97 protein-coding genes, 1 pseudogene and 1 riboswitch (1 of these 99 cut by a window edge) are annotated in these 89,048 nt (G+C 71.1%); of the genes and pseudogenes, 60 read left to right on the plus strand and 38 right to left on the minus strand.

Annotated elements, in window-relative coordinates; all coding sequences use genetic code 11:
• Nucleotides 1-387 carry the 3' portion of an AraC family transcriptional regulator ligand-binding domain-containing protein gene (locus ACIA5D_RS14670; protein ID WP_396030408.1) on the plus strand. The gene continues 624 nt to the left of window position 1, outside the view, so 387 of the gene's 1,011 nt are visible here — the last part of the coding sequence; its start codon lies beyond the left edge, outside the window; the stop codon is at nt 385-387.
• 118 nt (nt 388-505) lie between these two features.
• Here ACIA5D_RS14670 and ACIA5D_RS14675 read toward each other — a convergent pair whose 3' ends face one another.
• Genes ACIA5D_RS14675 through ACIA5D_RS14685 form a run of 3 tightly spaced genes read right to left on the minus strand, consistent with a single transcriptional unit; the run spans nt 506 to nt 2,400 of the window.
• Nucleotides 506-1,687 carry an MFS transporter gene (locus ACIA5D_RS14675; RefSeq protein WP_396030409.1) on the minus strand — a complete coding sequence of 394 codons (1,182 nt, stop codon included), beginning with the start codon at nt 1,685-1,687 and terminating at the stop codon, nt 506-508.
• Nucleotides 1,688-1,746: 59 nt separating this feature from the next.
• Nucleotides 1,747-2,007, minus strand: a complete 261-nt coding sequence (locus tag ACIA5D_RS14680) for a hypothetical protein (RefSeq protein ID WP_396030410.1) — start codon at nt 2,005-2,007, stop codon at nt 1,747-1,749.
• A 9-nt stretch (nt 2,008-2,016) separates the two neighbouring features.
• Nucleotides 2,017-2,400, minus strand: a complete 384-nt coding sequence (locus tag ACIA5D_RS14685) for a hypothetical protein (protein ID WP_396030411.1) — start codon at nt 2,398-2,400, stop codon at nt 2,017-2,019.
• A 134-nt stretch (nt 2,401-2,534) separates the two neighbouring features.
• On the opposite strand from ACIA5D_RS14685, the gene ACIA5D_RS14690 reads away from it, so the two are divergent.
• On the plus strand, nt 2,535-5,048 hold the full coding sequence (locus ACIA5D_RS14690) for an ATP-dependent Clp protease ATP-binding subunit (protein ID WP_396030412.1): 2,514 nt from the start codon (nt 2,535-2,537) through the stop codon (nt 5,046-5,048).
• A 49-nt stretch (nt 5,049-5,097) separates the two neighbouring features.
• Here the strand turns inward: ACIA5D_RS14690 and ACIA5D_RS14695 are convergent, their stop codons facing one another.
• Complete coding sequence (locus tag ACIA5D_RS14695; RefSeq protein WP_396030413.1) at nt 5,098-6,090, minus strand: LysR family transcriptional regulator; 993 nt, start codon at nt 6,088-6,090, stop codon at nt 5,098-5,100.
• Between the two features lie 100 nt (nt 6,091-6,190).
• The gene (locus ACIA5D_RS14700; RefSeq protein WP_396030414.1) at nt 6,191-6,748 is read right to left on the minus strand and encodes a hemerythrin domain-containing protein; all 558 of its coding nucleotides are present in this window, start codon (nt 6,746-6,748) and stop codon (nt 6,191-6,193) included.
• 63 nt (nt 6,749-6,811) lie between these two features.
• On the opposite strand from ACIA5D_RS14700, the gene ACIA5D_RS14705 reads away from it, so the two are divergent.
• Nucleotides 6,812-8,119 (plus strand): M20/M25/M40 family metallo-hydrolase, encoded by a 1,308-nt coding sequence (locus tag ACIA5D_RS14705; RefSeq protein WP_396030415.1) that lies wholly within the window; start codon nt 6,812-6,814, stop codon nt 8,117-8,119.
• Between the two features lie 20 nt (nt 8,120-8,139).
• A complete protein-coding gene (locus ACIA5D_RS14710; RefSeq protein WP_396030416.1) occupies nt 8,140-8,811 on the plus strand; it encodes a hypothetical protein in 672 nt (223 codons plus the stop codon).
• 24 nt (nt 8,812-8,835) lie between these two features.
• Here ACIA5D_RS14710 and ACIA5D_RS14715 read toward each other — a convergent pair whose 3' ends face one another.
• From ACIA5D_RS14715 to ACIA5D_RS14730, 4 genes are all read right to left on the minus strand, one after another.
• Nucleotides 8,836-9,027 (minus strand): DUF5703 family protein, encoded by a 192-nt coding sequence (locus tag ACIA5D_RS14715; protein WP_396030417.1) that lies wholly within the window; start codon nt 9,025-9,027, stop codon nt 8,836-8,838.
• 136 nt (nt 9,028-9,163) lie between these two features.
• A complete protein-coding gene (locus ACIA5D_RS14720; RefSeq protein ID WP_396030418.1) occupies nt 9,164-10,048 on the minus strand; it encodes a penicillin acylase family protein in 885 nt (294 codons plus the stop codon).
• Nucleotides 10,049-10,124: 76 nt separating this feature from the next.
• Nucleotides 10,125-10,427: a penicillin acylase family protein gene (locus tag ACIA5D_RS14725; RefSeq protein WP_396030419.1), complete on the minus strand. Its 303-nt coding sequence runs from the start codon at nt 10,425-10,427 to the stop codon at nt 10,125-10,127.
• Nucleotides 10,428-10,463: 36 nt separating this feature from the next.
• On the minus strand, nt 10,464-11,471 hold the full coding sequence (locus ACIA5D_RS14730; protein ID WP_396030420.1) for an aldo/keto reductase: 1,008 nt from the start codon (nt 11,469-11,471) through the stop codon (nt 10,464-10,466).
• Nucleotides 11,472-11,583: 112 nt separating this feature from the next.
• Between ACIA5D_RS14730 and ACIA5D_RS14735 the strand changes: the two genes are divergently transcribed.
• The 4 genes from ACIA5D_RS14735 to ACIA5D_RS14750 all read left to right on the plus strand — a co-directional run bounded on the left by ACIA5D_RS14735 (nt 11,584) and on the right by ACIA5D_RS14750 (nt 14,811).
• A complete protein-coding gene (locus ACIA5D_RS14735; protein ID WP_396030421.1) occupies nt 11,584-12,636 on the plus strand; it encodes an LLM class F420-dependent oxidoreductase in 1,053 nt (350 codons plus the stop codon).
• Nucleotides 12,636-13,304: a histidine phosphatase family protein gene (locus tag ACIA5D_RS14740; RefSeq protein WP_396030422.1), complete on the plus strand. Its 669-nt coding sequence runs from the start codon at nt 12,636-12,638 to the stop codon at nt 13,302-13,304. The genes ACIA5D_RS14735 and ACIA5D_RS14740 overlap by 1 nt, the downstream gene beginning before the upstream one ends.
• Before the next feature lie 95 nt (nt 13,305-13,399).
• Entirely contained in the window at nt 13,400-13,999 is a 600-nt protein-coding gene (locus ACIA5D_RS14745; protein WP_396030423.1) for a DUF3090 domain-containing protein, read from the plus strand.
• Entirely contained in the window at nt 13,996-14,811 is an 816-nt protein-coding gene (locus ACIA5D_RS14750) for an SCO1664 family protein (protein WP_396030424.1), read from the plus strand. Before ACIA5D_RS14745 ends, ACIA5D_RS14750 begins: the two co-directional genes overlap by 4 nt.
• Nucleotides 14,812-15,020: 209 nt before the next feature.
• On the opposite strand, the gene mshC is transcribed toward ACIA5D_RS14750, so the two are convergent.
• Nucleotides 15,021-16,259 carry a cysteine--1-D-myo-inosityl 2-amino-2-deoxy-alpha-D-glucopyranoside ligase gene (mshC, locus tag ACIA5D_RS14755; protein ID WP_396030425.1) on the minus strand — a complete coding sequence of 413 codons (1,239 nt, stop codon included), beginning with the start codon at nt 16,257-16,259 and terminating at the stop codon, nt 15,021-15,023.
• Between the two features lie 218 nt (nt 16,260-16,477).
• Between mshC and ACIA5D_RS14760 the strand changes: the two genes are divergently transcribed.
• Nucleotides 16,478-16,756: a hypothetical protein gene (locus ACIA5D_RS14760; RefSeq protein WP_396030426.1), complete on the plus strand. Its 279-nt coding sequence runs from the start codon at nt 16,478-16,480 to the stop codon at nt 16,754-16,756.
• A 74-nt stretch (nt 16,757-16,830) separates the two neighbouring features.
• On the opposite strand, the gene ACIA5D_RS14765 is transcribed toward ACIA5D_RS14760, so the two are convergent.
• The 3 genes from ACIA5D_RS14765 to ACIA5D_RS14775 form a co-directional block, all read right to left on the minus strand.
• Complete coding sequence (locus ACIA5D_RS14765; RefSeq protein WP_396030427.1) at nt 16,831-17,622, minus strand: GntR family transcriptional regulator; 792 nt, start codon at nt 17,620-17,622, stop codon at nt 16,831-16,833.
• A gap of 91 nt (nt 17,623-17,713) precedes the next feature.
• The gene (locus tag ACIA5D_RS14770) at nt 17,714-18,583 is read right to left on the minus strand and encodes a PAC2 family protein (protein ID WP_396030428.1); all 870 of its coding nucleotides are present in this window, start codon (nt 18,581-18,583) and stop codon (nt 17,714-17,716) included.
• Nucleotides 18,584-18,643: 60 nt separating this feature from the next.
• Complete coding sequence (locus ACIA5D_RS14775; protein WP_396030429.1) at nt 18,644-19,540, minus strand: CDP-alcohol phosphatidyltransferase family protein; 897 nt, start codon at nt 19,538-19,540, stop codon at nt 18,644-18,646.
• A gap of 186 nt (nt 19,541-19,726) precedes the next feature.
• Here ACIA5D_RS14775 and ACIA5D_RS14780 point away from each other — a divergent pair, with 186 nt between their 5' ends.
• Entirely contained in the window at nt 19,727-20,344 is a 618-nt protein-coding gene (locus tag ACIA5D_RS14780; protein ID WP_396030430.1) for a phosphoribosyltransferase, read from the plus strand.
• Between the two features lie 69 nt (nt 20,345-20,413).
• On the opposite strand, the gene ACIA5D_RS14785 is transcribed toward ACIA5D_RS14780, so the two are convergent.
• Nucleotides 20,414-20,881: a GNAT family N-acetyltransferase gene (locus ACIA5D_RS14785; RefSeq protein WP_396030431.1), complete on the minus strand. Its 468-nt coding sequence runs from the start codon at nt 20,879-20,881 to the stop codon at nt 20,414-20,416.
• 56 nt (nt 20,882-20,937) lie between these two features.
• Here ACIA5D_RS14785 and ACIA5D_RS14790 point away from each other — a divergent pair, with 56 nt between their 5' ends.
• Together ACIA5D_RS14790 and ACIA5D_RS14795 are read left to right on the plus strand one after the other, a co-directional pair.
• A complete protein-coding gene (locus ACIA5D_RS14790; RefSeq protein WP_396030432.1) occupies nt 20,938-21,489 on the plus strand; it encodes a hypothetical protein in 552 nt (183 codons plus the stop codon).
• A gap of 88 nt (nt 21,490-21,577) precedes the next feature.
• Nucleotides 21,578-22,279 (plus strand): SDR family NAD(P)-dependent oxidoreductase, encoded by a 702-nt coding sequence (locus ACIA5D_RS14795; RefSeq protein ID WP_396030433.1) that lies wholly within the window; start codon nt 21,578-21,580, stop codon nt 22,277-22,279.
• Nucleotides 22,280-22,296: 17 nt separating this feature from the next.
• On the opposite strand, the gene ACIA5D_RS14800 is transcribed toward ACIA5D_RS14795, so the two are convergent.
• Genes ACIA5D_RS14800 through ACIA5D_RS14810 form a run of 3 tightly spaced genes read right to left on the minus strand, consistent with a single transcriptional unit; the run spans nt 22,297 to nt 24,874 of the window.
• Nucleotides 22,297-23,037 carry a YqjF family protein gene (locus ACIA5D_RS14800; protein WP_396030434.1) on the minus strand — a complete coding sequence of 247 codons (741 nt, stop codon included), beginning with the start codon at nt 23,035-23,037 and terminating at the stop codon, nt 22,297-22,299.
• Nucleotides 23,038-23,042: 5 nt separating this feature from the next.
• Nucleotides 23,043-24,017 carry an aldo/keto reductase gene (locus ACIA5D_RS14805; RefSeq protein WP_396030435.1) on the minus strand — a complete coding sequence of 325 codons (975 nt, stop codon included), beginning with the start codon at nt 24,015-24,017 and terminating at the stop codon, nt 23,043-23,045.
• Nucleotides 24,018-24,073: 56 nt separating this feature from the next.
• Nucleotides 24,074-24,874: a phosphotransferase gene (locus tag ACIA5D_RS14810; protein WP_396030436.1), complete on the minus strand. Its 801-nt coding sequence runs from the start codon at nt 24,872-24,874 to the stop codon at nt 24,074-24,076.
• Between the two features lie 76 nt (nt 24,875-24,950).
• On the opposite strand from ACIA5D_RS14810, the gene ACIA5D_RS14815 reads away from it, so the two are divergent.
• Nucleotides 24,951-25,613: an HAD family hydrolase gene (locus ACIA5D_RS14815; protein ID WP_396030997.1), complete on the plus strand. Its 663-nt coding sequence runs from the start codon at nt 24,951-24,953 to the stop codon at nt 25,611-25,613.
• Here ACIA5D_RS14815 and ACIA5D_RS14820 read toward each other — a convergent pair.
• Together ACIA5D_RS14820 and ACIA5D_RS14825 are read right to left on the minus strand one after the other, a co-directional pair.
• Nucleotides 25,582-28,110: an ABC transporter permease gene (locus ACIA5D_RS14820; protein WP_396030437.1), complete on the minus strand. Its 2,529-nt coding sequence runs from the start codon at nt 28,108-28,110 to the stop codon at nt 25,582-25,584. The genes ACIA5D_RS14815 and ACIA5D_RS14820 overlap by 32 nt on opposite strands.
• Complete coding sequence (locus tag ACIA5D_RS14825) at nt 28,110-28,847, minus strand: ABC transporter ATP-binding protein (protein WP_396030438.1); 738 nt, start codon at nt 28,845-28,847, stop codon at nt 28,110-28,112. The genes ACIA5D_RS14820 and ACIA5D_RS14825 overlap by 1 nt, the downstream gene beginning before the upstream one ends.
• A gap of 203 nt (nt 28,848-29,050) precedes the next feature.
• On the opposite strand from ACIA5D_RS14825, the gene ACIA5D_RS14830 reads away from it, so the two are divergent.
• The gene (locus tag ACIA5D_RS14830; RefSeq protein WP_396030439.1) at nt 29,051-29,551 is read left to right on the plus strand and encodes a hypothetical protein; all 501 of its coding nucleotides are present in this window, start codon (nt 29,051-29,053) and stop codon (nt 29,549-29,551) included.
• A gap of 11 nt (nt 29,552-29,562) precedes the next feature.
• Nucleotides 29,563-30,378, plus strand: a complete 816-nt coding sequence (locus tag ACIA5D_RS14835) for a DUF4097 family beta strand repeat-containing protein (protein ID WP_396030440.1) — start codon at nt 29,563-29,565, stop codon at nt 30,376-30,378.
• Nucleotides 30,379-30,902: 524 nt separating this feature from the next.
• Here the strand turns inward: ACIA5D_RS14835 and ACIA5D_RS14840 are convergent.
• Nucleotides 30,903-31,559, minus strand: coding sequence for a LuxR C-terminal-related transcriptional regulator (locus ACIA5D_RS14840; protein ID WP_396030998.1), 657 nt, complete (start codon nt 31,557-31,559; stop codon nt 30,903-30,905).
• Nucleotides 31,560-31,665: 106 nt separating this feature from the next.
• Nucleotides 31,666-32,670 (minus strand): RecB family exonuclease, encoded by a 1,005-nt coding sequence (locus ACIA5D_RS14845; RefSeq protein WP_396030441.1) that lies wholly within the window; start codon nt 32,668-32,670, stop codon nt 31,666-31,668.
• Nucleotides 32,671-32,838: 168 nt separating this feature from the next.
• Here ACIA5D_RS14845 and ACIA5D_RS14850 point away from each other — a divergent pair, with 168 nt between their 5' ends.
• The 3 genes from ACIA5D_RS14850 (at nt 32,839) to ACIA5D_RS14860 (ending at nt 35,676) form a co-directional block, all read left to right on the plus strand.
• Nucleotides 32,839-33,897, plus strand: a complete 1,059-nt coding sequence (locus tag ACIA5D_RS14850; protein WP_396030999.1) for a site-2 protease family protein — start codon at nt 32,839-32,841, stop codon at nt 33,895-33,897.
• A 23-nt stretch (nt 33,898-33,920) separates the two neighbouring features.
• The gene (locus ACIA5D_RS14855) at nt 33,921-34,883 is read left to right on the plus strand and encodes a tRNA (adenine-N1)-methyltransferase (RefSeq protein ID WP_396030442.1); all 963 of its coding nucleotides are present in this window, start codon (nt 33,921-33,923) and stop codon (nt 34,881-34,883) included.
• 202 nt (nt 34,884-35,085) lie between these two features.
• The gene (locus tag ACIA5D_RS14860) at nt 35,086-35,676 is read left to right on the plus strand and encodes a hypothetical protein (RefSeq protein WP_396030443.1); all 591 of its coding nucleotides are present in this window, start codon (nt 35,086-35,088) and stop codon (nt 35,674-35,676) included.
• A gap of 91 nt (nt 35,677-35,767) precedes the next feature.
• On the opposite strand, the gene ACIA5D_RS14865 is transcribed toward ACIA5D_RS14860, so the two are convergent.
• Nucleotides 35,768-36,061 carry a ferredoxin gene (locus ACIA5D_RS14865; RefSeq protein ID WP_396030444.1) on the minus strand — a complete coding sequence of 98 codons (294 nt, stop codon included), beginning with the start codon at nt 36,059-36,061 and terminating at the stop codon, nt 35,768-35,770.
• A gap of 174 nt (nt 36,062-36,235) precedes the next feature.
• Between ACIA5D_RS14865 and arc the strand changes: the two genes are divergently transcribed.
• The 6 genes from arc (at nt 36,236) to prcA (ending at nt 43,394) form a co-directional block, all read left to right on the plus strand.
• Nucleotides 36,236-38,017, plus strand: a complete 1,782-nt coding sequence (arc, locus tag ACIA5D_RS14870; protein WP_396030445.1) for a proteasome ATPase — start codon at nt 36,236-36,238, stop codon at nt 38,015-38,017.
• A gap of 61 nt (nt 38,018-38,078) precedes the next feature.
• Nucleotides 38,079-39,371, plus strand: a complete 1,293-nt coding sequence (locus ACIA5D_RS14875; RefSeq protein WP_396030446.1) for an acyltransferase family protein — start codon at nt 38,079-38,081, stop codon at nt 39,369-39,371.
• A gap of 44 nt (nt 39,372-39,415) precedes the next feature.
• Complete coding sequence (dop, locus tag ACIA5D_RS14880; RefSeq protein WP_396030447.1) at nt 39,416-40,933, plus strand: depupylase/deamidase Dop; 1,518 nt, start codon at nt 39,416-39,418, stop codon at nt 40,931-40,933.
• Nucleotides 40,934-41,059: 126 nt separating this feature from the next.
• Nucleotides 41,060-41,275: a ubiquitin-like protein Pup gene (locus ACIA5D_RS14885; RefSeq protein WP_396030448.1), complete on the plus strand. Its 216-nt coding sequence runs from the start codon at nt 41,060-41,062 to the stop codon at nt 41,273-41,275.
• 303 nt (nt 41,276-41,578) lie between these two features.
• Nucleotides 41,579-42,418, plus strand: coding sequence for a proteasome subunit beta (gene prcB / locus ACIA5D_RS14890; RefSeq protein WP_396030449.1), 840 nt, complete (start codon nt 41,579-41,581; stop codon nt 42,416-42,418).
• 91 nt (nt 42,419-42,509) lie between these two features.
• Nucleotides 42,510-43,394, plus strand: coding sequence for a proteasome subunit alpha (gene prcA / locus ACIA5D_RS14895; RefSeq protein ID WP_396030450.1), 885 nt, complete (start codon nt 42,510-42,512; stop codon nt 43,392-43,394).
• A 106-nt stretch (nt 43,395-43,500) separates the two neighbouring features.
• On the opposite strand, the gene ACIA5D_RS14900 is transcribed toward prcA, so the two are convergent.
• Nucleotides 43,501-44,511 carry an alcohol dehydrogenase catalytic domain-containing protein gene (locus tag ACIA5D_RS14900; protein WP_396030451.1) on the minus strand — a complete coding sequence of 337 codons (1,011 nt, stop codon included), beginning with the start codon at nt 44,509-44,511 and terminating at the stop codon, nt 43,501-43,503.
• A gap of 7 nt (nt 44,512-44,518) precedes the next feature.
• On the minus strand, nt 44,519-45,496 hold the full coding sequence (locus ACIA5D_RS14905; RefSeq protein WP_396030452.1) for a zinc-dependent alcohol dehydrogenase family protein: 978 nt from the start codon (nt 45,494-45,496) through the stop codon (nt 44,519-44,521).
• A 105-nt stretch (nt 45,497-45,601) separates the two neighbouring features.
• Here ACIA5D_RS14905 and ACIA5D_RS14910 point away from each other — a divergent pair, with 105 nt between their 5' ends.
• Nucleotides 45,602-46,081: a CGNR zinc finger domain-containing protein gene (locus tag ACIA5D_RS14910; protein WP_396030453.1), complete on the plus strand. Its 480-nt coding sequence runs from the start codon at nt 45,602-45,604 to the stop codon at nt 46,079-46,081.
• Nucleotides 46,081-46,413: an MOSC N-terminal beta barrel domain-containing protein gene (locus ACIA5D_RS14915; protein WP_396030454.1), complete on the plus strand. Its 333-nt coding sequence runs from the start codon at nt 46,081-46,083 to the stop codon at nt 46,411-46,413. Before ACIA5D_RS14910 ends, ACIA5D_RS14915 begins: the two co-directional genes overlap by 1 nt.
• 72 nt (nt 46,414-46,485) lie before the next feature.
• On the opposite strand, the gene ACIA5D_RS14920 is transcribed toward ACIA5D_RS14915, so the two are convergent.
• The gene (locus ACIA5D_RS14920) at nt 46,486-46,638 is read right to left on the minus strand and encodes a hypothetical protein (protein WP_396030455.1); all 153 of its coding nucleotides are present in this window, start codon (nt 46,636-46,638) and stop codon (nt 46,486-46,488) included.
• Nucleotides 46,639-46,872: 234 nt separating this feature from the next.
• A complete protein-coding gene (locus ACIA5D_RS14925) occupies nt 46,873-47,811 on the minus strand; it encodes a dTDP-glucose 4,6-dehydratase (RefSeq protein ID WP_396030456.1) in 939 nt (312 codons plus the stop codon).
• Nucleotides 47,812-47,938: 127 nt separating this feature from the next.
• Here ACIA5D_RS14925 and pafA point away from each other — a divergent pair, with 127 nt between their 5' ends.
• The 4 genes and pseudogenes from pafA to ACIA5D_RS14945 form a co-directional block, all read left to right on the plus strand.
• Nucleotides 47,939-49,297: a Pup--protein ligase gene (pafA, locus tag ACIA5D_RS14930; RefSeq protein WP_396030457.1), complete on the plus strand. Its 1,359-nt coding sequence runs from the start codon at nt 47,939-47,941 to the stop codon at nt 49,295-49,297.
• A 20-nt stretch (nt 49,298-49,317) separates the two neighbouring features.
• A complete protein-coding gene (locus tag ACIA5D_RS14935) occupies nt 49,318-49,506 on the plus strand; it encodes a hypothetical protein (protein ID WP_396030458.1) in 189 nt (62 codons plus the stop codon).
• 52 nt (nt 49,507-49,558) lie between these two features.
• Nucleotides 49,559-51,031, plus strand: a complete 1,473-nt coding sequence (locus tag ACIA5D_RS14940; RefSeq protein ID WP_396030459.1) for a GGDEF domain-containing protein — start codon at nt 49,559-49,561, stop codon at nt 51,029-51,031.
• A 157-nt stretch (nt 51,032-51,188) separates the two neighbouring features.
• Nucleotides 51,189-51,377 (plus strand): annotated as a pseudogene (locus ACIA5D_RS14945) (FAD-dependent oxidoreductase); the annotation flags it as partial.
• Nucleotides 51,378-51,384: 7 nt separating this feature from the next.
• Here the strand turns inward: ACIA5D_RS14945 and ACIA5D_RS14950 are convergent.
• Together ACIA5D_RS14950 and ACIA5D_RS14955 are read right to left on the minus strand one after the other, a co-directional pair.
• Nucleotides 51,385-52,467, minus strand: a complete 1,083-nt coding sequence (locus ACIA5D_RS14950; RefSeq protein WP_396030460.1) for a DUF3866 family protein — start codon at nt 52,465-52,467, stop codon at nt 51,385-51,387.
• 11 nt (nt 52,468-52,478) lie between these two features.
• Nucleotides 52,479-53,468 (minus strand): cation diffusion facilitator family transporter, encoded by a 990-nt coding sequence (locus tag ACIA5D_RS14955; RefSeq protein ID WP_396031000.1) that lies wholly within the window; start codon nt 53,466-53,468, stop codon nt 52,479-52,481.
• Nucleotides 53,469-53,558: 90 nt separating this feature from the next.
• Between ACIA5D_RS14955 and ACIA5D_RS14960 the strand changes: the two genes are divergently transcribed.
• From ACIA5D_RS14960 to ACIA5D_RS14990, 7 genes are all read left to right on the plus strand, one after another.
• On the plus strand, nt 53,559-54,545 hold the full coding sequence (locus tag ACIA5D_RS14960; protein WP_396030461.1) for a helix-turn-helix transcriptional regulator: 987 nt from the start codon (nt 53,559-53,561) through the stop codon (nt 54,543-54,545).
• Complete coding sequence (locus ACIA5D_RS14965; RefSeq protein WP_396030462.1) at nt 54,542-55,516, plus strand: helix-turn-helix transcriptional regulator; 975 nt, start codon at nt 54,542-54,544, stop codon at nt 55,514-55,516. The genes ACIA5D_RS14960 and ACIA5D_RS14965 overlap by 4 nt, the downstream gene beginning before the upstream one ends.
• Nucleotides 55,517-55,526: 10 nt before the next feature.
• Nucleotides 55,527-55,739: a hypothetical protein gene (locus ACIA5D_RS14970; RefSeq protein ID WP_396030463.1), complete on the plus strand. Its 213-nt coding sequence runs from the start codon at nt 55,527-55,529 to the stop codon at nt 55,737-55,739.
• A gap of 156 nt (nt 55,740-55,895) precedes the next feature.
• Nucleotides 55,896-56,201, plus strand: coding sequence for a Sec-independent protein translocase subunit TatA (tatA, locus tag ACIA5D_RS14975; RefSeq protein WP_396030464.1), 306 nt, complete (start codon nt 55,896-55,898; stop codon nt 56,199-56,201).
• A 10-nt stretch (nt 56,202-56,211) separates the two neighbouring features.
• Nucleotides 56,212-57,177, plus strand: coding sequence for a twin-arginine translocase subunit TatC (gene tatC, locus ACIA5D_RS14980; RefSeq protein WP_396030465.1), 966 nt, complete (start codon nt 56,212-56,214; stop codon nt 57,175-57,177).
• A gap of 14 nt (nt 57,178-57,191) precedes the next feature.
• Nucleotides 57,192-58,091, plus strand: coding sequence for a diacylglycerol kinase family protein (locus ACIA5D_RS14985; protein WP_396030466.1), 900 nt, complete (start codon nt 57,192-57,194; stop codon nt 58,089-58,091).
• 61 nt (nt 58,092-58,152) lie between these two features.
• Nucleotides 58,153-58,446: a hypothetical protein gene (locus tag ACIA5D_RS14990; protein ID WP_396030467.1), complete on the plus strand. Its 294-nt coding sequence runs from the start codon at nt 58,153-58,155 to the stop codon at nt 58,444-58,446.
• 85 nt (nt 58,447-58,531) lie between these two features.
• On the opposite strand, the gene ACIA5D_RS14995 is transcribed toward ACIA5D_RS14990, so the two are convergent.
• Nucleotides 58,532-59,275 (minus strand): HAD family hydrolase, encoded by a 744-nt coding sequence (locus ACIA5D_RS14995; RefSeq protein WP_396030468.1) that lies wholly within the window; start codon nt 59,273-59,275, stop codon nt 58,532-58,534.
• A gap of 87 nt (nt 59,276-59,362) precedes the next feature.
• Between ACIA5D_RS14995 and ACIA5D_RS15000 the strand changes: the two genes are divergently transcribed.
• The 6 genes from ACIA5D_RS15000 (at nt 59,363) to ACIA5D_RS15025 (ending at nt 65,311) form a co-directional block, all read left to right on the plus strand.
• Complete coding sequence (locus ACIA5D_RS15000) at nt 59,363-62,122, plus strand: DEAD/DEAH box helicase (RefSeq protein ID WP_396030469.1); 2,760 nt, start codon at nt 59,363-59,365, stop codon at nt 62,120-62,122.
• Nucleotides 62,112-62,795 (plus strand): nucleotidyltransferase domain-containing protein, encoded by a 684-nt coding sequence (locus tag ACIA5D_RS15005; RefSeq protein WP_396030470.1) that lies wholly within the window; start codon nt 62,112-62,114, stop codon nt 62,793-62,795. Before ACIA5D_RS15000 ends, ACIA5D_RS15005 begins: the two co-directional genes overlap by 11 nt.
• Nucleotides 62,796-62,826: 31 nt before the next feature.
• Nucleotides 62,827-63,054, plus strand: coding sequence for an SAM-dependent methyltransferase (locus ACIA5D_RS15010; protein WP_396030471.1), 228 nt, complete (start codon nt 62,827-62,829; stop codon nt 63,052-63,054).
• Nucleotides 63,055-63,124: 70 nt separating this feature from the next.
• Nucleotides 63,125-63,598 carry a DinB family protein gene (locus tag ACIA5D_RS15015; protein ID WP_396030472.1) on the plus strand — a complete coding sequence of 158 codons (474 nt, stop codon included), beginning with the start codon at nt 63,125-63,127 and terminating at the stop codon, nt 63,596-63,598.
• 2 nt (nt 63,599-63,600) lie between these two features.
• Nucleotides 63,601-64,320: a Pr6Pr family membrane protein gene (locus ACIA5D_RS15020; RefSeq protein WP_396030473.1), complete on the plus strand. Its 720-nt coding sequence runs from the start codon at nt 63,601-63,603 to the stop codon at nt 64,318-64,320.
• Between the two features lie 4 nt (nt 64,321-64,324).
• Nucleotides 64,325-65,311 carry a hypothetical protein gene (locus tag ACIA5D_RS15025; protein ID WP_396030474.1) on the plus strand — a complete coding sequence of 329 codons (987 nt, stop codon included), beginning with the start codon at nt 64,325-64,327 and terminating at the stop codon, nt 65,309-65,311.
• Between the two features lie 95 nt (nt 65,312-65,406).
• Here the strand turns inward: ACIA5D_RS15025 and ACIA5D_RS15030 are convergent, their stop codons facing one another.
• Complete coding sequence (locus ACIA5D_RS15030) at nt 65,407-65,919, minus strand: C40 family peptidase (protein ID WP_396030475.1); 513 nt, start codon at nt 65,917-65,919, stop codon at nt 65,407-65,409.
• Between the two features lie 6 nt (nt 65,920-65,925).
• Nucleotides 65,926-66,082: riboswitch (cyclic di-AMP (ydaO/yuaA leader) on the minus strand.
• A gap of 124 nt (nt 66,083-66,206) precedes the next feature.
• Nucleotides 66,207-67,277, minus strand: coding sequence for an XdhC family protein (locus ACIA5D_RS15035; RefSeq protein ID WP_396030476.1), 1,071 nt, complete (start codon nt 67,275-67,277; stop codon nt 66,207-66,209).
• Between the two features lie 119 nt (nt 67,278-67,396).
• On the opposite strand from ACIA5D_RS15035, the gene ACIA5D_RS15040 reads away from it, so the two are divergent.
• From ACIA5D_RS15040 to ACIA5D_RS15075, 8 genes are all read left to right on the plus strand, one after another.
• Entirely contained in the window at nt 67,397-68,269 is an 873-nt protein-coding gene (locus ACIA5D_RS15040) for an FAD binding domain-containing protein (protein ID WP_396030477.1), read from the plus strand.
• Between the two features lie 4 nt (nt 68,270-68,273).
• Complete coding sequence (locus ACIA5D_RS15045; protein WP_396030478.1) at nt 68,274-68,753, plus strand: (2Fe-2S)-binding protein; 480 nt, start codon at nt 68,274-68,276, stop codon at nt 68,751-68,753.
• A complete protein-coding gene (locus ACIA5D_RS15050; RefSeq protein ID WP_396030479.1) occupies nt 68,750-71,143 on the plus strand; it encodes an aerobic carbon-monoxide dehydrogenase large subunit in 2,394 nt (797 codons plus the stop codon). Before ACIA5D_RS15045 ends, ACIA5D_RS15050 begins: the two co-directional genes overlap by 4 nt.
• Nucleotides 71,144-71,153: 10 nt before the next feature.
• A complete protein-coding gene (locus tag ACIA5D_RS15055; protein ID WP_396030480.1) occupies nt 71,154-72,077 on the plus strand; it encodes an XdhC family protein in 924 nt (307 codons plus the stop codon).
• Complete coding sequence (locus ACIA5D_RS15060; RefSeq protein WP_396030481.1) at nt 72,074-72,646, plus strand: NTP transferase domain-containing protein; 573 nt, start codon at nt 72,074-72,076, stop codon at nt 72,644-72,646. Before ACIA5D_RS15055 ends, ACIA5D_RS15060 begins: the two co-directional genes overlap by 4 nt.
• Nucleotides 72,643-73,521 carry an AAA family ATPase gene (locus tag ACIA5D_RS15065; RefSeq protein ID WP_396030482.1) on the plus strand — a complete coding sequence of 293 codons (879 nt, stop codon included), beginning with the start codon at nt 72,643-72,645 and terminating at the stop codon, nt 73,519-73,521. Before ACIA5D_RS15060 ends, ACIA5D_RS15065 begins: the two co-directional genes overlap by 4 nt.
• A complete protein-coding gene (locus ACIA5D_RS15070) occupies nt 73,518-74,477 on the plus strand; it encodes an SRPBCC family protein (RefSeq protein WP_396030483.1) in 960 nt (319 codons plus the stop codon). Before ACIA5D_RS15065 ends, ACIA5D_RS15070 begins: the two co-directional genes overlap by 4 nt.
• Before the next feature lie 106 nt (nt 74,478-74,583).
• Nucleotides 74,584-75,774, plus strand: coding sequence for a VWA domain-containing protein (locus ACIA5D_RS15075; RefSeq protein WP_396030484.1), 1,191 nt, complete (start codon nt 74,584-74,586; stop codon nt 75,772-75,774).
• Here ACIA5D_RS15075 and ACIA5D_RS15080 read toward each other — a convergent pair.
• Nucleotides 75,746-76,159 (minus strand): DUF2000 family protein, encoded by a 414-nt coding sequence (locus ACIA5D_RS15080; RefSeq protein WP_396030485.1) that lies wholly within the window; start codon nt 76,157-76,159, stop codon nt 75,746-75,748. The genes ACIA5D_RS15075 and ACIA5D_RS15080 overlap by 29 nt on opposite strands.
• A gap of 50 nt (nt 76,160-76,209) precedes the next feature.
• Between ACIA5D_RS15080 and ACIA5D_RS15085 the strand changes: the two genes are divergently transcribed.
• The gene (locus ACIA5D_RS15085) at nt 76,210-76,986 is read left to right on the plus strand and encodes an AraC family transcriptional regulator (RefSeq protein WP_396030486.1); all 777 of its coding nucleotides are present in this window, start codon (nt 76,210-76,212) and stop codon (nt 76,984-76,986) included.
• Nucleotides 76,987-77,109: 123 nt separating this feature from the next.
• On the opposite strand, the gene ACIA5D_RS15090 is transcribed toward ACIA5D_RS15085, so the two are convergent.
• Entirely contained in the window at nt 77,110-78,063 is a 954-nt protein-coding gene (locus tag ACIA5D_RS15090) for a LysR family transcriptional regulator (protein ID WP_396030487.1), read from the minus strand.
• Between the two features lie 177 nt (nt 78,064-78,240).
• On the opposite strand from ACIA5D_RS15090, the gene ACIA5D_RS15095 reads away from it, so the two are divergent.
• From ACIA5D_RS15095 to ACIA5D_RS15110, 4 genes are all read left to right on the plus strand, one after another.
• Complete coding sequence (locus tag ACIA5D_RS15095) at nt 78,241-79,152, plus strand: alpha/beta hydrolase family esterase (protein ID WP_396030488.1); 912 nt, start codon at nt 78,241-78,243, stop codon at nt 79,150-79,152.
• A gap of 63 nt (nt 79,153-79,215) precedes the next feature.
• The gene (locus ACIA5D_RS15100; protein WP_396030489.1) at nt 79,216-79,647 is read left to right on the plus strand and encodes an SRPBCC domain-containing protein; all 432 of its coding nucleotides are present in this window, start codon (nt 79,216-79,218) and stop codon (nt 79,645-79,647) included.
• Nucleotides 79,637-79,966: an ArsR/SmtB family transcription factor gene (locus tag ACIA5D_RS15105; RefSeq protein WP_396030490.1), complete on the plus strand. Its 330-nt coding sequence runs from the start codon at nt 79,637-79,639 to the stop codon at nt 79,964-79,966. Before ACIA5D_RS15100 ends, ACIA5D_RS15105 begins: the two co-directional genes overlap by 11 nt.
• Before the next feature lie 93 nt (nt 79,967-80,059).
• Nucleotides 80,060-80,887 carry an intradiol ring-cleavage dioxygenase gene (locus tag ACIA5D_RS15110; protein WP_396030491.1) on the plus strand — a complete coding sequence of 276 codons (828 nt, stop codon included), beginning with the start codon at nt 80,060-80,062 and terminating at the stop codon, nt 80,885-80,887.
• Between the two features lie 587 nt (nt 80,888-81,474).
• Here ACIA5D_RS15110 and ACIA5D_RS15115 read toward each other — a convergent pair.
• The 3 genes from ACIA5D_RS15115 to ACIA5D_RS15125 all read right to left on the minus strand — a co-directional run bounded on the left by ACIA5D_RS15115 (nt 81,475) and on the right by ACIA5D_RS15125 (nt 83,145).
• Nucleotides 81,475-82,077, minus strand: coding sequence for an FAD-dependent oxidoreductase (locus ACIA5D_RS15115; protein WP_396030492.1), 603 nt, complete (start codon nt 82,075-82,077; stop codon nt 81,475-81,477).
• A 118-nt stretch (nt 82,078-82,195) separates the two neighbouring features.
• The gene (locus ACIA5D_RS15120) at nt 82,196-82,552 is read right to left on the minus strand and encodes a rhodanese-like domain-containing protein (protein ID WP_396031001.1); all 357 of its coding nucleotides are present in this window, start codon (nt 82,550-82,552) and stop codon (nt 82,196-82,198) included.
• 116 nt (nt 82,553-82,668) lie between these two features.
• Nucleotides 82,669-83,145: a MarR family winged helix-turn-helix transcriptional regulator gene (locus tag ACIA5D_RS15125; RefSeq protein WP_396030493.1), complete on the minus strand. Its 477-nt coding sequence runs from the start codon at nt 83,143-83,145 to the stop codon at nt 82,669-82,671.
• Nucleotides 83,146-83,167: 22 nt separating this feature from the next.
• Between ACIA5D_RS15125 and ACIA5D_RS15130 the strand changes: the two genes are divergently transcribed.
• The 3 genes from ACIA5D_RS15130 to ACIA5D_RS15140 all read left to right on the plus strand — a co-directional run bounded on the left by ACIA5D_RS15130 (nt 83,168) and on the right by ACIA5D_RS15140 (nt 85,942).
• Nucleotides 83,168-83,938 carry a siderophore-interacting protein gene (locus ACIA5D_RS15130; RefSeq protein ID WP_396030494.1) on the plus strand — a complete coding sequence of 257 codons (771 nt, stop codon included), beginning with the start codon at nt 83,168-83,170 and terminating at the stop codon, nt 83,936-83,938.
• Entirely contained in the window at nt 83,890-85,188 is a 1,299-nt protein-coding gene (locus tag ACIA5D_RS15135; RefSeq protein ID WP_396030495.1) for an MFS transporter, read from the plus strand. The genes ACIA5D_RS15130 and ACIA5D_RS15135 overlap by 49 nt, the downstream gene beginning before the upstream one ends.
• 181 nt (nt 85,189-85,369) lie before the next feature.
• Nucleotides 85,370-85,942: a DUF4190 domain-containing protein gene (locus ACIA5D_RS15140; protein WP_396030496.1), complete on the plus strand. Its 573-nt coding sequence runs from the start codon at nt 85,370-85,372 to the stop codon at nt 85,940-85,942.
• A gap of 912 nt (nt 85,943-86,854) precedes the next feature.
• Here ACIA5D_RS15140 and ACIA5D_RS15145 read toward each other — a convergent pair.
• Nucleotides 86,855-87,355, minus strand: a complete 501-nt coding sequence (locus ACIA5D_RS15145) for a MarR family winged helix-turn-helix transcriptional regulator (RefSeq protein ID WP_396030497.1) — start codon at nt 87,353-87,355, stop codon at nt 86,855-86,857.
• 12 nt (nt 87,356-87,367) lie between these two features.
• Between ACIA5D_RS15145 and ACIA5D_RS15150 the strand changes: the two genes are divergently transcribed.
• Nucleotides 87,368-87,538, plus strand: a complete 171-nt coding sequence (locus ACIA5D_RS15150; protein ID WP_396030498.1) for a hypothetical protein — start codon at nt 87,368-87,370, stop codon at nt 87,536-87,538.
• On the opposite strand, the gene ACIA5D_RS15155 is transcribed toward ACIA5D_RS15150, so the two are convergent.
• Nucleotides 87,514-88,560 (minus strand): hypothetical protein, encoded by a 1,047-nt coding sequence (locus ACIA5D_RS15155; protein WP_396030499.1) that lies wholly within the window; start codon nt 88,558-88,560, stop codon nt 87,514-87,516. The genes ACIA5D_RS15150 and ACIA5D_RS15155 overlap by 25 nt on opposite strands.
• Between the last annotated feature and the right edge of the window lie 488 nt (nt 88,561-89,048).

The raw sequence follows: 89,048 nt of genomic DNA on the forward strand, positions 1-89,048 counted from the left end.
GACGAGATGTGGCGGGTCTTCGAGCCTGAGCTCCGCCGCCGCCTCGCCGACCTCGACCGCGTCGAGTCCGCCGCGGACCGCGTGCACGCCGCCCTGCTCGAGCTGTTGCCCGCCGGCCAGCCCAGCGCCACCGCGGTGGCCCGCCGCCTGGCCCTCAGCTCCCGGACCCTGCAACGCCGCCTGGCCGACGAGGGCACCACGTTCCAGGCCGTCCTCGACCACACCCGGCTGGCGCTGGCCCGGCATTACCTCGCACGGCCGGATGTGACGGTCACCGAGGTCGCCTTCCTGCTCGGCTACGACGAGCCCAGCTCCTTCTACCGCGCCTTCCACCGCTGGTCGGGCACCACGCCCCAGCAGGCACGCCAGGACGGCGCGGCGGTCTGAGCAGACCGGCCAGGCCACCCGGCGACCGTGGACCCGGTTCCGGCCGCATGCGACGCCGATGGGGCGCACCCTTTGCGGGCACGGCGTCCCCGCGCAGGGCTCTGGCCGTCCGGCGGGCTCAACTCGTGGCGCGGTCCGGCGGGATGGTGGCGCGGGTGTGACCAGCGGCCACGACCGTCATCGCGGCGACGGCGAGCAGTCCGGCGATCGGGGCGAAGGCGAAGCCGGCGCGGACGCTGGTGTCGGTGAGCGGGCCGGTGATGGCCGCGCCGGTGGCGCTGCCGACGGTGAAGGCCGTGAAGATCCAGGCGAAGGCCTCCACCGCCGTGCCGGGTGGGGCGAGGCGATCGGCGGCCAGGAAGCCGGCCGTCAGCAGGGGCGGGAGGCCCAGACCGCTGACGGCTTGGAGCAGGGCCATCGGCAACGGCGCCGGGACCAGCAGCAGCGGGACGTAGAGGGCGGCGAACAGCAGGGCCAGCAGGGGGAGCCGGGACAGCCCGCCGGGCTTGGCGCGGGTGTAGAGCAGGCCGCCGATCAGGGCGCCGGTCGCCTGGCAGGCCAGCATCCAGCCGGTGAGGCTCCGATCGCCTGCGGCCTCCGCATAGCCGGTGAGGACGACGGGGATGCTGCCTACCGCGGCGCCGGTGCAGACCACGCCCAGCACCAGCGCCACCATGCGGGGGACGCGCAGGGGGCCCAGCCAGTGGTGGTGGGCCGGCCGGCCGCGCCACACCCGGACGACGGGAGCGCGGACGAAGGCGGCCACCCCGCCCAGTTGGAGGACGGCGGCGGTGATCAGGCCCGCGGCGGGGCCGGCGGCGGCGACGGCGGCCAGGGTGACCAGGGGGCCGACCACGAAGATGACTTCCTGCAGGGCGATGTCCAGCGCGTACGCGGCGGTGACGTCCGTGGGCGGGACGAGGTCGGGCCACAGCGCGCGCAGGCAGGCCTCGAGCGGCGGGGTGCCCAGGCCGGCCAGCAGGGCGCCGGTCAGCAACAGGGCGGGGTGGCCGTTGCTGAGGGCGGCGATCAGGTAGCCGATGCCGGACAACGACGCGGCGCCGTAGAGGACGGGTGGCTGGCGCCAGCGGTCCACCGAGCGGGCCAGCAGCGGGGCGCTGACGGCCATCCCGGCGGTGAAGACGGCCACCACGATGCCGGAGACGGCCAGGCTGACCGACTCGCGGGCGTAGAGGAGCAGGGCGAGCGGGGCGGCCGCGGTGGGGAGGCGGCCCACCTGGCTGGCGATGAGGACGAGCGGCACCTGAGGGGCGCGCAGGACTGCGGAGGCTGCGGGCATGACGAAGGACTCCCGGCTAGGAGAAGGACGGAAACGAGGACCGGAGGGGCCGGGAGCGGTCAGGGGGCGAAGTCGCTGCGATCGTGGTCGTTGCCGTAGAGCGGCAGGTGGGGCGTGACCCATCGCGCGAGCGCCAGCAGCGCCGCCGCCGAGGCCCACCGGGCCCAGGGCGGCTGATGACAGGTGATGCCCCGGGGAGGCCGTGAGCCCGTGATTCCGGACACAGAGCGCACCGGGGACGCCGCGGCCGGGAGAGGCTGGGCTGGAGTGATGCCGGGCACGGCCGGCCGCCACACATCGGGGGCGGCCGGGGCAATCATCGGGACAGCCTATCGGTGACGGACGCTCGATGGGCCGCGCACCTCGGCGCCCAGGGCCAGGACGCGGTCGCGCAGCCCGCGGTCGGCCGTGACGACAATCGTTCTCCGGGTGGGTGCGATGTCCCGTACGAGATCGGCGATCCTGTCATCCCCGGAGCCGGGCGCGCGCTCCACCCGTACCCCGTTGTCTGCCTGCGGAATGTCGCGGGCCTTGCCCTCGACGACCAGGGTGATCTCCACGGGGCCCGGAACGTCCGGCAGGCCGGTCGACAAGACCGCCACCAGGCGGTCGCGGAGGCGGATCGCCGCGCCCGCGCGATCGTGCCACCACCCATCGGGTACGGATCCGACGACGTTGGCCCCGTCGACGATCACGAGCGGTACGGTCGTCATGAGAGTTGAGTCTCCCCTTGTCAAGTTTCCGTGAGATCTGGGAATCAATGTATGACGAAGGGCGCTGATAGGGGTCGTGCGGCGCGGGGTAAGCCCACCGCACACGAGCTAGGTATCAGGAGAGAAGAATACTTATGAGCATCGGACCGATCGGACCTGGTGGACCTGGAAATTGGGACGACCTGTTCGCGCGTTTCTTCGGTGCGGCCGAGCCGCGCCGGCAGCAGCGCATCGACATCACGAAGTACATGAGCGGGGACGCTCGTGAGGTGCTCTCTGCCGCCGCCCGTCGCGCCGCCGAGCTCGCCGACCCCGACCGCCTCGTGGCCGACCTCGACACCGACCACCTTCTCTGGGGCGCGCTCCAGCAGGAGCCGATGAAGCAGACCGTACGCCGCGCCGGCGCCGACCCCGACCAGTTGCTGGCCGCCCTGGGTCGCCCCGCGGGCGTGCGGGAGAACCCGCCGGAGCAGGTCGCGCTTACCCCGCAGGCCAAGCGGGCGCTGCTCGACAGCCTGCAGATCTCGCGGGCGCTCGGCTCCTCGTACGTCGGTCCCGAGCACATCCTGATGGCGCTGGGCCTGAACCCGGACTCGGCGGCCGGCCGGTTGCTGGCCGGCAAGCTGGACCCGCAGGCGCTGCAGCATCAGGCCGGCGAGCCCCAGCCCGGCGGCCCGGGCCGCACCGGCTCCACCGGAGGCAGCGGCAAGACCCCGACGCTGGAGCAGTACGGCGTCGACCTCACCGAGCTCGCCCGCCGCGGCGAGATCGACCCGGTGATCGGCCGCGCCAGCGAGATCGAGCAGGCCGTGGAGATCCTGTCCCGGCGCACCAAGAACAACCCGGTGCTGATCGGCGAGGCCGGCGTCGGCAAGACCGCCGTCGTCGAGGGCCTGGCCCAGCGGATCGTGGACGGCGAGGTGCCGCAGACCCTCGAGGGCAAGCGGGTCATCCAGCTCGACCTGGCCGGCCTGGTGGCGGGCACCCGCTACCGCGGCGACTTCGAGGAGCGGCTGCGCAAGGTCATCGACGAGATCCAGAACGAGGGCGACGGCCTGATCGTCTTCCTCGACGAGATCCACACCCTGGTCGGCGCGGGCGGTGGCGGCGACGGCGGCGGCATGGACGCCTCCAACATGCTCAAGCCCGCCCTGGCCCGTGGCCAGCTGCGGGTGGTCGGCGCGACCACGCTCGACGAGTACCGCAAGCACATCGAGAAGGACGCGGCGCTGGCCCGGCGTTTCCAGCCGGTGCTGGTGGGCGAGCCGAGCGTCGAGGACACCGTGGCGATCCTGCGCGGGCTGCGCGACAACTACGAGGCGCACCACCAGGTGCGGATCACCGACGAGGCGCTGGACGCCGCGGCGGAGCTGTCCGACCGCTACATCACCGACCGCTACCTGCCGGACAAGGCGATCGACCTGATCGACCAGGCCGGGGCGCGGGTGCGGCTGCGGGTCAAGACGCCGTCGGCCGACACCCGTGAGGACGAGCGGTTGCTCGAGCAGCTCTCCCGCGACCGTGACCAGGCCGTGGCGGCCGAGAACTACGAGAAGGCGTCGCAGCTGCGCGACGAGATGAACGAGATCCGCGCCCGGCTCGAGGAGGCGACCGTCAGCAAGGACGGCGTGCCCCAGGTGACCGACGCGGACATCGCCGAGGTCGTCTCGCGGGCCACCGGCATCCCGGTCAACCAGCTCACCGAGGAGGAGCGGGAGCGCCTGCTGCGCCTCGAGGGGCACCTGCACGACCGGGTCATCGGCCAGGACGACGCCGTCGAGGCGGTGTCCGAGGCGGTCCGCCGGTCGCGTGCCGGACTGGGCGACCCGGACCGGCCCGTGGGCAGCTTCCTGTTCCTCGGCCCGACCGGCGTCGGCAAGACCGAGCTGGCGCGTTCGCTCGCCGAGGCGCTGTTCGGCGACTCGGACCGGATGATCCGGCTCGACATGAGCGAGTTCCAGGAGCGGCACACCGTGTCGCGGCTGGTCGGGGCGCCTCCCGGTTACGTCGGCTACGACGAGGCCGGGCAGCTCACCGAGGCGGTCCGCCGCCGGCCCTACAGCGTGGTCCTGCTCGACGAGATCGAGAAGGCCCACCCGGATGTCTTCAACGTCCTGCTGCAGGTGCTCGACGACGGCCGGCTGACCGACAGCCAGGGCCGGACGGTGTCCTTCAAGAACACCGTGCTGATCATGACGAGCAACATCGGCTCGGACATCATCAGCGGCACCCGGCGCAGCGTGGGCTTCGGCGCGGCGGACGCCAAGTCGTCGGCCGACGAGGAGCTCCGGGAGCGCCTCGACCGGCGGCTGCGCGAGCAGCTGCGGCCCGAGTTCATCAACCGGATCGACGAGATCATCGTCTTCCGGCAGCTGGAGACCGACCAGCTGCGGCAGATCACCGAGCTCATGCTGCAGGAGACCCGCCGCCGGCTGCAGAACCAGAACATCGGCCTCGAGATCAGCGCCGAGGCCGTGGACTGGCTGGCGGACAAGGGCTTCCAGCCCGAGTTCGGCGCCCGGCCGCTGCGCCGGACGATCCAGCGCGAGCTGGACAACCGGCTGTCGAAGCTGCTGCTCTCGTCCGACCTGAAGGCGGGTCAGACGGTGAAGGTCGACGTGGCGGACGGCAAGCTCGTCTTCAACTGAGGTGGGCGCTTGCCCACTTCACGTGGGCAGACGCCCACTACGGCCCCGCTCAGCGCCCGCTGAGCGGGGCCAACGCCTCTGCGGACCCGCCCAGGTGCGGGTAGTCGACCATCCACTCCACATACAGCGGGTTGCGGGCCACGACCTCCTGGTACGCCTCCTGCGCCATCTCCATCAGCTTGGGGGCGCTGCGCGCGGCGGGGGAGTCGGGGTGCCAGCCCAGCACCAGTCGCCAGCGCAGCGGCGCGCCGCGCATCGGCCGGTGGGTGAGGCTGGCCGGCGGCCGGAAGGTCGGCTGGCACAACCCCAGCGCCAGCCCCGACTCGACCATGTCGACGCAGCCGCGTACGTCGGTCTCGAGAACCCGGCGCGGCGTGAAGCCGGCCCGGGCGCAGGCGGCCGCGAAGCAGTCGGCGAAGCAGCCGTCGCCGGTGCTGCCCACCCACTGCTCGTTGGCCAGCTCGGCCAGGTCGACGTCGACCTCCTTGGCGGCCGGGTGGTCCTCGGGCATGAGCACGCAGACCGCGTCGACCGCGATCGTCTGCCAGACCAGCCCGTAGTCGGCCGACGGGATCGCGTCGCCGCAGACACCGACCTGCGCGTAGTCGAGCTTGCCGGCGAGGACCATGTTGGCCAGCTCGTCGACGTAGTAGGAGGCGTGGGTGGTGATCTGGGCGTCGGGCTGGGACATCGACAACCGGTGCACCATGCCGCCGAGGATCGGGCCGCCGATCGCGCCGATGCGGTAGCGGCTCAGTGCCTCGGAGCCGGAGGCGCCGGCCAGCCGCGCCGCCTCGTCTTGCAGGCCCTTCATGGCGGGCAGCAGCACCCGGGCGCGGGAGAGGACGAGCTCGCCGAGGGCGGTGGGACGGGCGCCACGACGGTCGCGCTCGAACAGCGGGCCGCCGAGCGTACGCTCTATCCGCTGCAGCTGCGCGGTCAGAGCAGGTTGGGCGAGCCCGAGCTGCGACGCCGCCTTGGTCACGCTGCCGGTCTCCGCGATGGCGACGACCACCTTGAGATGGCGCAGCTCCAGGTTCATAGCGTGACGTTAGGACCTTTACGACATCGAAGGCTAGCCCTGCTGCCTGGTGAAAGATCGTCCACTTGTGACAAATCGGTTAACGAACCCGGCGGTAACGTCACAAATCGCTGATGTACGTCGTACGGCGGGTGACCGCATCGCGAATTTTGTCGACCACCGCGACCGCCGGATCCACGATCTTGTTCCACGGCGGGGAGGACGGGGTGCCCGGGTGGGGGCGGGTCGGCGCCGCTTCCTCGGCCGTCTCGATGCGGTTGCCGACCCGGATCAGATCGTCGACCGGGACCATCTCGGCCAGGACCGGGAACAGCTCCTCGGCGTCCGCGGCGACATGCCGCCATACTTTCTCGGAAATGTCGGAAATATTGCCCCGCTGCATTTCGATCAGGAGCGCATGATCCTCGGCCAGCTCGCGCGCCACCAGGTCCTCGCCGCCGGGCACCGCGGCCTTGATCGCGGGGTAGAGGTACTGCTCCTCGGCCGACAGATGCCGCGAGAGCTCGGCGATCAGCACCTCCGCGGCCCGCTTGTCGGCGGGATCGGCGGCCAGTCGAGCGCACAGCCCGACCAGATCGTCGTGCTGCTCGGTGAGGACGTCGATCGCGTTGCGGCCGGTGGCCTCGCCGCCGATCGGGGGAAGCGGGGGAAGATTCACTGACGACACGGGCCCGCCGGTACCCGCCCGGTCGATGTATCAAACACCTGGTAAGAAGGGCGGATGGAGACCACCGCCGCCGAGGAGGTCACCGGCATCTGCCGTGACCTGCTGCGCATCGACACCACCAACACCGGCGACCAGTCGACCACGGTCGGGGAACGGGTCGCCGCCGAGTACGTGGCGGCGAAGCTCGACGAGGCCGGCATCGGGTACGAGCTGCACGAGTCGGCCCCGCGCCGCGCCAACCTCGTCGCCCGCATCCCCGGCGCCGACCGGTCCCGCGGCGCCTTGCTCGTGCATGGCCACCTCGATGTGGTCCCCGCCGACCCCCGCGAGTGGTCGGTCGACCCGTTCTCCGGCGAGGAGAAGGACGGTTACCTGTGGGGCCGCGGCGCGATCGACATGAAGGACTTCGACGCCATGATCCTGGCCGTCGTCCGCGATTGGCGCCGCACCGGCTACGTCCCCCCGCGCGACGTCGTGCTGGCGTTCACGGCCGACGAGGAAGCCGGGATGACCTACGGCTCCGAGTTCCTCGTCGCCAAGCACCGCGACCTGCTCGACGGGTGCACCGAGGCGATCGGCGAGGTCGGCGGCTACTCGTACACGGTGAATGATGATCTTCGTCTCTATCTGGTGCAGACGGCGGAGAAGGGCCTCGACTGGCTGCGCCTGCACGCGACCGGCCGGCCGGGGCACGGCTCGTTCATCCACGACGACAACGCGGTCACGACGCTCGCCGAGGCCGTGGCGCGGGTGGGCCGGCACCGCTTCCCGATGGTGGTCACCCCGACCGTCCGCGAGTTCCTGCTGCGGGTCGGCGACGCCCTGGGCATCGACATCGACCCGGAGGACCCCGAGGTAGCGATCGCCAAGCTCGGCCCGATCGCCAACCTGATCGGCGCCACCATCCGCAACACGGCCAACCCCACCCGCCTCGAGGCCGGCTACAAGGACAACGTGATCCCCGGCCGCGCGTCGGCCACCATCGACTGCCGCACGCTGCCCGGGCAGGCCGAGTCGTTCCTGGCCGAGCTGCGCGAGGTGATCGGCCCCGACGTCGAGATCGAGCACAACCACCGGCAGCCGGCCGTCGAGACCGAGTTCGGCGGGCCGCTGGTCGAGGCGATGGGCGCGGCCCTGCGCGCCGAGGACCCGGGCGCGCGCACGGTGCCCTACCTGATGTCCGGCGGCACCGATGCGAAGGCGTTCGCGACCCTCGGCATCCGCTGCTTCGGCTTCGCGCCCCTGCGCCTGCCCCCCGATCTGAACTTCGCCGCGCTGTTCCACGGCATCGACGAGCGGGTTCCGGTGGAGGGACTAAAGTTCGGCGTGCGTGTGCTCGACCGACTCCTGCGAAACAGCTGAATCCCGGAAGGACCCCATAGATGAGCGACCAGAACGCGGACCTCGACGCCGCCCTCGACGAGGTCGTGGCGGCCGCGCGGGCGCATCTCGCAGCGGTCAAGGCGGCCGCCGGCCGCATCGACGACGACGACGTCTGGCAGGCGTACGTCGCCCTGAACAACGCCTCCTTCGCGTACGACGAGAAGCTGCTCGACGCGTTCGGCGAGGTGACGCCGTGGGACGTGGAGTCGATCGACCCCGACGAGGCCGACCAGCGCTTCGGCCTGGGCGCCGACGGCTTCGACCCGGCCGAGTCCACCGACCCGTACCCGCAGGTGATCTCCGTCCGGCAGCGGCGCGACTACCGCGTCCCCAGCGTCGCGGCGCTGCTGCGGGTGGCCGACGTGGCCCGGCGCAACTCGGTGCCCGACGACGAGGACGCCGGCGCGGTGGAGAACGTGGGTGAGGCCGTGCTCGAGCTGCTGCAGGCCGGCGACGGCTCGCTCTCGTCGCTGGACGTGCCCGAGCTCGAGCCGCTCGACGGGCTGCTGACCGTGACCGAGGTCGCCGAGCCGCTCGACCTGGAGGAGTTCGAGGACTCCGACGGGAACGGCCCGTTCGCCCCGAGGGAGGGCGACCTGCTGGTCGGCAGGCTCGACGAGCACCCCTTCCTCCCGGACGAGGAAGAGGACCACGCCGGCCACAACCACTGACCGGCGAGACGAATCAACCGGGGCTCAGTAACTGAGCCCCGGCTGAGGGTTTGGCTGGATCCTGCGGCGAAGCATCACCTTGCGGGTGCCGTCCCGGAAGAGCTGGACCCGGGCGAGCTCCCAACCGGAGAACTCCGCCTGTATGGCGAGCTGCGCCGCCGCGGTCAACTTGTCGACATTCGAAGGCAACCGAAGCGGCGCGTATTCGTAGTCCATGTCGTCTAATATGCAACGCTGATCGCTCAGGCACCACCCCCGCTCACCGGGTACGTGTCGTTCGTGAGCCAGAGCCTCAGCAGGTTCTGCTCGAACCGGTCACCCAGGTCTTCGCTGGCCCCGCCGGCCAGCGAACTCACCGTGTGCCAGCCCCCGGAGCGCCCTCGGCCACGAACCGCCGGATCGGGATGAGCGAGACGGTGAACTTGCCGGGCGCGTCGGCCCGCAGCGGATGCCCGGACACGTCGGGCACGTTCGCGCCGCCGTCCATCGGGATGCCGGGCAGCCCCGGCAGCGGCGAGCCGAACCGGTTGCCCGGCGACGGGATCGTGTACGGCGCGCCGAGCGGCGAGGTCAGCGTGATCCGGTGCAGCTTGCCCCACCGGTAGTGGCCCTGGTCGGTGGAGCCGCCGAAGGCCGGCGCGAAGGCGTCGCTCGCGGCCAGGTCGAGCGCGTCGGCGAGGCTGCGCAGCACCAGGTAGTCACGCCGGTCGGCGGCCGAGGCGATGCCGGGCACCGCGAAGAAGTCGATGCCCGAGCGGCCCACGCCGTCGGTGGCCAGCACCCGCCGCAGCGCCTGCATCCCGTGGAAGTCCGTCGTCGACGGCGCGCCCGCCGGGACGTGCCGGTCGAAGACGTTCACCACGAACCGGCCCCGCCACAGCGCGTAGATCGTGGCGGCCACGCTGTTGTCGATCTCCGCCGGGGAGGGAGCGCCGAGCCGCCCGTCCCGGTCGGCGGCGTCGTACCCCTGCGGGATGCCCGTCGGGTAGGTGTGATTCCAGCGGGCGAGCCGGCCGGCCGCCTCCACGATCCGGGGCTCGCGCGCCAGGGCCGAGACCCGCGGATCGCCGCTGCGCAGCGCCCGCACGATGATCGGCGTGAAGAACTGCGCGTCGATCGCGGTCGTGTCGGCCTGCATGGCCACCACGTCCGCCTGGTCCACCGGGCCGCGGGCGACGCCGTCGCGGACCATGTCGGTGATCCGGGCCGCCCGGAAGCCGTTGTGGAAGAAGCTCACGTACGCGATGCCGCCGCCCGGCCACTGGCGATCCTGGCGTTCACGCCCTCGGCGTACGCGTCAAGGTCTTTGATCGTCAGGACGACAGCAGGGGAGGTGTCCGCTCGGCGGCGCGCCGGAGCCCGAGTGTCCGCATCTGCATGTCGCCGGGCAGGGCGGACGGGCCGAGAAGCCCGGCGAGGGTGCCGGACGCGCGGCGCCGGGTGACGTCCATCTGGAAGAGACGGTCCTCGGCGTGCGCCCAGCCCTGGCGGTAGAACAGGTCATGGGCGTTGGAGGCCCGGATGTGCTGGACGCCGTGACCGTCACGAGTGATGCCGGTGCTGGACGGCGCCGCGAGCGTCCCGGCCATGAGCACGAGAGCTGCAAATTTGTACATGCCCACGGTTCGCGCGCGGCGGCGGGCAGGACGATGTCACAAAACCGACCCATCCGGATCGCTGGGATAGCCGACGCCCTCCCGCTCGGGGTAGCCGACGTCGATCGCCGACACATCGTCGAGCGCCTGGGCGATCTCGGCCGGCAGCGTCAGCTCCTCGCTCAGCAGGGCGCCCTGCAACTGCCCGGCGGTGCGCGCCCCCAGGATCGGCGCGGCCACTCCCGGCCGGTCGCGCACCCACGCGACCGCGACCTCCAGCGGCGAGACGCCGAGCCCGGCCGCCGCGGTCACCACCGCCTGCACGATGCTGGAGCTGCGGGGTTCCAGGTACGTCTGCACGAACGGCGCCAGATGCTCGGTCGCCGCGCGCGAGTCGAGCGGGCGGCCGTTGCGGTACTTGCCGGTCAGCACGCCCCGGCCCAGCGGCGACCAGGCGAGGACGCCGAAGCCCAGGGCGGCCGAGGCGGGCAGCAGCTCGCGCTCGATGCCGCGTTCGAGCAGCGAGTACTCCATCTGGGCGGCGACGATCGGCGCCCGGCCCGGGTAGGCGGCCTGCCAGGTGGCGGCCCGGGCGGTCTGCCAGGCGGCGAAGTTGGACACGCCGACGTAGCGGACCCGGCCGCTGGAGACGGCGTGGTCGAGGGCGGCCAGGGTCTCCTCGAGCGGCGTCGCGGCGTCGTACCCGTGCACCTGCCACAGGTCGACGTAGTCGGTGCCGAGGCGGAGCAGCGACGCGTCGAGCGAGCGCAGCAGGTTGCCCCGGGAGCCGTCGCGGCGGCGGTAGCCGTGCGGGGTCAGGCCGGCCTTGGTGGCGATCACCACTTCGTCGCGCGGGACGAGGTGGTCGAGCAGCGAGCCGATCACGAGCTCGGCGTCGCCGTCGCCGTACACGTCGGCGGTGTCGATCGTCGTGCCACCGGCCTCCAGATAGAACTTGAGCTGGGCGGCCGCGTCGTCGGGGTCGGTGTCGCGCCCCCAGGTCATGGTGCCGATGGCCAGCCGGGAGACCGCCAGCCCGCTTCGGCCGAGCGGTCGCTGTTGCATGAGTGAACCTTATTCAGACTGTGTCGGTAGCGAAATGCTCCGAGCAGGTCGGTTACCGGACGGCACGGGTGGATAGGCTGCCCTTCAGCGACCTTTGGCTCTGGGAGGACACGTGCGGCTCGGAATCGGCCTCGGCTATCAGGCGGCATGGACCACGCCCGCCGATCACCTGGCGATGGCGCAGGAGGCGGATCGGCTCGGCTTCGCGGTGGCCTGGTCGGCCGAGGCGTACGGGTCGGACACCGTGAGCATGCTGGCCTGGATAGCCGGTCAGACGCAGCAGATCGACCTGGGCGCCGCGGTCATGCAGATCCCGGCACGCACCCCGGCGATGACCGCGATGACCGCCGCCACCATCGACGCGCTCTCCGGCGGCCGGTTCCGCCTCGGCCTGGGCGTGTCCGGCCCGCAGGTCTCCGAGGGGTGGCACGGCGTGCGGTTCGCCAAGCCGCTGCAGCGCACCCGCGAGTACGTGGACATCGTGAAGATGGCCATTGCCCGCGAGCCGGTGTCGTACCAGGGCGATTTCTACGAGCTGCCGCTGCCGGACGGGCCCGGTAAGGCGCTCAAGCTGGGCTTCCACCCGCCGCGGCCGAAGATCCCGATCTACCTGGCCGCCGTCGGGCCCAAGAACCTCGAGCTGGCCGGTGAGATCGCCGACGGCTGGCTGGCCATCTTCTTCGCGCCCGACGCGGCGGGGGAGTACCTGCAGCACATCGAGCGCGGCCGGGCCAAGAGCGGGCTGGGGCTGACCGGCTTCGACGTGGCGCCGACCGTGCCGGTGGTGATCGGCGACAACCTGGCCTGGTGCGCCGACGTGATCCGGCCGTACGCGTCGCTCTACGTGGGCGGGATGGGCAGCCGCGAGCAGAACTTCTACAACCAGCTCGCGGTGCGCATGGGCTACGCCGACGAGGCCGCGAAGGTGCAGGACCTCTACCTGAGCGGCAAGAAGGCCGAGGCGGCCGAGGCGGTGCCGCAGGAGTTCATCGAGCGCACCTCGATCATCGGCAACAAGATCCAGGTCAAGGAGCGGATCAAGCAGTACGCGGCGGCGGGCGTGGGCACGCTGTCGATCAGCCCCTACGTCGGCGACCTCAAGAGCGGGATCGACACGCTCCGGATCGTGGCCGAGGCGTACGAAGAATCCGGCGTGGCCGAGTAGTGACCACGGTCCTTCTGCTCCGGCACGGGCGGACGACGGCGAACGCGACCGGCACGCTGGCCGGGCGCCAGCCGGTCGCGCTCGACGATGCCGGGACGAAACAGGCGGCCGCGGCCGGGGAGCGGCTGAGGAGTCTTCCGCTGCGGGCGGTCGTCTCCAGCCCGCTGCCACGATGCCGGCAGACGGTGCAGATCGCCCTCCCGGACGCCGAGATCATCGCGGATGAGGGCCTGACCGAGTGCGGCTACGGCGACTGGGAGGGCAAGCAGCTCAAGGACCTGGCCAAGGATCCCCTCTGGCCGGTGGTCCAGGTGCACCCGAGCGCGGCGGTCTTCCCCAACGGCGAGGCCATGGCCGACATGTCGGCCCGGGCGATCGCCACCATCCGCCGCTGGGACGTCAAGATCGGCGCTGAGCACGGGCCGGACGCGCTCTGGCTCGCGTGCACCCACGGCGATGTGATCAAGGCCATCGTCGCCGACGCGCTCGGCCTGCACCTCGACCAGTTCCAGCGGATCGTGGCCGACCCCGCGTCGATCAGCGTCATCCGGTACACGCCGACCCGGCCGTTCGTCGTGCGGGTCAACGAGGGCGGGGACCTGTCGTCGCTCGTGCCCCCGACGGCCTCGACCTCGGATGCCGCGGTGGGCGGGGGCGCCGGGGAGTGACCGCTTTGTCACGGCAGGTGGTATCGGTTGCGCCCTAGGCGAACCGGGGCACACGGGGTGAGCGATACCGGCACCGGCTCGATAGGGTTGACACCATGACCCACCAGGTGCACGCGTTCGAACCGCCCGAGCGGTTCGTGGCAGGGACGGTGGGCGAGCCTGGCGACCGCACCTTCTTCCTGCAGGCCCGGGGCGGCGGCCGGGTCATCAGCGTCGCGCTGGAAAAGGTGCAGGTTTCGCTGCTCGCCGAGAAGCTCGAAGAGCTGCTCATCGAGGCCAACAAGCGTTTCGGAGTGAACCTGCCCGACGCGCCGGTGCTCACCGGCCACGACAACGAGCCGCTCGACACCCCCGTCGACGAGGAGTTCCGCGTTGGCACGCTCGGCCTCGCCTTCGACGTCGACAGCGGCACCGTGGTGATCGAGGCGATCGAAGCCGGCGAGGCCGAGGTCGAGATCGAGCTCGGCGGCGAAGCCCCCGACGAGGACGACGACGATGATGACGACGAAGACGACGACGAGCCCGACGACGACCTCGACCGTCTCCGCGTCCGCCTGAGCCCCGAGGCCACCCGCGCCTTCATCGACCGCGCACGCCGCGTCGTCGCCGCGGGCCGCCCGCCCTGCCCGCTCTGCGGCCAGCCGCTCGACCCGGCCGGCCACCTCTGCCCCCGGCACAACGGCTACCACCGGTGACTGCCGAGCCCGCGGCCGCGCTGGCGGAGAGCGATGCCCTCGACCTGCTCGCCCACGGGCAGATCGAGATCGAGGGCCGCCTGGTCGACGCCTCCAACACGACCCTCCGGGCCGAGATCACCCTCGGCGGCATGACCCGCCGCTGCGTCTACAAGCCGGTCCGCGGCGAACGCCCGCTGTGGGACTTCCCCGACGGCACCCTGGCCGGCCGCGAGGTCTCGGCCTTCCTGGTCTCCCAGGCCACCGGCTGGAACCTGGTGCCGCCCACGATCCTGCGCGACGGCCCACTGGGCCCCGGCGCGCTCCAGCTGTGGATAGACGAGCCCGACGACGCCGAGTCCCTGATCGGCTTCGTCCCCGCTTACGACGTCCCGCAGGGCTGGCTCCCGGTGGCCAACGCCCGCGACGAAGACGGCGACGCGTACGCCCTGGCCCACGCCGACGACCCGCGCCTGGCCCGCCTGGCCGTCTTCGACGCGGTCATCAACAACGCCGACCGCAAGGGCGGCCACGTCCTCTACCCCGCGACGGGCGTCATCCAGGGCGTGGACCACGGCGTGAGCTTCCACACCGAGAACAAGTTGCGCACCGTGTTGTGGGGCTGGACGGGCAAGTCCTTGATCGGCGAGGCCGGCGACGTTCTGGGTGGGCTGGCTTCCCGGTTGGAGGCCGATCTGGGGGAAGCCTTGGAACAGCACCTCACTGTTTCCGAGGTTCAGCACATCCGCTTGCGGGTTCGGCGGTTGTTGCGGGGAGGCCGCTTTCCCAAGCCGTCGCAGGATTGGCCTGCTATTCCCTGGCCGCCTGTTTGAGATCTCGGGGCAGAGCCGCGGCGCGCGTATTGGTAAGCAGAGCGGGGCGTATCGGTAAGCAGAGCAAACTGCCCACCAGTCAGCGGCTACCAACCCTGAAAGTTGATCCAACGGCTCAATCCCAGAACCATCAGCGGCCGTGAGCGGGTGGGGACCCGCGGTATCTCGGCGTCCCGGCCGGGACCCCGGACCTTGACACCGAACAGTCTCTAGAGCCGAACCCCCAGCAACCCGTCGACAACCCGGGACATCAACAAGGGCGCCGAGGAATCGTCACCCGCGGCGCTGAGAGCCGCCTCACACCAGGCATCCACAACCGCCAGCGCCGAAGGCGCATCAAGGTCGTTGGTGAGCGTCTCGCGCACAGCCGCCACCAACCCCTCGCCCGACGGCCCAGCCGGAGCAGCGGCGGCAGCGCGCCAGCGCGCCAAGCGCTCCTCCCCGTCCTTCAGCACGTCGTCGGTCCACTCGCGGTCGGCGCGGTAGTGCCCCGACAGCAGCCCCAGCCGCACCGCCATGGGGTCGACGCCATCGCCGCGCAGGCGGGACACGAACACCAGGTTGCCCTTGGACTTCGACATCTTCTCGCCGTCGAGGCCGATCATGCCGGCGTGCACGTAGTGGCTGGCGAACGGCCGTACGCCGGTCAGCGTCTCGGCATGCGCCGCCGAGCACTCGTGATGGGGGTAGAGCAGGTCGTTGCCGCCGCCCTGGACGTCGATCGTGTCGCCCAGCAGGGCCAGCGCGATGGTGGCGCACTCGATGTGCCAGCCGGGGCGGCCGGGGCCGAGGTCGCCGCCGTCCCAGGCGGGCTCACCGTCGCGGGCGCCGCGCCACAGCAGCGGGTCGAGCGGGTCGCGCTTGCCGGGGCGATCGGGGTCGCCGCCGCGCTCGCGGGAGAGGACGATCATCTCTTCGCGGGACAGGTTGGACTCGTACCCGAAGTGGGGCGCCGCGGCGATGGAGAAGTAGACGTCGCCGGTGCCGTCGTCGAGGGTGTAGGCGGCGCCCGCGGTCAGTAGCTCGCGCACGTGCCCGGCGATCGCGGGGATCGATTCGACCGCGCCCACGTAGTGCTGCGGCGGGATGATGCGCAGCGCCTCCATGTCTTCGCGGAACAGGGCCGTCTCGCGCATGCCCAGCACGATCCAGTCTTCGCCGTCGCGCTCGGCCCGCTCGAGCAGCGGGTCGTCGATGTCGGTCACGTTCTGCACATAGTTGACGTCGAAGCCGGCGTCGCGCCACAGCCGGTTGACCAGGTCGAACGTGATCATCGTGGCGGCGTGGCCGAGATGCGTGGCGTCGTAGGGCGTGATCCCGCAGACGTACATCGTCGCGGCGCCCTGGGGCTCGCTCGCCACCACGGCCTTGCGGGCCGAGTCGAACAGCCGCGGCGCCGCCGCGTCACCAGGCAGGGTCGGCACGTCGTGCCCGGTCCAAGCGTCCATGGTCGGAAAGCCTATCGAGCCCATATGGCAGAACGCTCGCCGTGAGGTTTACCTCACGCCGCCGGCGGCGCGGCGGCCCACCCTAGCCCGCTTTCAACATTCCGGTGGTAAGACACGGAAAAAGAATGCTTTTGCCCGACTCTTCGGAAAATGGCCACATTTTTCTGACGAGATGGCCAGACTTACCGAGGTCATACTTTCGTCCGAAAGGAATCATCATGCGACGTCCGGTTATGTACCTCGCTGGCCTCCTTCTGGCCACCGGCGCGAGCCTCGCCCTCGCGGGACCCGCCACCGCCGCTCCCTCCCACGACCACCACAACCGCCACTGCCATCACAACCACGACGGGTGGGACGGCGGGGGCTGGGGTGAGCCCAACTTCGGTTACCAGTACAGCAACGAGACCAACATCAACAGCAACAACAGCTGGAAGCTGATCGATCTGGGTCTCCTGAACCTCGGTGGCTGGGGCGACGACAACGTCGTGCCGCAGTAGGCAGCCCGATACCAAGGACCCGAGGAGCCGCGAGGCCCCTCGGGTTTCGTCGTTCCCGGCAGGACCGGGGCCCGTCAGGCCAGGGCCAGTCCCGGGTCCGGGTCCGGCTCGGGCATCGGCGCCGGGATCCGGTACTCCTCGGTGAGCGTCGTCATCGGCCCCGGCCAGGTCGCCTGGGCCACCTCGATCGGCTTGCGGGTCTCGTCGAAGGCGACGTGCAGCAGATGCAGCACCGGCGTGTCCGGCCGGATCTGCAGGATCTCGGCCTCGTCCCGGCTCGGCTGCCGGGCGCTGATCGTGTCGGTCGCCGACGCGTACCGCTTCCCGAGCGCCTCCTCGGCCTCCTGGTACAGCGGACGCCCGAAGGCCTCGGCCCGTTCGAGGGACGTCCCCGAGGTCTCGGCGACCCGGAACCACGACGCGCCCAGCTCGACGGTGGCGTCGTCGGTGCGGACGATGTGCCGCCGCACCAGCATCTCCGTCCCGTCCCGTACGCCGAAAGCGTCGGCCACCTCGGGCGGCGCCGGCTCCCGGCCCACGGCGACCAGCTGCTGCCGGTAGCGGGCGGCGAGATCGGCGTGATAGCCGCGGTGTGCGCCGTAGCGTCCGCGCGAGAGCCGGTTGAGCCGCCGGCGGGTCCCGCGCACGTACGTGCCCGACCCCGGCTTGGTGATCAGGACGCCCTCGACGCGCAACTGGTCGACGGCCCGCTGCACGGTCTGCTTGGCCACGCCGAACATCTCGCCCATGGCCGGGATGGACGGCAGCCGCTCGCCGGGCTGCCAGTCACCGCGCCGGATCCGCTCGCGCAGCTGAGCGGCGATCTGCCGATGCGGAAACTCCGCCGCGCCCGGGTTGATCGTCATCGCCGACCTCCAGTCGATTCAGAGACCCTAGGTTCCTAGGATGGCCGACGGGCGGTGACGTGCCGTGCAACGACACGCCACCGAGAGGCGATTACCAGGATCCGGCGGTCGGCCCGGCCGACCCGCCGCGCCGCCGCAGGTACTTCTCGAACTCGCTGGCGATCTCGTCGCCGGTCAGCGGCTGGATCCCCTCGTCGCCGACCCGCTCCTCGAGTTCGCGCACGTATTCGCCGAGCTCGGCGTCCTGCTCGGCCGCCGCCCGGACCCGCTTCTCCCAGTCGTCGGCCTCCTCGGCGAGGTCGGCCATCGGCACGGGAAGGTCGAGCACGTCCTCCAGCCGGGAGAGCAGCGCCAGCGTCGCCTTGGGGCAGGGCGGGTTGTTCGCGTAATGCGGCACGTGCACCCAGAACGACAGCGCTTCCAGATCGGCCCGGCCCGCCGCCTCGTGCAGCACGCCGACGATGCCGGTCGGCCCGTCGTACCGGGTGGGGACCACCTTGTACTTGTCGGCCATGGTGTCGTCGCTGGCCGACCCGCTGATCGGCAGCGGCCGCGTGTACGGCACGTCGGCGAGCAGCGCCCCCAGCAGCACGATCCGGTTGACCTCGAGACTGTGGCAGACCTCGAGGACCTGCTCGCAGAAGGTGCGCCACCGCATGCTCGGCTCGATCCCGCGGATCAGCACGACGTCACGGTCGACGCCGGGCGGGCTGGCCACGGTGAACCGTGTGGTGGGCCACTCGATCTTGCGGGTCTCGCCCTCGGCCATGGTGATGGTCGGCCGGCTCACCTGAAAGTCGTAGAAGTCCTCGGGGTCGATCTTCGAGATCTCCCGGGCTTCCCAGACCTGCTCGAGGTGTTCCACGGCCGCGGTGGAAGCGTCCGCAGCGTCGTTCCAGCCTTCGAAGGCGGCGATAGCCACAGGCGAGCGAAGCAGCGGGAGGCCGTCGAACTCAGTCATGGCTGACAGCCTACGTGCGCCTCGTCAGCATCACCCGACGGCCGTCCCGCCTGCCCCACGCTAGATTGCCCGCACTTCGTCGCGGGAAACCGGAACCTGGGCCGGGATCTTCACGATCGCGGCCATCTTCCGGTTGTAGGTCTTGGTGGCCGTCCAGAGCTTGTAGATCAGCAGCAGCTCGAACCCGGCCAGCAGCGCCGACGCGATGATGGTGGTGCCGACGATCCAGTTCACGACCGGCCCGACGATGAACACGAACATCATGAACTCGATGCCGCTGATCACGTGCGCCCGGATCCGCTGCCGGATGAGGACGTTGCGGATGCGGACGAACAGCCCGAACCGCGTACGGAAATCGCTGTAGACGTCGACGACGTCGTCCTCGTCCTCGGCCTCGCCGGCCGGGTGCTCCACCATCGTGTCCTCGACGAACGCGACCGGGCCGCGGGCCTCGGCGAGCTTCTCCTTCATGTCGGCCTTGACCTTGCCCATCTGCAGGGCGTTGAGGTACCGGAACATGTCCAGGAAGATGACAATCCCGGCAAGCCAGACATACACGAAGTTATGCGTCGAGACATATTGCCCGCCGAACAGCGCGACCGCGCAGACGGTCACCCGTAGCCGGTCGAAGACATAGTCCAGCCAGGCCCCGAACACCGAGCCCGTCCCGTTGAGCCGGGCGATCTTGCCGTCCATGCAGTCGAGGACGAAGCTGAGGTGGAACAGCAGCGCGCCCAGCAGCAGCCAACCGTACGATCCCTGCCAGAAACAGGCCGCCGCCCCGAGCCCGATCAGGAACGCCAGCGTGGTCAGCCGGTTCGGCGTGACCCACCGCCACGGCGCGACCACCCAGACGAGCCGCGAGGCGAGCGGATCGACCAGCCAGACGGTCCACCATGCGTCCCGCCGCTTGTAGGTGCGGGACCGGATCTCGTCGAGAGTGACCCGTTGCGCCATGCAACAACTCCACCAGGTGCCAAGGAAATGAACAATCGAACGCGCGGACATTACCGGACTTGGAAGTCAGTTGAGAAGCTGAAACCGAAATGCCGGAACTGTGCGTTTGCTGAGGGGGATGGTGGTGCCGGCCGTTAACCGGCGCGTGGCACGATCATGCGGAGATCCAGGCAGAGGGGGCACGACGTGGACGCCAGCCACGTGGCGGACGATCTCGAAGCGGTGATCCTCACCGAGGAGCAGATCCTGGCCCGGGTCGCCGCCCTCGCCGACGAGCTGCACCGCGACCTTGCCGGCAGCGTCCCCGTCTTCGTGGGCGTCCTCGGCGGCGCCGCCACCTTCACGGTCGACCTCGCCCGCGCCTATCCCGCCCAGGTCGAGATCGGCTGGATGGCGATCAAGTCGTACAGCACCCGCAACCGCGCTTCCGGCTCCGTGCGCCTGCTCAAGGACCTCGACGTCGACATCACCGGCCGCCACGTGGTCATCGTCGACGGCGTCATCGACACCGGCCTCACCATGAGCTGGCTGATCAGCAACCTCGCCCAGCGCAACCCCGCGTCGATCTCGGTCTGCGCCCTGCTCCGCAAGCCCGACACGGCCCGCTTCGCCGACACTCCCACACACATCGGCTTCGATGTCGGGCCGGGCCTGATCGTCGGTTACGGCCTCGACCACCAGGGCAGATACCGAAACCTGCGCTGCGCGGCAATCTTGAAACCATCATGGGGTACGGGGCTGACGCCGTCACCGACCGCAGTCGCGACCGTCCCCGCCGCAGGCGACGGCCTCGCTGCTCCATGAGGCCGTCGCGCGCCTGCGGCCCGATCGCCCGCAGGGCGGTGGCCCGCCATGCGGGCGCGCTGGTCGCCCTCAGAGCAGCTTCTCCATCACCGCCACGTCGGTGAGCACCTCGAAGCCGTTCTTCGCATACAGGTCGATGGCCCGTGTGTTCGACGTCTCGGTCCGCAGCGACAACCGATGCGCCCCCGCCGCCCGCGCCTCCTCCGCCACCACCGCGAGCAGCGCCCGCCCCACGCCCCGCCGCCGAGCGCCCGGCGTCACGTACAGATCCCGGATCAGCCACAGCGTCCGCAACGTCAGCGCGGCCGGCGCCACCGCCACCGAGCAGATCCCCAGCGTTTCCGCCGAGTCCCCGCCCGCTCCGGCCACGTAGATCCGCGCCCGGCCCGACAGCACCAGCTCGGTCAGCCAGGTGGTCACGGCCTCGGGCGCGGGGTTCGCCCCGTAGTACTGCCGGTACTCGTCGAACAGCCCCGCGGCCCCGGTGAACAGCGGATCGCCGGCCCCCATCAGCCGCACCACCCGCTCCCCGGTCATAGCGTCATAATTCCGGTCACGACATCAAAGAGCCGGATAACCCGCATAATGCAACGGTGGCGCACATCGACCAAGTCCTCGGACCGGCCGACGACACCGTGACGTTCTTCCAGCCCCGGGCCATGGTCTACGTGACGATGCTGTGGGTGATAGCCGCCGTCTGGGTGACCGGCCTGGCCCTGCAGATCCTGTTCCGCCTGGCCATCGGCGGCTCGCTGTCCGCCGGCGAGCTGGTCACCTACCTCGAGTTGGCCCTGATATTCCCCGTGGTCCTGGCCGCCGCGATCCTGCTGCTGGCCTGGCGCCGCCTGGGCTGGCTGCACAGCTCGATGCACGGCCTCGACTTCGCCGCCACCGGCCGCAAACCCGTCCACCTCCCGTGGGCGGGCGTGGCCACCGTCGCCCTGCGCCACTGGGGCCCCTTCACCGAGCTGGTGGTGACCCCGGTGGCCGACGACTTCGCCACGATCGGCGACGGTCCCGGCCGGCGGCCCCGCATGCGCCGCCGAGCGGGCGAGGTCTCCTACCTGGTCGACGTGGGCCTGATGTCGCCCGGCCCGAAGGTCCTGCTGGCCGAGCTGCACCGCCGCCTGCCCACCAAGGTCTGACCCGAAGAACGAGAGCCGCATCGCGATCCCCTCGTCCCGGACTCATCTCTGTCGCGTGTGGACCGGCCACGTCACTTAACGTGGGGGCATGACGGTCAACGGGAAGACGGCGGTGGTCACCGGGGGATCCCGGGGGATCGGGCGGGCGATCGTGCGCCGGCTCGCGACGGCGGGGGCGCGGGTGGTCTACACCTACGTCAACGACCCGGGGGAGGCGCCCGAGGGTGCCGAGGCGGTGCGCGCCGATCAGGCCGACCTGGGGAATCTGGGAGCGATCTTCGAGCGGGTCGGTGACGGGCTCGACATCCTCGTCAACAACGCGGCGAGCGCCGACAAGGGCATGATCGCCGAGCTGACCGCGGACGAGGTCGAGCGGGCCATGACGGTCAACTTCACGTTCCCGTTGCTGGCCGTCGGGCGGGCGATCCCGCTGCTGCGCGACGGCGGGCGGATCGTCAACATCTCCACGCTGAACACGGTGCTGCCGGCGCCGGGGCTGGCGCTCTACTGCGCGTCCAAGGCGGCATTGGAGCAGGTCACGGCCGTGGCGGCGCGAGAGCTGGGCGGGCGGGGGATCACGGTGAACACGGTGTCGCCCGGCGCCACCGAGACCGACATGCTGCGCGGCGCGAACCCGCCCGAGGCGCTGGCGCAGACGGCCGCGATGACGGCGCTGCAGCGACTCGGCCGCCCGGACGACGTGGCGGCGGTGGTCGAGTTCCTGGTGTCTCCCGAGGCCGGGTGGATCACCGGCCAGAACATCCGCGCCACCGGCGGCCTGCTGGTGTAAGCGCGGCACCCGTACGGCTAAAGAGGTTTTCCGAAAACGACCGGGACGCCGGGGGAGTAGAGGACGCTGACCGGCGGCCCGGAAGGGTTTGGCAGACCGGCGGCGGACACCAATTCGTCGTCGAGGGAAAGGAGCTCCGCCCGGTGCAGTGGCCATTGAGGATGGTCATTGGGGAGATGGACGGTGCGGCCCCAGGAACGGGTGTGCAGGCCCCAGCGGGCGGTGAGGAAATGCTCCAGCGGCGTGGGCTCGGGAATGGCGTCGACCACGCGCACGGAAAGCGATGAAGCGGCGCCGCGCGGGCCGGGCCAGCGGCGCCTTGACGTGTAGGTGAGCACGTCGCGCTGCCGGGTCATGCGCATGCGGGACCACATGTAGGGCAGGTGCAACCAGGCGCGCGCGGTGAGGACCGGGATCAGGCGCTCGGCGTCGAGCGAGAGGAAGACGACGGCGCGGTGGCCGTCGGGGTCGACGCTGTAGAGGCGCACGTTGGTCTCGCAGAAATCGCCGAGATACGGCACGCCGGGGCCACGGAAGAAGCCGACGCCCTCCATGCGGAAGGCGATCAGGCCGACATAGGTGAGGCCGTCGAGGAGGTCGGGCCGGCAGCCGGCGGGCAGCAGCGGGGCGACCAGCGCCGGGTCGACCGGCCAGTGCAGGAAGGTCAGGTCGGTCCAGCGCTGCACCAGCAGCGAGCGGCGCACCGGGCGCGTGGTGGTGTGCGCGACCTCCTCCGGCACGACCTCCTCGGGGGTCACGACGGTCAGCGCCCGATCTCGGACATGTTCGCGTAGCGGTCGCCGGCGGGCGGCGCGATCGCGGTGAGGCGGCCGAGCTGCGCCGGGGTGAGCTCGAGGGCGTCGGCGGCCACGTTCTCCTCGAGGCGGGAGACGCGTTTGGTGCCGGGGATCGGGGCGATGTCGTCGCCCTGGGCGAGCACCCAGGCCAGCGCTACCTGCGCGGGCGTGGCGCCGGCCTCCTTCGCCACCGCCTCGACTTCGTCGACGATGTGCAGGTTCTGCTGGAAGTTGCCGCCGGCGAAGCGCGGCGTGCTCAGCCGGAAGTCGTCGGCCGCGAGCGCCGACGTGTCGCGGATCGCGCCGGTGAGGAAGCCTCGGCCGAGCGGCGAGTACGGCACGAAGCCGACGCCGAGCTCGCGCAGCGTCGGCAGCACCGCGGCCTCGGGGTCGCGGGTCCACAGCGAGTACTCCGACTGCAGCGCTGTCACCGGGTGCACGGCGTGGGCGCGGCGGATCGTCCCGGGCGACGCCTCGGACAGGCCGATGTGGCGGATCTTGCCCTGCTCGACGAGGTCGGCGAGCGCGCCCACGGTCTCCTCGATCGGGACCTTCGGGTCGACCCGGTGCTGGTAGTACAGGTCGATGTGGTCGGTGCCGAGGCGCTTGAGCGAGCCCTCGACGGCGGCGCGGATGTTGTCGGGGTGGCTGTCGAGCTGCCGGCCGCCGTCGCCGCCGCGGTGCGAGAGCAGGCCGAACTTGGTGGCGATGACGACCCGGTCCCAGCGGCCGGCCAGGGCACGGCCGACGAGCTCCTCGTTCGTGTACGGACCGTAGACCTCGGCCGTGTCGAAGAAGGTGACGCCCAGGTCGAGGGCGCGGTGCAGGGTGCGGATGGATTCCGCGTCGTCGGTGTTGCGGCCGGTGTAGAACGCGGACATGCCCATGCATCCGAGGCCGAGGCGGGAGACCTCGAGCCCGGCCAGCGAGATGTGCTTCATGGGCCGAAGCTACGCCCGCCGTGGGCGACTCGCCCGGTTACGGCGTGTGATGACGGTTACGGGCCGAGGTCCCAGAGGAGGCGGTAGTAGGCGATCCGGCCAGGGTCGGACTCGATGCCGTAGGTGGCGAAGAACAGCGGCTCCCAGCCGTCGCCGTAGTTCCAGTTCAGGGCCCACGAGGCGACGGCCAGGTCGGCCCAGCGGTCGGCCGTGCCGAGGGCGGCCATGTCGACGTGGCCGGACCACTCGCCGTCGTCGTCGAGCAGGGTGTTGGGGGAGCAGGCGTCACCGTGGCAGACCACGAGCCTGTCCACCGGCGGGGGATCGGTGGCGCGCGCCCAGGCCACGTCGATCGGGATGTCCCGGTGGATCTCGTCCGCCTCGGAGAGGTCCCGCGGGCTGATCGCCAGCCGGTGCTCGACGCCCCAGTCGAAGGGGCAGCCGTCGACGGGCAGAGCTTCGTGGAGCTGACGGAGGCCGTACGCGATAGCTTTAACCGCTTTTTCGGGATTTTTACGCCAGATGGCGTCGACGGCTGATCGTCCCGGGAGGGCCTCGCTGATCATCCAGAAGCCGGACTCGTCCTCGCCGGTGCCGACGACCCTCGGGACGGGGGTGTACTCGGATGCCCAGGCGAGGCGCTCGGCTTCCTGGCGGAGGGGCAGGCCGCTGTCGCTCGGGGCGAATTTCACGAAAAATCGAGCATTGACGTCGGATATCTCGTAGGTGAGACCACCGAGTGCGTTCTGCCACACCGGCCGAAGCGGGCGGCCACGCGCGACGGTTTCCACGGCGGCGGGCACGACGACCCCGTCGAACACGGATTCCGGCGGCTGCACGGTCGACAACTCTGCCACTTGCGTCACACGCCGCCCGAAAGACCGTCCCGGCCGGGGAGAATTGGCGGTGATGAACTCACAACGACCCGCCGCGGTGCTCTTCGACATGGACGGCACGCTGGTGGACAGCGAAAAGGTGTGGGGCATCGCCCTGCACGAGCTCGCGGCCCGGGCCGGCGGCACCCTCTCCGAGCAGGCGCGTCAGGCGATGGTCGGCGGGAGCATGGCCACCAGCATGCGGATCTTCCGGGAAGATCTCGGCCAGCCCGACCGCCCCGAGGAACCCGACGTCACGTGGCTGACCACCCGGGTGTTCGACCTGTTCCGCGAGGGCCTGGTGTGGCGCCCGGGCGCGGCCGAGCTGGTGCGCGCGGTCAAGATCGCCGGCCTGCCCACCGCGCTGGTCACCTCGACCGGCCGGCTGCTCGTCGAGGCCGCCCTCGACACGCTGGGCCGGGAGAACTTCGACGTCGTGGTCTGCGGCGACGAGGTCAGCATGCCCAAGCCCGACCCCGAGCCCTACCGCACGGCCGCGAAGCTGCTCGGCGTGCCGATCGAGAGGTGCGTCGCGATCGAGGACTCGCCGACCGGCGTGGCCAGCGCGCTCGCGTCGGGGGCGGTCGTCCTGGCCGTGCCGGCCGAGCTGGAGCTGCCACCGACCGACGGGGTCCACCTCCGGCGATCGCTCGTCGGCGTGGACCCCGCGTATCTAGCGTCGTTGCTGGTCAGTCATGAGCTATTGCCTGAAGCACATTGAGCCGGGCCGCCTTGATCGACGGCAGCACCGCGGCCAGCACACCGACCAGGGCCGCCAGCACCAGGTAGATGCCCATCCGGTCCCACGGCAGGACGATCTGGTCGATGCCTTCGTCGTTGAGCGCCCGTACCACCGCGGCGCCCAGGCCGGAGCCGACCACCACGCCCAGCAGCGCGCCGAAGACCGAGATGACCACGGCCTCGACCGTCACCATCCGCATCGTCTGACCGCGGCTGAGCCCGACCGCCCGTAGCAGACCGAGCTCACGCGTCCGCTCCAGCACCGACAGCGCCAGGGTGTTGACCACGCCGAGCACCGCGATGAGGATCGCCAGCGCCAGCAGCACCTGCACCATGGTGATCACGGTGTCGAAGGTGGCGAGCTGGGCCTGCACGAACGTGGTGCGGTCGGTGGCCGACACCTCGGGACTGTCCGCGACCAGAGCCTTCATCTGTGGCAGCACCTGGGCCACGGTCGTGCCGGCGGTCAGCCGGACGAAGCCGAAGATCGGCTGCGGGATGCCGAAGTCCTTGGTGGCGGCGGCGGGCAGCAGATACGTCGCGGGCAGGGCCATCTCGTCGTACGTGGCGACCACCGTGTACCGGTGGGGGTCGCCGCGGGCCAGCTGGATGGTCAGCACACTGCCGACCTTCCACCCGCGCTCGTCGGCCTTCTGGGTGCTCAGCACCATCTGGTCGGTTTTGAGGGCCGCGAGCGGTGCCGAGCCGTATGCGTCGGTGAGCTTGGACAGGTCGTCGGTGGCCGACACGTAGTCGAGCTTGCCGTCGATCTGCGCCTGGTCCTGCCACAGGCCGGCCGCCGAGCGTACGCCCGGCGTCTCGCGGGCCTTGTCGAGGACGCTCTGGTCGAACGTCGGCGGCCGCGGGCCGTTCTGGTCGGCGCCGATCACGATCTCGGCCTTGACCGTGTCCTCGACCTGTGCGGCCAGGCTGGTCTTCGCCGAGTTCATGACCACGGTGACGCCGGTGACCAGCGCGATGCCGACCATCAGCGCGGCCGCCGTGATGGCCGTGCGGCGTGGATTGCGGCCCGAATTGAGCCGGCCCAGCCGGCCGGGCACCGACCAGGAGAACAACCGGCCCAGCAGGGCCACGACCGGCCGGGAGATCAGCGGCGTGAGCAGTGCGACCCCGATGAAGGTGACCAGCACCCCGCCGAGGATCAGCCACAGCGAGCTCGTCGCGTACAGGCCGATGCCCAGCATCGTCGCGCCGGCCGCGCCCACGACCGCGCCGGTGACGCTGACCTTGGTGAGCGGCCGGTCGGGCGTGGCCACGTCCTGCATGGCCGCGACCGGCGGGATCCGCGACGCCCGCAGCGCCGGCAGCACCGCCGCCACCACGGTGACCACCACGCCGACGATCAGCGAGCTGAGCACCGCCGCCAGCGGCACGCCGACCGGGGCCAGCTCCAGGCCGTCGGCCATCGTGCTGAACAGGTACCCCAGACCCGCGCCGACGCCGACGCCGGCCGCGAGGCCGATGCCCGCCGCGACCAGGCCGATCACCACGGCCTCGAGGAGCACCGAGCCGATCACCTGGCGGCGGCTCGCGCCGAGCGCCCGCATCATCGCGAGCTCCCGGGTCCGCTGGGCCACGATGATCGAGAACGTGTTGAGGATCAGGAACACGCCGACGAACAGGGCGACGCCCGCGAAGCCCAGCAGGATCTTGTTGAAGAAGGCGAGCGCCTCCTTCATCGAGGCGGCGCTGTCGTCGGCCAGCTGCTTGCCGGTCTTGACGTCGTAGCCGGCGCCGAGCTTGGCGGCGATCCGGTCGCGTACCTGCTCGTCGGTCGACCCGCCGGCGGTCTGCACGTTGATCATCGAGTAGACGCCGGTCTGGCCGAGCATCAGCTCCTGCGCGACCGGCGTGGTGAACGCGACCTCCTGGGCGCCGCCGATCGAGTCCTTGTTGCCGGGGTAGCCCCAGATGCCGACCAGCGTGAACGTCTTCTTCGGCTCGAGGGTGAGCACGCCCACCTTGTCGCCGACCTTCAGATTGCCGGCCTTGGCCACCGCGGCGTTGACCGCGATCTCGTCGTCCCCGGTGGGGCCGCGGCCCTCGCGGAGCTTGACCTGGTCGTCCTCGCCCAGCCAGTTGCTGCCGAGCCGGGGCGGGCCGTAGCTGGTGATCACCTTGCCGTCCGAGCCGATGACCCGGGCGCCGTCCGCAGTCACCATGCCGGTCGCGGTTTCGACGCCTGGAATATTTCGGACATCGTCGACTATTGCCGCCTTCAGCGGGGTGTCGACCTGCTCGCCCTCCATCTCGGAGACGGCGATCTTCGGCTTGGCGGTGACGCCGACATCGGTGGTCGCGTACGCCGCCGCGAACACCCGGTCGAAGGAGCGCCCCAGCGTGTCGGTCACCACGAACGCGCCCGCCACGAACATCACGCCGAGCACCACGGCCAGCCCGGAGAGCACCAGCCGCAGCTTGCGGCCGAGCAGGCTCTTCAGCGTCGCGCGCAGCATCAGACCAGCACCTCCCCGATCTTCATGGCCTCGAGCACGGTCTCCGGCGTCGGGTTGTCGAGCTCCTGCACGATCTCGCCGTCGGCCAGGAAGATCACCCGGTCGGTGTAGCTGGCCGCCACCGGGTCGTGCGTGACCATGACGATGGTCTGTCCGTGCTCGCGCACACTGGAGCGCAGGAACGACAGCACCTCGGCGCCCGACTTCGAGTCGAGGTTGCCGGTCGGCTCGTCCGCGAAGACGACGTCGGGGCGGGCCACGAGCGCCCGCGCGCACGCCACCCGCTGCTGCTGGCCGCCGGAGAGCTGGCTCGGCCGGTGGCTCAGCCGGTCCTCCAGGCCGACGGTCTTGATGACCGTGTCCCACCACTGCGGGTCGGGCTTCTTGCCGGCGATGTCCAGCGGCAGCCGGATGTTCTCGGCGGCGGTCAGCGTCGGCAGCAGGTTGAACTGCTGGAAGATGAACCCGACCCGGTCGCGGCGCAGCCGGGTCAATGCCTTGTCGTTCAGCCCGGAAACCTGTGTCCCCCCGATGTGCACAGTGCCGCGGCTGACCGTGTCGAGACCGGCCAGGCAATGCATGAGCGTCGACTTGCCGCTGCCGGACGGGCCCATGATCGCCGTGAATCTGCCGCGGGCGAAGCTCGCGCTGACGCCCCGCAGCGCCACCACGCGAGCGTCGCCCGTGCCGTAGACCTTCCATACCTCGTCGGCGCGCGCCGCCACCGGCTCGATCATTTCTCCCCCTCATTGGTCCGGCCGGGCTCGTGCCCGGCCGGCAGGGACCAGTGTTTCGGCCTTCTCGCCCCGGCACGTCCGCCCGTGGGCGGAGGGCAACGCGGAGATTCGGGTACGGGGAGCACCCTAGGACGTCTCAGGGACGACCCTGAGATGTCACAGTGACGCTTGACTGACGTCACTAATGACGTCATAGTGGTGACATGGACCTGACGCCGTACCTCGAGACCCTCCGGGCCGACCTGGCCGCGGCCGCCGCGCCCGGCGGACCGGAGACCACCCGGGCCGCCGAGCTGCTCGGCCACTCGCTGGAGTCGTCGGCCCGGCTGGCGCTGCTCGAGGCGCTCTCCGACGCGGCCGCCGAGATCACCACCCGGCTCTCCGACGCCACCGTCGAGGTGCGGCTGCGCGGCCGCGAGGCCGACCTGGTGGTCAGCCAGGTCAATCCCGCGCCACCCGCCGACGGGCCGGCGCCGGGCATGGCCACGCCGGTCGACGCCGGCGGCGATCTCACCCGGCTCACCCTGCGCATGCCCGAGGCGCTCAAGACCCACGTCGAGCAGATCGCCGCGGCCGAGGGCATCTCCGTCAACGCGTGGCTGGTCCGCGCGGTGACCGCGGCGATCAGCGTTCCTCCCCCTTTTTCCCCGCCGCCGTCGCGCGGCCGTCCCAGTAAGTCCCTCAAGGGCTACTTCCAGGCATAAGGAGACCCCTCATGTACGAGTTCGACCGCTCCACGCCCGTCACCGTCGTCGTGCGCGCCCTCGGCGGCGCCGTCGACATCGTGGCCGAGGAGCGCCCGTCCATCCAGGTCGACGTCCAGCCGATGACCGCCAACGGCCACGAGGCCGCCCAGAACACGCGCGTCGAGCTCGAGGACGACACGCTGCTGATCTCGGTGCCCGGCGCCGAATCCTGGACGTGGCGCCGCTCACCGAAACTCCGGATCACCGCGCGGGTGCCGCTGGGCAGCGCGGTGGTGGGCAAGACCGCCTCGGCCGACGTGCACGCCACCGGCGTCCTCTCCGACGTCCGGTTCGACGTGGCCTCGGCCGACGTCGAGGTGGCGGAGGCCATCGGCGACGTCTCGCTGGACGCCGCGAGCGGCAACCTCTCGGTGGGCCGGGTCGGTGGCTCGCTACGGGCCAAGTCGGCCTCCGGCGACGTACGCGTCGGTGACGTCACCGGCGACGTCAACTTCGACACCGCGAGCGGCGACATCCGCACCGGCGCGGTCGGCGGCTCGGCCCGGGCATCGACTGCGAGCGGCGACATCGAGATCGGCTCGCTGCGGCAGGGCAAAGCCAACATCCGTACGGCCTCGGGCGACATCACGGTGGGCGTAGCCCCCGGCTCGGCCGTCTGGATGGACGTGAGCACGGTGTCCGGCCGCTCGATCACCGACCTGGCCTCCCAGGGCGACGTCCCGCCGGCGGAGGAGCAGGTCGCGCTCGAGCTGCGCATCCGCGCCGTCAGCGGCGACGTCCGCATCCACCGGGCTTCCGCCCCTCACCGAAAGGCAGCCGCCTGATGCTCCCCGGCGACCGTTTCAGCCTCGAGTCCTCGGCCTCCGCCGTTCGCCGCCGCCTGCGGGGCGCCCACGGACGGCCACGCGCCGACCGTTTCACCCCGCCCGACTGGCCCCGGAGCCGCGGCCCGACCCCCAACCCGAAGAGCAAGTGACCCGAGAGCCCGGCGAGTTCGCCGGGCTCTCGGCTTGCCCGCGGCGTCGGCTCTCGCGTGCCACCCAGAGCTGCGTGCCGTCCGGCGGTGCGTGCCGTCCGGCGGTGCGTGCCGTCCGGCGGTGCGTGCCGTCCGGGCGCTGCGTGCCGTCCGGCGCTGCGTGCCGTCCGGCGCTGCGTGCCGTCCGGCGGTGCGTGCCGTGGGCGCGCCGCGAAGCGCTGATGAGTTGTCGCGCGCACTTGACCCGAACCCATCATGATTGCGCGGCGGCGGCGTGGCGGTTGGCGTGCGTTGATGAGTTGCTGCGAGCAGCGCGCGCTAACTCACCGATGATGAATTGCTGCGGGTAGCCGGGGCCGCGGCTGTCCCTGTTCAGGCGCCGGGTTTGACCAGGCCGGTCTCGTAGGCGAGGACCACCGCCTGGGTGCGGTCGCGGAGGCGGAGCTTGGTCAGGACGTGGCCCACGTGAGTCTTGATCGTGGTCTCGCTGACCTGCAGGGCCTCGGCTATCTCGGCGTTGGAGTGACCGCGGGCCACGTGGACGAGGACCTCACGCTCGCGATCGGTGAGCGCGTCCAGCTTGGACGTCGTCGTGGTCTCGGGGGCGGGCAGCGCTTCGGCCACCCGGGTGAGGATGCGCGCCAGCACGGCCGGGGTGATGACGGCGCCGCCGGTGGCCACCGCGCGGATGGCGGTGACGACCTCGGCGGGCGGCGCGTCCTTGCGCAGGAAGCCCGCCGCGCCGGCCGCGATCGCGCCCAGCACCAGTTCGTCGCCGTCGTGGTCGGTGAGGATCAGCACCCGCACCGGCAGGCCGGTCGAGGTCACCGCCCGGGCGACCGCCACACCGTCCAGCCGCGGCAGCGCGACCTCGGCGATCAGCACGTCGGGCAGCAGCCGCCGCGCGAGTTCCACCGCCTCGGCGCCGTCCCCGGTCTCGCCGGCCACGACGATCTCGGGCCCGGCGCCGTCGTGAGGGGTCCGCGGAGCGGTCGCGGCCAGCACGATCCGCAGGCCGGAGCGGTGCATCGGCGCGGGGTCGGCCAGCAGCACGCGCAGCGGCCTCGCGGCCGTCGTCTCGCTCACCGTGCGTCCCCGCCCCCTCAGCCCGTCGCGCTCGGCTGCGCCTTGGGCGTCACCCTAGGCGATCGTCGTCGGCGGGGGTTAGGTCGATGGTCACCGGCTCCTCGGTGGGGAACGGGGGCGGGGTGCCGCCGAACTCGGGGCACAGCGCCTGGTGGCTGCACCAACCGCACAGGCGGCTCGGCTTGGGGCGGAAGTCTTGATCGCGCTTGGCGCGCTCGATCGCCTCGGACAGCGCCACGAGGGTGCGCTCGAAACGTTCCAGCTCTTCGGCGTCGGGGCTGTAGTCGCAGATCTCGGCGTCCTTCAGATACAGCAACCTCAGGACCCGCGGGACGACGCCGCGGGTGCGCCACAGAACCAGGGCGTAGAACTTCAGCTGGAACAGGGCACGGCCCTCGAAAGCCTCGCGCGGGGCGCCGCCGGTCTTGTAGTCGACCACCCGCAGGTCGCCGGCGGGGGAGACGTCGAGGCGGTCGATGTAGCCGCGGATCAGCAGGGTGTCGTCGACCAGGGTGGAGATCAGGGCCTCGCGTTCGGCGGGCTCGAGGCGCTGCGGGTCTTCTACGGCGAAATAACCGTCGAGCAGGGCGGTGGCGCTGCCCAGAAACGCGGCTAGGCGGGCGGCCTCGCCGGGCGCGGGGAGGCCGATCAGCGCCGGCTGGCCCGCGGCGTCGGCCTCGGCCGCCAGCACGGCCGGGTCGATCCGCTGCGCGGGGGTGGCGGGGTCGAGGCGTGGCGCGGGGGTGGGCGAGGGGGTGCCGGCGTCGGTGAAGAGGCCGGCCAGGGTGGGCTCGGCCTCGAGCAGCGATTCCCACGCGGGGGCGACCAACGCGGCCGCGGCCGCCGGGGTGCGCTCGGCGGCCGGCAGGTCGAACAACCGCTCCAGCACCGCGTGCACCAGGGTGCCGCGCATCTGGTCGGCCGTCGGCAGCTCGGGGATCTTGTCGATGGTGCGGAAGCGGAACAGCAGCGGGCAGGTCTTGAAGTCGGCCGCCCTCGACGGCGACAGCGAGGGGCCGGTGGTGGGGAGGGACGAGACCGTCTGTGCCGTCATGTCAGAAAGGCTAGGGCAGGGGTACGACGAAAACGCGTGACGGCCCCGCGACCGCGAGTCCGTAGCATTCTCGGCGTGGAGCAGAGCACGCCCCAGCCCAGACGCGCCGGCCGGCCGGGTCGGCCGGTCGGCCACGTGCTGGGCATCCCGGTCTACGTGAACGCGTCGATGCTCGTGCTCGCGGCGCTGGTCACCGCCGTCTACGGGGGCTACGCCCGCGCCGAGCTCAACCTTCGCGAGCCGTGGGGGTACTTCGTCGGCCTCGGCTTCGTGGCGTGCCTGCTCGGCTCGGTGCTGCTGCACGAGCTCGGTCACGCGCTGACCGCGCGCCGGTTCGGCATCGGCGTGCGCGGCATCACCCTCGAGCTGCTGGGCGGCTGGACCGAGATGGACCGCGACGCCCCGAGCCCGCGGGTCGACGCGCTGGTCAGCCTGGCCGGGCCGGCGGTCTCGATGGTGCTCGGCGGCCTGGCCACGGCGCTGACGTTCGCGCTGCCCGACCGCACCGTCACCGAGCAGATCGCGTTCCAGCTGGCGCTCAGCAACGTTCTGGTGGCGGTCTTCAACGTGCTGCCGGGTCTGCCGCTCGACGGCGGCCGGGCGCTGCGGGCGGGCCTGTGGGCGTTGCTCAAGGACCGGAACACGGCGACCGAGGCGGCGGCCTGGTCGGGGCGGATCCTCGCGTTCGTGTGCATGATCATCGCGTTGTGGCTGTACCGGCTGCAGACGCTGACGCTGTTCGGGCTGCTCTTCGTGCTGATGGTCGTCTTCACGCTGTGGCAGGGCGCCGGGCAGTCGATCCGGCTGGCCCGGATGACCCGCCGTTTCCCGCTGGTCGACCTGGCCCGGCTGGCCCGGCCGCTGCTGACCGTGCCGGCCGGCACGCCGCTCGGCGAGGCACAGCGGCGCCGCTCCGAGGACCCGCGGCCCAACGTGGTGCTGGCCGTGTCGGACTCGGCCGGTAATCTCACCGCACTGGTCGATCCGGTGGCCGCCGAGCGCGTCCCGGTCGACCGTCGCCCGTGGGTGGCCGTCGACTCCGTGTCCCGGTCGCGCGACGCGGTGCCCGCGCTGCCGCTCGGGCTCACCGGGGAGCAGGTGGTCCGCGCGCTGCAGGCCCACCCGGCCGGGCAGTACGTGGTCACCTCGGGCGAGGATGTGGTGGGCGTGCTCCGCGTCGGCGATGTCGCCGAGGTGCTGGAGCCGCGCCGGCCGCGCCGGCCGTAGACCGAAGCTACAGAGAGAAGCCAGTGACCAGTTCGTTCGCTCCCGACCGTTCCTTCCAGCCGGGCGACCGCGTCCAGCTCACCGACCCCAAGGGCCGGATGCACACGATCGTGCTCGAGCACGGCAAGTCGTACCACACGCACCGGGGCGCCCTGGAGCACGACGACCTGATCGGCCTGCCCGAGGGCAGCGTGGTGACCTCCGCCGGCGGCACCGCCTATCTGGCCCTGCGCCCGCTGCTGAGCGACTACGTGCTCTCCATGCCGCGCGGCGCCCAGGTGATCTACCCGAAGGACGCCGCGCAGATCGTCGCGATGGGCGACATCTTCCCGGGGGCCAAGGTCCTGGAGGCCGGCGTCGGGTCGGGCGCGCTGACCTGCTCGCTGCTGCGGGCGGTGGGGGAGCACGGCGAGCTTCACTCGTACGAGTTGCGCGAAGACTTCGCCGCGATCGCGCGCAAGAACGTCGAGAACTTCCTCGGCGGCCCGCAGAAGGCCTGGACCCTGCACGTGGGCGACGTGGCCGCGAATCGGGAGACCGGCTTCGACCGGATCGTGCTGGACATGCTGACCCCGTGGGAGGCGCTCGACATGGTCGAGCGCTCGCTGGTGCCCGGTGGCGTGTTCATCGGCTACGTGGCGACCACGCCGCAGCTCTCCGAGCTCGTCGAGGCCCTGCGCGAGCGCGGCGGCTGGACCGAGCCGCGCGCCTGGGAGTCGCTGGTCCGCGACTGGCACGCCGAGGGCCTGGCCGTGCGCCCCGACCACCGGATGATCGCCCACACCGCTTTCCTGGTCTCGGCCCGCAAGCTCGCGCCGGGCGTCACGGCGCCGCCGCGGCGGCGCAAGCCCAGCAAGGGCGCCGAGGCGTACGCGTTGAAGCGTGCCGCCCAGGCCGCGCTGAACGCCGCCGGGGTGGATGTGGAGCAGGTGGCCGGCGAGACGGCCGCGGAGCAGGGTGCGGCGGAGCAGGGCGCGACGGAGTAGGCGGCGGTGGAGCAGGGCGTGACGGAGTAGGCGGCGGCCGCGGGGCGGTGCGGCGCAGGTCACGTGCGGTGCGGCCAAACACGGCGGAAACGGACGAACGGGATCGACGATCGTTACCCGGCCGAGCGATGTGACTACGGCCGGTCCGGTCGGGTAGCTTCCTGTGGGGCAGGCGTTCGGACGGGAGGATCGGGTGGGCGCGATGAGTTCTCCGCCGTTCGGCGGCAGCAACGAGATGCCGGCGGTCTTCCCTGACTGGTCGCCGTATCAAGATCTCGACTCCGCCGCCCGGGCCTACCTGCGCGACCCCGAGGTGGCGCTGGACGCGCTGTTCGGCGTGCTCCGCGGCGCGTCAGTGCTCTGCTTCACCCTCGAGCGCTTCGTGAACGAGGTGAACGGCGTGTGGCAGGAGGTCGTCATCTGCGACGGCAGCCGCCTCGTGCTGTGGCACGGTGAAGATGTGGCGCCCGGCGACGGCCCGGTCGGCTCGATGACCTCGTCGCTGCGGGTGGTGCCGCTCTCGACGGTGACCGAGGTGGGCTGCCGCCGCCGGCTGACCCGCACCTCCACCGGCCAGGCCCGGGTCGACAGCATCGACGTCTACCTGCTGCTCAGCTCGATCGACGACGCGATGCCGCCGCCCGGGCTCGAGGAGGGCGAGGGCCGCCCGGCGCTGCGGCACGACGCGCTGCGCTTCGGGAAGACCCTGGACGACGGCGGACTGGGACAAATCGCCCGGCTCGAGGAGTTCAGCCGCGTCGTGGCCTCCCTCGTGGGGCGGCCCACACTGTAAACCTCTGTTTCGGGGATGTGACGTTTTCCGCGATTTTCGGCACTGTGGCAACGGTTGCAGCGTGGAAAAGGCGTACCCAGTAAGGGGTTTGTCAGCCGGCGTCGGGACCGGCGACCTCGACGCCGTCGGCCGACCGCAGCACGTGGATGCAGTCGCCGGGGCACTCCTTGGCCGCGTCGATCACCTCGAGCCGCAGCCGTTGCGGCACACCGGTGCGCGCGCCGGGAGATTGCAGCAGCTCACCGGCGGGATCCTTGACGTACGCGAGGCCGTCGATGTCGAACTCGAAGACCTCGGGCGCGTACTGGACGCAGAGCCCGTCGCCGGTGCAGAGGTCCTGATCGATCCAGACCCGCAACTCGTCCGTACCGGTCTGCGCCGTCACCCACAACCTCCCAGAAATGACCCCAGCCGACGGTACCGGATGCCTCCGACAACCAACTTGCGCCCACTGGCCGAATGGATCAAGACTCGGTGACGAGGGTGTTGCATGGGTCGAAATCCGGTCCGCAGCAGCTAGTGTTATCGCAAGACGTTCGAGCCCCCGGGGAGGTGGGACGTGGCACGTAGCGACGAGGCGGATTCACGCGCCGCACGTTGGGAGAAAGAGGCCAACGATCTCTCCAGCCAGGTCGCGTTCCTGCAAGAGGAACTGGCGCTGGTTCGGCGAAAGCTGACCGAAAGCCCACGACACGTCCGGCAGCTCGAGGAACGGCTTGCGGCAACGCAGGCGCAGCTGGCCCGAGTGACCGAGAACAACGACCGGCTTGTGGCGACCTTGAAGGAAGCCCGGGCCCAGATCGTCACTCTCAAGGAAGAGATTGACCGGCTCGCCCAGCCGCCCAGCGGCTACGGCGTTTTCCTGTCCGTACACGAGGACGGCACCGTCGATGTCTTCACCGGCGGCCGCAAGCTGAGGGTGGCGGTCTCGCCGTCGCTCGAGGTGGAAGAGCTGCAGCGGGGCCAGGAGGTCCTGCTCAACGACGCGCTCAACGTGGTCGACGCGTTCGGCTTCGAGCGCTCGGGCGAGGTGGTCAGCCTCAAGGAGGTGCTGGCCGGCGAAGACGGCGCTCCGGGCGACCGGGCGCTGGTCGTCTCGCACGCCGACGAGGAGCGCATCGTCTTCCTGGCCGACTCGCTCGACACGACCAAGCTGCGCGCGGGCGACTCGCTGATGATCGAGCCGCGCTCGGCGTACGCGTACGAGCGGATCCCCAAGAGCGAGGTCGAGGAGCTCGTCCTCGAGGAGGTCCCCGACGTCGACTACACCGACATCGGTGGCCTGCACTCGCAGATCGAGCAGATCCGCGACGCGGTGGAGCTGCCGTTCCTGCACGCCGACCTGTTCCGGGAGCACCAGCTGCGCCCGCCGAAGGGCATCCTGCTCTACGGCCCGCCCGGCTGTGGCAAGACCCTGATCGCCAAGGCGGTGGCCAACTCGCTGGCGAAGAAGATCGCCGAGCGGCGTGGCGAGGAGAAGCACACCAGCTACTTCCTCAACATCAAGGGCCCGGAACTGCTCAACAAGTACGTGGGCGAGACCGAGCGGCACATCCGCCTGGTCTTCCAGCGGGCTCGTGAGAAGGCCGGCGAGGGCACCCCGGTGATCGTGTTCTTCGACGAGATGGACTCGATCTTCCGGACCCGTGGCTCGGGTGTCTCCTCCGACGTGGAGAACACGATCGTTCCCCAGCTGCTCAGCGAGATCGACGGCGTCGAGGGCCTGGAGAACGTGATCGTCATCGGCGCATCGAACCGGGAAGACATGATCGACCCGGCGATCCTGCGCCCCGGCCGGCTCGACGTGAAGATCAAGATCGAGCGGCCGGACGCCGAGGCGGCCAAGGACATCTTCGGCAAGTACATCCTGGCGGGCCTGCCGCTGTCGACCGACGACCTGGTCGAGCACGGCAACGACCGCGACGTCACGGTGGCCGCGATGATCGAGGCCGTCGTCCTGCGGATGTACACCGAGTCCGAGGAGAACCGCTTCCTGGAGGTCACCTACGCCAACGGTGACAAGGAGGTCCTGTACTTCAAGGACTTCAACTCCGGCGCCATGATCCAGAACATCGTGGACCGCGGCAAGAAGATGGCGATCAAGGAGTTCCTCACCTCCGGCAAGAAAGGGCTGCGCCTGCAGCACCTGCTCGACAGCTGCGTCGACGAGTTCCGCGAGAACGAAGACCTCCCCAACACCACCAACCCCGACGACTGGGCCCGCATCTCCGGCAAGAAGGGCGAGCGGATCGTCTACATCCGCACGCTCGTCTCCGGCGGCAAGGGCGCCGAGGCCGGCCGCTCCATCGAGACGGCGACCAACACGGGGCAGTATTTGTGAGGATCGGCCAGAAACGCGGGCGGGGGATCACTCCTCCGCCCGCGTCGTCGTTGCACCAGACGTGACAAGCCCCGCTCCCGTACGCCTGGCCTGGCTGGACGCACTGCGCGGCTTCGCCGCCCTGGTCGTTGTCTGCTTCCACCTCAGCCCCCAGGTGATCGGCAACGAACGGCATCTCGCGATCTATCGCCACATCGACTTCGGCAAGTACGGCGTGCTGCTGTTCTTCCTGGTCAGCGGGTACGTCATCCCGATGTCGCTGGAGCGGCACGGCAGCCTGCGCCGGTTCTGGGTCGGCCGCCTCTTCCGGATCTATCCGGCCTATCTCGTCGCGATCGCGCTCGCGCTGCTGGTGGCCGCGGCCGGCCTGACCAGGCTGCAGGATTCCGTGCGCGACGAGACGGTGACCAGCGCCCTGGCCCATGTCACGATGATGTCCGACCTCGTGGGCCTGCACGGCGCCGTACGGGTCTTCTGGACCCTCTCCTACGAGATGACGTTCTACCTGGTCGTCTCCGGCCTGTTCGTGTGGCGGCTGCACCGGCACAGCGCCTGGTGGGCCGCCGGGCTCACGCTCGTCGCGCTGATCGGCGGCGCGGCGCTGCCCGACGACTTGCTCGGCGCCACGTTCGCCCAGCGGCGGGTCACGGCGGCGATCCTCGTGCTGGTCGTGGGGCTGAGCATCCTGGCGTACGTGACGGATCGGCTCGTGCCCGCCGCCGGCGCGGCCGGCATCGCGCTGGTCCTGCTGCCAGCGGTGAACGGCCACGCCCGCGAGAACACCGTCATCGCCTCCTGGCAGGGCCTTCTGCTGCTGGCGGTGATGTTCGCCGGGACCGTCGTCTACCGGTGGCAGCACGGGCAGATCGGCGGCCGTGCGGCGGCCTTCGCCCTGACGGTGGTCGCGCTGGGCGTGGTCGGTGCGCATTGGACACACCTGGGCACGAGCGCGGCCCTGTGGCTGTGGCTGGCCAACGTCGGCGCGGTCGCGGTCACGTTCCTTTTGGCGTACGCCATGAGAAACCGGACCGTGCCATTCATGTTCACGTGGCTGGGTCGGATCAGTTACTCTCTGTATCTGCTGCACGTGATCGTGCTCTTCCTGCTGCCGCACGTCGTCCCAGATCTCGGGACGCACGGGTGGAGGTTCCGCGTTGCCGTCGGGCTCGCGTACGTTGCCGCATCGCTGGTCACCGCCTGGCTCGCGTACCGGATGGTGGAAATGCCCGGCCAGCGACTCGGCCGGAAGATCGCCGCCCGGCTCGAGCCCCGCCCGGCTTCGGCGAGATCGCTCGCCACCCTGCGTGCCGCGCCGGGCACGGGCAGAGGCGAGAACCAGCGGCAGAGCGTCTAGGCTCGATACATGAGCAGCAGCGTGGCCGGCGGGATGGTGGTGGCATGAGCGTTCGACGGATCATGGGTACCGAGGTCGAGTACGGCATTTCGGTGCCCGGGCAGCCCGGCGCCAACCCGATGGTCACCTCGTCGCAGGTGGTCAACGCCTACGGCGCGCGCCCCGAGCTCAACCGGGGTGGCCGTGCCCGCTGGGACTACGAGGAGGAATCGCCGCTGCGCGACGCGCGGGGGTTCACCTACTCGGGCGCCGCCTACGACCCGGCCGACGCGCTCGCCGACGAAGACCTGGGCCTGGCCAACGTGATACTGACCAACGGCGCCCGGCTGTACGTCGATCACGCGCACCCCGAGTACAGCACCCCGGAGTGCACCAACCCGCTCGACGTGGTCAAGTGGGACAAGGCCGGCGAGCGCGTCATGGCCGAGGCCTCCCGCCGGGCCGCCACCATCCCGGGCGCCCACCGCATCCAGCTGTACAAGAACAACACCGACAACAAGGGCGCCTCGTACGGGTCGCACGAGAACTACCTGATGCGCCGGCAGACCCCGTTCGCCGACATCGTCGCCCACCTCACGCCGTTCTTCGTCACCCGGCAGGTGTTCACCGGCGTGGGCCGCGTCGGTATCGGGCAGGACGGCTCGGGCGCGGGCTTCCAGCTCTCCTCGCGCGCCGACTTCTTCGAGGTCGAGGTCGGCCTCGAGACCACGCTCAAGCGCCCGATCATCAACACCCGCGACGAGCCGCACTCCGACGCCGACAAATACCGCCGCCTGCACGTCATCATCGGCGACGCGAACCTCTCCGAGATCGCGTCCTACCTCAAGATGGGCACGACCTCGCTGGTCCTGGCCATGATCGAGGAGAAGGTGTTCACCGGCGAGCTCGGCATCGCCGACCCGGTCAGCGAGCTCAAGTCGGTCAGCCACGACCCGGAGCTCAAGCACCTCATCCGGCTGCGCGACGGCCGCCGCCTGACCGCGCTCGACCTGCAGTGGGCCTACTACGAGCGGGCGCGCGCGTTCGTCGAGCAGCGGCAGGGCGACGACGCCGACGACCAGACGCTCGACGTGCTCGACCGCTGGGAAGACGTGCTCGACAAGCTCGGCCGCGACCCGATGCTCTGCTCCGACAGCCTCGACTGGGTCGCCAAGCTGCGCCTGCTCGACGGCTACCGCGAGCGGGAGAACCTGGCCTGGTCGTCGCCGAAGCTGCAACTGGTCGACCTGCAGTACGCCGACGTGCGCCCCGAGAAGGGCCTCTACCACCGCCTGGTGGCGCGTGGCTCGATGAAGACGCTGCTCGACCCGGAAGACACCCAGCGGGCCATGTACGAGCCGCCGGAGGACACCCGGGCCTACTTCCGGGGCCGCTGCCTGGCCCAGTACGCGTCCGAAGTGGTCGCCGCGAGCTGGGACTCGGTGATCTTCGACGTGGGGCGGGAGTCGCTCGTCCGGGTGCCGATGATGGAGCCGGAGCGCGGGACGAAGAAGCACGTGGGGGCGCTGTTCGACAAGTGCGAGAGCGCGAAGGACCTGCTAGAGGTCATCACGAGTCGCTGAGCGCTTCCTGAGACTGAAATTTCCTCAAACCGGGCCCCGGTCCCGCAGGGCGTTTTGTCACAGGGGCGAGGTAGGTTTTTCGTACCCGATGTTGTGCGACTTCGGGTGGCTTGAAAGGGGACACCGATGGCAACCCGAGACACCGGCGGTCAGTCGCAGTCCGGCAAGAGCCGCAGCTCTGAAGAGGTCGAGGACGTCGCCGTTGAGGCCAACCCGGAGGTGGCCGAGCGCCACGCCGAGATCACCGAGGACGTCGACGACCTGCTCGACGAGATCGACTCCGTCCTGGAGGAGAACGCCGAGGAGTTCGTTCGTGGATATGTGCAGAAGGGCGGCCAGTAGGGCTTTTGCCCGGTTTATTCACCGGACATGAGCGTTTCGCCCTGAGCCGAATTCGTGGGTCTGCCCGGATTGATCAGATGCGGACAATTCGGGCAAGGCCGAGGAAAGTGCGGGCTGTCGTGCGCCGTATCGGGCAGGCTTGTCCTGGCCGTGCGCCGGCGTGGACGGCCCGCGTTCCGTTGAGGGTTGAACACGTTGATCGCGATCATCGCACCGGCAGGGCGAGCGGGATATTGTGCTTCAACTGCGACGGCGTCCCGGGGGAGTGGGCGCCGGTGCGATCACGTATCTGAGAGGAACCACGTGACAAAGGGCTTTGATCCATCCGGGCGGCTGCCGGATTTCTTCATGAACGCGGGGACGTCCTCCTTCACGCAGTTCCTGACCCACGCGTCGCCCGAGCTGCTGCCGGGGCGCCGGCCGCTGCCGCCGGGAATGGCGGCCGACCTCGCGCCGCACGGCACCACGATCGTGGCCATCGCCACGGCCGAGGGCGTGGTCATGGCGGGCGACCGCCGGGCCACCATGGGCAACCTCATCGCCAGCCGCGACATCGAGAAGGTGCACCCGGCCGACTCGTACTCGCTGATCGGCATCGCCGGCACGGCCGGCATCGGCATCGAGCTGATGCGCCTGTTCCAGGTCGAGCTCGAGCACTACGAGAAGATCGAGGGCATCATGCTGTCCCTCGACGGTAAGGCCAACCGGCTGGCCGGCATGGTGCGGGGCAACCTCGGCGCGGCCATGCAGGGCCTCGCGGTGGTGCCGCTGTTCGCCGGCTACGACCTGTCCCCGGCCGACGGGTCGCGCGCGGGGCGCATCTTCAGCTTCGACGTGGCCGGCGGCCTCTACGAGGAGACCGGGTACGACTCGATCGGCTCCGGCTCGCTGTTCGCCAAGTCCGCGCTGAAGAAGAAGTACCGGCCCGGCGTGAGCACGGCCGACGCGATCACGCTGGCCGTCGAGGCGCTGTACGACGCGGCCGACGACGACACGGCGACCGGCGGCCCCGACGTGACCCGCAAGATCTACCCGGTGGTCATGTCGGCGACGGCGGAGGGCACGCACCGGCTGTCCGAGCAGGAGATCACGGCGGTGGCCGAGCGGGTCGTCGCCGGGCGCATGGACAACCCCGGCGGCTGAGCTGACCCGCGGCGGAAAACCGATGCAACTTCGGTTTTTGAGTCCCGCTTCCACCAAAGCTTTCACCGGGACCGAGAGGAAGTAGCCAGCCGTGGCCATGCAGTTCTACGCATCACCCGAGCAGGTCCAGCGCGACCGCTCGGAATACGCCCGCAAGGGCATCGCCCGCGGCCGCTCCGCCGTGGTGCTCACGTACGAGGGTGGCGTCCTGATGGTCGCCGAGAACATCACGACCCTCCGCAAGATCAGCGAGATCTACGACAAGATCGGGTTCGCGGCGGTCGGGCGGTACAACGAGTTCGAGAACCTGCGCCGGGCCGGCGTGCGGATGGCCGACCTCAACGGCTACAGCTTCGACCGGCGCGACGTGACCGGGCGCGGGCTGGCCAACGCGTTCACCCAGACGCTCGGCGCGATCTTCTCGGAGACGCAGAAGCCGTACGAGGTGGAGATCTGTATCGCGCAGGTCGGCGCCACCGCCGAGGCCGACGAGCTGTACCGGATCACCTACGACGGCTCGGTCATGGACGAGCCCGGCTTCATGGCGATGGGCGGGCAGGCCGAGGCGATCTCCAACGTGCTGCGCGAGCGGCACGACACCGCGGCCGACCTGACCACCGCGCTGGCGCTGGCGGCCGAGGCGCTCGGCAGCGTCGGCGGCGAGAACGGCCAGACCCGGACGCTCGACTCCAAGCAGCTCGAGGTGGCGGTGCTCGACCGGCGGCGCAAGGGCCGGGCGTTCCGCCGGATCGCCGGGCCGGCGCTGACCAGCCTGCTCTCGGGCAGCAACGACGTGGCCGAGAAAGACCTGGGCGGCGTGGACGCCGCCCCGCCGAGCCCGGCCGAGGACAAGCCGACCGTGTCGGCCGCGTCCGTCGACACCGAAGACGAAGCGAAGGCGTCGGGCGCCTCGGACGCCAAGGCGCCCGACGACCCGGACGAGCCGGCCGACGACGTGAACGGCGACGGTTCCTGACTTCTCAGGGGCGCGGCCCGGCTCCGAGCCGGGCCGCGCCTTTGCTTTCGCACGGGACGGCCGGCCAGGCGGAGGCCGGCGGACCGGTCCCCGCCTCCGGCGGGTGTCAGGCTGCTGTGTCGAGCACGATGCGGAACCGGGCGTCGCCGGCCATCATCCGCTCGAACGCCTTCGGCGCCTCGGACAGCGGCATGATCTGGTTCGCCGAGCGCACGCCCCGGCGGACGGCGAAGGACAGGGCGTCCTCGGTCTGGATCGCGGTGCCGACCATCGTGCCGGTGAGCGCGCGCTCCCCGAACAGCATCTGTCCCGTGTCCACGGAGATCGGGTCGCCGCCGGCGCCGATCACCACCAGCCGTCCGTGCGGGGCCAGCCCGCCGATCAGGGCCGACATCGCGCCGCCGTCCGCGGCGGTAGCCAGGATCGCCGCCGCGCCACCCCGCTTCTGCAGGGCCTCGGCGGGGTTCTCGGAGACAAACTCGTCCGCCCCCAGCTCGAGCGCCAGGGCGGCCTTGCCGGTGCCGCGGCCGATCGCGACGACCTGGTGCCCGAGCGCGTGGGCGAACTGGATGGCCAGGTGCCCCAGTCCGCCGACGCCCTGCACCGCGACCAGCGAGCCGGGCGGCAGGCCCACGTCGGTCAGCCCGCGGAACACCGTGATGCCCGCGCAGAGCAGCGGCGCGGCCTCGGCGGCGCTCAGCTCGGCGGGCAGGCGGACCAGGCCGCTCGCCCGGGCGTACGCGATCTCGGCGTAGCCGCCGTCGACGGTCGTGCCGGTCTTCGCCTGGTCGGCGCAGTTGACGAAGTCGCCGCGCCGGCAGTGGTCGCACTCGTAGCAGGGCCCGTTGAGGAACCCCACCCCGGCGCGGTCGCCCGGCCGCCACGCGTGCACGCCGGCCCCGACGGCGTCGACGACGCCCGCGATCTCGTGCCCCGGGATGATCGGCGCGGACGCGTCCGCCCGGAACAGGCCGAAGACCGCGAGCGCGTCGCTGTGGCAGACGCCGCAGGCCTCGACCCTGAGGCGTACCTCGCCCGGCCCGGGCGCACGCAGCTCCCGCTCGACGAGCGCGAAGCCGTCCGGCCCGGACACCTGGTAGGCGCGATAGGTGGTCATGGAGGCCTCAGCTCTCGAAGGTGAAAAGGATCTTGCCGGAGCGGCCCGGCCGGGCCGCGTGGTCGAGCGCCCGCTCGTACTGGTCGAGCGGGTAGGTGGCCTCGACGGGCACGTGCAGCGTGCCGTCGGCGACCAGCGCGGCGAGCTCGGCGTAGACCCGCTCGATCTCGGCACGCGGCGTGGCCGCCAGCCAGTTGCTGATCCACAGGCCGCGGTGGGTGAGACCGCCGAAGACCAGCGGGCCGAGCGGCAGCCGGGGGCTCTCGCCGGTGGCGATCGCCGAGTAGGACACCAGCGTGCCGCCCGGGGCGAGGGCCGCGGCCAGGGTCTCGGCGACCGGGCCGCCGGCGCCGTCGAAGGCCAGGCCGGGCTTCTCCGTGATGCGCTCGGCCAGGCCGGGCCCGTCGACGAGCACCTCATCGGCGCCCAGGTCGCGCAGCTCGGCGGCGACCTCGGGGCGGCGCACGATGTTCAGCGTCCGCACGCCGGCCCGCCGGGCGAGGGCGATGACCGACCGGCCGACCCCGGAATTGCCGAGGTCCTGGGCGACCCAGTCGCCGGGCTGCAGGGTGGCGTAGTCGTTCAGCAGGAGGTGGGCGGTCAGCGGGTTGATCGACAGCATCGACAGCTGGTGGCCGTCGGCCCCCTCGGGGACTTCCACGACGTTGGCGGCCGGGACCACGACCCGGTCGCCCCAGACGCCCTGCCGGTAAGGGTTGATCACCACTACCCGCTTACCGACCAGCGTGGCGTCCGTGTCGTTGCCGGCCTCCACGACGCGGCCGACGCCCTCCGAGCCGAGCACGGCCGGGAGGACCGGCTGGATCGGGTACCAGCCGTTGGCGTACAGGGAGTCCACCGGGTTGATCGGGGCCGCCTCCATGGCGACGAGGAGATCGCCCGGCCGGAGCGTGAGATCCGGGTCCTTGACCAGGGCGGCGGTACGCGCCGGGTCGCCCAGCGCGGAGATGACGAGTTGGCTCATGGCCTCGCCCTTCGGTCTATTTGAAGAAGACGCTTACAACAACAGCAAGCTAGCATCGAGATGTAAGCGGCTACAACGGATAGCCCGGCATGAAAGAATGTGACCATGGCAACCGGGATCGTCGACCTGCTCAACTCCCGGCCGTACGCGAACCTCCCCGACAAGCTCGACGACCCCGAGACCGCGCAGCAGGTGTTGCGCCCGTTCGGCCAGGAGGGCGCTCCGCCGGCGCATCGCATCGAGCAGATCCGCGCCGTCCGCGACGAGCTGGTGGCGCTCGCCGACGGGGGCGGGGACTGGGGCGACCTGACGGCACGGCTCTCGGGCAGCGTCTTCAACTTCACTTTCCAAGCCGATTCCGTACGCCTTCGTCAGGTCACCGGCGATCCCGTGCTCGGCCGCATCGCCCAGGAGGTCGCCGCGCTGGTCGAGGCCGGCAACTGGAGCCGGGTGCGGCTGTGCGCCAACGAGATCTGCCGCGAGGCCTTCTACGACACCACCCGCAGCCGCACCCGTCGCTGGCACTCCTACGAGTACTGCGGCAACAAAGTCAACGTGGCCGCGCACCGGGCGAGGGGCCAGTGATGCCGAAGATCGTCGAGCTGTGGCGCTATCCCCTCAAGAGCGCCCGCGGCGAACCGCTGCGCTCGGCCCCGGTCGAGCGCAGCGGCCTGGCCGGCGACCGGGAGTGGGCCTGCCTCGACCCGTCGGACGGCACGGTGGGCAGCGCCAAGCACCCGCGCCGGTGGGGCCGCCTGCTCGAGGTCAGCGCGCGATCGCTCGACGGCGGCGGCCTGGCCGTCCGGATAGGCGGCGAGGAGTACCGGGCGTCCGCCACAGCCGCCCTTTCCGGCGCCGGGGCACCTCGACCTCCACGAGAGCGGACGACACCAGCGGCACGTCGCCCTGGGCGTTGAGCCAGCAGACCAGCTCGACGCTGTGCTCCTCCTGCCGGACCAGTTTCACCACGGCGGCCGAGTCGAGATAGATCACCAGCGCTCCTCGTCGCGCATCGCGGCGAGCGTCTCGGCCGCATCCACATCCTGGTCGCCGAGCTTGGGCGGAAGCGGGACCGGCCCGGTGCCGGTGGGGGGTGGCGGCCCGACCGGCGGCCACCAGCCTGGCCAATGCCGACCGGTCATCGCCGACCGGAACGAGCCGGGCGATCGGTGATCTCAATGGTCTCGCCACCGCTCACCCGGGCCAGCGCCCAGCTACCAGCTATAATGCGAGCGTGGACGCTTGCGTCCCCTCAGCAATCCGGGAGCACGGGTTCAAATCCCGTTCGGTCCCTTCGTGGACCGGTAGTTTAGCGGCCTAGAACACCGGACTGTCGTACACGAAGCCGGAGCGGATCCCGCTCCGGCTTCGCTGTTTCAGTCGGGGAGGAGGGGGCGCCACCAGGCAGCGTGGTCGCGGTACCAGCGGATCGTGTCGGTCAGGCCGGCGGTGAACTCGACGCGCGGGCGCCAGCCCAGCTCGCGGCGGATCTTGTCGTCGTCGAGGGCGTGGCGGTGGTCGTGGTCCTTGCCGTCGCCGCCCTGCTCCACGCTGTCGCCGGGCAGGCCCAGCCGGTCGAGGATCATCTCGACCAGGTCGCGGTCGGCAAGCTCGACGCTGCCGCCGATGTGGTAGACGTCGCCGGCGCGGCCCTCCAGCAGGGCCAGGGCGATGCCGTGGCAGTGGTCGTCGACGTGCAGCCAGTCGCGCACCCGGGTGCCGTCGCCCGCCAGGCGGGCCGTGCGGCCCTCCAGCAGGCTCGTGACGAGCCGGGGGATGGTTTCGGCGGGATCCTGGTACGGCCCGTAGTTGTCGCTGCTGCGGGTCACCACGACGGGCAGGCCGTGGGTGCGGTGGTAGGCGAGGGCCATCAGGTCGGCGCCGGCCTTGGCGGCGGCGCCGGGGGTGGCGGGGGCGACCGCGGAGCGCTCGGTCCAGGCGCCGGTGTCGATCGAGCCGTACACCTCGTCGGTGGAGATGTGCACGAAGCGGGAGACGTCGCGGGCCAGGGCGGCGTCGAGCAGCGCCTCGACGCCGGGGACGTCGGCGCCGGACCGGGCGGTCGCGAAGTGCACGATCGCGTCGTGGCCGCGCAGCGCGGGTGCGACCACCGGAGTGTCGGTGACGTCGGCGGGGACGAAATCCAGGCGCTTGCTCTCGGCCACGGGGCTCAGGTTCGCGAAGCTCCCGGCGTACGCGAGCTTGTCGAGAACCGTGACCGACGCGCCCTCGAGACCCGGCAGATGGTCGGCCAGGATCGCTCGCACGAAGTGCGAGCCGATGAACCCGGCGCCACCGGTGACGAAAAGCCTCATCGCCCGGCGAGTCTAGCCACGGCCCGGCTGCGGACACCCGATCCGGTGATATGAGGGCGACGCGTTGTGGCGGGCAATGCGCGAGTGGTGACTGCCAATGGGTGGCCGATGAGGCTAGTGTTTCGACATGGAACGGCGAATTTTCGGCCTCGAGACCGAGTACGGAGTCACGTGTACTTATCGGGGGCAGCGGCGGCTGTCGCCGGACGAGGTGGCTCGCTATCTGTTCCGCCGAGTGGTGTCCTGGGGGCGCAGCAGCAACGTCTTTCTCCGCAACGGTGCCCGTCTCTACCTCGATGTCGGTTCCCACCCTGAGTACGCGACCCCCGAGTGCGACTCCGTCACCGACCTGGTCGCCCACGACCGGGCCGGCGAGCGGATTCTGGAGGGTCTCCTGGTCGACGCCGAGAAGCGGCTGCACGACGAGGGGATCGCGGGGGAGATCTACCTGTTCAAGAACAACACCGACTCGGCCGGCAACTCGTACGGCTGCCACGAGAACTACCTGGTCTCGCGCCACGGCGAGTTCGGCCGACTGGCCGACGTGCTCATCCCGTTCCTGGTCACCCGGCAGTTGATCTGCGGGGCCGGCAAGGTCCTGCAGACGCCGCGCGGCGCGGTCTTCTGCCTGTCGCAGCGCGCCGAGCACATCTGGGAAGGCGTCTCCAGCGCCACCACCCGGTCGCGCCCGATCATCAACACCCGCGACGAGCCGCACGCCGACGCCGAGCGCTACCGCCGCCTGCACGTGATCGTCGGCGACTCCAACATGAACGAGGTCACCACCCTGCTCAAGGTGGGCTCGGCCGACATCGTCCTGCGCATGATCGAGGCAGGCGTGGTCATGCGTGACCTCTCGCTGGAAAACCCGATCCGGGCGATCCGCGAGGTCAGCCACGACGTCACCGGCCGCCGCAAGATCCGCCTGGCCAACAACAAAGAGGTCTCGGCCCTCGAGATCCAGCAGGAATACCTGGCGAAGGCCACCGAGTTCGTCGAGCGGCGCGGCGGCGACCAGACCGCCAAGCGGGTCGTCGAGCTGTGGGGCCGGGTGCTCAACGCGATCGAGAACGGCGACCTCGACCCGGTCTCCCGCGAGATCGACTGGGTGTCGAAGTACAAGCTGATCGAGCGCTACCAGGCCAAGCACGAGATCCCGATGTCGCACCCGCGCATCGCCCAGCTCGACCTGGCCTACCACGACGTGCGCCGGGGCCGCGGCCTCTACGCGCTGATGGAAAAGCGCAAGCAGGTCGACCGCATCGCCAACGACCTCGAGATCTTCGAGGCCAAGGAGACGCCGCCGCAGACCACCCGGGCGCGCTTGCGCGGCGAGTTCATCAAGCACGCGCAGGAGAAGCGGCGCGATTTCACCGTCGACTGGGTGCACCTCAAGCTCAACGACCAGGCGCAGCGCACCGTCCTGTGCAAAGACCCGTTCCGGGCGTACGACGAGCGGGTGGAGCGGCTGATCGCCAGCATGTAGCGCGTGGTTACGCTGGTCAGGTGACTCCTGACCAGCACGAGCGCACCTCCGAGGAGGTCGCTTGGGGCCGGGTGCAGCGCAAACGCGAGCGCATCCGGTCCGAGATCCGGCGCAACCGGGCCGGCGGCCACAAGATTCCGACGTGGCTGCTGGCCGTGGCGCTCGGCATCATCCTGCTCGGCTGGCTCGTGCTGCTCGTGACTTCGTAGAAGCAACCGGCCCGCAACCCGTGTCGCAACCGGCGGGGCTTCTCCTGAGCGGATGACCACCGGCCGGAGCTGGAAGCTCTACGCGGCGACGGCTGCGATCGCCATCGCTGCCTATCAGTTGATCCCGTCCAGCGGGTGGTGGGAGAGCGGCTGGCAGGTGGCCGTCGGCTACCTGGGCGTGGCCGCCATCCTGATCGGGGCGCGCCGGCTCCCGCGCCGCGACCGCCTGCCCTGGTGGTGCTTGGCCTTCGGGGTGGGCGCCAACGTCTCCGGCATCCCGGTTTCCATCTACGCGATCGACGTGCTCGGCGTCGACACCTTGCCCGGCCCGGCCGACCCGCTGTTCCTGCTGCTCTACCCGGCCTGCGCGGTCGGCCTCGGCCTGCTGATCAGGCGCCGCGAGCCGCGCCGCAACTGGACCGCCGCGGTCGACGCCGCCGTCATCACGACCGGGCTCGGGCTGCTCGCCTGGGTCTACGTGATCAAGCCGGTGACGGTCGGCCAGAACATCGACATGCTCGGGCGCGCCGTGCAGGCCGCGTACCCGATCGGCGACCTACTGCTGCTCGCCATGATGATGCGGCTGCTGCGCGGCGAGGGTAGTCGCGGCGCCGCGTTTTGGTGGATCACCGGCTCGCTCGCGGCGTTCCTGGTCGGCGACACCGCCTGGGTGCTCATCGGCAGCGTCCCCGAGCTCGGCGCGGTGGAGGACATCCCGTGGATGCATCGCTCGATCGACATGGTGTTCCTGGTGGCGTTCTCGCTGTTCGGCATCGGCGCGCTGCACAACGAGGCCCGCGAGATGGGTGTGGTCGCCGCTCAGCACCCGGTGCGGCTCGGGCGGGTGCAGCTGGCGCTGCTCGCCGCGGCCTCGCTGATCGCGCCCGGCCTGCTCGCGGTGCAGCTGCACCAGGGGCGCGTCGAGGACGGCTGGGCCATCGTGATCGGCTGCACGGTGCTGTTCCTGCTGGTGGTGCTGCGGATGGCGCAGCTGGTGCGGGAGATCGAGCGGCGCGCCGCCCAGGTGCGCGACCTGGCCCGCCGCGACGAGCTGACCGGCCTGCCCAACCGCCGGGTCTGGAACGAGGACCTGCCCCGCGCCCTCGAGTTCGCCCGCCGCGACGGACGGCCGATCAGCGTGGCGCTGCTCGACCTCGACCACTTCAAGATGTTCAACGACACGTTCGGCCATCCGGCGGGGGACCGGCTGCTCAAGGAGGCGTCCGCGGCCTGGCACGGCGCGCTGCGCGCGGTCGACCTGCTGGCCCGCTACGGCGGCGAGGAGTTCATCGTGCTGCTGCCCGACGCGGACACCTCCGAGGCTCGGCAGATCCTCGAGCGGGCGCTGGCGGCGACGCCGCAGGGCCAGACCTTCTCGGCGGGGGTCGCGGTGTGGGACGGCGCCGAGACCGCCGATCAGCTGGTGGCGCGGGCGGACGCGGCGTTGTACGAGGCGAAGGCGGGCGGCCGGAACCGGGTTACGGCTGTGGACGGGCGCGGGGAAATGTCGTACGGGGCTGCTTGACTGGGCCCCACCCGAACGAGGGTGGGGGCCCAGGGAGCCGAGCGCGGGGATCGGGGCCGGGCTGAGCGTAGGGCTGAGGGGCCGTCCGGACGCCTGACGCTCCGTCAGCGCCGGCGCTGGTGGTGGCGGGCGACCCGGGCCCGGCGGCGGGACCCGGCAGATCGAGGCGCCGGTGATCGTCATCGACACGGGCACCCGGTCCAAGCCGCTGGCGATCACCGGCGCGGGCGACGTCCCGGTGCTCGACTCCACGTCGATCATGGAGTTGGGAGAGCTCCCGGAGCACCTGATCATCCTGGGCGGCGGCTACATCGGGCTGGAGTTGTTCGGGACGTTCGCGGGCTAGCGCGCGGTCAGGAGAGCAGCGATGCGGCGTGCCGGCCGGCGGCCGCCGCGGTCAGGAAGTAGGCGTGGTCCTGGTCGAGGCCGCGCCCCATCGTGGAGAGGCCGACGGGGCTTGCGCGCAGGGCGGCGTCGAGGCCGCCGGTCGCGACGCGGACCAGCCGGTGGCGCGCTCCGAGCGGCGCGAGCGCCGCGTCGATCTCCGCGGCAAGGTGGGGCTCGAGGCCGTCCGGCACCGGCAGGTCCGCGGGCATCAGGGCGACTTTCCCGTACGCCGTGAGCGTGTGATGCGACAAGCCGCGGTGCCGGGGGCGGCCGTCGCCGTCGGACACCCGCAGCGAGCCGACCGGACGCCCGCCGAGCGTGGCGACCGCGTTGATCGCCTCGCCAAGGGCCACCCCGGAGAAGCCCCAGGTGGTGCCCGTGCCGAGGTTGCCGGGGCCCTGGCTGACGATCGCGATGTCGGCGCGCAGCACGTGCCGGGCCGCGAGCAGGCCGGTGTGCACGGTGCTCGCTTCGAGGTCGCCGCCGAAGGCCTGGCCGGTCGTGATGGTGCCGGCCAGGTGGCCGCGCAAGCCGTCGAGGGTGCGGCTGAACCATGCCGGCAGCGCCCCGCCGTCTGTCATGACGTACGCGACCTCGGCCTGGGGATTGTCGGCGTGAATGCCCGCGAGGATGGCCGGGAGGGCCGAGTGAAGATCGGCCGTGACCACGGGCATGCCGTCGAGGGAGTCGGCGGCCGCCATGACCGCGCGGTGCGGGGAGGCCTCCTCGTCGACGCCGAGCCGGATCGCCTGCAGCGGCGTGTAGCGGGCCTTGACCAGGTGACCGGCGTCCCGGTTGCTGCCGTCGTCCTCCGGGTCGGGAGGCAGGCGGTCGGGCAGGGCCACCACGAGCGCGTAGCCGCCGGTGCCCAGGCCCATGACCAGCGCGCCCACATTGAGCAGGACCCGGTCGCCTTCCCGCGGCTCGCCGACCAGGTCGGGATAGGCCAGCGCCCGCAGTGTGCCCTCGTCGGTTGCCACGTCGAGCTCTGTTGATCCGTGCCACTTGCGGCGGATTGCCTGAACTGTCCCGGACCGCCAGCGCACCATGACCGGCGAATCTACTCGATGCCGCCGTCCATGTGATGGCGACCGGCCGCACCCCGGGTCGGGTCGAGGAACACGTACCGGATGCCCGGGTATCTGGCCCGCAACCGGCGTTCGGCCTCGTCGGAGGCCTCCTCGATCTCGCCGCCGGTCACCTCGTCCTCGAAGTCGACCTTGGCGGCGACCAGGATGTCGCCCGGGCCGAGCTGCATGGTCAGCAGCGTCGGCACCGCCACCACGACCGGGATCTCGGCGAGGTCGGCGGCGATCTGGTTGTGGATCCGGCGCGGCACCGAGCGGCCCACCAGCAGCGACGCGTTGCTGCGGGCGAGGATTGCGGCCACCAGGAACAGCAGGACGCCGATCGCCACCGAGGCCAGCCCGTCCCAGATCTCGTCGCCGGTCATCTGGGTCAGTCCCAGACCCAGCGCGGCCAGGACGAGGCCGACCAGCGCCGCCGAGTCTTCGAAGTAGACCGCCTTCACCGTGGTGTCCGGGGTCAGGCGCAGGAAGCGGGAGCGGGTGACGCCCCAGCGGCGCGACTCGCCGGCCACCTGGCGCTGGGCGCGCAGGAACGAGGTGCCCTCGGCGACGAACGAGATCGCGAGCACGATGTACGACCACAGGAAGTCGCCGCTCTTCTCTTCCGCCACGATCGAGGTGATGCCGTGGTAGATCGAGAACGCGGAGCCGCCGACGAACGTGAACAGGGCGGCGATGAACGCCCAGACGTAGCTCTCCTTGCCGTACCCGAAGGGGTGTTCCTCGTCGGCCGGCTGCCGGCCGCGGATCAGTGCGACGTAGAGGAAGACCTCGGTGATCGTGTCGGCGAACGAGTGCGCCGCCTCGGAAAGCATCGCCGACGACCCGGCGAACAGGCCGGCCACGAGCTTGGCGAGGGCGATCGCCAGGTTGGCCGAGCCGGCCAGGATCACGGTGCCGACGCTCTCGTTCCCGCCTCCCTCGGCGTCGCCGGGGACGGGCAGCGGCTCGGCGCCGGCCAGGCCGGTCTGTTCGGACGTCACCGGATCATCCTTCCCCGCGCAGGTTACGAAATAACGGTGTGGGGCCGATGGCTGCTAGCGTTGCCTCTCGTGTCGCGCACCCGCACCGAGCGCCTGGTCAATCTTGTGATCTGCCTGCTGTCCACGCGACGGTTCCTGACCGCCGCGCAGATCGCCGCGACCGTGCCGGGTTACGAGCACGACCCCGAGGACCCCCGCGACCACGAGGCCTTCCAGCGCAAGTTCGAGCGGGACAAGGCCGAGCTGCGCGAGCTCGGCGTGCCGCTCGAGACGGGTACGGCCAGCGTCTTCGACCAGGAGCCGGGGTACCGGATCGCCCGCCGCGAGTACGCCCTGCCCGACATCATCCTCGAGCCCGACGAGGCCGCCGCGGTCGGCATCGCGGCCCGCCTCTGGCAGCACGCCGGGCTCGCCGCGGCCGCCTCCTCCGGACTGGCCAAGCTGCGCGCCGCCGGCGTCGAGGTCGACCCGCAGGCCACCCTGGGCGTCGAGCCGGTCGTCACCGTCGACCCGGCGTTCGGGCCGCTGACCAGCGCGGCGCGTGACCGGCGCGCGGTGACGTTCAGCTACCGGGTGCCCGAGGTCGACGAGCCCGCCACCCGCCGGCTCGAGCCGTGGGGCGTCGTCTGCTGGCGCGGCCGGTGGTACGTGGTCGGCCACGACCGCGACCGGCACGCCACCCGTTGCTTCCGCCTCTCCCGCATCGTCGGCAACGTGCGGCCGGTCGGCCGGCCGGGCGCGTTCACCCCGCCCGCGGGCGAAGACCTGATCAGCCATGTCGCCGGCTGGGACGGCCCGCACCAGTGGACCGGCCGGGCGATCGTCGTGGCTCGTCAAGGGCGCGCGGCCGGCCTGCGCCGATGGGCGGTCTCGACGCAGCCGGGTCCCGCCGGGGATCGGCTGACCCTTCCCTACGCCGATGCCGAGCGGCTCGCGTCGACCCTGGCGGGGTACGGCCCGGACGTTTACGTCGAGGGGCCGCCGGAGGTGCGTGACGCCGTGATCCAGCAGCTCAAGGAGGTCATGGCCCGCCACGAGGGTGTGGTGGCGGCATGACCGTCCCGAAACCGTCCGTGGACCGGCTGGGCCGGCTGCTGAACCTGGTGCCCTACCTGCTCGCGCGGCCCGGGATCCTGATCTCGGAGGCCGCGGCCGACCTCGACATCAGCGAGAAGCAGCTGCGCGAAGATCTCGAGCTGCTCTGGGTGTGCGGGCTTCCCGGGTACGGGCCGGGCGACCTCATCGACATGGCGCTCGACGGCGACCGGGTGACGATCAGCCACGACGCGGGCATCGACCGGCCGCTGCGTCTCAACCAGGACGAGGCGCTCGCCCTGGTGGTGGCGCTGCGGATGCTGGCCGAGACGCCGGGCACCGGCACCCGGGACGTGATCGAGCGGGCCCTCGCCAAGATCGAGAGCGCGGCCGGAGATCTGGCCGACGCGCCGGTCGCGGTCAAGCTTCCGGCCAACGCCGAGAAGCTCGACCAGGTCCGGGCCGCGGTCGAGGGCGGGCACGCGCTGCAGATGACCTACTACACGGCCGCGCGCGACGAGACCACGTCGCGGGTCGTGGATCCGATGCGGGTGCTGATGGTGGGCGGCCGGGCCTACCTGGAGGCCTGGTGCCGGCGCGCCGAGGCGGTCCGGATGTTCCGGGTCGACCGGATCGACGCGTTCACCGAGCTCGACGAGTCCTCGGCGCCGCCGCCCGACGCCGCTCCGCAGGACGTCAGCGACGGCGTCTTCCGGCCCACCGCCGACCTGCCGCTGATGACGCTGCGCATCGGACGGCACAGCCGGTGGATCACCGAGTACTACCCGGTCGAGGAGATTCGCCGCTCCTCCGCCGCGTCGTCGTCCGGGGAATGGGTCGTGACCATGCGGATCACCGATCTCGGCTGGGCGCAGCGGCTGCTGCTCGGGCTGGGGCCGGACGTCACCGTGGTCGGGCCGCCCGAGCTGCTCGAGCGGATCCGGCAGCAGGCGACGGCCGCGCTCGACCAGTACAGCTCGCCCGCCGGGTAGGGTGTCTGCCGTGTTGCTCTGGGTCTGGATCGCCGTTGTCGTGGTCGCGCTGGTCATTCTGGTCGCCGCGGCGGCGCCGCTGCTGGGCAAGCTCGGCGGGCTGCGCCGGGCCGCCGTGAAGCTCCAGCGCCGCCAGCAGGAGGCGCTCGCCCTGCAGGAGAAGGCGCTGGTCCTGCAGGAGACGGTCGCCCAGGTCGAGGCTCGTCTGCCGAACCGGTCATGACCTTTACAGATCTTGTGGGCCGGGGGTAGCGTGCGGCGTTCCTTCCTCGTTGTCCAAGACTTCGTGTGAAACCGGCCGGGTCCCGTGGGCTACTTCACCAGAATTGCCACGTACGATGGACCCCGCACAACTGATCCGACCGACTGGAGTTCTCCCATGGGTGCCCTCAAGCCATGGCACATCGCCATCTTCGTGGTCGTCCTCGTGCTGCTGTTCGGCGCGAAGCGGCTTCCCGACGCGGCCCGGTCGCTCGGCCGTTCGCTGCGCATCATCAAGGCGGAGACGAAGGGCCTCATCGACGAGAACAACAACGTCGCGGAAAAGGCCGAGCCCGAGTACCACCGCCAGCCCCTGCAGGGCGACGTGCAGCAGCCGACGCAGCCGCAGGGCTACCAGCCACCGCCGGCCCAGCCGCAGGCGCAGCCCTACGTCGACCCGGTGCAGCGCACCAACGACCGCTGACTAGTCGGTCATGGCGCTGACCCTTCGCCGTCAAGGGCGGCCCAGCAAGTTCCAGCAGGCCGCCGACGGTTCCATGACGCTCCTCGACCACATCCGGGAGCTTCGTAACCGGCTCTTCATAGCCTCGCTCGGGCTGGTCGTCGGCCTGATCGTCGGCTTCATCGTGTCGAACTGGGTCTTCGACCTGCTCAAGGAACCGTACTGCCAGCTCGACTCGTCCTGGGCCACCCGGCCCGACGGCACGGCGTACTGCGACTTCGTCGTCCTCGGTGTGGGCGACGGCCTGATGCTCCGGCTCAAGATCGCGCTCTGGGTCGGCCTCATCGTGGGCGCGCCCGTCTGGCTCTACCAGCTCTGGGCGTTCATCGCCCCCGGCCTGCACCGGCACGAGCGCAAGTGGGCGTACGTGTTCGTCGCGATCGCCGCGCCGCTGTTCGCCGTCGGCGCGGTGCTGGCCTACCTGGTGGTCGGCCACAGCCTGGCCTTCATCATGGAGGCCGGCGTCCTGGGTGAATCCACGAAACTCGAGGTGGGAAGCTACATCGGCTTCGTCACCAGCATGCTGCTGCTGTTCGGGGCGGCGTTCGAGTTCCCGCTGATACTCCTGATGCTGAACTTCACCGGCGTGGTCACGGCCCGCCGGCTGCTCAGCTGGTGGCGGGTCGTGGTCTTCCTGTCGTTCGCGTTCGCCGCGATCGCCACGCCCGACCCGGGCCCGTTCGGCATGACGCTGCTCGCTGCCTGCATGGTGCTGCTCTACTTCATCGCGGTCGGCGTCGGCTTCATCAACGACCGTCGCAAGGGCCGCGGCAAGGAGATCTACGCCGACATCGACGACGACGCGATCTCGCCCCTCGAGGACGACCGCGTCCCGGTCGGCGCCTCCGACCCGATCGAGGCGCCCGGCCCGGTCGACGGCCCGGCGCCGGTGCACAAGCCGCTGCCGCTAGAGGGCCGTTTCGACGACATGACGTAGTAATGTCGCCCGCCATGACGAGCGGTGACATCGCGGTGCTGGCCAACCCCCACGCGGGGCGCGGCCGGCACCGCGGTCTGCTTCCCGGGGTGGTGCAGCGGCTCGGCGCCGCCGGGCACGCCGTGCGGCTGCTGGAGGCGTCGACCGCGGAGGAGGCCGAGAAGGCCTGCCATCGGGCCGTCGGGGACGGCTGCGTGGCTCTGGTGGCCGTGGGCGGCGACGGGACGGCGCACCTCGCACTGCAGGCGGCAGCTTCGCGGCCCGTGGCGTTGGGGGTGGTGCCGGCCGGGACCGGGAACGATTTCGCCGCCGGGACCGGGGTGTCGCTCGACCCGCTGGCGGCGGCCTCGTCGATCGCCTCCGCCCTGGCCTCGTCCCGAACGGCGCCGATCGATCTCGCCCGGACCGTGGGGACCGACGGGGAGGAGCGGTGGTTCGGGGCGGTGCTGGCGGCCGGTTTCGACGCGATCGTGAACGAACGGGCCAACCGGATGCGCTGGCCACGCGGGCCGCGGCGCTACGACCTGGCGATCATGCTGGAGATGGCGCGGGTGCGGCCGCGGCTCTACGCCCTGGAGATCGACGGGGTGGATCACGGCTTCGAGGGCACGCTGGTCGCCGTCGGGATATGTCCTAGCTATGGCGGCGGTTTACGGATTCTTCCGGCGGCCGACCCGACGGACGGGCTGCTCGATGTGGTGACGGCGCTGCCGCTCTCGCGCGCCGCGATGGCCCGGCTGAAGCCGCGCCTGCGCCGTGGCACCCACGTAACCGATCCGCGGGTACGGACATATCGGGCAAAGCAGGTGCGGCTGCACTCGGACGGGATCATCGCGTACGCGGACGGCGAGCGGCTCGGGCCGCTCCCGCTGGAGATCACCTGCGTCCCGGGCGCGCTGCGGCTGCTGCGGTAGCGGTTGGGTTGCGCGCCCGGCCACGCGGTCAGTAATGCCGGGGGCGGCCGAACCTGAGGGCATGTCGCTCAGTTCGCTCCGCTCGTTCAGTGGCGCCGCGTCGCTCGCCACCACCGCCTTCGACACCGCGCGCTCGACGCTGAAGGCGATGGCCGAGGCGGCCGTGCCACCGCCGGGCTCGGAGGTGGCGGCGGAGACGTCGACCGGGGAGCGGTCGCAGCCGGGCGCCGCGCCGGTCCCGGTCGCGGAACCGGCGGAGTCGGCCGCGGCCAAGCGCGAGGCGACGGAGCGGACGCCCGTGGAGAAGCGCAAGGCCGGCGTCCGCAAGGGCGTCTCGCTGGACGCCTACGCCTGAGGCGCGTAGGCCACCGAACGACGGCGACGGACCGCACCCACCTCGACCACCCGGCACCCGGCACTCCATGATCGGCGGGGACGCTCTAGGCGCCGCAGCCGGCCAGGGTCAGGGCCGCGGTGAGGCCGTTGGGGCGGCCGGGCTCGGAAGCCGGCAGGACCAGCGCCGCGCAGCCGGCCTTCACGGCGCCGGCGTCGGCGGGGGTGTCGCCGACCATCAGGGTGCGCTCGGGGTCGACGCCCAGCATGCCGCAGGCCCGCAGGAAGATGGCGGGGTCGGGCTTGGTGCGGCCGAGCTCGTAGCTCAACGCGTACGCGTCGATCATGGAATGGAGCCCCCAGGCGTCGAAGTGGGGGCGGATGTCGAAGCCGATGTTGCTGACCACCGCCACCTTGATGCCGGCGCCGTGCAGCGTGCGCAAGGTGGGCTCGGTGTCGGCGTAGGGGAGCCAGCCCTCGGGGCCCAGCAGCCGTTCGTACAGGGCTTCGGCCAGGCCCTCGACCTCGGTGGCCACGGTCGCTGCCAGGCCCGTGAAGGCGGCGCGGTGGCTGTGCGCGTACAGATCTCGGTCGGCCCAGTGCTCGGCGAGCTGGGGCGGCACGCGGGCCGGAAGCGGTCCCCCGGCTCGGCCTGCCATCACCAGGCGGTCGGCGAGCATCGTGGCCTTGCCCCGGTCGAGCTCGTGGCCGCAGGCCACGGCCGCCGCCTGAACCCATTGGATCGGATCTTCCACCTGGGCCAGCGTGCCGTGGAAATCGAACAGCACGGCGTCGACCTGGCGGGACGGCCGATGGGGAGGATGATCGGTCGATTCCACGGCTTCCGGCACGGATGCACGATACCTACCCGGTCCCCAGCCGTGAGACGGCCACCGCCGGTGCTGCAAGTTGTCACACCCACGAACTAGCCTGTGGTCATGACGAGTCCCGCCGAGAAGTATGCAGAATCGAAACGGCGGGCGGCCCGGCAGGCCCAGTTCCCGGCGCTCGACGACTTCATGCTCGACGTCGGCTTCGACCTTGACGATTTTCAGCGCTCGGCGTGCGAGTCGCTCGAGCGTGGCAGCGGCGTGCTGGTGTGCGCGCCGACCGGCGCCGGCAAGACGGTGGTGGGCGAGTTCGCCGTGCACCTCGCGCTGCGCGCCGGCGAGCGTAAATGCTTCTACACCACCCCGATCAAGGCGCTGTCCAACCAGAAGTATCACGACCTCGTCGAGCGCTACGGGTCCGACAGGGTCGGCCTGCTGACCGGTGACAACGCGATCAACGGCGACGCCCCGGTGGTGGTGATGACCACCGAGGTGCTGCGCAACATGCTGTATTCCGGTTCCACGAGTCTCAAGGGCCTGGCCTACGTGGTGATGGACGAGGTCCACTACCTGGCCGACCGCTTCCGCGGCGCGGTCTGGGAGGAGGTGATCATCCACCTCCCGGCGTCGGTGAACCTGGTCTCGCTGTCCGCGACGGTCAGCAATTACGAGGAATTCGCCGACTGGCTGGTCACCGTGCGTGGCGAGACCGAGGTGGTGGTCAGCGAGCACCGGCCCGTCCCGCTCTGGCAGCACATGCTGGTCGGCAAGCGCATGTTCGACCTGTTCCACGACGCCGACGCGGCCCGTAAGCACGACGTGCACCCCGAGCTGCTGCGCTACACGCGCGAGATGGAACGGCGGCTCGAGCTCACCGACCGGTCGCACGGCCCGGGTCATCGCGGGCGCTCCCGGCGCTGGCAGCCACCGCCGCGCCCCGAGGTGGTCGACCGGCTCGAGCGGGCCGGCCTGCTCCCGGCGATCCTGTTCATCTTCAGCCGGGCCGGGTGCGACGCGGCCGTCCAGCAGTGTCTCTCGGCGGGGCTGCGGCTCACCGATTCCGACGAGCGCGCCGAGATCCGCCGCATCGCCGACGCCAAGGTCGCGGGCATCCCGCGAGAAGATCTGTCCGTCCTGGGCTACTGGGAATGGCTCGACGGCCTCGAGCGGGGCGTCGCCGCCCACCACGCCGGCATGCTGCCCGCCTTCAAGGAGGCGGTCGAGGAATGCTTCGTGCGCGGGCTGGTCAAGGCGGTGTTCGCGACCGAGACGCTGGCCCTGGGCATCAACATGCCGGCCCGCTGCGTCGTGCTCGAGCGACTGGTCAAGTTCAACGGCGAGGCGCACGTCGACCTGACGCCGGGGGAATACACGCAGCTCACCGGCCGCGCCGGTCGCCGGGGCATCGACGTCGAGGGCCACGCCGTCGTGCTGTGGAGCCCCGAGGTCGACCCGCGCCACGTCGCGGGTCTGGCTTCGACGCGTACATATCCGTTGCGCTCCTCGTTCCGCCCGTCCTACAACATGGCGGTCAACCTGGTCGGCACGGTCGGCGCCGACAATGCCCGCGACCTGCTCGAGTCGTCGTTCGCCCAGTTCCAGGCCGACCGCTCGGTGGTGGGCCTCGCCCGGCAGGTGCAGCGCAACGTCGACACCATGGACGCGTACGGGAACGATGCCGCCTGCCATCACGGCGACTTCGACGAGTACTTCGCGATCCGGGTCGCCATCGCCGACCGCGAGCGCGCGCTCGCCCTGCAGGGCGCCAACCAGCGCCGGGCCGCGGCGGTGTCCTCGCTGGAGCGGCTGCGGGTCGGCGACGTCATCCGGGTGCCGCAGGGCCGGCGGGCCGGGCTGGCGGTCGTGCTGGAGGCGCCGGCCGGGGGCTTCGGCGAGCCGCGGCCGCTGGTGCTGACGCAAGACCGGTGGGCCGGGCGGGTCAGTCCGGCCGACTTCCCGGGTGAAGCGGAGGTGCTCGAGCGCATTCGCGTACCGAAACACTTCAACCACCGCAACCCGTCGGCTCGCCGTGACCTCGCCGCCCAGGTCTCCGCCACCGGCCTCGACCGGCACGGCGGCGGCCGCCGCGGACGCCGTGGTGGCGGCGGCAACGACGGTGAAGACGCCGAGATCGCCCTGCTCAAGGTGCAGATGCGGCAGCATCCCTGTCACGCCTGCCCCGAGCGCGAAGAGCACGCCCGCTGGGCCGAGCGCCGGCACCGGCTGCAGCGCGACACCGACGCCCTGCGCGACAAGGTCGCGGGCCGCACGGGCTCGCTGGCCCGCACGTTCGACCAGGTCTGCGCGGTGCTGGGCGAGCGGGGCTACCTGTCGCCCGAGGGCGAGGTGACCGAGGCCGGGCGCATGCTCGGGCGCATCTGGTCCGAGGCCGACCTGCTCGTCGCCGAGTGTCTGCGCCAGGGTGTCTGGGACGGGCTCGAGCCCGACGAACTGGCCGCCGCCGCCTCGATGGTGCTCTACGAGTCGCGGCGCGACGGCGACGACCGCGCGTCGGTGCCGAAGGGCCCGATCACCGCGGCCGTCGACGCCTGCACGAAGCTGTGGGGCGAGATCGCCGCCGACGAGGCCGACCACGGGCTGTCGCTCACCCGCGAGCCCGACCCGGGGTTCGTCTGGCCGATGTACCGATGGGCCCGCGGCGAGCCGCTCGCCCGGGTGCTGGCCAGCGGGCACAACTACGACGCCGACATGCCGGCGGGCGACTTCGTGCGCTGGGCGCGGCAGGTGCTCGACCTGCTCGGCCAGATCAGGGAGGCGCCGGCGTCGTCGTCCGGGGTCCGCGACGCGGCCCGCAAGGCGATCGCGGCGGTCAACCGGGGGGTGCTGGCCTACCAGGGTGAGCTCTGACGTGGACGCCCGCGTCGCGGATCCCGTGAGTGCCGCGCGGGAACTGGTCCGGGTGCGGTTTCCCGAGGCCTCCTGGGCCCTGCTCACCGGCAGCGTGGTCACCGCGCACCGCACGGCCGGCTCCGATCTGGACATCGTCGTGATGCACGACGACGACACGGGGTATCGCGAGAGCCTGCGCTATCGGGGCTGGCCGGTCGAGCTGTTCGTGCACACGCCGGCGCGGCTGGCCGGGTTCCTCGAGCGCGAGCTGGCGGCCCGCAAGCCGAGCACCCACCGCATGCTCGCGTCGGGAGTGCCGCTCGTCGGCGATCCCGGCGACCTGCCGGCGCACTGCGCACGGGTGCTCGCCGCCGGGCCCGGACCGTTGCCCGCCGCCGAGCGCGACCGGCTGCGGTACGGCCTCACCGACCTGCTCGACGACTACCGGCACGCCGGCGATGCGGGCGAGCGCACGGTGATCGCCGCGGCGCTCTGGACCGAGGCGGGGCGCGCCGCGCCGGCGTTCGCCGGCCGGTGGATCAGCGGCGGGAAGTGGCTGCTGCGCGAGCTACGCGAGCTCGACCCTCCGCTCGCGGCCCGCTGGCTGGCGGCCCGCGACGATCCGGCGGGCTTCGCCACCGAGATCCTCGAGCGGGCCGGTGGGCCGTTGTTCGAGGGCTACCGCGCCTAGAGTTCCGTCCACATGCGAGGGACGGGGAATCGTGACGGACGGGCGTAACGACACGACGGTGGGCCGGCCGACCGCGCAGAACCCGGACGGCAGTTTCGCCCCGCGCGACGGCGGCGAGATCGCGGCGTTCTTCGACGGCCTCGAGCTCGTCGACCCGGGCCTGGCGTCGGTCGCGCTCTGGCACGCGGAGGGCGAACCTCGGGCGCGCCCGGCGATCGAGGACGTGGCCTGCAACGGTCTGGTCGCCCGCGTCCGCTGACGCCGTCGTTCGCCGCCTGGGCCACGCCGCAGCCCGTCGTGATCGGCAGGCCAGGCCCTATGCTGCCCGCATGGTTGATCGACGGCCGTCGCGGACGGTGGCGGGGGAGCGGGCGACGCTGGTGGGGCTCCTGCAGTTCCAGCGGGAATCGCTGGTGCGCAAGGTGACCGGGGTCGGCGACGAGGCGGCGCGCAAGTCGCCGGTCGGCAGCGGCACGAGCCTGCTCTGGCTGGTCAAACACCTCACCTGGGCCGAACTGTCGTGGTTTCTCGTGCGCTTCGCGGGTGAGGACCTCGCCCTCCCGGACGAAGAGGTCCGGGAGGGCGACACCCTGGGCGAGGCGATCGACGCGTACGAGGCCGCGTGGCAACGCGTCGCGCCGGTGCTCGCGGACGGGGACCTCGAGCAGATGATGGCGCGCGACGACGGGCAGCCGCGGTGCAACCTGCGGTTCGTCATCGGGCACATGCTGGAGGAGACGGCCCGGCACGCGGGGCACGCCGACATTCTGCGGGAGCTCATCGACGGATCGACCGGACGGTAGGCGTGATCTACGCCCGGCCCCAGTTCTGGCTGCGCGCGGCCATCGTCGCCTGCGGCGCGGCGGGACTGCTCATGGCGGAGCAACGGCTCATCTACTACACCGCGCAGAGCAACCTGCTGACGCTCGCCTACTTCGTGGGCGCCCTCTACTGGATGGTCAAGCGCGGCACGATCGAGCCGCCCGCGCCCCGTTGGCGCGGCGCGGTCACGCTGTGGATCCTGATCACCTGCCTGATCTCGCATTTCATGCTCAACCACGGCGAGAACCCGCTGCCCGGCCTGGCTGCCGCCGACCCGGGCGAGGCACTGACCAACCGGTCGCTGTTCCTGGTGCACTACGTCGTGCCGGTGCTCGTGCTGGCCGACTGGGTGCTGTTCGGGCCACACCGGATCGTGCGCCGGCGCGACATTCCACTGTGGATCGCCTACCCGCTCGGCTACGGCCTGATGATCGAGCTCCGGGGTGGGCTGCTGCCCGCGGCGCCGGTCCGGTATCCGTACTTCTTCCTCGACCCCGCCGAGCACGGGTACGACTGGGTGGGCTTGCAGTTCGTGCAGCTGGCGGTGGTCTTCGGGGCGCTCGGCGCCGCGGTGGTCGGCCTGGATCGGCTGGCGGCGCTCGCAGGGGCAAAACGGGCGCGCGCCCGGACAAAACCGGCGCGCGCTGGGACCGAACCGGCGGAAGAGGAGATCGATGCGGCGGGCATAGATCTGCAACGATGACGGGATGCGCCGCCCGTTCCGCCTGTCCTATCTGTACGCGCTGATCGGCGCCCTTCTGCTGCTGGCCGGGTTTCTGCTGCTCTACCCCGTGCGGCACACCGAGGGTTTCGGCACCGAGCTGCGCATCAACATCGGGTCCAACCTGCTCGACCTGGTGCTCGCGGTGCTCGTGCTCCAGCCGCTGGTGCTCTCGCTCAACCGCAACTCGGTGCGGTGGCGCAACCGCCTCGACTACCGGGCGGTGATCCGGCGGATCGAACAGGCCCGGGACAACGTGGACGTCTGGAAGTTCTGGACCGGCCTGCTGGAGCCGCGGAACGAGCAGGCCTTCGCCGCCGCGGTGCGGGCCGCGCTCGAGCGCGGGGTGCGCTTCCGCATCCTGCTCACCGATCCGTCGTCGGCGGACGCCGCCGAGCGGGCCCGGCAGGTCGCGCCGACCGACGCGGTCGCGCTGATCCGGCAGAACATCGAACGGCTCGACGATCTCGTACGGTCGTTGCCCGAGCGCCACGCCGAGCTGTTCGAGGTACGGATCAGCCCGGTCGGGCCGGCGCACGCCTGCTACCGGGTGGACGACTGGCTCTCGTACGGCCTGTTCCGCAATCGCCGGGTGAGCGAGAGCTACCAGCGCGAGGTCCGGGTCCGCGGCGACCTGGGCGAGCTGGCGCTGGAGGCGTTCGACAACCGGTGGAACGGCGCGGGCCTGCTGCAGCTCGGCGAGCACCGCCGGATCCGGCTGCGTTTCACGGTGCACGACGCGGTCGTCGAGCACGACCTGCGGTACGTGGTGCACGAGGGCGAGCACTGGGTGAACGTGCATCCGGTCGCGCTGTCACAGGCGTTCCACCCCGATCATCAGGTCACGATCAGCGAGAACGGCCGCAAGCAGTACGTCCTGGCGCCGACGTCACCGGGCGGGGCGGCCGAGGCCTACGCCGCGAAGTACGGGCCCGACCCGGGCGCCGTCCTTCTGCGGCTGGCCGACGCTTAGGCGAGCGCCGGCCGAACCGCGGTCGCGCAGCAGTTGGCGAAACGCCCAGCCAGTACCTCGTTAGCAGGTACTGACTGGGCGCGCGCGGATGCGGGCTAGATGCGGCCGAAGCGGACCTGGCCGGCGTTCCAGATCTGCGCGAGGCGGACGCGGTCGCCCGGTTTCGGGGCGTGCCAGACACGGCCGCCGCCGGCGTAGACGGCCACGTGGTACGCGTGCCGGCCGTGTACCCAGAAGACCAGGTCGCCGGGGCGGGCCGCGGCGCGGCTGATCGGGTGGGCGGCGCGGTACTGGGCGTTCGCGGTGCGGGGCAGGCGGATGTGGGCGGCGCGGTAGGCGTACCCGGAAAGGCCGGAACAATCGAACGCGCCCGGACCCGCTGCTCCGCGCCGGTAGGGCTTGCCGCGCTGGGCGCTGGCGGCGGCGACGATGCGCTTGCCGCGCAGCAGCGCGGCGCCGGCGGGGGAGAGCGGGACGGCGGCGGAGACCGCGGGCCGTGACGATGGCGCCGCCTGGGCGGCCGACGGGGCGAACAGGAGCGACATCAGGGCCAGGAACGCCCAGACGACGGCGAACGTGGGCATGGCGAAGCGGACACGAGCAGACAAGACGATCCTTGGTCCTTCAACCGCCTGCGAGGTTAGCTGTCGGGTTGGGCCTGAAGGCGGCCCGTCGCATCAAGGCGACTTCACCCCGGAGCCGGCGAGCCGGCGAAAAAGAGGGGTCCCCCGCTCCCGCCCACTGAAGTTTCCGATTCGGAGACATGGACCGCACGCGGTGGGCGGGACTCGGCGTCCGCGCGGCGGTGGTGGCCGCTGGTGTTGCAACGCGGCGCAAGACGAGATCGGCCGTCGTCGGGAAAACGGCGGGAAAGCCGGGGGTTGCTCCCGGACGGCTACCCGTGAATCGGGGCGTCCAGCCCGGTGAGGGGCAGACCGGACCCGCCCCAGGCGGACGCGACGATCTCGGCGGCGATCGCGACCGCGGTCTCCTCGGGGGTGCGGGCGCCCAGATCGAGGCCGATGGGAGCGGACAACCGGGCCAGCGCGGCCTCGGAGACGCCGGCCTCGCGCAGGCGGCGCATCCGGTCGGAATGGGTGCGGCGGCTGCCCATCACGCCGATGTACCGCGCCGGGGTGCGCAACGCGACCTCGAGCAGCGGAACGTCGAACTTGGGGTCATGCGTGAGGACACAGAGCACGGTGCGCTCGTCGACCGCCGCGGATTCCAGGTAGAGATGCGGCCATTGCACGACCAACTCGTCGGCCGAGGGGAAACGCTTGCGGGTGGCGAAGACCGGACGCGCGTCGCAGACCGTCACGTGGTAGCCGAGGAAACCGCCTATCCGGGCGACCGCGCCGGCGAAGTCGATCGCACCGAAGACGATCATGCGGGGCGGCGGCAGATAGGTCTGCACGAAGGCCTCCATCTCGTCGAGGCGCTGTTCGCCGTGCGTGCCGAGGTGGACCACGCCGGTGGTGCCGGCCGAGAGCATGCCGGCCGCCTGTTGCTCGGCCGCGCGGTCGAGGCCCGCGTCGCCCAGCGATCCCACGACGTGCGAGGGCCAGACCGCGAGCTGCCTGCCGTTCAGCGAGACGGTCGCGACCGGCCGGCCCGACGCGATCGCCGCGAGAACATCGTCGACGTCGGCGAGGGCTACCGACGGCTGGACCAGGACCTCGATCGTCCCGCCGCACGTCAGGCCCACCTCGAACGCGTCGCCGTCGCTCACGCCGTACGTGTGCTGCTGTGCCTTCTGGGTCTGGATGACCTCTTCGGCGGCGGCGTAGACCGCGCCCTCGACGCACCCGCCCGAGACGCTGCCCAGGACCTCGCCGCGCTCGTTGACCGCCATGGACGAGCCGGGCTGGCGGGGCGCCGACTCCCACGTGCGCACGACGGTGGCCACGGCGAACGCGATGCCCTCCGCGCGCCACGCGACCAGCCCGTCGATGATGTCCCGCACGACCTCACCTTCCGTGATCAAGGGCCGGATCGTCAACGGCTAGTTAAGAGATCCCTTAGGTAGCTGTTGACTTTGATGGGTGCCCGCGCGAGATTCACCGCAACTCCGGGAGGTGCATCGTGCAGGTGCCGGCTCCGTTCGAGTACGAACGTGCCACCACTGTCGACCATGCCATTGGATTGCTGGAACGTCTGGGCAGCTCAGCGCGGCTCGTCGCGGGCGGGCACAGCCTGCTGCCGATGATGAAGCTGCGCCTGGCGAACTTCGAATACCTGATCGACATCAACCCGCTCCACGAGGAGCTGGGCTACATCAACATTAACGCCGACGACGTACGCATCGGGTCCCTGACCCGGCACCGCGAGCTGCTCGAGTCGGACGAACTGGCGGCCGCGTTCCCGATCTTCCGGGAGGCCGAGCGGGTGATCGCCGACCCCGTGGTGCGCAACCGGGGGACGCTCGGCGGGTCGCTGTGCCAGGCCGATCCGAGCGAGGACCTGTCGGCGGTGTGCACGACGCTCGACGCGGCGTGCGTGATCCGCGGGCCGGGGGGCGAGCGGGTCGTCTCGATGGAGGAGTTCCACGTCGGGCCGTACGAAACGGCCGTCGGGGACGACGAGATCCTGATCGAGATCCGTCTTCCGCGCCGGCCCGGGCACGGCAGCGCCTACGAGAAGGTCGAGCGCCGCGCCGGGGACTGGGCCGTGGTGTCGGCCGGCGCCGCGGTGTGGCTCGCCGCCGACGGCACGATCGCGGATGCGCGGGTCGGTCTGGCCGCCGTCGGGCCGAACACCACCGGAATTCCCGAGATCTCGGACACGCTCCGCGGGCGGGCGCCGGACGAGAACGCGTACGAGCAAGCCGGCGCGATCGCGGCCCGCAGCTGCGATCCCGTCACCGACCAGCGCGGGAGCGAGGACTACAAGCGCCACCTCGCGGACGAGCTGACCCGGAGGACCCTGCGCAAGGCCGTCGAGCGGGCGAGGAGCTGAACCGATGCAGGTCACGATGACCGTCAACGACGTCGAGGTCACCCGGGAGATCGAGGGGCGGCTGCTGCTCGTCCACTTCCTGCGCGACGTGCTCGGCCTGACCGGCACCCACTGGGGCTGCGACACCAGCAACTGCGGCACGTGCGTGGTGTGGATGGACGGCGAGCCCGTCAAGTCGTGCACCGTGCTCGCCGCGATGGCCGGGGGCCATGAGGTGCGTACGGTGGAGGGCCTGGCCAAGGACGGCGAGCTCGACCCGATCCAGGAAGGCTTCATGCAGTGCCACGGCCTGCAGTGCGGCTTCTGCACGCCGGGCATGATGATGACCTGCCGGGCGCTGCTCGATCGCAATCCCGACCCCACCGACGCCGAGATCCGTGAGGCCATCTCCGGCCAGATCTGCCGGTGCACCGGGTACTCGACGATTGTCCGTTCTGTCCGGTGGGCCGCGATTCACGAGGCTACGCAGGAGGTCACGGCATGACCGCGGTGCAGGAGCCGAAATTCACTGAATTTCATGACAACGACCAGAAGCCCGTCGGCTTCGGCCGGATGCTGCGCAAGGAGGACCCGCGCTTCATCCGGGGCCGCGGCCGCTACACCGACGACCTGCAACTGCCCGGCATGCTCCACCTCGCGATCCTGCGGAGCCCGTTCGCCCACGCCCGGGTCGTCAGCGTCGACACCAGCGCGGCCGAGGCCTCCCCGGGCGTGAAGCTGGTCGTCACCGGCGCCATGCTCGCCGAGAAGGGCCTGGCCTGGATGCCGACCCTCTCCAACGACGTGCAGGCCGTGCTCGCCACCGACAAGGTCCGCTTCCAGGGCCAGGAGGTCGCGTTCGTCGTCGCCGAGAACCGGTACGCCGCCCGTGACGCGCTCGAGCTCATCGACGTGGAATACGACGTGCTCGATCCGGTCATCGACGCCCGTCGCGCCCTCGAGCCGGACGCGCCGCTGATCCGCGACGACCTGCAGGGCAAGGAGAACAACCACGTCTTCGACTGGGAAACCGGCGACGAGGCCGCGACCGAGGCCGTATTCGCCGCGGCGGACGTAGTCGTACAGGAAGACATCGTCTATCCGCGCGTGCACCCGGCGCCGATGGAGACGTGCGGCGCGGTCGCCGATTTCGACGCCGTCGAGGGGAAACTGAAACTCTGGTCGACGACCCAGGCCCCGCACGCGCACCGCACCCTCTACGCCATCGTCGCCGGCATTCCCGAGCACAAGATCCAGGTGATTTCGCCGGACCTCGGCGGCGGTTTCGGCAACAAGGTGCCGATCTACCCCGGGTACGTCTGCGCGATCGTCGGCTCCATCCTGACCGGCAAGCCGGTGAAATGGATGGAGGACCGCTCGGAAAACCTCATCAGCACCGGGTTCGCGCGCGACTACATCATGCGCGGCGAGATCGCGGCCACCCGCGACGGCAAGATCCTGGCGATCCGCACGAATGTGCTCGCCGACCACGGCGCGTTCAACGGCACGGCCGCGCCCGTGAAATACCCGGCCGGTTTCTTCGGGGTTTTCACCGGCAGCTACGACCTGCAGGCCGCGTACTGCAAGATGACCGCGGTCTACACCAACAAAGCGCCCGGCGGTGTCGCCTACGCCTGTTCGTTCCGCATCACTGAGGCGGTCTACCTCGTCGAGCGCATCGTCGATTGCCTCGCTGACGAGCTCGGCATGGATCCCGCCGAGCTGCGCCTCAAGAACTTCATTCAACCCGACCAGTTCCCGTACGAGACGAAGACCGGCTGGGTCTACGACTCGGGCAACTACGAGCCCACGATGCGCCTGGCCATGGACATCGCGGGGTACGCGGAGCTGCGCAAGGAGCAGGAGGAGAAGCGCGCCCGGGGCGAGTTGATGGGCATCGGCATCGCGTTCTTCACCGAGGCGGTGGGCGCCGGGCCGCGCAAGCACATGGACATCCTCGGCCTCGGCATGGCCGATGGCTGCGAGCTGCGCATCCACCCCACCGGCAAGGCGGTGGTGCGGCTGTCGGTGCAGACCCAGGGCCAGGGACACGAGACGACGTTCGCGCAGATCGTCGCCGAGGAGATCGGCATCCCGCCGGCCGACATCGAGGTCGTGCACGGCGACACCGACCAGACGCCGTTCGGCCTCGGCACGTACGGGAGCCGCTCGACGCCCGTCTCCGGCGCCGCGGCCGCGCTGGTCGCCCGGAAGGTCCGCGACAAGGCGCAGCTGATCGCCTCGGGGATGCTCGAGGTGTCGGTCGCCGACCTCGAATGGGTCAAGGGCGCCTTCCAGGTCAAGGGCGACCCCGGCAAGTCGGTGACGATCCAGGACATCGCGTTCCGCGCGCACGGCGCCGGCGACCTGCCGGACGGCGTGGAGGGCGGGCTCGAGGCGCAGATCTGCTACAACCCCTCGAACCTGACGTACCCGCACGGGGCGTACATCTGCGTCGTCGACATCGATCCCGGCACCGCGCAGGTGAAGGTGCGGCGCTTCATCGCGGTCGACGACTGCGGCACCCGGATCAACCCGATGATCATCGAGGGCCAGATCCACGGCGGCCTCACCGACGGCGTCGGCATGGCGCTCATGGAGATGATCGCCTTCGACGAGGACGGCAACTGCCTCGGCGCGTCGCTGATGGACTACCTGATCCCGACCTCGCTCGAGGTGCCCGACTGGGAGACCGGCTACACGGTCACCCCGTCGCCGCACCACCCGATCGGCGCGAAGGGCGTGGGGGAGTCGGCCACGGTCGGCTCGCCGCCGGCCATCGTCAACGCGGTGGTCGACGCGCTCAAGCCGTTCGGCGTCCGGCACGCCGACATGCCGCTCACCCCGTCCCGCGTGTGGGACGCGATGCGCGGCCGGGCCACGCCCCCGATCTAGGAGCCCTTCCGTGACCCCCATCGCCGAACGCGTGCAGGAACTGACCGGTGCGCGCCAGCCGTTCGTGCACGCCACGGTGGTGCGCGCGCAGGCGCCCACCTCGGCCGTGCCGGGCGACGACGCGGTGATCCTCGCCGACGGGTCCATCGAGGGCTTCGTCGGCGGGGTCTGCGCCGAGACATCGGTGCGGGCCGCCGCGCTGGGCACGCTGCGCGACGGCAACTCGTTGCTGCTGCGCGTGATCCCTTCGGCGTCCGAGGAGTTCCCGGCGGTGCCGGGCGCGCAGGTGGTCGTCAACGAATGCCTTTCGGGCGGCGCCATCGAAATTTTCCTGCGCCCGGTGCTGCCGCGCCCGCTGATCGGCGTGTCGGGCACAACGACGCCGATCGGCGCCGCGATGGTCGCCCTGGCCGAGTTCCTCGATCTCGAAATCACCGAACCCATGGCGTACGCGGGGGCGAGCGCGGTCGTGGTGGCCGGCCTGGGCCGCGACGACGAGCAGGCCATCCGCGCGGCCCTCGATGCGGGCGTCCCACTGATCGCGCTGGTGGCAAGCCGAACCCGCAGCACGGCGCTGCTCGATTCCCTTGGCCTGACGGACGAGGAGCGAGCCCGGGTGCGCCCACACGCGGGGATTGAGATCGGGGCTCGGACGCACAAGGAGATCGCGCTTTCCGTTCTGGCCGAGATAGTGCGCGAAATCCGCACGGAGTCCCTGGGGCCCGCTCGTGCCGTTCACCGCCAGCTCTCCGTAGCCGACATTTCCGAAATGCCGGTCAGCGACGGCGACGCGGGGATCGCGCGGACTGCGGTCGATCCGGTCTGCGGGATGACCGTTGTGGTCGGGGACGGCACGCCGCATGCCGTTGTCGATGGGGTGGAGCACTGGTTCTGCTGTGCGGGGTGCCGTGATGGGTTCGTGGCGGCCTCATGACCACGGCCGGGCTCGTGCTGGCCGCCGGCGGCTCGCTGCGGCTGGGGGAAGCGAAGCAACTGCTGCCCTACCGCGGCCGTACCCTCCTCGACGCCACCCTCGACATGGCGCGGGCCTGCGGGTTCGACGAATTGCTGGTCACCTTGGGCGGGTCGGAGGCGGAGATCCGCTCGCGTGTCGACCTGAGCGGGTGCGCCGTCGTCGACAACCCCGACTTCTCGGACGGGTGCGGGTCGTCGATCCGGTCGGCGGTGCCGCATGTCTCGGCCGACACGCTGGTCCTTCTGCTCGGGGATCAGCCGGGGATCGATCCGGGCGATGTGCGGCGACTGTGCGAAACCCGTACGCAAATGGCTGTGTGTCGTTATGCGGACGGGCTCGGGCATCCCTTTCTCTTTCGGCGAGAAACTTTCGGGGTGTTGGCGACGCTGCACGGGGACAAGGCCGTGTGGAAGGTGCTGCACTCCGGCGAGTTCGAGGTGACCCAGGTGCCGGTCGCGCGCGAGACGCCGATCGACGTGGACACCCGCGAGGACTATCGGCGTCTGCTGGCGGGGGAGCGCCGGTGAACGACGCGCTCGAGGTGAGCCGGCGCTTGGACGCGGTCGACTATCTGGTCGACGACGGGCTGGCCATGGCCATCTTTCTTTCGCTGCGGCTGGGGAAACCACTGCTGCTCGAAGGCGAGCCGGGAGTCGGAAAGACCGCGGCGGCCAAGGCGCTGGCCATTGCGCTCGACGCGCCGTTCATCCGCCTCCAGTGCTACGAGGGGCTGACCGCGAGCGAGGCGCTCTACGAGTGGAACTACCAGCGGCAGCTGCTGGCGATCCGGCTGGCCGAGGCGCGGCACGAGCGGCTGGCCGACGACGACCTGTTCACGGCCGAGTTTCTTCAGGAAAGGCCGATCCTCAAGGCCGTACGCCATCGGGGCCCCACGCCGCCGGTGCTGCTCATCGACGAGATCGACCGGGCCGACGACGAGTTCGAGGCGTTGCTCTTCGAGTTTCTCGGTGAGGCGTCGGTGACCGTGCCCGAGCTCGGTACCTTCACCGCGTCGCGGCCCCCGGTCGTCGTGCTGACCTCGAACCGCAGCCGTGAGCTGCACGATGCGCTGCGGCGGCGGTGCCTGTACCACTGGATCGAGTTCCCGGCGCCCGCGCGAGCCGCCGAGATCGTGCGGCGGGCCGTCCCCGGGGCGACGCATCCGCTGATCGCGAGCGCCACCGAGTTCATCGGGCGGGTGCGCACGCTGGAGCTTGACAAAGCGCCCGGACTCGCCGAGACCATCGACTGGGTGGCGGCGCTCTCCGCGCTCGGCGCCACCGAGCTAGCGCCCGACAACATGCTGCACACGATCGGCACGATCGCCAAGACACCCGACGACCGGCTCGTCGTCGCCGGCGCCGTCCACGCCGCCGGAGCCGACCACCTGGAGACGCCATGAAGATCACGAACGAGTTCACGGTCCATACCCCGATCGAGCGCGCCTGGGAGCTGCTGACCGACCTCCAGGGAATCGCGCCGTGCATGCCCGGCGCGCAGCTCACCGGCGTCGACGGCGACACCTACCGGGGCAAGGTCAAGGTCAAGGTCGGCCCGGTGATCTCCGAGTTCGCGGGGACGGCGCGCTTCGCGGAGAAGGACGACGCCGCCTATCGCGCGGTGATCGACGCGAAGGGCAAGGACGCGCGGTCGGCGGGCAACGCTTCGGCGCTGGTCACGGCCGTCCTGACGCCGGCCGGGTCGAGTACGGCCGTGAGCGTCGACACCGACCTGAAGATCAGCGGGAAGCTGGCCCAGTTCGGCAGTGGCATGATCAAAGAGGTGTCGGGGAAGCTGCTGGCCCAGTTCGTGAGCAACCTGGAGGCCAAGCTGGCCGCCGAGGAGGCCGCGCCCGCATCGCCGGCTGAGTCACCGGCTGACACAGATGCGGCCGCCGGCTCGCTGGCCGGCGCCGACGCTTCCGCCAAGACCGCCGCTTCCGAAGCCGTCACCCAGAAGACGGCCGAGGATGCGGTTCCTCCTGCGTCGGCGTCCCCCGTGCCGACGCAGGCCGCGCCGGCGCCGAGTGCGCCGGCGACGCCCGCGGCGGTCGCGCCGGAAACGGCGCCCGCCGCGGGTCCGGTTGCCGCAGGCTCGGATTCGACGCCGGCGGCTGCGTCGCAGGCCTCGACTGCTGCGTCGCCTGCCGTTGCTTCGCCTGCTGCTTCGCCTGTTGCTTCGCCTGTTGCTTCGCCCGCCGCCAATCCGGCGGCCTTCTCGCCGTCGAGCGCCGACGAGCCGGAGCCGCTCGACCTGCTGAGCGTCGCCGGGAGCTCGATCTACAAGCGGGCGATCCCGTTGGTGATCGGCCTGGTCGTCGTGGGGGCAGTCATTGCCTGGGCCATCGCAAGACGCTGAGCCGACGCCGGGTCTGTCGGGCGGCGCTGGGCCTGCGCCGGGTCTGGCAGACGGTGCTGGGCCGACGCCGCGTCTGGCGCGTGGCAGCGGGCCCACGCCGGTTCTGTTGCGTGGCGTCGACCGTGCCGCGTTCGCCGTGGCTTTCGTGGCGAAACTGCGTGGCGCTGGTGTAGCCGCCGGGCTGACCGAGGTGGATGACCTGGTGCGGGCCCTCGCCGCCGGTCCGCTCGACTCGCGGGACGCCCTCTACTGGACGACCCGGATCGCCGTGCTGCGGCGGCATGCTGACCTCGCGGCCTTCGATCGCGTTTTCGCCGCGGTGTTCGACGACGCGCCGCCGCTCGCGCTGACCCGGGACGCCGAGACGGCCCGGCGGCCCGACGAGGTGCATGTGCCGGTCGCGGGGGCGGCTGACAGCGCGGCCTCGGGTGGCGGGCTGCCGTGGGCGACGCTGCCGCCGGCCGTTGCCGTCGACGAGAGCGGGATCGAGTCGGGAATGCGGCTGCCCGAGCTGCGGCCCAGCGCGCTGGCGGCCCTGGCCGAGCGGCCGTTCGAGGAGCTCGACGGCCGGCAGACCGGGCAACTGGCGGAGGCGCTGCGGGATGCGCTCAGCCGATGGCCGACGCGGCGGACCAGGCGGCACGCGGCCGACCCGTCCGGTCGCCGGGTGGCGTTGCGCCCGACGATCGCGCGGGCCCGCCGGACCGCGTGGGAGCCGGTGGTCGTCGTACGTGAGCGGCCCGTCCGGCGGCCGCGGCGAGTGGTGATGCTCTGCGATGTCAGCGAGTCGATGCGGGCGCAGGCCACCGCCTATCTACATCTGATGCGGGCCTTCGCGACGGTTTGCGAGGCGGAGGTCTTCGCCTTTGCCACCACGTTGACCCGGCTCACGCCGGCATTGCGGCAGAGCTCGGCGAAAGAGGCCATCGCGCAGGCCACCGGCGCGGTCACCGATCGGTTCGGCGGGACGCGGATCGCCACCAATCTGACCGCGCTCCTGGATTCGCATCACGGGAACGCGCTGCGCGGATCGGTGGCGATCATTGCCTCGGACGGGTGGGACAGCGATCCACCGGAGAGACTGACGGCCGCGATGCAAAGGCTGCGCCGCCGTGCGTACGCAATCCTGTGGTTGAATCCCCGCGCCGGCGCGCCTGGCTTCAGTCCCTCGGTGGCGGCCATGGGCGCCGCCCTGCCGTTCTGCGATCGGCTGATGCCGGCGGCGACTTTCGCGGATCTGGCGGAAGTGGCGCGAACGCCGGCGCGGGTCACGGGTGCATGGTCGCGCCCTTCATGACCTTGTCGACGGCGTTCTTCGGTCCGTAGACCGCCACGCCGACCAGGTCGAGTTGCTCGGTGGTGACGGCTTTGACGGCGGCGCGATTGTCGGTGTCGTTGCCGGTCGCGAAAAGGTCCGAGGTGAAGACCGCGACCGGCAGATTGCGGCCGAGCGCCCGGCCGTGTGCGGCCCGCACCAGTTCCTTGCTGCCGGCGAAGACGAGCACCGGCTGGCGGAACATCGGCAGGTAAACGGTGCCGTCGCCGTCCTCGTAGGGCTCGCCGATCACCTCGGGAACCACCGTGCCGAGGCCGCTGACCAGGAAGGCGGTGACGTTGAGTCGCTGCCAGGCGAGCAGGTCGTCCCGGAGGATCACGGCGATTTTCGTGTCGAAGCGTTCCATGGGTCCGATGATGCGGGCCCGGCCACCGGCAGATCTTGTACGATTTTGACGTGTCGGCCGCGGAGTTCTCAGCCTGGCGGCCACCGCTCGACGGCGTGGTCGAGGTGCTGAGCGCCCATTTCACCGGGCATGCCTACCCGATGCACGCGCACGACTCGTGGACGCTGCTGATTCTCGACGACGGCGTGGTCCACTACGACCTCGAAAATCACGAGCGCGGCGCCTTCGGCGATCTGGTCACCTTGCTGCCGCCGCACGTGCCGCACAACGGCTCGTCGACGCGCCCGTTCCGTAAGCGAGTGCTCTACCTCGCGCCCGATCAGCTGCCCGAGCGCCTTATCGGCGCATCCGTTGACAATTCCGGATTTGTCGATGCGGGGCTGCGGCGGTTGATCTCCTCGATGCACCGCGTGATCGGTCAGCCGGGGGAGGGGCTGGCGTCCGAGGTGCACCTGGTCGAGATCACGTCACGACTGCGGGACCGGCTCGGCGCCCCGATCGTGCCGGCGAAACTTTCCCGTACGCCTGCTCATCAGTTGCGTGACCTTCTGGAGCAACGCGTCGTCCCGGGCCTTTCGTTGCAGGAAGCTGCCGGCCTTCTGCATTTCCACCCGGCTTATCTGGTGCGCTCCTTCACCGCCGAGTTCGGGATGTCGCCGCACAAATATCTGGTGTCGCGCCGCGTCGATGTCGCGCGCCGCCTGATCCTGGCCGGCCGCCCGCTGTCTCTGGTGGCAACGGAAAGCGGCTTCTATGACCAGCCGCATCTGGTGCGGCATTTCAAGCGGATTCTCGGGGTGAGCCCGAAAGCATTCGGGTCCGACTGACGGTGGTAGAGCAGCGACACCAATGCGGCCGACGCCTGCCGCATGTCGCCCCGGTAATGGTCGCGGTGACCGCGGGCAGCTGCGCCGCGCTGGGCTCGTTGACCGCCGTGAAGGCCTGGGGCGTCAGCTCCAGAGCGTGACGTGTACCGATGGCCGGAAGTGGCCCACGTTGACCCCGGCCCCGCGCATCATCGCCTGGATCGCCCGCGGCGTTGCGGCGAACCGGGCCAGCTCGGCAGCCGCCGCCGGAGCCCCTTGATCGGCGAGCGTCATCGCGTGCCATACCGCCTCGAGGCTCGCGTACGGACCCGGGAGCTGCACCAGATGACCGTTGCGGACATCGGGCGCGACGGTGAACGACAGCGCCGGCGCCACGCCCTTGCCGCGTTTCGCCTCCTCGAACGCGGCCGCGTGGCTCTGGAAGATCTGCTGGTGCTCCTCGGGGACGGCCAGCCGGCGCAGCAGCGCGGGGATCGCACCCATGGTCGTGGCCGCCGACGGCCCCAGCAGCCAGGTCTGGTCGCGCAGCTGGGCCGCCGACGCGCGCACCCCGGCCAGGGGATGGTCGGGCCCGGCCACGACGACCACCCGGTAGTTCATCACCGGCCGGCACACCAGCCCCGACTCGGCGGCCGGGCGCGGACCGATCGCGATGTCGGCGCTGCGGGTCATCAGCAGCGTCTCGAACGTGCTCGGATTGCGGACGCTCAGCTCGACGTCGAGATCGTCGGCGCGGCCGGCGAACAGCTCGATCAGACCCGGCGCGGCGTGCTCGGCGAACAGCGCGGACGCGGCCACGCGCAGCAGCCGGCGGCCCTTGCCGGCCGTGCTGACCTCGAGGACCGTGATGTCCTGCAGACCCAGCATCTCGGCCGCCCGCGAGGCCAGCCGCAGGCCGCCGGGCGTGAAGGCGAGCCCGGCCGCCGTGCGCGTGAAGAGCTGGTCGCCGAGCTCCTTGCGCAGCTGTCCGATGTGCAGGGAGATCGCCGACTCGGAGACCTGAAGCTCGGCCGCCGCGAGCTTCACCGACCCCAGCCGCACCACGGCCGAGTAGGCGCGCAGCTGCGTGGGGGTCATAGCCCGAGCCTGCCACGTCGAGCCATGTCGAGCCCCCTATGGAGTGATGCCGAAGCTGCACAGAATGTAGCGCGTCACCCTGGGTGATCAGCGGCGGGCGACGGCGGCACCGGGGATTCTAAAGTGGACCGCTTCGCGGGTGGGGGCAGATTCTTCCGCGGGGTGGAAGATGTTCTCATGCGGCGCCTCGCCCTGGCGATTCCGCTTCTGCTCCTGGCCGCCTGCGCCACGTGGTCCGGCCCTCCGCCCGCGCCCGCACCCTCCGCCATCGCGTACGGCAGCTCGGAACACGCGCTGCGGGTCGGCGGGCTCGACCGTACATTCCGGATTTATCGGCCCGAGACGTCGATGGGGGTCAGCCGGATCCCGCTGGTCCTCATGCTGCACGGGGGTTTCGGCTCCGCGCGGCAGGCCGAGCAATCGTACGGATGGAATGCGATCGCCGACCGCGACGGCTTCCTCGTCGCGTACCCGGACGGGGTCGGACGCACCTGGAACGTCTCGCCCGACTGCTGCGGTGCGGCCGGCGCCGACCAGGTCGACGACGTGGGCTTCATCGACGCCCTGGTCGCGACCGTCGCCCAGGAAGCGCCGGTCGACCTCGCCCGGGTCTACGCCACCGGGATCTCCAACGGCGCGATGCTCGCCTACCGCCTCGCCTGCGACACCACTCTTTTCGCGGCGATTGCCCCGGTCGCCGGCACGATGCTCGGGCCGTGCCCCGATGCGCAACCGATCTCGATTCTGCACATTCACGGCACTGCCGACAGAATTATTCCGTACGGGGGTGGGCGCGGTCGCCTGCCGGTCGAGTCCGACATCCCGTCCATCCTCGAGCTGATCGCCGACTGGCGGCGGATCGACTCCTGTCCCCGGCCGCGGTTCAGCACGTCCGGCGTGGTCACCACCACGACCGCGATCTGTCCCGGCAGCCGGCTCGTCGTGCTCAAGGCGGTCGGCGGCGCCGGACACCAGTGGCCGGGCGCGACGGGTCCCGGCCCGATCGCCTCCCGCGTGCTGGGCCTCGATCCACCCTCCGACGCGCTGGACGCGACCGCCGCGATCGCCGGCTTCTTCCGCCTGTCTTGACGCAACCGATCGGTTGCTATAACGTCAGTAGCAACCAAGTGGTTGCTACTGAAGGAGATCGTCATGGCATTCCCCGATCGCATCGAGCGCACGCTGGAGCTCGCCCATTCGCCCGAGCGGGTCTGGGCCGCGCTCACCACCGCCGAGGGCCTGGGCACCTGGTTCGGCAACGCCGCCGAGGTCGACCTGCGCGTCGGCGGCGTCGCGAAACTTTCCTGGACCAGCGGCGACACCGCGACGCTCATGGTCGAGCGGCTCGAGCCCCCGCGCGTGTTCGGCTACACCTGGAACATCTACGGCCTGGCCGCCAACGACCCGCGCCGCACCTACGTGGAGTTCACGCTCGAGCCGTCCGGCGCCGGCACTACGCTGACCATGGTGGAGACCGGATTCGCGCAGCTTCCCGACGACCTGCACAGCAAGGCCTTCGGCGGCAACACCGACGGCTGGACCAACGAGCTGGGCGAGCTGGTCACGTACCTCGATGGCCGCTGACCACCTCGAAGCGGTGGCGCAGGAGGTCTTCGCCGCCCTGGCCGACCCGACGCGCCGGCAGCTCCTCGCCGCGCTCGCGTCGGGCGGCCCGGCCACCGCGACCGACCTCGCCGCCCGCCTGCCGATCACCCGGCAGGCCATCGCCAAGCACCTCGTCCTGCTGGCCGAGGCGGGCCTGGTGGTGGCCGAGCCGGGGGAGCGGCGGCGGGTCCGCTACCGCCTCGACTCCGCCCCGATGAAGGTGGCGCAGCAGTTCCTGGCCGCCCTGGCCCGCGACTGGGACGGGCCGCTCGCCGCCTTGCGCGACCATCTGGGATGACCCTTTGGTATGCCTGGGGTAGATCAACCACAGTCCATTCATAGACTTCGATGTTTGTCTTCCTGTCTGCATTCCCGACCGGAGGAGAAGTCCATGAACAACGACGACTACGTGCGCGAGGTCCACGACAAGGGATGGCAGTTCGACCGGCGGCGGATGCTCACCGTCCTCGGCGGCGCGGGCACCCTCGCCGTGGCCGGCGGCAGCTCCCTGCTCGGCGGCGGCGCCCGGGCCGCGGCCGCCGCCTGCGTGGCCGAGGTGGAATCGGAGACGGCCGGACCGTTCCCGGCCGACGGTTCCAACGGTCCCGACGTACGCGTGCTCAGCGGCATCGTCCGCAGCGACATCCGCCCGTCGTTCGGGACCTCGACCACCGTCGCCCCCGGCGTCCCGCTGCAGTTCTCGCTCACGATCAGCAACCTGAGCTGCGCCCCGCTGGCCGGCGCCGCCGTTTACGCCTGGCACTGCGACCGTGCCGGCCGGTACTCGCTCTACTCGTCGGGCGTGACCAGCGAGAACTACCTGCGCGGCATCCAGGTCACCGACTCGACCGGCCGGGTGACGTTCACCAGCATCTATCCGGCCTGCTACTCGGGGCGATGGCCGCACATTCACTTCGAGGTCTACTCGTCGCTGTCCGACGCGACCGGCGGCGCCGGCCCGATCCGCAAGACGTCCCAGATCGCGTTGCCCGAGGCAATATCCAAGACCGTGTACGCGACGGCGACCGGTTACTCCCAGAGCGTGACCAACATGAGCCGGATCTCGCTCGCCACGGACATGGTGTTCCGTGACGATCTCGCCGCTCGTGAGATGGCCACGGTCACCGGCAGCGTGTCGGCGGGGTACGTGGCGTCGCTCGCCATCACCGTCGACCCCACGAAGACCGAAACCGGCGGGGGCCCGCGCGCGTCGGCCTAACGGGCCGGCCTTTTAGCTTCGCGTTTAACGTCTGGGCTGGGTTCAGTCGCTCTGTGGAGGGACTGGCATGGAACGGCCACCTGATCACTGTGAGGAGAGGCGAATCTTCTCGGGAGGTTCAGGTGGCCGTTGTTCGTAGTGTCGTGCAGGCCGGGCGGGCTGACCAGGGTGAACTTCGCCGGTTCCGGGGCGAGGTGTATGACTGTTTCACCGTGCGGGCGGGCGCGTTGTTCGATCTGGTCGACGGGCTGTGCACGCCGATCACGGTCGGCGGGGTCGCTTATCTGAGCCTGGCGCCGGGTGCGCGGCGCGGGCACGGCGCCGCTTATGCCGCGGTAGCGGTGGGCCGGATCGACACCGGCATGCTGTGTGACGTTCTTGCAGCGGCCCGGCCGGACCGCTGGCGGCCGGACTTCCGGTCCGCACCGCCAAGGGCCGGATGGACCTCGTCGGCACCGCCCTGCTCGGCGCCGCGATGCTGGCCCTGCTGCTGCCGCTGGCCCAGGGCGACTCGTGGGGCTGGACCGACCCGCTGACCCTCGGCCTGCTCCCCGCCGCGGGCTCCCTCGCCGCGTTTCCGGCGCCGCTCATCCCCGGCGGAGCAGCGTGCGCAAGTGTCCCCACGCGGTGGGCCGGGCCGGCGAGTCCGCGGCCTCTACCGACGCGAAGCCGTAGGTGCGCATGCTGTCCTCGTACGCGTCAATCGTGGTCTTGCCGGTGAGCGCGGCGCAGAGGACGGCCGCGTCGAGCAGGGCCGTGTTGGCGCCCGAACCACGCGCCGGACTCATCGCGTGGATGGCGTCGCCCAGCAGCGTCACCCGGGACGAGGGCCAGGCAGCGACCCGGCGGCTGACGCGTACGCGAACGAGGAAGGTCTCGTCGACATCCGCGGCGGCCAGCAGGGCCCTGATGTCGGGATGCCACGAGCGGATCGCCTCGCACGCCACCGCGTGCAGGCCCGCGGCGTCCAGGCCGGTCAGGTCGGGAATGCGCTTCTCGCGCGCCGAGACGGCCCACATCGCGTAGTCGTCGACCTCGTCGAGCCGGCGCCGGAATTTCACCAGGCCGGCGGCCACGCCGATGTGGCCGCCGACGATCGCGGTGAAGCCCTCCCGCATCGCCGCCGGGATGGCGTGCGCGGCGTTCAGCGGGGTCTTGCCATAGATGATGCGCTCGCCGGTGTCGACCACCTCCGCACCAGCCCTTGGGCGAGGCACAGGCCACCCAGCCCGGCGCCGGCGATCGCGACCCGCATGCCCCTATGATCCACGGCCTTGTCGACCCGACGTCAGCGAAGCGATCGACGCACTAGCGCCGTTCGTCGGCGGGGCCGGTGTGCGTCGGCAGGCCGGCGGCGACCCAGGCCTCGAAGCCGCCGATCATGTCGGTGGCCCGGGTCAGGCCGAGCGCCCGCAGGCTCGCGGCGGCCAGGCTCGAGCTGTACCCCTGGCGGCACACGACGATGACGAGCAGGTCGTAGCCGGTGGCCTCGGGGATGCGGTCGGGCGATGCCGGGTCGAGCCGCCATTCCAGGACCGTGCGGTCGATGACCAGCGCGCCGGGCAGCTCACCCTGTTCGCGCCGCTGCACCTCGGTGCGGGTGTCGACCAGCAGGGCGCCGGCGGCCGTGGCCGTTCTCGCCTGCTGGGGCGTCAGCCGGTCCATGCCCACCCGGGCCTGATCGAGCAGGGCCTGCACGCCGGGCGCGTGACCCACAGCCGTCGACAAATCGTCCTCCAGAATCGAATCGAATCGACTCGCGAGCGTCTCCGGTAGCCAGACTAGGGGCGCGGCTTCGGGTCCCGGGAGCGGACGACGGCCAGCAGGTGGGAGAGGGCGGGCAGCGCCTCGGTCAGGCGGGCCCGCTCCTGTTCGGAGAGCTCGGCCAACGCCGAAGCCATCACGTCGGAGCGGCCCTGGCGGAAGGCATTGAGCATCTCCTCCGCGCGGGCCGTCGGGACCAGTACCACCGATCGGCCATCGGCCGGAGCGGGCCGGCGCTCGACCAGGCCGTCAGCGGTCAGGTCGCGTACCACGTTGGAGATTGTCGGACGGGCCAGGTGGAGCTTGTCGGCCAGATGCGCGGGGGTGAGGCCGTCGGAATGGGACAGGCTGCGCAGGACCGCCACCTGCGACTCCGGCAACTGCGGGAGGCGCGAGGCCGAGCGCGTGGCCTGCACCACGGCGCGGCCCAGGCCCTGCACCAGGGCGACCAGGTGATCACCCAGCTCCATCCGCTTCTCCTTGCGATCGTGCATGCCTCCATGACACCATAGTTTTGTGACAAAACTACAAGACGACTCTCTGGTACGCCGGGAGCGGCGCACGCCCCGACGCCGGGTGCTGCGGGTGACGCGCATCGAAGAGCTCAGCACGACGATGCGGCGCGTCTGGCTTGGCGGGGACGACCTCGAGGCCGACTTCGCGTTCTCGCCGCTCGGGGCGAGCGATCACATCAAGCTGGTGCCGCCCGACCCGGCGACCGGGCAGGTCGTGCTGCCGCCGCCGGACGGGCCGCGGCCGGCGATGCGCGACTACACGATCCGGCGGTTCGACGCCGCGCGTCAGGAGCTCGCGCTCGACTTCGTGCTCCACGAGCACGGGCCGGCCGGGCGCTGGGCGATCGACGCCGCGCCGGGTTCGGAGATCGGCGTGCTCGGGCCGCGCGGCACGCAGATCTTCCCCGGCGAGATCGGGCAGTACCTGATCGTCGTCGACGAGACCGGCCTGCCGGCAGCCGAGCGGTTCCTCGAGGAGCTTCCGGCCGCGGTCGGCTTACGCGTGATTGTTCTTGGCGGATCGGAGCGTGCGCTGGGAGACTCGGCGCGGGGTGCGGAGATCATCTGGCTGGAGGAGGCCGAGGCGTTGCCGAAGACGGTGGGTGAGGTGCCGGCGGACGTGTTCGTCTGGGCGGCCGGTGAGGCCGATGTGATGCGCGGGCTGCGCGGCTACCTGCGCGACGATCAGCGGGCCGACCCGGCGCGCGTCTCGATCCACGGGTATTGGCGTACCGGCCACGCGGGCTCGCTGCCCCGCGAGGAGGAGGGCTGACCGGCGCCGGGGCGTCCGCCGCGCCCCGGCGATTCGCTGCCCTGCGCAATCCGGATTGCCGGCCGTATCTGTTCGGCGCCGCGCTGGCGATGATGGCCGACAACATCGAGCACGTCATCACCTACTGGGTGTTGTGGGAGAAATTCCATTCGCCGGCGCTCGCGGGCTTCCAGGTCATCAGCCATTGGGTGCCGTTCCTGCTGTTCTCCGTGTATTTCGGCGGGCTGGCCGACCGCTTCGACTGCCGCCGGGTCATCCAGGCGGCGCAGGCATTGTTCATGCTCGTCTCGGTGCTGTGGGGCGTGTTGTTCCTGACCGGCACGCTGCAGATCTGGCAGGCGTGTGTCCTGCTGATGCTGCACGGCCTCGCGGGGTCGCTGTGGGGGCCGGGCGAACAGCTCATGCTGCACGATTTCGTCGGCGATGAAGAGCTGCCTTCAGCCGTACGCCTGAATGCGACGTTCCGTAGTCTCGGCGTGTTGTTCGGGCCGGTCATCGGTTCGGCGTTGCTGCTCGGCCTCGGCCCGACCGCGGGCATTTTCGTGAACGTGCTGTTCTACCTGCCGCTGACGCTCTTCCTGTTCCGCACCCGGTTCACCGGGCACACCCGCGACGGCGGCATCGTGCGGCACGAGCGGGTCGGCGTGCTCGACTCGCTGCGGGTGCTGCGTGCGGTGCGCGCCAATCACACATTGGTCAGCATGATTGTGCTGGGCGGCCTCGGGTCGTTCTTCGTGGGCGCGTCCATCCAGTCCTCGATGCCCATCTTCGCCCAGGACCTCGGCGCCGGGAGCGCCGGAACGGCGTACGGGGTCCTGCTGTTCGCGAACGGCGCGGGCGGCGTCCTCGGCGGCCTCCTGCTGGAGGCCACCGGATGGATTCCGGCAACCGTCGGCGCGGCGATCGTCAGCACTTTCGCGTACGGCGTGAGCACGCTGCTCTTCGCGGTGACGGGGTCGTATCCGGTCGCGGTCGCGCTGCTGGTGATCGGCGGCGTGGCAAGCCTGGCCGCGATGTCGGTCGGACAGACCGTGGTGCAGTTGCTCGCCCCGCCGGGGGATCGCGGGAAGGTGCTCGGCGTCTATGGTGTGTCGGCGAGCGGGCTACGGTTCGGCAGCGGGATCATGGTGGGCCTGTTCGGCGCGGTGGTCGGGATCCATTGGTCGCTCGGGCTGAGCGCCGCGGCACTGTGCGTCGGCACGATCCTGGCGGCGCTTCCGGCCTTACGCCTTCATAGCCGGCGCCAATGACCGATGGTGATCAGTTGTTCATCGTCCGCGATTCCCCAGTCGATCCGCGTTCACCTGATGAGATGGTGAAGATCAACTGGATGTTGACTGAATAACGATTGAGATACGGGACAGACTTTCTTGCACGCAACCAGTACGGTCGCGAAGCGCTCTACCCCGCAATTTCGATTGGATTCGAATAGTGTCACTCAACGAGCAGGTGCCTCCGCCGCCTCCGGGCCAGCCGCAGTACCCGAACTTCCAGGCCCCGCCGCCTCAGCAGCCGCAGGGCACCAGTGGTCTCGCGATCACCGGTTTCATCCTCGCGTTCGTGGCGCCGATCATCGGCTTCATCCTGAGCTTCATCGCGATCTTCAAGACCGGCCCCGGCAAGGCGAAGGGCCGCGGTCTCGCCGTCGCGGGCACGATCATCGGCGGTCTCTTCACCATCATCGGCATTGTCATCATCGTTGCCGCCGGCCTGTTCGTCAGCAACTCGACGGTGACCGACCCGGGCTGTGTCGACGGCAAGGCCGCGATCATCAAGGGCGCCGAGAAGGTCGATGCCGCCTCGCTGCAGACCACCGTCGACGAGCTGCACGCTGCCGCGGCCAAGGCCAAGCACGACGAGGTCCGCACCGCGATGAACACGATGGCTGACGACTACACCCAGCTGCTCAACGCGATCAAGACCGGCAACATGCCGGACGGCCTCGAGGCCAAGATCACCACGGACGTCAACAAGGTCGACTCGCTCTGCACCGTCGGCTCCTGACGCTGAAACCCACGTCGCCGGGCGGGGGCGCACCGACGCCCCCGCCACGCGACCCGCACCCGCCCGGCACGCGCGATGAAATGGGGCGCCGCGCACTGCCGCAACGGATGCGAGACAACGCGAAACAATGACGCTTCCGTCCGGCGCCAAAACGACCGTTAGCGCCGGACTGACAGCGAATGCGGCAAGAGAATGGGCGGCTCGCCCTATTGGCGCCGGGCCCTGCGATCAGGCCCATGCCGCGGTGGGAAGTGCCGTACGAGTCGCCCGGCCGCACCCTTCTCCGCTACGTGCTCGGCACGCTGGCCGCCCTGTGTCCGCTCGGCGGGCTGGATCGCCTGGCGGGGCCCGGCCACCGGCTTCGACGCCGTGGCCCTCTGGATCTCCACCCGCGCCGGGCACGAGATCGAGACGCCGATCTGACGCTCGGGCGCCCGCGTCGCCCATCGCACCCGCACCCGCACTCGCACTCGCACTCGCACTCGCACGAAGCTCCCGCAGGAGGAGCTCTCGCGCCTGATGGAGCGGCTACGAGCCGGAGCGCGCCTCAACACCTGAGGACCCCAGCCCGCTGTCGCCGGGCCCCCTGCGTCGGCCTTCTGAGAGGGCGGCAGCTGCCCAGGCGGGGACGCCGTGAGGCGCAGGCTCGGGACGGCCCGACGTGGCCAGAACACCGTCGGGACCGAGTCAGATCGAGGACGGTCCGTCTCACCGGCGCACGTCTGCCGGCTGCCGGATCGTGCCGGAGGCCCGGGCCACCGGGCTTGCCGGCCGCCGCGCGAGCTGACCGACTTCGCTCAGGCCCAACCGCGACCGGTCGCACCCCACCGCGGCTGCTGCGCCCCGAGCGGCAGGCCGGCCGGCGGCCTGCCGCGCCCCGAGCGGCACGCCGGCCGGCGGCGGCGCGCTCGGCTATTCGGCCAAGGGGGAGGGGGACGGCGCCCGGCTCGCCGCGGTGACCGCGCCCGTCAGGTGGCGCACGATCTCGGCCGTGCGAGCCAGCTCCTCCTCGGAGTATTCGGCCGCCGCCGAGCGCATCCGTTCGCCCAGTGGCACGAAGAACGCCGTTGCCACGGTCAAAGCCGTCTCGCTCATCGTGACCGTCACACGGCGGCGGTCGTGCGGGTCGCGGGTGCGGCTTACATGACCCACCGCCTCCAGCCGGCCGACCAGCGCGGTGGCCGCCGCGGGGCTCAGGCGCAGCTGATGCGCCAGCTCGCCGACGGTGATGGGCTCGCCGGACGAGGTGCCGCGCGCGATCCACATGATGGCGTTCAGGTCGCTGCGCCCGAGGCCGTGCGACCGGGCGAACACGTCGACGAAGACGTCGCTCTCCACAGTGAAACGGCGTAGGGCGTCGATCAGGTCGCCCATGACGATCTCGCGGTCGGGTTGCGTCGGCACGGCCGCCATTCTATCGTTTCCATGGCCGAACAATCCAACCGTCGAAACGTTTGGATCGTGCTGATGACTGCCCGGCTGCTGACTACCCGGATCGGGGTTGTCGTAGTCCTGTTGACCACCGTCGTGCTCGCGGGGCTGGTGTTCGCGCTCTCGCCGGGGCCGGGCGTTCAGAACGTCATGCCGCGGCGGTGATAGTCGCCGCGCCGGCCCAGGTGGCTGATGTACACCTCGGGCGGGTAGATGTGTTCGGCCTCGTACTCGTCGGCGCCGTTGCCGTCGGACTCGCGGAAGCCGCTGCCGTCGCGCCGGACGAAGACGCGCTCGCTGCGGATGACGGTCTCTGAGCGATCGAGGTACTTCTCGCCGATCTGCCAGCCCTTCTCGCCGTCGTCGACCAACTTGTCGCGCCAGTTGCGGCGATGGCGGCGTTGCGGCTGGTAGGTGGTCCGTGACAGCGCCCGGGCCATCCGTGCGCCGGTCAGCGGGGGCAGCCTCAGGTCGCCGCCGCCGTCGATCTCACCGTCCAGCCACTGGACGAACTCGTCCTCGGTCATCTCCCGCCGGCGGAGCTTCTTCGCCGCGCGCAGGATGATGGCGGTCTCGTCCTCGTCCCAGTCCAGCGGCGCCGAGTGGCGGTCGGGAAACGTGAGCTCGTAGGCCCACAGCAGAGCCGTCATCCGCCGCTCGCAGAGGTCGGCGAAGCGCCGCGCGTCGTCGCGCGCTCCGGCGCCCCGCTCGGCGGCGTCGGCGTAGCGGCCCAGGCCGACCCGGCCGAGCGCGCTCGGGGTCTCGATCTCGCCCAGGGTGACGACCGAGGTGGCCGCCGCCTGCTCGCGTACCGACACCGATTGCCATTGCGGCAGCGCGGCGGCGGTGTGGAAGGCCGGCCCTTCCGGGCCGAGCGTCAGGAAGACGTGGTGGGTCATCGGGAAGGTCTCACCCTCGTACGAGCTGAGCGTCTCGAAGGTCTCGAACGGCGCGAGCACCCACGCGCGCGGTGTTCCCTCCGGCGCGGAGTCGTGCCGCTCGTCGAGGCCGGGGTCGCCGGCCGCCGCCATGATCCGGGCGAACAGCCGGGCCCGGGGGAACAACGCCTCCCGCAGCGCGTCCTCGAACTCCAGCACCCACGTGGTGCGCGCCGAGGCCGGTTGCCGTTCGCGTTGTTCCCGCGCTCGCCGGCGAAGGGCGTCGATGTCGATCGGCTCGTCCTGCACGACCTGTCCAACCTCCCCGCCCGGTCAGGCGCCGGGCCCGGCCAGTCAACCGCATGGCGGCGCCGGCCGGGACCGGCCCGACGGCCGATGCCGTCCGGGCGCTTCGGTCGTCAAGCGTGCGGGCCGGCGGCCGGGCGCCGGCTGGTACGGACTGGGGCCGACTCCGCGATGCTCGCCGGCCACGTGCGCCCCACCGGTGGACGGCGGAAGTGCGGCCGGGCGGGGCCGAGTGCCGCGACATCTCGATATCCATCGTCAGTCTTCGATATATGGTCGCGCACATGGAGATGACGATGCTGTACAGGTCCGGCGTTGTGCTCGCCGGCGCGATCTTGGTCCTGGCGGGGCTGAGCGCCGCTGGAGTGGGGGGGGGCGCGGGGCCCCCCCCCCCCCCCCCCGGGGCCCCCCCCCCGGGCCCCCCCGCGGGGCCGCTCACGGGCGGGGGGGGCCCGGCGCCCCCCCCGGGCCGGACCCGCCGCGACACGCTG

It is taken from the genome of Actinoplanes sp. NPDC051513 (assembly GCF_044454685.1).
Taxonomy (GTDB): domain Bacteria; phylum Actinomycetota; class Actinomycetes; order Mycobacteriales; family Micromonosporaceae; genus Actinoplanes.

Excerpts from the sequence above, each read along its gene's own strand:
- ACIA5D_RS14725 (WP_396030419.1), bottom strand. The coding sequence starts at position 10,427 with ATGTACAAATTTGCAGCTCTCGTGCTCATGGCCGGGACGCTCGCGGCG.
- ACIA5D_RS15145 (WP_396030497.1), bottom strand. The coding sequence starts at position 87,355 with ATGGCGGCCGTGCCGACGCAACCCGACCGCGAGATCGTCATGGGCGAC.
- ACIA5D_RS14745 (WP_396030423.1), top strand. The coding sequence starts at position 13,400 with ATGACCCACCAGGTGCACGCGTTCGAACCGCCCGAGCGGTTCGTGGCA.
- ACIA5D_RS14830 (WP_396030439.1), top strand. The coding sequence starts at position 29,051 with ATGGACCTGACGCCGTACCTCGAGACCCTCCGGGCCGACCTGGCCGCG.
- ACIA5D_RS14985 (WP_396030466.1), top strand. The coding sequence starts at position 57,192 with ATGACGAGCGGTGACATCGCGGTGCTGGCCAACCCCCACGCGGGGCGC.
- ACIA5D_RS14765 (WP_396030427.1), bottom strand. The coding sequence starts at position 17,622 with ATGACGATCAACCCGGGCGCGGCGGAGTTTCCGCATCGGCAGATCGCC.
- ACIA5D_RS14795 (WP_396030433.1), top strand. The coding sequence starts at position 21,578 with ATGACGGTCAACGGGAAGACGGCGGTGGTCACCGGGGGATCCCGGGGG.
- dop (WP_396030447.1), top strand. The coding sequence starts at position 39,416 with ATGAGCGTTCGACGGATCATGGGTACCGAGGTCGAGTACGGCATTTCG.
- ACIA5D_RS14915 (WP_396030454.1), top strand. The coding sequence starts at position 46,081 with ATGCCGAAGATCGTCGAGCTGTGGCGCTATCCCCTCAAGAGCGCCCGC.
- ACIA5D_RS14860 (WP_396030443.1), top strand. The coding sequence starts at position 35,086 with ATGAGTTCTCCGCCGTTCGGCGGCAGCAACGAGATGCCGGCGGTCTTC.
- ACIA5D_RS14925 (WP_396030456.1), bottom strand. The coding sequence starts at position 47,811 with ATGAGGCTTTTCGTCACCGGTGGCGCCGGGTTCATCGGCTCGCACTTC.
- ACIA5D_RS14825 (WP_396030438.1), bottom strand. The coding sequence starts at position 28,847 with ATGATCGAGCCGGTGGCGGCGCGCGCCGACGAGGTATGGAAGGTCTAC.
- ACIA5D_RS14680 (WP_396030410.1), bottom strand. The coding sequence starts at position 2,007 with ATGATTGCCCCGGCCGCCCCCGATGTGTGGCGGCCGGCCGTGCCCGGC.
- ACIA5D_RS14850 (WP_396030999.1), top strand. The coding sequence starts at position 32,839 with ATGCTCGTGCTCGCGGCGCTGGTCACCGCCGTCTACGGGGGCTACGCC.
- ACIA5D_RS15000 (WP_396030469.1), top strand. The coding sequence starts at position 59,363 with ATGACGAGTCCCGCCGAGAAGTATGCAGAATCGAAACGGCGGGCGGCC.
- ACIA5D_RS14760 (WP_396030426.1), top strand. The coding sequence starts at position 16,478 with ATGCGACGTCCGGTTATGTACCTCGCTGGCCTCCTTCTGGCCACCGGC.
- ACIA5D_RS14770 (WP_396030428.1), bottom strand. The coding sequence starts at position 18,583 with ATGACTGAGTTCGACGGCCTCCCGCTGCTTCGCTCGCCTGTGGCTATC.
- ACIA5D_RS14675 (WP_396030409.1), bottom strand. The coding sequence starts at position 1,687 with ATGCCCGCAGCCTCCGCAGTCCTGCGCGCCCCTCAGGTGCCGCTCGTC.
- ACIA5D_RS14730 (WP_396030420.1), bottom strand. The coding sequence starts at position 11,471 with ATGCAACAGCGACCGCTCGGCCGAAGCGGGCTGGCGGTCTCCCGGCTG.
- ACIA5D_RS15015 (WP_396030472.1), top strand. The coding sequence starts at position 63,125 with ATGGTTGATCGACGGCCGTCGCGGACGGTGGCGGGGGAGCGGGCGACG.
- ACIA5D_RS15110 (WP_396030491.1), top strand. The coding sequence starts at position 80,060 with ATGAACAACGACGACTACGTGCGCGAGGTCCACGACAAGGGATGGCAG.
- ACIA5D_RS14990 (WP_396030467.1), top strand. The coding sequence starts at position 58,153 with ATGTCGCTCAGTTCGCTCCGCTCGTTCAGTGGCGCCGCGTCGCTCGCC.
- ACIA5D_RS14805 (WP_396030435.1), bottom strand. The coding sequence starts at position 24,017 with ATGAAGCACATCTCGCTGGCCGGGCTCGAGGTCTCCCGCCTCGGCCTC.
- ACIA5D_RS14900 (WP_396030451.1), bottom strand. The coding sequence starts at position 44,511 with ATGACCACCTATCGCGCCTACCAGGTGTCCGGGCCGGACGGCTTCGCG.
- tatC (WP_396030465.1), top strand. The coding sequence starts at position 56,212 with ATGGCGCTGACCCTTCGCCGTCAAGGGCGGCCCAGCAAGTTCCAGCAG.
- ACIA5D_RS15045 (WP_396030478.1), top strand. The coding sequence starts at position 68,274 with ATGCAGGTCACGATGACCGTCAACGACGTCGAGGTCACCCGGGAGATC.
- ACIA5D_RS14705 (WP_396030415.1), top strand. The coding sequence starts at position 6,812 with ATGGAGACCACCGCCGCCGAGGAGGTCACCGGCATCTGCCGTGACCTG.
- ACIA5D_RS14950 (WP_396030460.1), bottom strand. The coding sequence starts at position 52,467 with ATGGTGCGCTGGCGGTCCGGGACAGTTCAGGCAATCCGCCGCAAGTGG.
- ACIA5D_RS15100 (WP_396030489.1), top strand. The coding sequence starts at position 79,216 with ATGGCATTCCCCGATCGCATCGAGCGCACGCTGGAGCTCGCCCATTCG.
- ACIA5D_RS14905 (WP_396030452.1), bottom strand. The coding sequence starts at position 45,496 with ATGAGCCAACTCGTCATCTCCGCGCTGGGCGACCCGGCGCGTACCGCC.
- ACIA5D_RS15150 (WP_396030498.1), top strand. The coding sequence starts at position 87,368 with ATGGCCGAACAATCCAACCGTCGAAACGTTTGGATCGTGCTGATGACT.
- ACIA5D_RS14965 (WP_396030462.1), top strand. The coding sequence starts at position 54,542 with ATGACCGTCCCGAAACCGTCCGTGGACCGGCTGGGCCGGCTGCTGAAC.
- ACIA5D_RS15090 (WP_396030487.1), bottom strand. The coding sequence starts at position 78,063 with ATGACCCCCACGCAGCTGCGCGCCTACTCGGCCGTGGTGCGGCTGGGG.
- ACIA5D_RS14845 (WP_396030441.1), bottom strand. The coding sequence starts at position 32,670 with ATGACGGCACAGACGGTCTCGTCCCTCCCCACCACCGGCCCCTCGCTG.
- ACIA5D_RS15095 (WP_396030488.1), top strand. The coding sequence starts at position 78,241 with ATGCGGCGCCTCGCCCTGGCGATTCCGCTTCTGCTCCTGGCCGCCTGC.
- ACIA5D_RS15060 (WP_396030481.1), top strand. The coding sequence starts at position 72,074 with ATGACCACGGCCGGGCTCGTGCTGGCCGCCGGCGGCTCGCTGCGGCTG.
- ACIA5D_RS14775 (WP_396030429.1), bottom strand. The coding sequence starts at position 19,540 with ATGGCGCAACGGGTCACTCTCGACGAGATCCGGTCCCGCACCTACAAG.
- tatA (WP_396030464.1), top strand. The coding sequence starts at position 55,896 with ATGGGTGCCCTCAAGCCATGGCACATCGCCATCTTCGTGGTCGTCCTC.
- ACIA5D_RS14940 (WP_396030459.1), top strand. The coding sequence starts at position 49,559 with ATGACCACCGGCCGGAGCTGGAAGCTCTACGCGGCGACGGCTGCGATC.
- ACIA5D_RS15080 (WP_396030485.1), bottom strand. The coding sequence starts at position 76,159 with ATGGAACGCTTCGACACGAAAATCGCCGTGATCCTCCGGGACGACCTG.
- pafA (WP_396030457.1), top strand. The coding sequence starts at position 47,939 with ATGGAACGGCGAATTTTCGGCCTCGAGACCGAGTACGGAGTCACGTGT.
- ACIA5D_RS15105 (WP_396030490.1), top strand. The coding sequence starts at position 79,637 with ATGGCCGCTGACCACCTCGAAGCGGTGGCGCAGGAGGTCTTCGCCGCC.
- ACIA5D_RS14685 (WP_396030411.1), bottom strand. The coding sequence starts at position 2,400 with ATGACGACCGTACCGCTCGTGATCGTCGACGGGGCCAACGTCGTCGGA.
- ACIA5D_RS14835 (WP_396030440.1), top strand. The coding sequence starts at position 29,563 with ATGTACGAGTTCGACCGCTCCACGCCCGTCACCGTCGTCGTGCGCGCC.
- ACIA5D_RS15070 (WP_396030483.1), top strand. The coding sequence starts at position 73,518 with ATGAAGATCACGAACGAGTTCACGGTCCATACCCCGATCGAGCGCGCC.
- mshC (WP_396030425.1), bottom strand. The coding sequence starts at position 16,259 with ATGGACGCTTGGACCGGGCACGACGTGCCGACCCTGCCTGGTGACGCG.
- ACIA5D_RS14885 (WP_396030448.1), top strand. The coding sequence starts at position 41,060 with ATGGCAACCCGAGACACCGGCGGTCAGTCGCAGTCCGGCAAGAGCCGC.
- ACIA5D_RS14785 (WP_396030431.1), bottom strand. The coding sequence starts at position 20,881 with ATGACCGGGGAGCGGGTGGTGCGGCTGATGGGGGCCGGCGATCCGCTG.
- ACIA5D_RS15125 (WP_396030493.1), bottom strand. The coding sequence starts at position 83,145 with ATGCACGATCGCAAGGAGAAGCGGATGGAGCTGGGTGATCACCTGGTC.
- ACIA5D_RS15120 (WP_396031001.1), bottom strand. The coding sequence starts at position 82,552 with ATGGACCGGCTGACGCCCCAGCAGGCGAGAACGGCCACGGCCGCCGGC.
- ACIA5D_RS14910 (WP_396030453.1), top strand. The coding sequence starts at position 45,602 with ATGGCAACCGGGATCGTCGACCTGCTCAACTCCCGGCCGTACGCGAAC.
- ACIA5D_RS14715 (WP_396030417.1), bottom strand. The coding sequence starts at position 9,027 with ATGGACTACGAATACGCGCCGCTTCGGTTGCCTTCGAATGTCGACAAG.
- ACIA5D_RS15050 (WP_396030479.1), top strand. The coding sequence starts at position 68,750 with ATGACCGCGGTGCAGGAGCCGAAATTCACTGAATTTCATGACAACGAC.
- ACIA5D_RS15025 (WP_396030474.1), top strand. The coding sequence starts at position 64,325 with ATGCGCCGCCCGTTCCGCCTGTCCTATCTGTACGCGCTGATCGGCGCC.
- ACIA5D_RS14840 (WP_396030998.1), bottom strand. The coding sequence starts at position 31,559 with ATGCACCGCTCCGGCCTGCGGATCGTGCTGGCCGCGACCGCTCCGCGG.
- ACIA5D_RS14920 (WP_396030455.1), bottom strand. The coding sequence starts at position 46,638 with ATGACCGGTCGGCATTGGCCAGGCTGGTGGCCGCCGGTCGGGCCGCCA.
- ACIA5D_RS14695 (WP_396030413.1), bottom strand. The coding sequence starts at position 6,090 with ATGAACCTGGAGCTGCGCCATCTCAAGGTGGTCGTCGCCATCGCGGAG.
- ACIA5D_RS14690 (WP_396030412.1), top strand. The coding sequence starts at position 2,535 with ATGAGCATCGGACCGATCGGACCTGGTGGACCTGGAAATTGGGACGAC.
- ACIA5D_RS14710 (WP_396030416.1), top strand. The coding sequence starts at position 8,140 with ATGAGCGACCAGAACGCGGACCTCGACGCCGCCCTCGACGAGGTCGTG.
- ACIA5D_RS14820 (WP_396030437.1), bottom strand. The coding sequence starts at position 28,110 with ATGCTGCGCGCGACGCTGAAGAGCCTGCTCGGCCGCAAGCTGCGGCTG.